We start from the raw sequence: 115,343 nt of genomic DNA on the forward strand, positions 1-115,343 counted from the left end.
GTCGTTGATATCGAGTTTGGTCGCGGTCAACTGCCGGAAATCTATAACGCCATTAGAATTGTAAAACAGAACGCGCAAGAAGGTGCGGGCGATCTCATTTTGGAAGCGTCCAACCATTTGGGCGACAACCTGGTTCGCTGTATCGCTATGTCCTCGACGGACGGACTGGTACGCGGTACCGAAGCCGAAGACTTGGGTGCGCCGATCTCCGTGCCTGTTGGCGAAGCTACATTGAGCCGCGTATTTAACGTACTCGGGGAAACGATCGACAACAAAGGCCAGGTTGCGACTGCTGTTCGCAATCCGATCCATCGCGAACCTCCGAAATTCGAGGATTTGTCGACACAAGCTGAAATCCTGGAAACCGGGATCAAAGTTATCGACTTGTTGGCTCCTTATGCAAAGGGCGGTAAAATCGGTTTGTTTGGCGGTGCGGGTGTAGGTAAAACCGTAACGATTCAGGAATTGATCCGCAACATCGCCCATGAACATGGCGGTATTTCGGTATTTGCCGGCGTAGGGGAACGTACCCGCGAAGGTAATGACCTTTATATGGAAATGACGGAATCCGGCGTTATCGAAAAAACGGCGATGGTGTTCGGACAAATGAACGAACCTCCAGGCGCTCGTTTGCGCGTGGCTTTGACCGGTTTGACGATGGCTGAGTATTTCCGCGACCAGGAAGGCCGGGACGTACTGTTGTTTATCGATAACATCTTCCGGTTCACCCAAGCGGGTTCCGAAGTATCGGCTTTGCTCGGTCGGATGCCTTCAGCAGTAGGTTACCAGCCTACGCTGGCTACCGAAATGGGTCAGCTTCAGGAACGGATTACTTCAACGAAAAAAGGTTCGGTTACCTCGATTCAGGCTATCTACGTGCCTGCGGATGACTATACTGACCCTGCTCCTGCTACTACGTTTGCTCACCTTGATGCAACGACAAACCTGGAGCGTAAAATTTCCGAGAAAGGGATTTTCCCTGCCGTGGATCCGCTGGCTTCCAGTTCCCGGATTTTGACTCCGGAAATCGTCGGCGAAGAACATTACAATGTAGCACAAGGCGTTAAGCAACTTTTGGCTCGTTATAAAGAGCTTCAAGATATTATTGCCATCCTTGGTATGGATGAATTGTCCGAGGACGATAAGGTGCTCGTAGCCCGTGCCCGGAAGGTCGAACGTTTCCTTTCTCAGCCGTTTAACGTAGCTGAACAGTTCACCGGACTTAAAGGGAAGTACGTACCGATCGCTGAGACCGTACGCAGCTTCAAAGAGATTTTGGACGGCAAACATGACGATCTTCCTGAAGCGGCCTTCCTCTTCGTCGGTCCGATTGAAGAAGCAGTAGAAAAAGCGAAAACTCTGTAAAACGCACCGTTAAGGCGGATGCTTCAGAAATGAACGTCCCACGAACAGGAGGGATGAAAGTGAGCACCTTTTTATTGGAAATCGTCACACCGGAGCACGTTGTATTCTCCCGTGAAGTGGAAAGCTTGACGGTCCGCGGATTGGAAGGGGAGCTCGGCATCCTGCCGGGGCATATTCCCTTTGTAACCCCATTGCAGGTAGCTCCGATCGTGATCAAATCCGGCGGAAAGACAGTAACGATCGCCGTTCACGGCGGTTTTATCGAAGTTCAAGGCGATAAGACCATCGTTTTGGCGGAGAGCGCTGAATTGCCGGAAGAAATTGATGTGGAGCGGGCAATCGCGGCCCGGGAACGCGCCGAGCGCAGATTGTCTGCAGGTGGCAGCGCGCAAGACCGGATCGATCACCGTCGTGCGGAATTGTCGCTCCAAAGAGCTATTACCCGGATCAACGTCTCCAGTCGCTCTAAAGAGTAGGGAGATAAGCAAAAACCGGACACCTCGGGTGCCCGGTTTTTTGTCGTAATTTGAAACGCTGCTGAAGGAGCAATTAATTCGCGTGGATAATGTCGATTATTGTCCTATGGCAGGAATTGCTGCCGATCGTAACGAACATATTATAGACAACCTTATTGGAAACGGTCTGCAATTTCGCGAACCCGGGCCAGTTTGTCAGGATCGATCGGCTGCATGATATTTCCGTTCCTGCGCACACCGGAACCCATATGAAACTCATGCACATTTGTTTCCTTCAGGAAGTCTTCCAACAGGTCCGGCGTGAGTCCGGCCCCCGGAAGCACTGTCGGCCCGTTTTTTTCGCCAAGTTGATGAAGCCGATGGATCATCCCGGCCGCCTCAAGCACGGAAGGCCTCCCGCCTGAAGTGAGTACGTGAGTGACCTGCGGATAGCGGCTTAGAACGGCAAATGCCTGTTCCAGATCGGGCGTTTCATCAAAGGCTCTGTGGAACGTTACGGGCAATCCGTCAGCGGCCTTCAACAATCGGCCGAGATGGTTTTCATTAACGGAACCCTGGGTCTTTAGCACTCCAAGGACGAATGCGGAAGCGCCGATAGCACGAAATGCCTCGATATCGCGTTCCATGGTCTGGATATCTTCTTCATCGTAACAAAAGCTCCGGCTATGCGGGCGGATCATCACGCGCAGATCGACATCCACTTGCTCCCGGATCATCTGAACAAGTCCGAGAGAAGGGGTTAAGCCGCCTTCTGCGGGGGATGTAATTATTTCCAGACGATTGGCCCCGAAAGAAGCCGCAATTTTGGCGTCAGCCAACGTGTAGACGATGATTTCGGCAATCATGATTGGACTCATTCCTTTCCTCGGGATACAAAAATTGAATAAAATGAATAATAGATGATATTGGAAGCCTTTGCAAGTGAAAGAAATGCTGGATTATTATCACGCTGGCAAGTATGATATATAGGGTCTATATTTTTACATTACTTTATCCGATATATTTAGGGGACTTATATTAACCGATTGGGTGTCTGCGGCATAAATATATCGTGTCGGGGAGGAAGTTCATGTGAATCCGGTCGACATCTCGGTCGGGGTAAACGGCCTTACGGCGATCCTCGTATCACTCGCATGTATCGCCCTGTCATGGTGGGCGCTGCAAAACCTCAAGCTGGATTTATTCATCCGCCATCCGAAGGGAGCGCAGGGCAAGTTGCTTCATTTGCTGCTGTCCGTCGTTCTGGGACGATTTGTCGCCGCCTTCGTGCTGGAGTATTGGGGTTATACGCAAATGCTGCGTTATATGTTTTAATTCCTAAGTCTTTGGTTATAAGTGTGTTAGACTATACGGACGAGGGAAAATGTCGAATAACATCAAACACAAGTGTCAACAATGGTGAATAAGGACTACGATACGTTAAGCAGACCCTGGCTTGGAGAGAGTGCCGTTTTTTCGGTATATCTCGACTTTTCGACAGGTTTAGAGCCTTGTGCGCCTCAAATGACCGGTGATATGATGAAATTTAGGGAAAATGGTGAAAATGAACGCGCGGAGGGAACCAAGATGAGCAAATTTATCGTCCGCGGTGGCAATGTTTTGGCCGGGAACGTTAAAGTTAGCGGAGCTAAAAATTCAGTGCTGCCAATTATTGCAGCATCCTTGTTGGGTGAGGAAGGCGTAAGCGTGATACGCGACGCACCTCCGTTGGATGATGTGATGACCATTAATAAAGTATTGGAATCGCTAGGAGCGACCGTTACATATGACCGTGAAGTCATTACGGTTAATGCACAAACCATCGCCTCCTGTGAAGCGCCGTACGAATGGGTGCGGAAAATGCGGGCGTCTTTTCTTGTCATGGGTCCTTTGCTGACCCGTACGGGTTATACACGAATTTCATTGCCTGGTGGCTGTGCTATTGGTACAAGACCGATCGATCAGCACCTCAAGGGCTTTGAAGCGATGGGTGCAGAAATCAATCTGGGACAGGGCTTTATTGAAGCCAGATCCCAAGGCCGTCTGCGCGGCGCCAAGGTTTATCTGGATGTAGCCAGCGTAGGGGCGACGGAAAACATTATGATGGCAGCCACATTGGCTGAAGGAACAACCGTCATCGAGAATGCGGCCAAGGAACCGGAAATCGTGGATTTGGCAAATTATTTGAACGGCATGGGTGCAATAGTTCGCGGAGCCGGCACCGGCGTTATCCGGATCGAAGGCGTCGAAAAACTTCACGGCGTGGAGCATACCGTGATACCTGACCGTATTGAAGCGGGCACCTTTATGATCGCGGCAGCCATGACCGGAGGAAACGTGTTCGTGGAAGGGGCGATCGCCGATCATCTCGGCCCGATTATTTCCAAAATGGAAGAGATGGGCGTCCGTGTGGATATCTACGAAAATGGAGTGCGCGTTATCGCCGATAAACCGTTGAAAGCCGTGGATGTCAAAACTTTGCCATACCCAGGATTCCCGACGGATATGCAGTCGCAAATGATGGCTCTGCTGCTCGTATCTGAGGGCACAAGCGTCGTTACGGAAACCGTGTTCGAGAACCGGTTCATGCATGTGGATCAGTTCCGTTTGATGAATGCGGAAATTAAGGTGGAAGGCCGCAGTTCGATCGTAACCGGAGGAGCTAAACTGAGCGGCGCGAAAGTATGCGCCACGGATTTGAGAGCAGGAGCTGCCCTGATCATTGCCGGCTTGGTTGCTGACGGAACGACCGAAGTAAGCGGTACGCATCATATTGATCGCGGTTATGTACACTTGGCGGAGAAATTGTCCGGACTTGGCGCCGATATTTGGCGCATTGCGGAAGGGAAAGAATCCGCACAGGAAGCGGGGAAAGTATCCGTCACCGTACAAGAGGACCTGCCGCTGCTTAAGATTCAGCCTAGCTGGGCTTAAATAATTTAGAAAACGCAGACCATGCCCGTTCGGGGTATGGTCTTTTTGTTGCAATAAATTAAGAAAGCGTTTTAACACCCCATATATATGAAATGAATTGAAACGGTATGTTCGTTTCTAATCCGGTTCCTATGAATAAACTGTGTCGGTTGGTTCACAATCCTGTAAACCTCTTGTTCGACCGGGTTCTAGCAGATGATCAAAACTCATATCTATAAGTATATCGAGCATTAGGTATAACCTTTCGAAACGCTAGGATATGAAGAAGCTTGTCAGCAGGTAATTCACACGCTGCAGCATGAATCCGGATGGGGGTAACTTTCAAATGAACGAGAAATGGGGATCGTTGAACAAGGGGGACACAAATCATAGAATCACCGTCAAAGTGGGCGGGAGGAAGGTGGGAGAGGCAACTCCGGGAATGGATAGAGATCCCGGGGCGGTTTCGGGGCGCGGCGCGCTGCGCCAGCCGCGGCAAGGAGCTCCCGCGCAGCGCAGCGTGGAGATTGGGGCGCCTGGGGCCGCCCCAACCGACGGCGAGACGCCGCTGCGCGTGCGCGTCTCACCCGGCGCGCGGGGCCGCCGCCCTTCCTCCTTCCGCCACCGCGGAAGAAGGAAGGGCATCGCGGCGCTCGCAGCCGGGCTGGCGGCCCTGGCCGCGCTCGCGGTGCTGCTGCCCGCGCTGCTTGCAGGGCGCGCAGGCCCGCCGCCGGCGCCTGCCGCTCCGGCGGCCGCGCAGGCACCGCCGCAGCCGCCCGGGGCCGCTGGCGGCGCGGGCGCGGAGCGGCTTCTCCCGGCGGACGCCGCAGCCGCCGCGGACAAAACGCCGGTGCGCGTGTACCTCACGGACACCGGCGCCGTGGAAACCCTGCCGCTCGAGCAATACGTGACCGGCGTGCTGGCCGCCGAGATGCCGGCGGACTTCGAGCTGGAAGCGCTCAAGGCGCAGGCGATCGCGGCCCGCACCTTTATCGTCCGCCGTCTTGCTGCCGGTGACGTAAGCGGCGTCCCCGGCGGCAAGGCGGACGTCGTGGATACCGTGGATCATCAAGCGTATCTGCCTCAAAAAACGCTGAAACAGTGGGCAAAGAACGGAAAAGGCGGAAAACTCGCCAAGCTGGAGCAAGCCGTTCAAGAAACGCGCGGTATCGTGATGACATATCAGGGTAAGCCGATTACGGCCTCTTTTTTTTCAGCCAGCGGGGGGTATACGGAAAATTCGGAGGAGTATTGGTCGGTCAGAGTCCCTTATCTCCGCAGTGTCCCCAGTCCTTGGGACAGTCTAGCCAATCCTAATAATGAAGAGACAGTGACTCTCTCTCTTAATGATGTTTTTCGAAAACTCGGACAGACCGTTCCGGCGGTGCCGGTATCGGCGGGCGGGAAGAAGAACGCTTCCTCCGTCAACCTCTTTCGGACAATCTCTTTCACCTCCGGACAGCGGGTAAAAGAAATTCAGGTAGGGGACGCGGTTTATACAGGCCGTGAAATTCGCGAGAAGCTGGGGCTGCGCTCCAGCCAGTTCAAAATCCGGCAGGACGGAAGCAACGTAGAAATTACTACTTATGGCTACGGTCACGGCGTGGGAATGAGCCAGTGGGGAGCTAACGGCATGGCCCAAAAAGGATACACTACCACTCAAATTCTCAAACACTATTATACCGGGATCACCTTTCAACAGGCGGAACGTCTTTTGAAATAGGCTTCCTGCAATTTAAGATATCTCTTTAAATTTTTGAAAAATAGTATAAGCGAAGTATAAAAGCTTCGACCCCGGTAACACTGTTACTGAGGTGATGAGCAATGAATGAACAAAACAACAAAAAGAAACCCCATGAGGAATCTCCTAAAATTGCAATGGGAGAGCCGGTAGTACCGGTATCCAAGTGGAAAAAAGTATTGTCCAAGAGATGGGTTTACCCGGCAGCGTACATGGCAGCAGCGGCAATTATACTAACCTTAGTGTGGGTCTACCAGGATGCCAGCCAAAAGCCGATGGATTCCACACCTGCCAGTGTAACGGATTCCATAGAGCAGCCGGGAGAAGATCTGCTGGGGCAAGACGCCGCGAAGGAGAACGGCAAAGACAACGCTGCCGAAACCGTCGCGACCGCCGAAGATCTGGCATGGCCGGTAGCCAATGCTGCAGAAGTGTCCGTCGTGAAGCCGTTTTATGACAATGAAGCCAGTGCGGAAGATCATGAAGCCGCGCTTGTCCAGTACAACGATACCTTTATCGCGAATACCGGGATCGACCTGGCGCGGAAGGATAATCAGGCATTCGAAGTTACGGCCGCTATGGGCGGTAAAGTAACCCGCGTGGAAGAAGTTCCTTTGCTCGGTTTTGTAGTTGAAATTACGCATGCCAACAACTTGAAAACCGTATACGAAAGCTTGACGGATGTAAAAGTGAAAAAGGACGCCGAGGTGAAACAAGGCGATCTTATTGCAACAGCCGGTCGTAACGAGATGGAAAAGGATCTTGGCAATCACGTCCACTTCGCCGTGTATGAAAATGGCGAATTGATCAATCCGGCTAACGTTCTGCCGAAACACGAATAAGCATAACGAAAAACAAGCGGAGGGTGCAGGCTCTCCGCTTGTTTTTTTTCGTTGTCGGGCCACCTGTAATTCCTTTTATAATCACGGATTTTTCTTCGTGGACAAGGAGCCCTTGTCAAAATAATTGGCCTCGCCCGGGCTTGTCAGGCTTGGAAACAAAGAATATATGGGCACGCCCCTCATATAATGTACCAAACTATCTCGAGTAGGGAGGCGGGAGCGTGCACGATTACATCAAGGAACGGACGATTAAAATAGGTCGCTGCATTGTGGAAACTCGGCATACGGTTCGGACCATAGCCAAAGAATTCGGCGTATCTAAAAGCACGGTGCATAAGGATTTAACCGAGCGTCTGCCGGAGATTAATCCGGATTTGGCGGACCAGGTCAAGCACATTCTCGAATACCATAAGTCGATCAGACACCTTCGCGGAGGGGAAGCAACAAAGATCAAGTATAAGAAAAAAGGCCAATCCAAACGGGAGGTGATTAGCTCGGCGCGTTAGCGGGTATATAATATGTTTGGCATCCCGGAGGAATGTGATTGAACACCTCCCCCAAAGTATGGTATTTTTAAATATGGTATAAGATTGTGGATATATATCTCATTTCCCGGATTTTGAGGGGTTTTTGCAGCCATTTGTCGAATGAACGGCTCCGCAATTCGGGTGAAGCTTTTACCATATATTTGTTAAAATACGTTCTGGGGGAGCATCGTGATGATGAGCAAGGATATTGGTATTGATTTGGGCACAGCCAATGTGCTGATTCATGTCAAAGGAAAGGGAGTAGTCCTCGACGAACCGTCAGTCGTAGCGATCGACAGCGACGCCAAACGCGTGCTTGCCGTAGGTGAAGATGCGAGACGGATGGTTGGCCGTACGCCGGGTAATATCATTGCGATTCGTCCCTTGCGCGACGGAGTTATTGCCGATTTTGAAATTACGGAAACGATGCTCAAATATTTTATTGACCGAGTGGGAGGTAGAAGCTGGTACAGTCACCCCCGTATTTTGATCTGCGCACCTACCAACATTACTTCGGTCGAACAGAAATCGATTCGCGAAGCGGCAGAGCATAGCGGCGCGAAAGAGGTCTTTATGGAAGAAGAGCCGAAGGCTGCGGCTATTGGCGCGGGAATGGACATTTTTGAACCAAGCGGTAACATGGTTGTGGATATCGGCGGCGGGACGACGGATGTGGCGGTGCTCTCGATGGGAGACATCGTCACGGCTTCGTCCATTAAAATTGCCGGGGACAAGTTTGATGCAGCCATTATCAAATATATTAAAACGAAGTACAAGCTGTTGATCGGGGAACGGACCGCGGAAGATATCAAGATCGGCATCGGAACGGTACACCCTTCGGGACGTATTGCGGAAATGGATATTCGGGGAAGAGATATGGTATCGGGGCTGCCGCTCACGATCACCGTTACTTCCGCCGAAATTCAGGAAGCTTTGACCGATCCCGTATCTTCAATCGTTACTGCGGCTAAATCAGTGCTGGAGCGCACTCCGCCCGAATTGTCCGCCGACATCATCGACCGGGGCGTTATTTTGACGGGTGGAGGCGCTCTGCTGAACGGTTTGGACGAGCTCCTGATTCAGGAACTCCGCGTGCCGGTATTGATCGCCGAGGACCCGATGCATTGCGTTGTTAAGGGGACAGGCATTATGCTGGACAATTTGGACCGGGTTATTAAGAAAAAATTCTAATACGCCGATATATAGGTTAGATATGTGTTGGGACGTATTTATCACGAATAGATCACCGTGTTTCTTGCGGTTGAAATAGATGAGTCGAGTATGGAGGTTTGCCCATGTTAAGAGGACTATATACCGCAGCATCCGGCATGATAACGCAGCAGCGCCGGCATGATACGGTAACGCAAAATATCGCCAATATCAATACACCGGGCTATAAGCAGGTCAATGCCGTCAGCCACTCTTTTCCGGATATGCTAATTTCGCTCGTAGGCGATAAGGAATCAGGAAACGCGAAACGCATCGGAAAGCTGTCGACCGGCGTATTTGCGGAAGAAAGCCTGGCCTCTTACGTACAGGGCGATTTGAGGGAAACGGGTAAAGCGTCCAATTTCGGGTTGCTGTCCAGTTTGAATCTGAACGACCCGGCTACCGGCCAACCGATCCCATTCGATGACTCCGGCAAATATGTTAACGAAGATGGAGAGGTTATTTACCGTCCTGAAGCTTTCTTCAGTGTGCTGGATAACAATGATCAGGTGCGTTATACTCGCGATGGCAATTTCACCGTGAATGCCGCGGGTGAACTGCGGACATCGCAGGGGCAGCGCGTGCTCGGCGACGATGGGAATCCGATTGTTCTGCCTGCTGGCTTGTCGATCAATCAGCTTCAAAGTGATGCGCTTGGAAATCTGGTATATAATGATAATGGCGTGCCGACGGTAGCGGCTAAGCTAGGAGTTGCCGTAGTGAACCGCCCGCAGGAACTGGTTCGTGAAGGCAATGGCGTTTACCGGGCTGAAGATCCGGAAGTCGCAGACATTCGCGTCGGACTTGCCGTGGAGGATGAAGCTGCGGTGCGTCAAGGCTATCTGGAGTCTTCGAACGTAGATACCGCGCAGGCGATGGTGGATTTACTCGCTGCACAGCGCGCTTATGAATCGAACCAGAAAATTATTCAATATTATGATAAGAGCTTGGATAAAGCGGTAAATGAAATCGGACGGGTATAGACCAAGTTTAAACTTAGGAGGTGCCGCATGAACAACTCCATGATTAGTGCCATGGTTTCAATGAACGGGATACAACAGCGTCTGGATGTGCTTTCCGAGAATATCGCCAATCTGGACAATGTCGGTTACAAACGGAAGGAAGCGTCCTTTGAAGATACATTGACCCGCGTTCAAGAGCAGACTTCCAAGATGAAGCTGGCCGGCCGGGCAACGCCTTCCGGTTTTGATCTTGGATTCGGTTCCAGAATGACGTCGATTACGAGCAATTTTAGTCAAGGCTCGATTAAAGAAAGCGACAATCCTACGGATCTTGCCATCGAAGGGAATGCGCTGTTTACGGTGTTGACCGAAAACGGGATTGCTTACACCCGGGCGGGTAACTTTCATCTCCAACAGGATCCGGGAAATGCGGAATCCACCTATTTGGTCGATAATTCGGGTCATTTCGTGTTAAATGCCGATGGAGAACCGATTGAAGTTCCAGCCGGTTCTAAGCTGCAAATTGACGGCCAGGGCAATATTCGTGCCGTGGACGGGGAAGAAGTAACCGATCTCGGTCGGATTCAACTGATGACTCCGATCCGGCCGGATGCTTTGGAGCCGGTCGACGGGAATATGTTCGTGCTTGCTGCAGGGGCGATTGAAGCGGACGTGCTGAGTGAAACGATTTCGTTACCGGCGAATCAGCAAGCCCAGATTCGGCAAGGGGCTCTCGAGAGCTCTAACGTCAATTTGACGGATGAAATGGCTGAAATCCTTCAGGTGCAAAGAGCTTATCAGCTTGCGGCCCGAGCGCTCTCGTCCAGTGAGACCATGATGGGCTTGGCTAATAACTTGCGCGGGTAGGTGGACAGTCATGACCGAAGAGAATAGCCCGGCTGTGAAAAAACGGTCCGGGTGGATCACTCTCCTGCGAATCGTACTGGTTCTTCTGTTTCTTGTTCTTGCACTTGTCGGCGGTACGGCTGTCGGCTTTGTGGTTTTGGGCAAGCAGGACATCAGCGGCGTGTTCGAATGGAGCACCTGGCGGCATGTATTCGATCTAGTGTTCGCTCCTTGAGGAGGACTTAGATCACGGAAATGATTATGTATATAATGGAAGAAACTGAATGATTTGATAGATGGCTCCCGGAATCGGGAGTTTTCTTTTTGCGGTCATAAAATGTATAATGATGGGGGACTGTGCACCAGGATGAAAATCAAAAGGGCTTTATCCGTATGCGGTAGGAACCGCCTGCGGATAAGCCCCTTATCTTAACCTTCGCTTCTGCAGACGCGAAGGATAATTACAGTGTGACCGTCTGCCTTACCTTTTATACGGATTTGAAAGTTTGTTAAGCCTAGAAAGCAATTCAACTTGCAGATTATAGAAAATTGGAAAGGGGTATTACATAATGCTCGATATCAAACAAATTCAGGAAATCATTCCGCACCGTCCGCCATTTTTGCTCGTGGACCGGATCTTGGAAATGGAGGACGGCAAGAGGGCTGTCGGGATCAAAAACGTAACGATCAATGAGCCGTTTTTTGTAGGCCATTTTCCCGATTATCCGGTAATGCCGGGAGTATTGATTGCCGAAGCTTTGGCCCAGGTGGGGGCGGCTGCGATTTTGAATGTGGAGAGCAACCGGGGAAAGATCGGTTTTCTCGCGGGCATGGACGGATTCCGTTTCCGCGGACAGGTGGTTCCGGGCGATCAGCTTCGTTTGGAAGTGGAGATTACCCGTATGAAGGGCTCAATCGGGAAAGGCCAAGCCGTCGCCAAAGTCGATGATAAAATTGTCGCAGAAGGCGAAATTATGTTTGCGTTATCCTGAGTTTTAGAGTTTTTATATAAGATGAACTATTGAAATGGGTATTAGGGCAAGTACGTAAAATGTTCCTGCGATCGCTGTTGTTTCCAGATTTCTTGATTATGTAAGATCAAATAGGGTGGAAATCCGGAAACAAAGGCGAACACTCCGTTTCTTCGGAATCATTTTACTCCCTTGCCAGCATCATATTCTCCTGTTCATCTTATATGTGATATTAATTTTGTGTTAGGAGGACTTTTGAAACCATGACTGAACAGAATTTGAGCATTAGAGAAAAAGTGGATAGCTGGCTGAACGATCCTTCCATCGATGAGCCGACAAAACAAGAACTGCGTGCTTTGGAAAGCAACCAGGCAGAACTCGAAGACCGGTTTTACCGGGATCTGGAGTTTGGTACAGGCGGGCTGCGCGGCGTGATCGGCGCAGGCAGCAACCGGATGAACCGTTATACGGTTGCCCGGGCTACGCAGGGCTTTGCAAAATATATACTGGAGGAGCATGCCGGCAAGGCAGGCCAGCCTTCGGTGGTTATTGCGCATGACTGCCGTCATTTCTCTCCTGAGTTTGCTTTAGAAGCGGCGCTTGTATTGGCCGGCAACGGCATTGTCGCCAAATTGTTCCCGTCGCTTCGTCCGACGCCGCAATTGTCCTTCTCGGTGCGCAGCTTAAATGCAACCGGAGGCATCGTGGTTACGGCTAGCCATAATCCGCCGGAATATAACGGCTACAAAGTGTACAATGCTTCCGGCGGACAATTGGTGCCTCATGAAGCTGAACGCGTAATCGGCAACATTCAGGCGCTGACCTCGCTTGCCGAAGTGAAGCGGTTGAGCCGTGAAGAGGCGGAAGCCAAAGGGCTGCTGGTTTGGCTCGGAGAAGCGGAAGATGAGGCGTTTGTGGAGACGGTGGCGGCTACGAGCGTAAACCGTGAGCTAATGGCTTCAGGCGCAGCCAAAGACATCGTTGTTGTATTTACTCCGCTGCATGGAACCGGCAATCTGCCAGTTCGTCAGGCGCTTCAGAAGATCGGGTTTACCCAGGTTCATATCGTTAAGGAGCAAGAGCAGCCGGATGGCAATTTCTCTACGGTCAAATCTCCGAATCCGGAGGAGCGCGAAGCGTTTAAAATGGCGATCGAGCTTGGCAAACAGGTCGGCGCGGATATTCTTATCGGTACGGATCCCGATGCGGACCGGATGGGTGCGGTGGTGAGAGACGCCAATGGCGAGTATGAAATTTTAACCGGTAACCAGTCGGGATCCATTCTCGTGCATTATGTTTTGAGTCAAATGAAAGAAACGGGTAAGCTTCCGACAAACGGCGCGGTCGTAAAAACGATCGTTACCAGCGAACTTGGTGCCGCTATTGCCCGCCATTACGGGGCGACGGTATTCAATACGCTGACCGGTTTCAAATATATCGGCGAAAAGATGAACGAATTCGAACAATCGGGCGACTATACTTATTTATTCGGTTATGAGGAAAGCTATGGATATCTGGCCGGGAACTATGCCCGCGACAAAGATGCGATCGTTGCTTCCACGTTGATTTGCGAAGCCGCCGCTTACTATAAGCGTCAAGGGAAAACGCTGATCGATGTGTTGGAGGAGCTGTATCAAGACTTCGGTTACTATCGTGAGACGTTGGCATCGCGGACGCTGAAAGGCAAGGACGGACTGGCGCAGATCGGTGCCCTTATGACAAGCTTCCGCAGCAATCCTCCGCAAAGCATCGGGGGAATTGCGGTTACGGAAGTGCTCGATTATTCGCAAGGGCTGGATGGATTGCCTAAAGAAAACGTGCTGAAATTCCTGTTGGAGGACGGCTCGTGGTTCTGCCTTCGTCCTTCGGGAACGGAACCGAAGATCAAATTCTATTTCGCCGTTCGCGGCACATCGAATGAGGACGCCAAAGCGCGCTTGGCCCGTCTCCAGGATGAAGTGCTGGCTCGCGTAGACAACTAGGGGATATTACAGCGCGGATGGCCGGGCTTTTCAACATGATAAGTCCGGCCTCTGTAGTTTATTGAATTTTTTTATTTTTGAGGAGGTACCTTTGTGATTCGAAGTTGGCAGCGGTGGAATGACGCTTCCCGCAAATGGTTGTGGATCTTGGTTATCGTTGGAATTGTGGCTTCTTTGCCTGTGATTGTTCAGCGGGTTCAGACGGAGTCGTCGGCTAATAAAGTGGAGTTTGTTTTCAACTATCGGGGTTTACTGGATGTGGCTTCGTATCAGGGCAATCCGCAGGCTTATATGGATGAGCAACTGGATCGCCTGAAAGAGGCCGGCGTGGGTACGATCGCGATGTTTGAAAGCACGCTGGACGAATTGTCGAAGGCCCGGCGGATTATGGTATTCAATGCGCTGGATTTGGCAAAGATGACGCAATCGGTAGTTTCTCCGGATAACAATTACACTTACATTGTTTTTACTAGCACGGAGAACGAACAGGAGCTGCGTCCCATGATTGAGAAGGCGTTCCGGGACCTGGAAGTATCGGTTTCGCCATTGGATTATCAGGGCCACGCCGGATTGGTCATTGGAATGGGAATGGATGAAGCGGTACTGAAACCGATGCAACTGGATCGTTTTGCGTTCGAGATGCTGCGGGAGAAAGGCTTCAATATTCTGCCCCGCCTGTCGGATAATATCCGTTATGACCAGGCTTTGATGGACGAAGAGCTGGCGTTCTTCGCGGAGAACGGGGTTAAGCGGATCCTTTTTGAAGGGGAGGCCGTCAAGGGCTTCAAAGACAATGAATCATCGAACAGTCTTCAAGGCTTCGCGGATTTGCTGAAAAAGCACGGCATTGGGCTGGCGGCGATCGAGAATCTGAAGGCTCCGCAAAAAGGACTGAATAAACTTGCCTATTTGACGGATTACAATATTGTACGTCTGCATTCATTGGCGGATACCGAGGCTGGACAGGATAAGAAAACGTTGTCCGACCGATTCGTTCTGGCCACGAAAGACCGGAATATCCGCATGATTTATTTGAACGCTTCCCCGTCCAAGGATGCGGCGAAAGCGGCAATTACTAATCCGATCAACAATTTGATCGATTCGCTGGAAGGACCGGAAGGGGCGATCCAGCGTATTCAAGATAATGGTTTCGAATTTGGACAGGCAGAGGCTTTCGAAATCCATGATGCTTCTTGGCAGAAATATTTGAAAGCTTTGGTCGTTCTTGGCGGCGTAGCATTCTGCGCCCTGTTGGTATCCCAATTTATTGCGCCATTGACCCTGTTGGTGTTTATCTTGGGGCTGATCGGCTCCGCCGGATTGTACGTGCTGAAGCCGACGTTGCTTGAGCAGGCGCTGGCTTTGGGGGTTGCCATCAGCGCACCTACGATCTCGATGATTCTTGCGATTCGTAAGGTAAAAGAAATCAAAAATTCCCATCCGGCAATATCAGCCGGGCGCCGGTTGACGCATACGATCGTCCTTTATGTGAAAACGGCGCTGCTTTCGCTAGCCGCGGTCCCATTCGTAATTGCGCTCCTGAATAACATCACGTACAGTCTGGTGCTGAATCAGTTCCGAGGCGTCAGCCTGCTGCACTTGGGGCCGATTATGCTGATCGCGATTTATGTATTCTTGTTCCAAGGCACTTCGGTATGGCAGGAACTGCGCAATTGGCTACGGATGCCGATTACGCTCGTTTGGGTCGTTGCCGCAGGTGTTCTCGGCGTTGTTGCGCTTTACTATTTGTCGAGAACCGGAAATGCCGGCACCCTGTTGCCAGGCGAAGCAACGTTCCGCGCTTTGCTGGAAAATACGTTCGGCGTACGACCCCGCAATAAGGAATTTTTGCTGGCGCATCCGCTCTTTATTGTTGGCATCTTCGCTGCATTCCGTTACCGTTGGGCGTTTTATGCCATGATCATCGCGGTGATGGGACAGCTGTCCATGGTGGATACTTTTGCGCACATTCATACGCCGGCCGCTCTCTCGCTGATCCGTGGAGGATTGGGTCTTGCGCTGGGGCTCATCGTCGGTCTGATCGCCGTACTCGTATGGCATATTATTGAAAGGTGCTGGGATAAATGGTCGCCGCAACTTCTAAAACCTTAGTTCTTTCCGGATATTATGGATACCGCAACAGCGGTGACGAAGCTGTGCTCCAGTCGATTCTCACCGCCCTGGAACAGGAGGGCCGGGCGGCGGGGATTACGATTATCCCGGTGGTATTATCCATTGATCCGGAATGGACCAGCCGGACTTATGGCGTGAAGGCTGTTCACCGGATGAAACTTGCAGAGGTAAGGAACGCTATTAAAAACAGTGACGGCCTGATCAGCGGCGGAGGAAGCTTGCTTCAGGATGCCACGGGGCTGGGGTCGATTCCTTATTACCTGGGAATCATCAAAATCGCCCAGTGGATGGGGAAGCCGACTTTCGTTTACGCCCAAGGGATCGGACCGGTTCGCCGCAAACCGTTCCGGCCATTCATCGCATCGGTGTTTCGCCGCTGCGAATATGTTTCCGTCCGGGATGCGGAGTCGGCCGGATTGCTTCACAGCATGGGCATTCGCAAGGACGCGGTTCAGGTTGTGCCGGATCCGGTAATGGGGATGGCCCTGCCGGAGGGAGACGGCGGTGCCGCTCCCGCTGTTGAGTCGACTACCGGCTCGGAGCTGCCGGTGGTCGGGGTGTCGGTCCGCTTCTGGAATGCGGAGCGGACCGAGCTGGCGAAGCTGGCCGAAGGCCTCGCTTCGCTCAGCCGCCGCGTTCCGGTGCACATCCGGTTTCTGCCCTTCCATTTCCCCGGCGATGACGAAGCTTCGCGCTTCGTCATGGACCGCCTGGGGAATGTGGCAGAACACGGGAGCACCGTCAGCATCGCGGCGGAGACGGAGCATCCGTTCGAGATGCTCCGCGAAGTGAGCCGCTGCCGCCTGCTTGTAGGGATGAGGCTGCACAGCCTCATCTACGCGGCTTCGCAGGAAGTGCCGCTGCTCGGCGTTTCGTACGATCCGAAGATCGATCATTTTCTCGGTCGCCTGGGCAGCGTGCCCGTCGGCACGACCGAGGAGCTCGATCCCCGGATCGTGGCCTCGCAAGCCGAGCGCCTGCTGCTTGAAAGCGGGGTCTGGCGCGCGGCTCATGCTCCGAAAATTTCGGAGCTGAAGCGCGAAGCCCGGATCCCTGCGCAGCGGATCGTTGAATTTTTAGGAAGCAAAGGGTGAACAAGGTGGAGATGAAACTGAATCAGGCCTTGCCAACAGTATCGATATTAGGAATACGGATCTGCAAGTGGGGAATGAAGGACACAGTATCTTATTTGACAGATGCCGTGAAGTCGAGAACCCCGCACCAAATCATTACGGCCAATCCGATCATGTTGATGGCCGCCATGGAGAATCCTGATTATAAGAAAATGATGCAAGCGGCCGAATTGATCGTGCCGGACGGGACCGGGGTCGTTTGGGCCGCTCAAAAAGGCGGAGAACCCGTAGCTGAACGGGTAGCCGGATTCGATCTGCTTCATGAGTTGATGAAGCAAGGGGAGCGGCACCGCTGGAAGGTGTATCTCCTTGGCTCGACTGGCGAAGTGATTCAGGAAGCGGCCCGGCGGTTAACATTGCAGTATCCGGGCACGGAAATTGTCGGATTCCGGGATGGATTTTTTGGCCCTGACCAGGATCAGGAGGTCATAGCGGGTATTAAGGCGGTTTCTCCTGACCTGCTGTTTGTAGCCAGGGGTGCGGATACCCAGGAGCCATGGATCGGAAAATACAAACAGGATCTCGGAGTGCCGATAATGATGGGAGTTGGAGGAAGCTTTGACATCATTTCCGGCAAAACGAAGCGGGCGCCAAAAACCTTCCAAAAGCTTCGGCTGGAATGGTTATACCGCTTGTTGTCCGAACCTTCCCGCTTCCCGAGGATGCTTGCACTGCCGAAATTCGTAATGCGCGTACTGCGTGAGGGAGAAAACCTGACGAAAATGGGCTAAATGATTGAATTATTGCGCGAAACAGCGTATTTTTGCTCAAATAAGGGGTTTGAGTTTCTCCTGAATCGGTGTATAATTCATTCCGGCAGAATAAATGGGGGTTGAAATACACATGTGGATGATTTATACCATCGGGTTTATCGTCTCGTTGGCGCTGGCACTAGGATTGACGCCGCTAGTCAAGAAATTTGCTTTTAAAGTTGGCGCGGTAGATGTGCCCAATGCCCGCAAGGTGCATACAAAAATAATGCCGAGACTCGGTGGATTAGCCATTTTTTTAGCATTTGTAATTACGTTCTTCCTGGTTCTACCGTTTCTTCCGGAAAGTTTTTCGGTACGCGAAGTGAACTTCATCAAGGCCTTCCTCGTCGGGGGAACCATGACTATATTGCTTGGTGCGTTCGATGACCGCTTCGATCTGCCGGCCAAGCTGAAATTTCTCGTACAAATCGCGACGGCTTGCGTTGTCGTATTCGGATTTGATATCCGTCTTGAATTTGCAAACATTCCTTTTCATACGTATGCATCGGTTGAAAGCTGGATTGCCATTCCATTCACGATTCTCTGGATCGTCGGCGTCACCAACGCCATCAATCTGATCGATGGTCTGGACGGTCTGGCTGCAGGGGTTTCCGCGATTGCGATCGGCACGATCACCGTCATGGCTTTCTTGATGGGCAACGTCGTGGTTGCACTAATCTGCCTGTTGCTGCTTGGCAGCATCATCGGCTTCTTGTACTTTAACTTTCATCCGGCCAAAATATTCATGGGCGACTCCGGAGCCCTGTTCCTCGGCTTCAGCCTGGCGCTGTTGTCCTTGCTCGGTTTCAAACAGGTCGCGATCGTGTCGTTCCTGACGCCGCTGATCCTGATCGGAGTTCCGCTCTCGGACACGCTGTTTGCCATTGTGCGCCGCTGGATGCAGAAGAAACCGATCTTCTCGCCGGATAAAGGCCACTTGCATCACTGCTTGCGCGAGTTGGGCTTCAGCCATCGCCAAACCGTGCTGATCATTTACGGCATCGCCGCCTTCTTTGGCGTATTGGCCGTCATCCAATCGTCTGCGGCCATGTACAACGCCAATTGGGTCACCTTTGTCGTCATCTGCGTCATGGTGTTCTTCCTGCAAATCGGCGCCGAGGTCATCGGCCTGATCGGCAAAACAAAGCGCCCGCTGCTCGACTTCTTCGCCCGCCTCCGCATGAAGGCCGGCACCGAGCGCGGCTCGAAGTAGCGGCAAGCCTGCATTTGAGCAATCATAAACGTATTCATTTATTTAATTGGACAACCCCCGTCAAAGCTCGTTCTGAGTAACGGGGGTTTTGTTATACCTTTAAGTGCCCATTTTCTTTACTTGCAAATAAATATCGATAAATCGGCCTCCTGGTAAAACCAGCGAGGCTTTTTTAAATATCGCCCAAATTTACTTGATCATAATTTATCTTTTTTCTAAAATATTGGCTCGCGTTGTCCGATAACAACTCTATACGACTTTTTGGACGGTTTCCGACAAACTACTAGCGGGAATCACGACATATTAAAAAAGGAGAGATAAGCATGCAACGCTTCAAAAAGCCTTTCTTATGGTTCGTGCTGACAGCATTAATCGTTACGTTGTTTCCGCCGGGCATAGTTCAAAAGGCAAGCGCAGCAACGGCTGCCAACTATTTTATTCCGGATGACGCGACGTTGAGAAATACGTCTCTTTTGACGCTTACAGAGGGTGATGACCAAGTTAAACGGGATGCCCGGATGTATTTGACAACAAAGGCCACAGTGGATTTTACAGGTACTTATTCACATGTAACTGAGGAAACGCTAAAGGTAAAAGTTGAACGGTTGACTATGAATTCCAAGACGAAGAATTGGGAGACGGATAGTTCGCAGTTTAAAAACGGAAGTATTTCCAGAGATACTAGTTCTACGGATTATTCGCAAAAGTTCAAGGTAACTAACCTGTCCTTGTTCCCTGGATTCAACAAAATTACGTTATCAGGGTCCCAAAACGGGATCACCCGCGAGGATACCTTCTATATTCTTTTTGACCAGGTGCCTTATGTGCAAGATTTGAAATTGCTGGGTTCCAGCTACGGTACAATTTATTTGAACGAAGGCGCCGAAGTGGTTTCGGATAAAGATAATGTATCGATTTCCGGTGAAGTAAAGAACGCCACGGAAGTAACCGTTAGCGTGAATGGCGGCACGGGTCTCGTAACTACACTTACGCAAACAGGTAAGTTCTTCTCCCCAGCGCTTAATTTGAGCCCGGGTTCGAATAAAATCGTAATTACAATTAAAAGTGGCGCCGATTCGGTAGCGATCGAACGGGCGGTTTATTACTTTGATAAAACGAAACCGTTCGATTCCATCATCTTGAATTATGATTCGAAAAATTATGATGTGAATAACAAAGTTGCCACAGTAACGGACAGTAAAACGCCACCGGTTACTTCCACGGGGACGATCAAGTTTTCGGTATTGCTGAACGATACAGGCAATTCGTTTGGCAGTAAAGGCGCCATAACCCTCACGGATATTAATGGCGGATCGGCTCCGGTGACTACCTTTACGGTAACCAAGGAATCCGAAGTGTTAGCTCCGGATGGTACAACGAGAGCTTATAGACTGGTTGACATCGAAGTTCCGATCACCTTCTCTAACGGCGATCAAAAGTTTAATTTGAGTCTTCAATATGACAATGTGTACTCGACATTCGCGAACATTAACTTTAAATATTTGCCTGGCGAAGCGACAATTACACAGTTGAAGTACATGAAAGATAATGCTACGCCTCCAACAGATATCAACACCTTGCCTAACCTGGACGGAACCGAGGCGGATAAAGATACATTTTATATTTTGGTCGCTGCGGATCAGAATTTTGCATCTGGCGACTTGAGCGCAGTTTACATGCCAAAAGGAAGCACAGGCCCGACATTGACCTATGTCAGTGGCTCTGGCAATCAGTATGTTTACGAGGTTAGCGGTTTCTCGAGCGGTAAACAGCAAGTAAAGTTCTCAATAAAAAATTCTGCAGCATCAAAAACAGCTACCATTTCTTACTCGACAAAAAACTATATTTATGTTGAAGGACTTTATGACGGTCAGGTTATTACTAAGGATTCCAGTGATTCGAATCAACTGAAAGTTAACATTTCAGGGGAATACCGTGATTTTGAAAACTTGTCCAGTCCTCAGTTTTTTGTGAATGGGATTTCTAATGATAAGCTGACGACTGCAATCACGTTCAATCCAAACCCTAAGTTTTCGTTTGAGCTTCCCATCGATATTGCTGGCCCGCTTTATTATGGTGAAAACCGGATAAAGTTCACTGGCGTATCGATGGACGGCAAAGGTAACTCCAGAACAGTTATTAAAGAGTTAAGATTGTATATTCAAGATACGAATGTTTCCAACATTACGGTATTCCGTCCGAAAATTTTTGACCCTTCCGTAACGTTTAGCGGTTTGAGTCTGGCGGATACTACCGGTGCAAATACCGATTTGACGAATATTTTGGCCGGTTCTCCCGAATTCAAGCTTACCGGAGATAAATATGAGACGAGCGCTCAGAATTATGACCTTATTATTCAAGGCTCCGGAGCTAAAATCATCAATTTAATGCGCGGAACGGAAAGCGTGTTTTCTTCCCAGCAAGATGCTCCAACGAACGAAAACTTGGAGACTCTTTTGACCGATACAGCGATGACCGATACAAAAATCGTCACCGGCTCCATTAACCGTAGCGGACAACCAACATTGCAATACGACCTGGCCGTATTTAATGGTAAGTTCGTACTTCGGGTGAAAAATATTTCTTTGGATACCCTTGGTAGCCAGGTGTACAATCTTGAGCTGATCAACTCGACAGGCGCACGTACTTCGCAAAGACTTGAGATTACGCGAGTACTGGCACCTTACCGGATTTTGTCTCCGGTGGCGACTGTAGGCGAACAAATTATCGTGAACAAGAACTTTGTACGCTTCGATATTGAAGCAGAAGGCGCAACTCAAGTTCTTATCGGCAAAGAGGAAGCCATCAAGCGTACGGATTTGCCTGAAAACGCACCTGCACGTTTCATTTATGATTACGTTGGATTGAAACCGGATAAGGCTAATCAAGTTAAGATTCAAATCGTTCGCGGCGAAGAGACGTTAAATGAGACGATAGAAGTCTACTACGCAAGCGCGATTGCTGTTGACTCCCAGTACATGACGGAGAAGACAGCAACCAAATATGCTGCTTTTAACAAGGCGTTGGAACTCTCCTTCCCTAAAGGGACGGTTTTGAAAACGGCTAATGTACCTGAAGGTTCGGTAACGAAATTCTATCCGAATAATAAGCTGTTGTTCGGGATCGCCGATCCAAAGAACGGTATATTAGAACGCCGGAATGACTATGGAAATATTTTTAATATCGATAAGGATGAAAGAACGCCAAACGGTCTTGCAACGCTTACTTTGCCTGAAGACCTCGTTGAATTTTTCAACTCGACGGCGAAGACCAGCAACTTCACTCGAGTATCCAATGTATACTGGATTCATGGCGGTATCGGCGAGAGTGGAAGCGGGGATACGTACAAACCGGCAACAAATGGCCTGCCTCCATATTCGATTCTTCCGCAGTATTCGGATTCGCAAAATTTCAGGGACGTGATGATTAGAGAGCCTGAGAGAAAGCTGGTTCCTTCGCAACGTGGCACCTTGAAGCTTCAATATGACAAGAATGTGGTGGATGACGCTGGTACAACGGTAACCGTATTCCGGTTTAACGAGAATTCGGAATGGGAAAACCTTGGCGGCTCGGTAGATACCAAGAACAACACGATTTCCGTTCCATTCGACGACTTCGGATATTATATGGTAATGAAACAAAGCCGAGGCTTCAGTGACATCACAAACCACCCTTGGGGCCGAAACATTATGAACGCCTTGTACTCGAAAGGCATCATGTCGAATGTACAACCTAATGCTTTCGGAGCGGATGATTTAACTACCCGGGGCGAGTTCGCAACTCTGCTCGTTAAAGGTTTGAATATTCCATTGAACTACGACAACAAGGTTCAAACCTATTTTGACGTCGTACCTGGCGCAAAAACGGATACCTGGGAATTCAAATACATCGAGACGGCTTCAAGAGCCGGTATTATTACCGGAATCTCTGAAGGATACTTCGGGGTTGAAGAGCCGGTATCGAGGGAACAAGCTGCTATGATGGTGGCTCGTGCACTCAAGCTCAAGCTTCCAACTAACGATGACAAGCTGAACTCGGCACTGGCTAAGCAGTTCCTGGATTCGGGCAAAATTGACCGTTACGCACGTCCGGCTGTTCAAGCGGTCTACAAAGCAAAAATTATGGATGGACAAAGCGTAACTACGGCGGGAAGCAAAAAGGCTTCCATCAACTTCAATCCTAAGAACAGCATGACACGGGCCGAGGCCGGTAAAATCGCTGTGGAACTTCTTAAGAAAAGCACAAGTATTTTCCCTAAAAATCTAAGCTAAACAATTGAACTGCGAACCTGTCTATGGGAGAGATGCATAGGCAGGTTTCTTTTTTCCAGTTAGATCATTTTGTAATTTGCTGGAGATTAAGATACAATAGCAGTTGTAGTAGACATTTTTGCAAAAGGGTGAAATTATACAGATGAAACCGATTATGGCCAAACCGCAGTTGGGTTACTCGAAAGCAAAGAGAAAGTTTGAGGATAGATCCAGAGTATTGGAGAAGAAAATTGAAGAGACTTCTAAGCTGCAGGAAGTCACTCAGGAAGTTATGGAGGGCCTGGTTATCGAGACGGGTTTCCACGATGCGTTCAATGATTTGCGTACTGCCGAGAATGAACTGATTGAGTGGTCTCATATGACGATGAAGCACGAAAAATCTTATAAGGATAATAAGCAAGCTATTGACGATATGTACGCTAAGCTGAACACGGACCCGCAGATGCGTAACCGGATTATCCAACTGGCGATGAGAGTCAGATAAAAAGGAAGCCCTTTCCTCATATCAATTTAAATAGACGTCCAATTTGGACGTCTTATTTTCGTTTGACTTACATAAATTATGGGTATTGATAATGGAAAAAGTTGCTTAGTGACTGTAAATTTTAAGGATGTTATACTAATTTCCGTCAGGCGGCATTAGAGTAAAAATGTTGTAGATGTGGCTAACCTTAGCAAAGGTAACAATCTTGCAATTTTTTTTATAAAGTCCGCAACTTTTTTGAATCTCGTGCGTTTAAGATGTAGAGCATTGACAATGATGACCAAATTAGACATTCCAACATGTTCCTTGTGGGGAAACTTGTCTATCTATTAGAAAAATTAGCTTTACGGCACTAGGGACTCATTGTATAATGTTTAGGTAGGATTAGGAAACTAGTCTATTTCTACATTCTATTTCGTGTGGTATTGTTTACAAGTTTCTGCGGCTCCCGTCGCAGACCTAATTTATAGGAAACCTGCTCAGGCTCTGGAAAGGGGGTGCAATGGCTAATGAGTAACACGAGCTATTCATTTAAAGAAAACTCTCATGCGATAGTTAATCAAGGAGGAGAAAAAAAGGTTATGAAGAAAATTTTATCCGTAGCTTTGTCTACAGCAATGGCATTCTCGATGTTTGCTTCCGTAGCATTCGGTGCAGATGCTAAGTTGACAGACGAGCAACAATTCAACGCATTGAAAGAAGCTGGCATCGTTAACGGCTTCCCAGACGGTCAATCCCACCTGGAGAAAGCTCTGACACGTGCTGAACTTGCAAAAATTATCGTTAAATCCCTTGATCTTGATCCAGTGGACGCTACTTCTTACAAAGATAAGAACTATGCTAACCACTGGGGACGCACTTTCATTGAAGCTGCTACACAAGCTGGCATCCTCAATGGTAAAGATGCTACCAAGAAATTGTTCGATCCTAACGGTAACGTAACTGTACAAGAACTTGCTAAAGTTCTGGTAGTTGCTTTGAAACTTGAAGTTCCAACTGACGCTAACAACACTGCTAGCGCATGGGCTAAAGGTTACGTAGCAGCAGCTGTAAAAGCTGGTTACATCCCTGAAGGCGTGAACTACCAAGCTAACGCTACTCGCTCCCAAGCAGTAGTTGCAGCATATGCAATCTATGAAGCAGCTCAAGTTCCTACAGTAGCTTCTTATGTAGTTGCTAAAGACGGTAAATCCGTTGAGTTCACTCTGTCGAACAAAGAAGTTGTGAAAGTGGACGTAACTTTGGAAGCTAACAAAGCAACTGACGTTAAATTCACTCACAACAACCACGAGTACACTCACAGTGTAACATGGGTAGTAACTGAAGCTACTAAAGTTCAAGGCGTAGCTGCAGACAACCTGAAAGAAGTAGTAGTTACTTTCGACGGTGAAGTTGATAAAGCAACTGCACAACTGAAAGACAACTACAAATTGAGCGGAAGCAGAACTGTTAAGAAAGCTGTTTTGAACGATGCGAAAAATGCAGTAGTTCTGACGCTTGAAGACGGTCAATACTTCCAAAACCAACACAAATACAGTCTGAGCGTTTCTGGCGTTAAAGCTGGCAGCAAAACAATCACTGTTAACAACTTCGAGTTCTCTCCAGTTGATAACAAATTGCCTGAGGTTGTTAGCGTAACTGGTTTGGGTACTAAAGCAGTTAAGGTTGTATTTAGCGAGCCAATCAAAGAATCTTACACTGGCAGCTTCCTGTTGGACGGCCAAGGATTCTATGGCGTAACTAAATTTGATGGCCGCGAATTGGTTATCAAAGCTAACTCCGATCTTACTGTAGGCGAACATACTCTGACTGTATCGGACGTTCAAGACTTCAATAACTTCAAGTCTTTGAAATCCGAGCACAAATTCACTGTAGTTGAAGATACTACGGCTCCAACAATTGCCGAAGCGACAGCTACTTTGGAAAAATTGACTTTAACATTCAGCGAAGACGTTGATTCGGAAACAGTTGATAAAGATAAAGTTTACCACAAACGTGGAGATTCCAAGATCAAAGCAGATCGTGTAGTTAAATTGGCTGGTAACAAATACGAGTTCTATTTCACTACAACAACTGCATTGCCTTCTTACGAGACTACAATCTTTGTTGAAGGTGTAAAAGACTACTCCGGTAACGAAATTAAGGAAACTTCCAAACTTGTTAAAGCTGAAATCGATACTGAACGTCCATCGGTAGTTGATGCTAAAGTTGACGCAACTAACAAGAGTCGTTTGGTAGTTACATTCAGCAAAGCTATCCTGAGCGGTCAAAAATGGAACGAATTGATCACTGTTAAGGACAAGGACGGAAAAGTTATTCAGTTCTCGGGCGCTTCTCTGAAAAGTGGAGACCCTAACATTCTGTATGTTGACTTCTTCAGCAACTTGCCAGAAGGAACTAACACCCTTGATATCAGAGGCGTGAAAGATGCTACTGTTCTTGGCAATGTAATGCTTGATTACTCGACAACATTCAATGTTGGAGACAAAACTGCTCCTAAATTCAACGGTGCATCTTTCAACATTAGTTCCGAAACTCGTCGTGTCGTTCTTTACTTCGACGAGAAAATGGATGCTGCTTCTTTGACAAATCCTGCGAACTATGTTCTGCACTTCGGTTCGAACTTTGCTACAGATCGCATTGGTTTGCCGTCTGACACTCGTCTGACTGTAATCAATACCGGTGATGCAGTGTTGATCGAACTTCCAGTTGAAATTGACGGAGTGGAAGTAACTAAAGCTAAAGTGCTTGGTGTTACGGTTCAAGGCGTTAAAGACGCTGCTGGTAACTACCTGAATCCGTTCTCTAAAGAAGTAAAAGCTGCTGATTACACTAATCTTAAAGTAGCTAACTACAATGACAACGGCGACCTCGCAGAACTTACTGGCAAGAATGAAATTAAAGTTAAACTGCAACAAAACGTTGTAAGCTTCAACAACTGGAAAACAGCTGTTGCTGTTGCTGGTAACACTGTTGACGACGTAACTGTTGACAAGAATGTTGTTACTATTAAAGTTCGCGATGCTATCTACACTCCAGCGACTGTAACATTTACTGGCGCAGAGTTCAAAGATGTATCCCAAGCTAACATCGACCTGGTTGATGCTGCTGGAGCTGCTACCGTAGTAATCAACGCTGCTGATGTTAACGATAAAGTTGCACCTGAAGTGAAATTGGCGACTAACCAAAATCGCCTGATTGCAACTGTTACAGGTGCAACTTATACAGTAGATCTTGTATTCCAAGAAGATTTGCTTGACACAGTTTCGCTTGATCTGATTGCTCAAGACTTGGTAGTAACTGACTTGTCCAAGAAGGGTGACGATGCAGTTCTTCCTTACAAAGCACGGACTACGCAAACTGATGACTTCTTTGAAGTTGTGAGCATCTCTGGAGATACTATCCAAATTCGCATCACAGACAAAGATGGATCTGCAGATCGTTATACTGTAGGTGTTCGTAGCGGCGCTAAATACATCCAAGATCTTAACTACAACGCAGCTAAAGAACAATCCGGAATTAGAACTGATGCATCTTCTATCATTCGCTAATTGAAATATTGATTAGCAAAAGCCTTGAGGGTAAAACCTCAGGGCTTTTTATTGTATAAAGGAAGAATTTCGAAACTTTTACCCCTTACCACTCGTTTATATAGATAAGGTTTCCAGTCAAGGAATGCGGAGGAGGAAAGGGTTTGAATAATACAAACAAAGTAGCGGTACTGCTTACCGGCGCCATGATATTAAGCCAGATGGGGTATCTCGGGTACGGTGAGGCAAATGCTGCTGCTTCGAAGACTACAACAACTAAGTCAACTACTAAAGCTGCTGCCAGTAAGACAACTTCTAACTTAAGCACACTGGACAAACTTAGTCCGGTTAAACTGAGCACCAACAGCAATGTTAAATTAACGGATGTTAATATCCTTACCCAAGATGATGGGAATATACTTACGTATACCCTTAACATCTACAATGGGGATAAGAAGGATATCCAACTGATTGATTATTGGTCTAAAGTAAAGACCAAGGGAGGAGCCTCCATCTCTACACAGTTGATTACAAAGGATAAGGCCAAGAAAAAAATATCCCCACAATCGCAACTAACCCTTACGTATTATGCAAAGATCGGTAATATTACATCTGTTAACGAACTGATGTTTGAGTTTATTAAGTGGGATTTTAGTAAGTCCGGTTATGAAAATGTATTAGGAACATTTAAAGTACCGGCTACTTTTACGGCTCTGACCAGTTTGGGTCAAACGAAAAAGCTGAGAATCAACGATATCCCCATTCAAACCAAGCTGGAAAGTCATCAGCAGTATAAAACAAAAGACAAAATATTTACGATGGTCACTTTGAGTATGCAAAATTTGGGGTTTAAAGCTTTAGTGGATCCTAAATATACTTATAATGTCGTTACTTCGGATGGAGCAAGTTATCCGTTAACGATCGATCAGACAAATACGAATTTAAAAATCCAGCCTCAGGAAAAGAAAAATATTCAATTGATCGCAGAGCTTCCTGCAGCTGCAAAGACAGACAAGCTAAAACTCCAAATTATTTCTGTAGATGAAGAATTAAAAGCTAATTTGCCTGTCGCTACATATTCCATTCCTTCCGGGCAATCAACCAGTCTTTTAATCGAAGGCTCTACGTTTAAAACTTTTGAAGTAAACAATATCGGGGTAGAAACTCAAATTAAAAACGCCAACGTGAGCGCGGATGAAGAAGAGGCTAACTGGTCTGTTATGCTATCCTTCAGAAACACAGGTAACAAGGCGGTTACGCTTCCGAAATATGAAGCCACCTTATCTTCGGCAGAGGGCTATATGTTCCCGATATCTACGAAATCATTTGATAATTTGACATTGAAGCCCTTGGAAGAAAAAACCATAAGCTTGAGCGCAACGATCCCGGCTTATCTGAAGCAGGATCAAACCGTACTGCAATTAAGTCAGACCACCGCGGCGGCTGAAGGTAGTTCTGAGCAAACTAAAGTGGCTTTCCCTGTGGCATTTTATTCTCTACCGTACAAACAACAAGCTGAAGCTACCGAGAATGTTAAATATTATGTGGAAAACCAATATGGGAAGTTTAATCTGAGCCTAGGATCCATTCAAATGTTGCCTTGGTCTGATGGGGATCTAGTATCGGCCAAATTCACTATTGAAAACACAAGAGGAACGACGGTGAAGCTTCCGGAAATGGGTGGGGCGCTAAAACTGGACCAGGCCACATTAAGCGGCGATACTCAAGTAGTTACTACTGCTAACTCCATGATTTTAGGGCCTTATGGTAAAGCGGATGTCTATCTCTTAGCCAAAGTACCGTACGGGCTTGATTTCCGCCAGGCAAGAATTACCTTGCAAGAAAAAGTTGGCGAAGACCTGACCGATTTCTTCACATTAAACACCAGCAAATCTCAAACATCGATTCCGACGGTTAATAAAGGTACTGAATATCATATTGAAACAGCAGGTAAAAATGCAGAAGTCAAAGAACGGCGGACCATGTTCTATACGGGGATTTCTTCGAACATTATGTATACAGAGCTTGAAGTGAAGAGCGAAGAAACTCGTCAAGCGGACCTTTCCAAGATAGAAGCATACTATAAAACAAAAGATGGACAGTTCTTCCAGGCCAAAACTAGCCAACCGGAAGGATCCACCAGTCCAAATGGCAAAAATTTAGTCACCTTATGGGCTAAGCTTCCTCGTAATTTGGATACTTCGGATATGGTTCTATATGTTGGCGAAGGAATTAAAGATGGAAAATTCACGGCTCCTAAAGACGCATCCACGGGTTATGTTAATGCTGTAGCGCTTGAAATCAATCAGCAGAAACAAGAACCTAAGCGGAGCAGTCTTAGCGGCATAGATTTGTTCCCGTATAATCTCTCGATCCCTAACGTGTCGGGCACTTTATCCGGTGGTTCCGTAAACGTGAAATTCGACTATTACTTGTCACGCAATGGCGAATATGAAATTGGAGCTTTTGATCATAAGCTGGTTGTAGAATTAAGAGATTCCGGAGGCAAGTATTTCGAACAAGAGCTTACTCTGGAACAGGATCTAAAAATAGGCGATAACCAGACTTACTCGATCAATTTTAGCAACTCGCTTTTCGAGGATATGAAGGGCGGTTCCTTCGAGATTAGTCTCTACGACAAATTCCAAGGAGAAAAAGTGAAGCTTGCAAGTCAGGCTTATTACTACACGGCTTCCGCACCGGCATTCGAATAATAAATTTTGCAAAAGTCCCTCCATCGGAGGGATTTTTGCTTGTTCCAATCTATTAAAACAACTATCATGATAGTAATAGAATTCATTGAGGAGGAACAAACAACTTGAAGACAGCATGGAAGGCTACGGCAGCAGCAGTACTAGTTGGTGGAGGAATTTGGGCCGGTTCGATTATGAATTTGACCGCAGAAGGGGCTGGAGTTACAAATCAGCCGGGTACCGCTGATGATCCTGTCGTGACAAAGAGCTATGTGGATCAAGCGATCCAACAGGCTATTAAAGGCGGTGGTACCACGACAACTCCTACAACACCAACGAACCCATCAACGCCATCTACGAGTGAAGGAAGCGGAAGCTCATCCGATGCAGTATCTATTGTTGATGTAAAACCAGGGCAGATTCTTATCGCTTCCGCAGGTGCTGAATTTGTTGTGCGTTCCGGAAAAGCAATTATCTACAGCCAAGATTCGAATGGTGTGGCCGATTTAACGGACGGGAAGGACATTACGAATGGCGGAGCAGTTGCCAACAATCATCTGCTTTCTTTTCCTAGAGACGGAAGAGGAATTCAAGTTCAAGAAGGCAACAAGTACAACTTGACCGTTATGGTAAGAGGCGGATATAAAATCCAGTAAAAGTCGATATTCAAAGGACATGATTTGCCAAAAGTAACAAACATTAAAAGGGCTAGCCCTGCATGTCATGCACATACTACTTTCGAGTTATAAAATTACTGGAGGTGTATGGACCATGGCAAGAAGCAATCGTAAAATCATTCCGGAAAGTCGTCAAGTACTCAATCAATGGAAATATGAAATTGCTGCCGAATTCGGACTGCCTGTTAGCGGAGCGGGAAGCCTGTCTGGGGCAGATACCGAATTTGCCGGTGAGCTCGGATCTTTTGGCGGTGGAGCCAGTACAGGTGGAAGCTGGGGGCATTTAACATCGCGTGAAAATGGCTCGGTTGGGGGAGAAATTACAAAACGTCTTGTTGCGCATGCAGAACGGGATTTTATTTTATAAAATTAAGAGGACTTGTACCTAAAATTTTTGACATGACTTGGCAAATGCGTTAATATGACTTTTGAGGATTGTCAATTCAACCTTTTCCGCTAAGGGAAAGGTTCATTTTTTGATTAAGGTCTATTTGGGATTAGATTAATTCTCATCGTTCCACGTCATTATATTTAGTATTGGATACTTAGGCATTTGCCATACTATCCTTAGGGGAGGTTGATTTCATGTCCATACAAGGACGCCACTTATTTACTTCCGAGTCCGTAACTGAAGGACACCCGGATAAAATTTGCGACCAAATCTCCGATGCGGTTCTTGACGCATTTTTGGCGAACGATCCATACGCTCGCGTAGCTTGTGAAGTATCCGTGGCTACCGGGCTTGTTCTCGTTATCGGTGAGATCAGTACAAAATCGGAGTATGTAGATATTCCTGCAATCGTTCGGAAAACGGTGAAGGAGATCGGTTATACTCGTGCGAAATATGGTTTTGATTCCAACACATGCGCTGTGTTGACTTCATTGAATGAACAATCCGCGGATATTGCCCAAGGCGTGAACGCTGCTTTGGAACATCGTGACCCGGCACAAATGGACAAAGAAACGGAAAATATCGGTGCAGGCGACCAAGGATTAATGTTCGGGTTTGCAACTAACGAAACTCCTGAGTTGATGCCGCTTCCGATTGCCCTTTCCCATCGTATTGCACGTCGCCTTTCTGAAGTGCGTAAGGACGGCACGCTGGAGTATCTTCGTCCGGATGGAAAAACGCAAGTAACGATTGAGTATGTGGACGGCAAGCCTAAACGCGTTGATACGATTGTGGTATCTACGCAGCATGCCGAAGAAGTAAGCTTGGTGCAAATCCAGAAGGATATTAAAGAACAAGTAATTCTTCCTGTCGTACCGGCAGAATTGTTGGATGAGGAGACAAAATATTTCATTAATCCTACAGGTCGTTTTGTAATCGGAGGACCGCAAGGAGATGCCGGCCTTACCGGACGTAAAATCATAGTCGATACTTACGGCGGTTATGCTCGTCATGGCGGTGGGGCGTTTTCCGGCAAGGATCCGACCAAAGTCGACCGTTCTGCAGCGTACGCAGCCCGTTATGTGGCGAAGAACCTTGTGGCCGCAGGATTGGCTGACAAAGCGGAAATTCAACTTGCCTATGCGATTGGCGTGGCAAACCCTGTATCCATAAATGTAGATACCTATGGTACAGGAAAAGTATCTGAGGAGAAGCTGGTGGAACTGGTCCGCGAAAACTTCGACCTTCGTCCGGCAGGTATAATCCGGATGCTGGATCTGCGCCGTCCAATTTACCGTCAGACGGCCGCATATGGTCATTTCGGACGCACGGACATCGATCTTCCTTGGGAGCGTGTAGACAAGGCTGAGGCTCTTAAAGCGCAAGCCGGTCTGTAATCATTCAAGATGAAGAACAGGGTACCTCGAGAGGAGGTATCCTTTTTTATTTATACCATAAACCATTTCTCCTAAACTTCGCTTAAGGTTTTGCCGTTAATAGATATAGGTGTGGGTTTAATGTCCAGTTGGGCTGAAATACATAAGGCTTCTGATCGAAAGGGGATTTTAGGATGAAACGAAACATATCGGCAATGATTCTAATTTTTATGGTGGTGAGCCTATTTAACATAGGAGGAGTGTCGGCTGCCGATGATTCCGTAATCGTGGTTCCTCCAACGAAAATGGTCAGTTCCAGTCCTGGTAATGGGGACACGAATGTGCCAATCAGTACGAAGATTAATCTAAAATTTAATCAAAAGGTTATCTCAAATGGATATGTGTTTATTACTGGAAATGCTAAATCTGTTAAAATTAATCCATCCGTTACTACAGCTACATATGATGTACAGCTTACCCCGTCAGCACAACTCGAATACAACACGCTATACACGATTGAAATTCCCAAAGGAGTCTTCATTGGTGAAGATGGAACGATTAATTCAGCCGAATACTGGTCATTCAGAACCGCACCGGCCAGTAATGTTCCAATTACTGCTACCTCATTTAGTCCTACAAGTGGGAGTACAAATGTTAGCGTTAATATTCAGCCTACCATCCGGTTCAATCGAAACGTTAAGCTGAATAGCCCTTTAGGCGGCTTTACATTACGAAAGTCAGGAAATGCTTCTTCAGTACCCGTCACCGTAAACGCAACCGGTAATAGTACCGTAACGATCATACCTAAAAACAGCCTTGATCCGGGAGCAACCTACTATATTGAGGCCGATCGATACGGGTTAGTGGATGCTGATAATAGTTCTAATTATTTTGAGGGTTTTTCGGGAAGCAGCCGTTGGAATTTTACAACTGCCCAGGCAAATGATAAAACAGCCCCGGTACTTCAGAGCGCGACGATGCACAGCAATACCGTTATACGTTTGCTGTATAATGAGAATCTTAATATTGCCGCATTCGTACCAGACTCCAGTTTTGCGGTGACCGTAAATGGGGAAAGCCGAAGGGTTAGTTATATTTCCATTTCGGGGCAAAACGTATATGTGAACTTGGAAGTCGGAGTAGCCGTAGGACAAGACGTCAAAATTAGTTACACGGGCCAATCGATCAAAGATGAATATGGAAACGCAGCCGCCACATTCTCGAACAAGGTGGTTACTAATGGCATAGATTCGGTAAGTCCAAAACCAAAAGACGGTTACGCCAGCAGCAATACGGTAACTTTGTATTTCAGCGAAACCATAAAAAGTCCATCCAGTTACGCTTATCAACAATTTACAGTAACCGCAGATGGCACTACGAAAACCATTAGCAGTCTTTCTCATAGTGGATCTACTATTACGTTGTATCTGTCCAGTTCGATATCCAATGGCGAAGTGGTGAAAGTCTCTTATATCCCTGGTTCCTATCCGTTACAGGATTACAGAGGCATGCAGATTGCCGGATTTAGCGATTACTTTGTACGGAATACTTACGATACGGTAGCTCCGTTGTTTAAAGGAGCAGAGGGCTCGGGGAGAACCGTTGTCTTGAATTATAATGAACTCCTGCGAACTAGTCTGCTTCCGCTAAAAAGCCAGTTCTCTGTGCTTGTTAATAACTCTCCGGTCTATGTAGAAGCAGTAGAAATCGCAGACAATCGAGTACTCCTTACTTTAGCTTCTTCGTTTACCCAAACACAGAGCGTGACCGTGTCGTATGTTCCCGGAACCAGCGGGATCGCCGATATGAACGGAAACTTCGCAGGCTATATTAATTTGCAACCGGTGACTTATGCTTCGGTGGCTGAAGGGGTTCGTTCCGCATCCATTACGGGTGACACCCTAACGGTGACGTATAACAGTTCCTTGAGAAGCATGACTTATCTTCCGGTGAACCAGTTCAGCGTTTTTTATGACAAGATAAGCATTGGCATTCAATCCGCTACGGTCAACGGGAATACGGTGACCTTAAAGCTGTCGACACCGGTGACGGCCGGTCAGGTCGTAACGCTTTCGTACCTGACCGGGGCTTCTCCGTTGTATGATACGCTTGGTAACCAATTGAAGAGCTTTAACAATATGGCGGTGCTAAATACGGCGGGCAACCAGGCCGGTCAGACGATAACACCTAACGGGACCCAACCGGACTACCTGACGACGATGTCAAACGTTGATTTCGGAGTAGGCGGTTACTTGCTTAACATCAATACCGCTCAAGCATCAGATAGCCGGTCCCGATTCGGGCAAGGAATCAAGAAATATACGATCGATAACGTTAAACTCCAAACCGCGTTCAAATATTTGACAACAAGCAACGCTGCGACGAAACGCATAGTTTTTGAGGTTCCTTCGACCGAGAAGGCTGCGGAAGTTGTCGTTCCGTTCAATGCATTAATGGATATGTACAGCAGCGGCAAAACGGGCACCTTCGCCGTGAAATATAAAACGGTCATGTATGAACTCCCGATCGAAAAAATTCCATTCACGGAGATCTCAAGATCATTGAATGTCAGTGCTTTAACTTCGGCCTATGTGACAGTCCAACTGGAGCCGGTTACCAAGGTGCAAATGCCGACGCTTAATTACAATAACGGGGTAACGACAACGCCGTTGCTGGATCCGATCCAGGTGTATGTGTCCGCCTATAATGGCACCGCGGCACAAGCAGCGGTTGAAGTCGCCACTCCAGGTCAAATTTATTTTAAAGCGGCCAATACAACATCAAGCACCCAGACATCTTTGTTGCAATATGATTTGACCACCAGAACCGCATCGTACCTTCCTTCAGCCGTAAAAGGAAGCGGGAATATTCTCCTGTTCAGCGGAAAAGTTAACGGAAATGCGGCAACAGGGCCTGCAGCAGGATACAGTTACTATACGGATACATTAAAGCACTGGGCCGCCAAAGATATTTCGGAGCTCGCGAGCAAATTGATTATCGACTCCCGCTCCGGAGCGAAATTTGAGCCTGACAAAAATATCACCCGTGCCGAGTTTGCCGTATTTATTGCGAAAGGGCTGGGGTTGTCCGGAGATGAATCGAATGCTCGCCGGTTCTCCGACGTTTCTTCCGGAAGTTCCGTTTCGGCGTATATCGGAGCCGCGGCCAAGGCAGGAATTATTAACGGCAATACCGACGGATCATTTAAGCCTGGCAACTCTATCACGCGGGAACAAATGGCCCTTATGATGGTTCGCGCGATGGAGTATTCGGGCCATGATATTTACCTTGGCAATTCTTCAGCACAGGTACTGGCCAAATTCAAAGACGGTGCCAAGATCCAATCCAAGGAAACGGTTGCCAAGGCGGTTAAAGAGGGCATTATTCAAGGCGTCTCCGCTAACCAGTTCCAGCCGGCGGGCAATGCGACTCGCGCCCAGGCCGCTGTCATGTTGAAACGCGTACTCGACAAGATTAACAATAGCTAATAGTTAACCGTATATGCCTTCCGGTGCCGTTTCGGCCATCGGAAGGTTTCTTTTTTTATATATCGATTCCGCCTGCAATCTCTGCTCCGTTTCGTCTAGCGTTGCGTCCCCCTTGATCAATTCATAGAATGGGATGTCCTCATCGGATCCGGAGCGGACAGGTCGGAGCCAACCTGTAGAGCATAAGGATTGCATCATTTGAACAGCAGCTTGGCAGTCGATGTTAAAGTGGAGCGCAACCTGTTGGGGATGAATGGGATGAGGTGAGTTAAGGGCGAGCCGGACAACTTCCATTTCCGCAAATAGCGGTCTTTCTGTAAGGTTTTGCCCTGCCTGGTAACGGCTGATCAGCATCTGGAGTAAATATCTGCATAATTCTGGCCGATGCTCAACGTCATCGAATGCAAACTTAATGACCCGGAAGCCCAACGCCTGCAGGAATAGTTCCCGATTCAACTCTTCGGCAAAACTTCTTCGACCCGTCTCCCGCATATACGAACCGTATTCTTTGATTTCGATTAACCATTTCACGCGTCCCGGCAAATAGGCAAAATCTCTGAAAAAGGACTTTCCGCGCCAATCGCGGACCTCATATTCCGGGTGTAAATCCTTCAAATTTCCGAACAGCGGCCACCATACATTTTTGAGAAACTGGATTTCACGATGTCCATGTTCTCTGACAAGCTGCCCTTTCCATTCCGGGGAACGACGTTCCATATGGGATTTGAAAAAAGCCTCATGCGCAGATTCAAAACTTGCAGCCATTTTCGATCAACTCCTTTATTTACAATTTTTTGCACAAAAAAAGTCCCGACCCTCTGAATTCTCAGATTGTCAGGACGTTCTTCGTCACTTAACAGGATAATTATAGCAATAATGTATATAGTAGTCCAACTATAATTTGTAAATTAACTATAAATATAGTTCATCTCTTTCCCATTTTCCATGAAATTTGCTTTTTTTCGTAACTTTTCCGGCTAAATGTAGTCTATTAATTATGTACTAGATTCTTTGGGGGAGCATAACCCGGGATAAAAGACTGGAATAAAGATGGGAGAGTAGCAGACAAAAATGGTTGTTAAACGAGAGGAAGCCGGAAGAAAGGCTAAGATTGTACGTCTGGCGGCTGATAAAGGAAAAAAACTGATTCTTGTCTCATTGGCGGGTTTAATCTGGATACAGCCTGTGGCTTTGATGGAGCCGTTCGGTATAACATCGTCCACTGCTTACGCTGCGGAAAATCAGGCTACACGATTAGGTGAAGAAAACATTACGTCCGGTGCTAAACTGGTAAAATATCAATATACAACAACGCGGTCAGGGAAACAGGTCAAAGTGCTGGCCGACGTGATCGAAGTGGATTTGAGCAATCCCTATGTCCAATTGGACGTGATGACAGGCAAAGGAGGGCAATTGACGACTAGGCAATCCGTAGAAGGCATGGCGCAGGAGAACGGCGCGGTAGCCGGAGTGAACGGCGACTTCTTCCAAACGGGCGGCCAGGGCGTGGCGATGGGTGCGGCCATATCCCAGGGGACGCTGGTCACAAGCCCTTCGAAGCTTCAGGGGATGTTTACGTTTGGCGTAAAAAGCGATAATACCCCGGTGATCGACCGTTATGATTTTACCGGATCGGTGGTGGCGGAAGACGGATCGACCTTCCCTCTTTCCGGCATCAATCAGGAGTCGTACAAGACGGAGCCGGACAATGCTTTTAGCCACGTGAATAATATGTTTATTTACACGAGCGCCTGGAAGTCCGAGGAGCGTCCGAAGGCAAGCGGCACGACTCCTACCGAGGTGCTGGTTCAAGGCGGCGTGATTCAGCAAATCTCGTACCAATCCGCGATTCCGGGACCGGTTCCTGCGGACGGGTATATTTTGCGCGGGCATGGACAGGCAGCTGACTATATCGCTACACATATGGTGGTAGGGCAAAGAGTGGATTCCGCTTATCGCCTCGTTTCCCAAACGAGCGGGCAGGAAGTGAATCCGTCGGATTTCAAGATGATGATCGGCGGACATACGCTGTTGGTGGACCAAGGGAAAGCATCTTCCTTTTCCCGTGCCACAAATTCGATTAGCGGGAGCAGTGCGGTAGCCCGTACCGCGGTCGGATATTCCCAGGACGGCAAGAAAGTCTATATCATCACGATTGAAAAAAACAGCTCCAGTTCGGGTCTGACCTTGGTTGAACTGCAGAAGTTCATGACCTCGATCGGCGTCTGGAAAGGCGTTAATCTCGACGGCGGCGGCTCGACTACGATGGTAACCCGTCCGCTGGCGGAAACGGCGGCGGAATTGACCTTTACGACCTCAAACGGTGCGGCCGGACAACGTGCCGTGGCCAATGGTCTCGGGGTTTATACGATAGCGCCTCAAGGAGCGCTGAAAGGATTGAAAGTTAGCGGGGCGTCTACTTTACTGATCGGCCAGACGGCTGCGTATACGTTAAAAGGGTACGACACCTACTACAATCCGGTGGATGCGGCTGGCATTCAGGCCACCTGGAAATCGGATAACGGCAATGTTGCCTGGACCGGCGAAGGGTTCAAGGGCGTAAAAGCCGGAACCTCGAAAATCACGGCGGTCAGCGGAGACGGCAAGGACAGCATGGAAGTGACCGTCCTTGGCGGGGCGGACCTGAGCAGTTTGACGCCGGTAACCACCTTTGCGTCACTTGAAGCCGGAGTATCGGTATCCGTGCCGGTTACCGCCAAGCTTAAGAACGGAAACACGGTGAACGTTCCGGACGAGTCCGTGAAGTGGGAATTCTCGGGGATGAAGGCAAGCGTCCAAAACGGAGTGCTAAGCGTTCAATCCGTAAACAATGGAGCGAAAGTAGCTTATGCTACGCCAAAATATGATGGATTCAGCGGCACGCCGATCGTATTGTCGGCATCTTCGGATCAGGTTTGGGAGAATTTCGAGAATGTTTCCTACCCGGTATCGTTTACCGGATTGCCGGCTGAAGCCACAGGAACAGCTTCTATCGTTCAAGGAACCGGGGAACGCGAGAAATCCAAGGTGCTGAAATTGGATTACGATCTTACCGGCGGCAGCGGCAACAAGTTCGCTTATGCCCAGATCAATGGCACGACAGGCAAAACCATTCCGGAAGGCGCCACTTCGATGGCAATCGACGTCTTGGGCGACGCCAGTCTGAACTGGCTGCGAGCCGAGTTTGCCGATGCGGACGGCAAGAGCATTTACGTGGATCTCGCGCGGCCGCTCGATTTCACCGGCTGGAAAACGCTCACCGTGGACCTGACCGCGAGCGCCATCAAACATCCGGCCAAGCTGAAACGGCTGTATATCGTTAATCTGGAAGACGGTCAGGATGAACGCGCATTGACCGGCAGCGTCTCTTTTGACAACATCCGGTTTACGGCGCCAGTTACGGGCGGGGATACAGGGCTGCCAAGCGCGACCGTGGTAATGGTAGCCGGGCAAAAGAGTATGACCGTTGACGGCAAAAAGCAAAATCTCGATGTTGCACCGCTGATCAAGGACGGAACTACTTATGTTCCGATCAAATATGTACTGGATGCCTACGGCGGACAAGCAGCTTGGAACAAAACGGCTAAGAAGATTACCGTAACGCGTGGTACTACGGTCCTGGAATTGACCGTGGGCAAGAAAGAATTCATGTTGAACGGAACTGCCAAACAATCTGCAGTATCTCCAATTATTTCAAACAATAGGACTTTAGTCCCGTTGCGACTAGTCTCCGAGCAGCTGGGGATTACCGTAAATTGGGAGAAGAAAACTAAAACGATCACCCTTCAATCGTGATATGATAAATTGGAATAAATGGATACTTGGAAATGGAGAAGGTTGAAGTGGCAGATTATCAAGCTGATGCAATTGACCGCGTTATAAAGAACGCCGTTGGCGTTATGGAGAGCAGCAAGCTGCAAATCCTTGAGATCCTGGACTCTGCGCGCAATGAATTGAAGACACTTAATAACGAATTGCAGCAAGTCGTCAAAGAAACGGCGGAGACCGTGGAAAAGGTCGATCAACTTGAAATTAATTACCGGCGTTCCCGCATCCGGCTGACAGAAGTCAGCCGGGATTTTGTGCGGTACAAGGAAGAAGACATCAAGCAGGCCTATGAAAAGGCCACTCAGCTTCAACTGGACCTTTTAATTTTTCGCGAAAAAGAAATGTATCTCAAAGCCCGCCGGGACGAATTGCAAAAACGGGCGCGCAATGTCGAGAAATCGGTGGAACGCGCGGAAACTGTCAGTTCGCAGATGGGCGTCGTTCTGGAATATTTGTCCGGCGAATTGGGCCAGGTCACCCGGATTCTGGAGTCGGCAAAAAACCGGCAAATGATCGGTCTCAAGATCATTTTGGCTCAGGAAGAGGAGCGAAAACGGATTTCGAGAGAGATTCATGATGGTCCGGCGCAATTGCTCGCAAATCTAGTTCTTAGGACGGAAATTGTAGAAAGAATGCTTGCGAAGCAGGAATTTAAGATGGTGCAGGACGAAATAATAGACTTGAAGAGTCAGGTCCGCTCCAGTCTGGAAGAGATGCGTAAAGTTATTTTTAATTTAAGACCGATGGCTTTGGATGACCTTGGATTGATTCCGACATTGCGAAAATATGTGCATGATTTTGAGGAAAAAACGAAAATCCGGACGACCTTCGAAACAAGAGGAAAGGAACACCGGATGTCTTCGCCTATGGAGGCCGCGGTATTCAGACTGGTCCAGGAAGCTCTCACCAATGCAGCAAAGCATGCCTGCCCTACTTATGTCGGTGTTGATATCACCTATCAGGCTCAAATGGTCAAGATCGTAGTCCAGGATAACGGACTTGGATTCAAGGTGGATCAATTGGAGCAAAAGACAAAAGAGCATACCCATTTCGGATTAATCGGTATGAGAGAACGGGTAGAATTGCTAGAAGGAAGAATGGAAATCGAGTCAACAGCGAATATGGGCACAAAAATTATTATCCACATTCCGACTAACGCAGAGAAGAGAAAGGAGTACCAGGATGGACAACCTCATTTCTAACAGTAGACAAGCAATTAAAGTACTCTTGGCTGACGACCACCAGTTGTTTCGCGAGGGCCTTAAGCGGATTTTGAATATGGAGGAAGACATCGAAGTCGTTGGAGAGTGCGGCGATGGCATTCAAGTATTGGAATGCTGTCAGCAATTCCATCCGGAGATCGTCCTCATGGACATTAACATGCCGCTCTTAAACGGGGTCGATGCTACGGCTGAGCTTCGCGAAGCGCTTCCGGACGTGAAGGTCATTATTTTGTCGATTCATGATGATGAAAGCTATGTTTTCGAAACCTTGCGCAAAGGGGCGACCGGTTATTTGTTGAAAGACATGGAAGCCGAATCGCTGATTAATGCCATTCGCACGGTAGCGGAGGGCAATGCTTTCATTCACCCGAAAGTAACCGGGAAGCTGATTCAGCAGCTCCGACGTATGGAGTATCTGAGCGAGACGGGCGCCATTGCCGAAGACAACGCGATCCGCGAAGCGGGCGTGAAATTTGTTGCTGGCGAAGATAACCCTCTTACCCGGCGCGAAGCCGAAGTGCTCCGTTTGATGGCGGAAGGACGCAGCAACAAAATGATCGGCGAACATCTTTTTATCAGCGAGAAGACAGTCAAAAATCATGTCAGCAGCATCTTGCAAAAAATGGACGTGGATGACCGTACGCAAGCGGTTATTAACGCGATTAAATTCGGGTGGGTTACTCTGTAACCCGGCAAACCTTTCTGAAGTGAAAGGACCGTAATTTTTTGCGGGCATGGATGCCATTTTTTGCTGGATCATGAAATATGAGGACTGCATCGATCCCCCTGAGATTCTGAAACACATAGTTTTGCAGGGCCGCGTACATATTTATTGTCATGTGCAGCCGGATGGAGTGTTTGAATGCCAACCCAGGAACCGACTCCCTTTTTGCGGCATATATTGTCGTTATAAGTACAGGGAGGGGTGTCCATGGTATCCTATATGGGTTGGATTCTGCTCGGCTATGGTTTGGCGGCGGTACTCGTGCATTTCCTGCACGGCGTACTTTTGCGGACGCAGCCGAAGGACGGCAAGAAATTGCATTATATTTTGGTGACTCATAATCATGAGAATCAGATGGAATGGTATTTAAGGGCATTATCGTGGTATGCGCGGCTGCGCGGCGAGTCCGTCAGAGTAACTGTGCTGGATGAAGCATCTCAGGACGATACGCTGGCAATTATTCAACGGTTGCGGGATGAAGCCGGAATTGAGCTAACCGCGGTCTGTCTGATGACGGTCGGTGCAGAGGAGATAGGGAAGCAAGCTGCAGGAACTGAAGAGGAGATCAAGGTGCACGTCGATCTTCGCGTGCCGCAGGAGGCGGCAAAAATTCCTTATGTCCATGTATGAAGCAAATTTGCAGCGATTACAATTTCATATCCGGAAACGATGGAAAGTGTGAAGCACACTCTTTGATGGCTAAGGCCGGGGAGTGTGCTTTTTTTGATTTTGTGGCGGTTCCGAATGAGACAATACTTTGAAAAATTGAACTTAAACATACACTCCGGATTTCATTGAATTAATAACATTAAATTTCAAAATTCCAGCTAACTCCAAAGTTGCAAATATTACTGCTAGGCGTTTCGGTATTTAGATATTGTTAAAAATGGGATTTATTATTTGATTAATAAATAACAGGATGAAAAAGGAGGGTTAGGATGAGGGTGTGTCTTTATGCAATCCGGCAGGAAGAAGGTTGGCGGGGAATGATAAGTTTGGATCTCAGGGTTGATTTTTGGTGGTGGGTCATGGGAAAGACGCAGTATGAGGCGAGAGAGAAAAATAAGGTTTTACCGAGAGATTATCTTTATGAAATGGAACCAGGGGCGGCGGCAAAAAAGATAGTTTTGCTATCGGACTCTATACCTCTAGGTTGGGCCGTTTCTTTTAAGGATGGGTTTCTGAGTTCGGGAGACATGGATTATTGGAACCCCGGGGACTGGATGAAGTATATAGTTGCAAGCTTGAAGCATGAGCTGGAGTGCGAGCAGAATCCGGGAAGCTGGATGTCAGGGCAGGACAAGCCTACTCTTTTGTGGGCAAACGGAGAACCGGGAAAAGCAGTAGTGTCATGGTTGACGGCGATGGACTGGGAGAAGCTGAGCCTGGTGGCGGAGGCGGTGGAAGACGCCCTGGAGGGGAGGTCGCTGCTGGAGGCGGAGCTACAGCAGCTTCTGGCGGAGCGCCTGCCGGAGTTGCGACCGGCTTGGCGCTCCGTGGTTCAGCTCGCGCACCTGCAAGGGCGCGTGCAGCTCACGTCGGGCGTCGCTCAGACTGACGCCCGGCCCGGTGCGGCCCGCCGTGCCGGCCGGCGGGCCCGCGAGCTCCGCTGCCGCCGCTGCGGCAGCGGGGTGCACCGCCGCACGCCCTGCGGGTCGTGCGGCTCCAGCGGCTGCGCCTACTGCGAGGCCTGCCTCGCCATGGGGCGCAGCCGCTCTTGCGCGCTGCTGCTGCGCGGCAGCGGCGCCGGGACCGTGCCGCCGGCCGTAGGTGGCACGGCGGGGGCCCCCACCGGGTCCTTGCTGGACCGGTGGGGGCTGAGCCCGGCGCAGCGCGAAGCGGCGGGCGCCGCGCTGCGGTTTTTGGCGCAGCCGCTGCCGCAGGCAGCGCCCCGTTCCCGGGCAGCTCTTGCATCGCTGCTGCCGAGCCGTCTGCTTCGCCCTTGGCCCGCCCGGATGACTCCGGTTCCCTCGACAGGCTCGGTAACCGGCATGGCCGGGGGCCCTTTTTACGCAGCCGTCCCGGCCGACCTGCTCCCTTCTTCAGATTCCCGACCTCAACGCTTCCTGCTGTGGGCGGTTACGGGAGCAGGCAAGACGGAGATGATCTTTCCGTTGCTGCGCTATGTGCTGGATCGCGGCGGAAAAGTGATGGTGGCGACTCCGCGCCGGGATGTCGTTCTGGAGTTGGCTCCGCGGCTTGCCAAGGTATTTCCGGAGGAAGAAATAACTGTTTTGTATGGAGGAAGTCCGCAGCGATGGGAAGGAAGCCGTTTGTTTCTTTCTACGACCCATCAACTCATGCGTTTTTACCATGCCTTCGACTTGGTCATTATCGACGAACTGGACGCTTTTCCTTACCATAACGATCCGATGCTCGCCTTTGCGGCCGGAGCTTCATGCAAACCGGAAGGGCGATTCATCTTTCTCTCCGCTACACCCCCGGGTAATCTGCAGCGGGAAGCCAGGCTAGGCCGGCTACCGCATGCCAGAGTGCCGGCGCGCTTTCACGGACACCCGCTGCCGGTTCCAAGCCGCATACGGATGAAACCCGTGGAATCCTGTCTTCGCCGACAGTCGTTTGCTCCGGCACTGATCTCCTCTATGGAAAAGTCGATTTCCAGAGGGGCGCAAATCTTTGTATTCGTTTCCCGGATTCGTCATATTGAACCGGTCTTGTCGTTACTTAGGCATCGGTTTCCTGGTCTGCCTATTGAAGGGACCTCTTCTCAGGATAAGGGGAGAAGCGATCATGTTTTGGATTTTCGATCAGCAAACACTAGGCTTTTAGTAACTACGACCATTTTGGAACGAGGAGTAACGGTACCGAAAAGCGATGTATACATCCTGGATGCGGACAGCGAATTGTTTGACGAAGCTTCTCTCGTGCAAATGGCCGGCCGTGCGGGTAGGTCCAAGGATGACCCGCAGGGAATCATCGTCTTCGTTTCCACGGAGTGGACCCGATCCCAACGGGGTGCCGTGCGGCAGATCCGCAGGATGAATGCCATAGCCAGAAAAAACGGATTTCTCAAGGAGAATAAGGAGGTAGTAAAGTGATGATGAATATGCCTTGTAACTGTAACGGAAAAGAGAGCGTGTCAAGAACAAGAAAACGGAACCGGAACCAGCAGGGTTGCGGAGAGTTTGGCGATCGGTTCCGGTTCCGCCCGGAATACAGACATCCGGACGGAACGGTCAATGAAACTAGCGCTCCTCCCTATTCCCTGATCGACTGGAGCACCGCCAAAGAAGCGGTACTGTCTCCGCTCCACAATCTGCTTGCTCCTCCTGGCCTGCCGTGTCTCACTTGCGGAAAAACGATTTCGGGTAAAGTTAAGGGCTACCCGGAAATCTGCTCCTCCTGCTATGTCTCGATTCCGTGGATTACTTCTCTCAGATGCGATAGTTGCGGCCGGCCTGTAGGGTGTCCGGATTGCAGCCGGGCGGATAAGGGCCCTAGACATTTCGTGTTGAACCGAAGCGCCGTTTCTTATAACGCCATGATGAAGGAGTGGCTAGCGCGGTATAAATTCAGGGGAAATGAATCGTTGGGGTCCGTTCTGTCCCGCATGACTGGGGTAGCCGCTAGCCGTCTACTGAAGGAGTTGAGGGAAAGAAGCGCCACAGGACGGTTTTATTTTGATGCCGTGACTTATGTGCCGGTTAGTGACGAGCGGATGCTGGAGCGCGGATTCAACCAGGCCAGGAATTTGGCGGAGGAGGCTGCAACTGTACTTGGTTCGCCTTTATTAGATCTGCTCGTTCGTTTCCAGCATACCGAAAAGCAAAGCTTCAAAAGCCGTTGGCAACGATTGCGGGATTTGCAAGGCATCTTCCGTGCCGCTCCGGGTGCGGAAAACCTGCTATACGCTGCCATTACTCGCCCTACCGGAAATAGGTCCCCTCTCTCCATTTTTGCAACTGAAAGCGATCACCTGCCGGGAGAAATGCATGGTTCAATTCCGATCAGGCTGCTGCTGATCGATGATGTGTATACCACGGGCAGTACGGTAAATACATGTGCCGCAGTGCTTCATGAAGTATGCGGATTGCTGGGCCGACCGGCCGAAATCTATATTTTGACCTGGGCGCGTTCCTGAGGCGGGACTTTACAAAACAATGGACGAAATTGCACAAATAAGGTAATCTAACAGCAGAATATGTATTTTTGAAAGGACGAGCATCTTTACTATGGAGATGAATCTTGGGAATTGCCCTCGCTGCGGGAAACTTTTTGCCAAAAACTTTAGAGACATTTGTCCAGCCTGCATGAAGGATATCGAACTGGAGTATGAGAAGTGCCTTAAATATTTGCGCGAAGAGAAGACCGCTACGATTCAGGAAGTCTCAGATGCTACGGAGGTTTCGATTCGGCAAATCACCAAATTTATCAGAGAAGGCCGGATCTCAATTGCCAACAATCCGAATATGATGTATCCGTGCGAAGTGTGCGGTGTTCTTATTCGCGACGGCAACATGTGCGATAACTGCCGGGGACGCCTTACCCGCGATTTGACGGCTGCTGCCAAAGAAGAGTCGGCGGGAAAAAATAACGACGGTGAAGAGGGACGCGGCGGAGGCGCTTATGGCGTTGTCGACAAATTCCGAGGCCCTGTGCGCTAAAATTACTTAAAACTTGGCATAATATTCTTTATAATCCAATGGTTCGCTATTAAATATGATTCAACACACGCCGATAAACTTAGTAAAGAATATCGGCTTTTTTATTTGGAGGGAAAGGTGGAGCCCATGAAAATTAATGACACCGGACGGATCGGAGCCATAAATAACTATCAACGACAAATCGAATCGCAACGCAAAGACTCGGACAATAAAACCCGCCGGAAGGACGAAGTGTCCATCTCGACGGAGGGAATGGAATTGCTGAAAGCCCAGGAGAGCACCCAGGATCCAGCCCGAGCCGGACGGATTGAGGAATTGAAATCCCAAGTTTCTTCAGGAACTTACCATGTGGATGCAGGCAAGCTGGCAGATAAGCTTCTTCCGTACTTCAAGTCTTTTACCGATAAATAGGGGGCGGCTATGGAAGTTCAAGTATTAATTGACGGTCTGCTGAAAATGGAAGGACTTCATGCCAATCTGTTGGAAATTATGGAGCAGAAGAAACAGACTATTCTTAACCGTAACTATGAAGAATTGATGAGTACCTTGTCTCTTGAATCGAAAATGGTAAAAGCCATTGAAGAATGCGAGAAGGAACTTTTAGGGTTGGCACAGGAATTTTTGCATTCCAAGGGCATCAAGTCCCAGCTTGAGCTGACAATATCGGAAATTCTACGACTTGTATTCGACCCTGAAGAAAAACGGATGCTGGATGAAACTAGGAAAAAACTGGGAAACCGCTTGATTGAGTTAAAGCAAGTTAATGAATTAAACCAGGAACTGATTACGCAGTCGCTTTCTTTTATCGATTTTTCTTTAAATTTGATGATTGGCGGGGAAGATGACGGGCCAATTTATTCCCCCCCTACGAGTCAAGATAGGAAGCCTGCGCATAGAAGTATTTTTGATACTAGAGCATAATCAAAAGATTCGTAAAAAGGGGAATTGAAGATGACCTCCACTTTTCATGGCATAGAGACAAGCAAACGCGCTTTGTTTGTAAATACCGTATCGATGCAAACGCTAGGGCACAATATCGCAAATGCCAATACAGAGGGGTATAGCCGTCAACGGGTAAATTTGAGAGAAGCTAATCCGATTTGGTCCATGGGAATGACGAAGAGCCAGCAACCGGGGCAATTGGGAACAGGTGTTGAGTATACCAGCATTACTCGGATCAGAGATAGTTTTTTGGATACTCAATTTCGGCGAGAGAATCAGTTACTTGGTTCATGGGAGATCATAAACTCCAGTATGACCGCAATTCAGAATATTTTAAACGAACCTTCGGGAAGCGGCCTTAGCGCTGTAATGGATGACTTCTGGAATTCTTGGGAAACCCTGAATCGGGACCCGTCCTTGCTCAGTGCCCGTGTAGCCGTTGCTGGAGCAGCTAGTAATTTGGTGGACACGCTGAAACATATTAGTGAATCCTTGAGCAACCTGTCAAGCGATGTGAATAACAACATTGATAAAAAAGTACTTGAAGCCAATAATATCGTAAATAATATAGCGAGATTAAATGTACTGATCCGGGACAACGAAAGTTTTGGAGATAGTGCGAACGACTATCGGGATCAAAGAGATTTGTTGCTGGATAAGCTTTCGACAATAGTCGATGTCCAGTATGCCGAGGATGAGAACGGCATGGTTAACATCACTGCTGCAGGCGTGAATGTGCTTGATGGCGAGAACGTTACAGCGCTAGCCGCAGCGAATGCCGCTACGGCTACGGCGGGGCAACTCCACGGTTACGTCCAGTCTCTTCAAGAGACCGATTTAATTCGCAATCAATTAAATGGTTTGGTAAGCACACTTGTCACCGGGGAAATTAAGGTTACATTAAATAATGGCTACGTTACTTCTAATAATATGGTGGCTTTAAACGATGTTACTGTGGATGGGATGGGAGTAATTCCTGCCGGCGGTTCCATTCCTGCCGGATCGAAGATTACCTCACCTATGGAAGTTATGGTAAATGGCTTTAATGGTCTTCATCAATTAGGGTACACGTTAACTGAACCAACTTCCTCCGGTATTCCCTTTTTTACGTCCACTACGGGAGATTTCACTATTGATAGCATTCAGGTAAATTCGGAGATTTTGGCGGATACCAATAAAATTGCAGCTTCATCGCAGTATGAGACTGTGAATGGCGTGAATAAAGTAATCCGCGGGAATAGCGATGTTGCCAATGCGTTGGCCAGTCTAAGAGACGCTATTTTTACCTTCCCTGATTCCCTGACCTCCATGTCTCAAGGCACGACGGATGACTATTTCCGCGGTTTAACGGCTGATCTGGGGATTCGTGCTAGTAATACGGAACGCAATTACCTGAATGAACAAACCATGACCGATAACTTGCAAATACAGCGTCAATCGGTGAGCGGGGTTTCCATGGATGAGGAACTGGCGGATATGATTCGCTTTCAGCAAGCGTATAATGCGGCTGCCCGCAACATGACCACAGTTGACGAAATGCTAGAACGGGTTATTAATCAAATGGGTCGGGTAGGATTATAGGACACAAATCTGACTTAAGCTCAGACTCATGAAGGAGGTTCATTCATGCGCGTAACAGGTATGATGCAAAACATTCAACTATTAAAAAATTTACGAAATATCAATACAGCAATGACCACTGGACAGCAACAGCTCGCTACAGGCCAAAAAATTAGTAGGCCGAGTGACGATCCGATCGGGACCGGATATCAGATGCGTTATGATACGGATCTTGCCCGCAGCGAGGAATTCTTGATGAATGCCCAGACGGGTTCTGAAATTTTAAAAACAATGGATTCACTGCTTCAACAAGCCAGCGACGTACTGAAACGTGCTCGTACTTTGACAATGCAGGCTGCCAATGGCACTTATGATCTGGAACAGAGAAAAACCATTTCTGCGGAAATTAAACAATTGAAAGAACAAATGGTGACAATTGGTAATAGCACATATAACGGGAGATATCTGTTTAACGGACAAAAGACCGATCAGCCGCCCTACACTGTTGGAGGTGCAGCCAACGAAAATACGGATCCAGGGTTGTTTTATCTGAATGTAAGTCCTTCCGTAAAAGTACCTGTGAGCATTACAGGGGAGGTTGTATTCGGAGAAGCTGGAACAGACAATGTTTTTAAAGTGTTGGATGATTTGGCTAATGCATTAGATAATGATAATCGTGCAGAAATTAGTGCGGCATTAGAAAAAATTGACGTTTCGGCGGATCGTTTATCGATAAGCTGGGCGGAAATTGGAGCCCGGATGAATCGATTTGAACTTATGGAAAACCGGATAACCGATGATCAGGTCAGTTTGAAGGAACAGCGTGCGCATGTAGCGGATGTCGATGTCCCTTCCGCGATTATTGATTTGAAGTCTAAGGAAACGGTATTGCAGGCAGCGCTCTCGACAGGAGCAAGAATCATGCAGACCTCGCTTGTCGATTTCCTGAGATAAAAGTCTGATGCTGAAGGTGGAGGAGGGGGAACATGACAGGCATTCAATCAATGCTGCCTCGCGATTGGGGGATCTATCGTCCCCCTGAAATAACAATTTCAATGAAATCAGCCCAAATGGATACGGACTGGACAAGCGTATATAACGATATGGAATTGAAACGACCAGAAACTTTAGGAAAAGAACTGGAACAGCAAGCCAAGGCTAAAGCAATTCAAAATGTAGCTATTAAAGCTCAAGAAGGTGACCGCATGATGAATATAGCTGCAGGCGAGAAAAATGTATTTGGACGCATCGCGCATGACCGATATATGAGTAATGGACAAAAAGAGATTACGGTTGAGGCAATTCCGCATCAAGGCGTCGTAATTGATTTTCGCATATATCCGCCTGAAATTTCAGTTGATCCGAGAGGGGTCCTTCCAAAATGATGACAATACATAGCGAGGCATATGGATTGCTAGAAGTGGAAAATAGCCAAATCTATCTGTTTGATTCGGGAATACTTGGTATTCCCGACATTCGACAGTATGCCTTGCTTCCCATGGAGGGTACTCCTTTTTTTGTTCTTCACGCACTTGAAGGAGAAGTCAGCTTTATTTTGTTGCCATCGCATCAGACTGTGGAAGAATACAGTTTTCATATTTCCGATGAAACTATCAGCTTTCTTGAACTGAAATCACCGGAGGATGTTGGTGTGATGCTGATCGTAAACATCAATCAGGATAAGCTTTACGTTAACTTGATGGCCCCGATTCTCCTCTCTCCACTTTCCCAGAAAGGATGCCAATATATTATCAAAGACCGGGAGTTTCCTGTACGGTATCCGTTGGTACAGAAGGGGGAAGCTTAATGCTGGTGCTGAGGCGGAAAATCGGTGAGACCGTGATGATCGGAAATGACATCCAAGTACAGGTTCTGGGTATTGAAGGAGACCAAATTAAGCTTGGTTTTTTAGCCCCGAAAGATGTGCAGATTTTAAGACAAGAATTATATGAAGGTATTGTTGCCGAGAATTTGGCAGCTAAGGAACAAACAAGCCAATTACAACAAGAACAAATCCTTACCCTGCTGAAAAATTTTAAAATGTAAATCATTTTAGATAGGTGGGTTAAAGGATGAATATTAACTTGAACAGACCGGATGTAAATTTTTCAGACCCTTTTAGATCGCAGGAATTGGGAATAAAGAAGTCAGTTCCGTCGTTAAGCGGAAACAGTTCGAATATTAACGAGCTAAAATCACAGAAGCTCCTCAAAGAACAACAAGAAGAACTCGAAAAACAAGCCGAAAAATTGAATGAATCGATTGCGTCGACCGGCAAAGAATTAAAGTTTAAGTACAACGAGGAAGCCAAAGAGCTTTATGTGGAAATTATTGATTCGAAGACGCAGGAAGTTCTATCCAGTCTTCCGCCAGAATTTTTAATAGATCTATCTATTAAGATGAAGGAAATGATAGGTATGTTTATTGACAAAAAAATGTAATGGAAGGATGGGTTAATTATGTCTATTAGCTTTGACGGACTGGCATCAGGTTTTAAGTCGGGTGACTATATTAAAGCGATTATGGCTCAGGAGAAAGTCCCGCTGAATCGCCTCGAAACTAAGAAGGAGATAACAACAGCGTATCAAAATGTTTTTAAATCAATTCAAAACAAACTTAATGCTTTAAAAGATGCTTCCATAGCTTTATCAGATTTGGGCAGTTTCCAACTGAGCAAAGCCACCACCTCGGATGCAACCAAGCTATCAGCTGTTGCCGAAAGTACGGCAGTTAGCGGCGAATATTCGGTGATTATTAATTCCATGGCTCAAAAACAAGTGGTGGCCAGTAAATCTTTCGATGCATCTGCAGCTTATGATTCTAGTGGACTTCCTACACAACTTACTGTTAATGGACAAAATATAGATCTTACAGAGCTGGATCTTTCCGGAAAAACGATAGGAGAAGCGCTCGGAATAATTGCAAATGAGATTAATGGGTTAGAAAATGGGGGAGTTCAAGCTTCGGTAATTCAAACTTCAAATGGGCAGAGAGCTTTAGTATTAACGGCTAAAGAGTACGGCGAGGCTAACAAGATTACATTTGATACTAATGCTTCCTGGGGATTTGCTGAGAAACAGGCGGCAAAGGATGCACACCTTGTGGTTAACGGATTAGACGTTTACAGCTCAACCAATAAGGTTAAGGATGCCATACCTGGGGTCACATTAACTTTAAGCAATACAGGTGCTACTACCGTTAAGGTCGAGCAGGACGTGGATGGCATTGCCGCTAAAGTGGAGACTTTTGTTAAAGCCTATAATGATATTATTAATACAATTAAAGAAAACACTCCGAAATCGACCGAAAATGAGGATGGAAGTCTTTCGTTGACTCTGCAAGGTGACCCTATGCTTCGCTCTTTGCGAACTCAACTCGGAGATATGGCAAATAAGATTGTAGGAGATACTACCGGATTTAAATTGTTTTCGGATATTGGTTTGGAGATTGACAAAGGTGTAACTTCTGCTTCCTTGATGACCGGGAATATTACTTTTGACAAAGCAAAATTCAAGGAGAAGATGATTGAAAACCCAGTCCTTGTCGAAAAAATGTTTAAAAGTGTTGCTACCATAAAAGATGACGGAACGACTGAAGGTATCAATGGGATAGCAACGATATTTAAAGAAAACTTGAAAGAGTGGACCGATAGTGTCAATGGGATCATTACTTCCAAAATTAAGGGGTATGATTCAGAAATCTCATTCTTGAATGAACAGATTCAGGGTATGAGTGATCGCTTGGATTTGAAAGAAGCTGCCTTGAAGAAAAAGTATGTTAATTTGGAAGTCGTTATGTCTAGCCTAAACAATCAAAAGAGTTGGATTACAAATCAGTTAGCCGCTCTTAACAAGTCATCCTCATCATCATAATAACTGGAGATGGTCCAATTGGCATCGCCTAATTTTTCAGCATATCAGACTTATCAAAAAAACAAATATGAAACTGCTTCACCCCATAGACTAACTTTAATGTTATACAATGGTGCTGTCCAGTTTTCCACGAAAGCTAAACAGGCAATTGAGCAAAATAATATCGCCGATACCAATAATTATGTACAAAGGGCGCAAAATATTGTTTATGAATTGATTTCTTCCTTAGACACAAAACAAGGTGGGGAACTGGCCAGGAATCTCAAAAGCTTATATTTCTATATAATCGATCGTTTGATGGAAGCAAATATTAAGAAACTTACATCTCCTTTAGATGAAGTGATTGGGATGCTTGAGGAGTTAAAGTCGGCCTGGGAGGAAATCGGAAAGAGAGGAACCCTTGGAAATTGATGAGCTGTCAATGCAGCGAAAGTCTCTCTACGAAAAACTGTTGGATAATTCCAAAAAGCTGTTAGCATATCTTAATGAGGTGGAGGAAGATACCGCACAAGATATTCCTCGCTTTCAAAAGTTGCTTAGGGTTTGGAATATATGCACTCGGGATATCAATAAGTTGGATCAAACTCTGACCGACAGAGATTTCGAACAGGAGGCCGGGGATGAAGCATGGCGAATAGATATTCTTCGGGAAATCGAGGATAATCTCGAGCAATTGAGAATTGGGTTAAACATAAACGCTGAGCAAACTGGCTCAAGTATGTTGAATGTCAATAATCAGCGTAAGGTCCTAAATGCCTATTTTGGTATACAGCGAAATGATCAAATCCCATTATATTTGGATGAAAAAAAATAATATTTTTCTCTAAAAAAATGTAAAGAGGCTAAAAAAACATTATCTTCTGTCCGATATAGTAATTAGGCCACAAGGATGTAGCCAATTTAAACCAAATCATGGAGGATGATTACGATGGGAATGTTTATTAACACTAACGTTGGCGCAATTAACGCTAACCGTAACCTGAGCTTCAACAATACTCAAATGAGCAAGACAATGGAAAAATTGTCTTCCGGCTACCGGATCAACCGCGCTGCTGACGATGCAGCGGGTCTGGCAATCTCCGAGAAAATGAGCTACCAAATCAACGGTTTGAACCAAGCTCAACGTAATGCTCAAGACGGGATCTCTCTCTTGCAAACGGCTGAAGGTGACTTGACTGAAGTTCACTCCATGCTGCAACGCATGAACACGCTGGCTAACCAAGCAGCGAACGGTACTTACCAAAATGAAGACCGTGGCAACCTGCAAAAAGAACTTAAACAGCTGCAAAATGAGATTAATAGAATTACACAAAACTCTAACTTCAACGGAGTTAACTTGCTGAAATCTTCCGGTAGCGTGAAATTCCAAATCGGTGTTACTGCTTCAGAAACTCTGACAGTAACATTGAGTTCCAATCAAGTAAGTGCTTTGGGGATTTCTGCAATCTCTGTATCTACGCAAACAAAAGCAGCTTCTGCACTTGCTAAGATTAAATCTGCAATTTCCAAGGTTTCCACAAACCGCGCTAACTTGGGTGCATACCAAAACCGTTTGGAACACACCATTAACAGCTTGGGAGTAACTTCCGAAAACCTTTCTGCTGCTAACTCCCGTATTAAGGATGCAGACATGGCTACTGAAATGACTGCATTCACTAAGAATCAAATTTTGGTTCAAGCTGGTACAGCTATGTTGGCTCAAGCTAACTCTGCACCTCAAGCAGTTCTTAAACTGCTCGGATAATTATTCCTCTTTACAAAGAAAAGGGTTTCCCTTCCGGGAAACCCTTTTTTATTTTGTCTCTGGACAATGTAATGAAATAGTTTAAATAAGCCGATATTGTAAATAAAGAAGATATTGAAGGTGTGATAAGCGAATGAAGGTATCTATTGATAAGGCAGAAGAAAGAACACTAGAGAGGGATATTAACGTTATAAACAATTGGTGGAATAAGGCTGCTTCGGAACTATACAATGCTGGACGCCTAATTTATTGTGTAGAAATCGATGGACAAAGTATTTTTGATAATTACGAGCAGGTTATAGTAAATAATTATCACAATATTATGGAAATCAATATAAAGTCACTTTCTAAAAAAGAAAGTATAGAAGAAACACGTATATCATTAAATGAATATCTAGATCGATTTATCCCTGCAACCTTAGATATTGCTGATCATTTTTATAGCGAGGTTACTGAGGAACAGTGGGCAGAATTTTCTAAGTTTATTGAAGGATTGAGCTGGATTGTACAATCTATTCAATTTTTAAACTTGTTAACAAGTGATCATGACAGGTATAATTTAAATTCTCTTGAACTTGAGGCGCCTATTGAAGAATTAGAGCAAGCACTTGAAGTAAAGGATTATGTTCTAGTTGCAGATATTATAAGATACGATTTGATTCCCCGACTGGAACAATTGTTGGAGAGAACGAATAAGGAGTCATAGAAATGAGCGTATATAATCTAAATATAGAATATATAACTAAAAATTATCCAGGCTTACTTGATGCGCTAGAAGGTGATGTTTCTGCTAAAGAGAGTCATGAACTAGTATACACAAAAAGCAATGAACCAAATTTAAAAATTACTCAAAAGGAAAAATCATATATTCTTCACAGTAGATATAATGCCAAAGATGAGGCAATAAAGTGGGTTGATCAAAATAAGGAATTACTTGAGACAAACAAACATATACTTTTATTCGGACTTGGGCTAGGTTACTATACCGATGAATTTCTTGCAACAACTACAGCGACTGATATTTATATTGTTGAGCCGAGTATTAGTATATTCCGAGAACTTTTAAATACAAAAGATATACGTTCATTTTTAGCGGATCCCAGAATTCGAATGTTTGCAGTAGGAGATAATGAAATACTAACCTTACAGATAGCAGGGAACGTCTCCACACAGGTTTCTGAATCTTTTTCATGTATCTATCCCCCAGTGTATAGAAGACTATACCCTTCAATACTTGAAGATTTAGAATCTAAAATTAGAGACTTATTGTTAAGCCAAGCTTCAAATATTCAGACTGCGCATGTATACCAATCTACTTGGCTTAAAAATACCTTTAATAATCTTCTTTATTTGTTGGAGAATCCATCTATCGGCGAGTTAGGTAATATATTTGAAGGTAAAGATGTTAGAGCCATTATTGTAGGTTCAGGTCCATCATTAAAAAAAGATATTCATTATTTGCATCATTTAAAGGACAAATGCTTGATTATTGCGGCAGGATCTAGTATTCAAGCTTTAAAACATTATGGGCTAACGCCTCATTTTGTTGTTGGTATAGATGGAAGTTTGGCTAACTATGAGGTTTTTAAAAATATATCTGGCTTGAAAGTCCCTTTACTATTCGGTACGCAGATTAACAATAAAATCCTGCAGGAATATTGTGGGGATTTATATAGTCTGAAATTTACAAACGATACGGTGATCGAATATTTAATAGACACGGAAAGTAAAATTCCGGCATTTTATTCAACCTCAACCGTAACAGGAACTGCAATACAGATAGCTGCCTATTTAGGAATCACAGAGATTATATTGATGGGGCAGGACTTGTCATATTCTGATGATGAATATTATGCTCCTGGTGTTAACCATGTCTCTGAGGAGAAAAAGTCGTTAACTATTACCAAGGCTAATGAATGGGTGGATAACGTAGAGGGTGGAAAAAACAGAACCATCGGAAGCATGCAAGTACTGCTTAAGGATATACAGGTCTTGGTCGCGTTAATGTCTCTGGAAGGAGTTAAATTTACAAATACTTCAAAAAAGGGAGCGGTAATCAAAGGAACTAATTGGGCCGCTATGGATGATTTAGCCCCTAAATTGTTGCAGTTACCCTCCTATGATTTTAATATATTGAATCGGATTACTCCTATTTCAGCCAATGAAAAACTTGATAAAACTAATGAATTGGTCGGGAAGCTACAGAAGTTAACAAATAAGATCGATAAAATGGACTTGAAAATCAAAAAACTTATTGATGTTTTTGAAAAACTCGACAAGGCGATTTCAAGAAAAAACATAACTCAAACAGACAAAGCTTTGACTGAAATAAACAAAATATGGGGCTGGATAACTAAGCAAGAGGTATTCACTATATTTTATAGCTATGCATTGGAACAGCATCTTAATGTATACAAACGGTTTATTCCTCAAATTGTAGAAGCCACAAATTCATTTGAAAAGGGTAACTTAATAATTAAACATTTAGGTAATTTGATTTTTCAATTTAAAAAGTTTAACCCTGAATTAATTGAATTAACACGAACTACTGCTGAAAACTTTTCAAATACTTTAGAGACTTTAGAAAAAATATCAAACCTTTAATCTATGGAGGCAAACATGGCTCAAAAGTTTAAAAAAATACTTGTAACTGGTGCGGATGGCTTCATAGGGTCTCATTTAACGGAAGCTTTGGTTGCGGCAGGGTACGATGTCCGAGCTTTTGTATGTTATAACTCGTTTAACTCTTGGGGGTGGCTTGACAGCTGTTCTGAAGATGTTAAACGTCAAATCGAGGTTTTTTCTGGAGATATTCGGGACCCCTATGGAGTAAGAACTGCGGCAAAAGGTTGTGACGCGATTTTGCATTTAGCTGCTTTAATTGCTATTCCTTATTCTTATCATTCTCCAGATACTTATGTAGATACAAACATTAAAGGTACATTAAATGTATTACAGGCAGCTAAAGATTTGGAGATTTCTAAAGTTGTTCATACTTCTACAAGCGAAGTATATGGTACTGCTATGTATATCCCAATTAATGAGGAACACCCTTTACAGGGACAGTCCCCGTACTCTGCGTCAAAAATCGGAGCGGATCAAATGGCTTTGTCCTTTTATCGTTCTTTTGAAACTCCAGTTAGTGTTATCCGGCCATTCAATACTTATGGACCTAGGCAATCGGCGAGAGCGGTTATTCCTACAATTATTACTCAAATAGCATCCGGTATGGATCAAATCAAGCTTGGTGCCACTTCTCCTACAAGAGATTTTAACTTTGTGCAAGACACTGTTTCTGGCTTTTTATCTGTACTAGAAGCTGATTCAAGTATAGGGGAAGTTATTAACATTGGAAGTAACTTTGAGATATCGATAGGTGAGACTGTAAAGGTCATTTCAGAAGTGATGGGAAAAAGTGTTGAAATAATTAGTGAAGATACAAGAATTAGACCCGAAAAAAGTGAAGTAGAACGCTTATGGGCGGATAATAATAAAGCAATGAGATTAGTCGGATGGAAGCCTAATTTTGCAGGTGAGGATGGATTTAAAAGAGGAATCGCTAAGACTGTAGATTGGTTCACAAATCCATCGAATTTAGCACAGTATAAGGTGAATCAATATAATATCTGAACGGAGAATACATTATGGATAAAACTCAAACGTCAGATGAGATTGTTTCTATCTTGGACGATATTTTTAAAGATAGGAAGGGAAATATTGCTCTTCATGAGCCGAATTTATCTGGTAATGAATGGAAATATGTTAAGGAATGTTTAGATTCAGGATGGGTATCTTCTGTTGGAAGTTACGTAGATCGGTTTGAAAGGGATCTGGCAAGTTTTACGGAGTCACCTTATGCAGTTGCAGTCGTGAATGGTACGGCTGCGCTGCATATATCTCTTTTAATAGCAGGGGTTCAGCCTAATGATGAGGTGCTGATCCCTTCTTTAACCTTTGTAGCTACTGCGAATGCAGTCACTTATTGTGGAGCGATCCCACATTTGGTAGATATATCACGCGATACCTTGGGCCTGGATCCTCAAAAGCTCTCAGATTATCTGCGTGAGATTTCATTAATAAAGCAGGATGGATTCTTGTACAACAGATTGACTGGGCGTAGAATCATTGCTGTTGTACCCATGCATACTTTTGGGCATCCAGTCGATTTAGAAAGCCTACTGGACGTTTGTGAGTTTTATAGGTTAAATTTAGTGGAAGACGCTGCTGAATCCTTAGGTTCTTATTATAAAGGTAAGCATACAGGGACTTTTGGACAAATTGCGGCATTAAGTTTTAACGGTAATAAAATAGTTACAACGGGCGGAGGAGGGGCTATTCTAACTAATAACCCGAAATGGGCAAAAAGAGCCAAGCATTTAACAACTACCGCTAAAGTCCCGCATCGTTGGCTTTTTAATCATGATGAAGCAGGTTATAATTATCGGTTGCCGAATCTAAATGCTGCTTTAGGATGTGCTCAGTTGGAGCAATTGCCGGAATTTCTTTATATGAAAAGAAAATTGGCTGGCCTGTATAATGAAAGATTGAGCCAAGTGAAAGGAATTTCATTTGTAAGTGAACCACAATTTACAAATAGTAACTACTGGTTAAATGCCATCCGACTTAGCGAATCGAATCTGGAACTCAGGGATTCTATTTTGGAAAAAACAAACGATATAGGAATTATGACTCGTCCTACATGGACAGCGATGCATAATTTAGAGATATATAAAAATTGTCCAAAAATGAGTTTAGAAGTTACTGAAGAAATCGAAGGAAGTTTGATTAACATACCTAGTAGCCCTTCTCTTTTGAATTTTTTTAAGATGGGGAGTGAGTAATAATGCCAAAAACAATTTGCATTGTTACCGGTTCTAGGGCTGAATATGGTCTTTTATACCCACTCATAAAAGAAATTGCTAATGATCTGGATTTATCTCTTCAAATAATTGTTACGGGGATGCATTTATCTCCAGAATTCGGTTTGACTTATAAGGAGATCGAAAAAGACGGATTTACTATTGACGAGAAAGTGGAAATGCTCCTGTCTTCCGATACTGCAACAGCAATAGTTAAATCTATGGGGCTTGGCTTGATAGGATTTGCTGATGCGCTATCCCGTCTTCATCCGGATATTTTAGTCCTGTTAGGAGACCGTTATGAAATCATGGTAGCAGCACAAGCGGCAATGGTACACTCTATTCCAATAGCTCATATTCATGGCGGCGAAGTTACTGAGGGAGCCATTGATGAGTCAATAAGACATTCTATTACTAAAATGGCTCATCTACATTTTGTCTCTACCTCTGTATATCGAAACAGGGTTATTCAATTAGGAGAAAGCCCTGAACGCGTATATGATGTTGGTGCGATCGGAATTGATAATATTGTAAATTTGAAATTGCTTGACCGAAAATCTTTCCAGGAATCGATAGAATTTAAACTCGGCAAGCAAAATTTTTTGATAACCTATCATCCTGTAACATTGTCCGCCTCAAATTCCGATAATTTAATTACAGAGCTTTTGGGGGCTTTAGATCAATTTCCTGAAGCTTCTATCATCTTTACAAAACCAAATTCTGACACTGATGGGAGAATTATCTCACGGAGAATAGATGAGTATGTTCAGCGTAATAAACATAGAGCAGTTTCATTTCTTTCTTTGGGACAATTAAGATATTTAAGTGCGATTAAGCATGTTGATGTAGTGATTGGCAACTCATCTAGCGGCATTATAGAGGTGCCTGTATTTAATAAACCGACTGTAAATATTGGATCTAGACAAACTGGTCGAATAAAGGGACCTACAATTATAGACTGTGGAGAACAATGCGAAGAAATCGTTCAGGCTGTTCAATATTCTTTGTCAGATCAATTTAAAATGTGCTTGAATCCCCAAAATAGTGTTTATGGAGTTGGTAATACTTCTCCTCAAATTAAAAATATTTTAAAACAATCAAATTTTAAAGATTTATTACGCAAGCAATTTTATGATATTAATTCAGATTAGAACTAAGGATATCGAAAGGAGGGGGAATCATGAGCGAAAGGCAAGTCTACATTATTGCTGAAGCGGGGGTTAATCATAATGGGTCATTAGATTTAGCAAAACAGTTGATTACCGAGGCTGCAAAAGCAGGTGCAAATGCAATTAAATTTCAAACTTTCAATTCTTCTGAGTTAGTTAGTAGAAATGCAGAGAAAGCTGAATACCAGAAAAAAACTACGCATTCAGAGGAATCTCAACTGCAGATGCTTAAAAAACTTGAGTTGAGTTATAATGACCACATCGAACTCTTTAATTATGCAAAAAAAGAGGGAATTGAGTTTTTGTCAACACCTTTTGATATAGAAAGCTTGAAATTTTTGACTGGTCAATTGGGATTAAGAACACTGAAGATTTCTTCAGGAGATATAACTAATTTACCTTTACTTTATGAGGCAGCTCTTACGGATGCCAATATTATTCTCTCGAGCGGCATTTCAACTTTGGGTACTTTAGAAGAGGCGTTAGAAGCCATTGCTTTTGGTTATACAGTTAAAAATAAAATTCCCTCAATTAAGGAAATGCAGCAGGCATACTTCTCTAAAGAAGGACAAGCAGCTATAAAGGCAAAAGTAACTTTATTGCATTGTACAACAGAGTATCCTACTCAGTTTAATGATGTGCATTTGAACAAAATGTTGACAATACAGCAGGCTTTTGGACTCGAAGTAGGTTATTCCGATCATACAATTGGATCTGAAATCTCAGTTGCTGCTGTTGCAATGGGTGCAAAAATCATCGAGAAACACTTCACATTGAATAAAAATATGGAAGGTCCAGATCACAAAGCTTCTATCGAGCCGGATGAACTGGCAGAAATGATACGTAAAATACGCAATGTAGAGCAAGCGCTTGGATTGTCCATCAAAATTCCAGCGTTTAGCGAATTGAAGAATATGGAAGCGGCACGAAAAAGTGTAGTTGCTGCAAAGGCCATTGTTAAGGGTGAGGTATTCAGTGAAGATAATTTAACAGTAAAAAGGCCAGGAAATGGATTGCCTCCGTCTGTTTACTGGTCACTGCTTGGACGTTGTTCAGATCAATCCTATGAACCGGATGACTTAATAAAATGAGCGAATTACCTTTAATTTTGTTGGGTGGAGGCGGCCATGCAAAGGTATGTTTGGAATTGTTACTTCGACAAGGACGCTCTTGTATAGGGTACACCGCAGTAGAGGCGTCAGAAAGTTTTGCTAGCAATTTGAGATATATGGGATCCGATAATGATATATTTAGTTATTCTCCCGATGAGGTAATGCTAGTAAACGGGATTGGAAAAGTTGCCTTTAATTCTTTAAGAAGAGATTTGTATCAGAAATTTAAAGAACATGGATATTCATTTGCAACATTAATTCATGAATCTAGTGTAGTTGCATCGAGCGCACTCATTGGTGAAGGTGTTCAAATTATGGCTGCAAGTGTTGTTCAGGCAAATGCATCATTAAATGATAATGTAATAATTAACACTCGAGCTGTCGTAGAACATGACTGTACGGTTGATGTGCATTCGCATATTTCTCCAGGTGCCATAGTTTGTGGGACATGTAAAATAGGAGAACATGTGCATATTGGCGCGGGTGCAACTTTAATTGAAGGCATTCAAGTTGGGGGAAATTCAGTTATTGGAGCAGGATCGTTAGTTTTGAGAGACGTCAGAGAGAGTACAATGGTCTATGGATTTCCAGCAAAAGAGGTGACCATATGAGAAATATTCAACATTTATTCATAGCACCGGAAGCGAAGATTATTGAGGCGATGGAAGTTATCGATCGTGGTGCTGTTCAGATCGCATTAATAGTAGATTTAGATTACCGCTTGTTGGGAACGGTTACTGATGGAGATATAAGAAGAGGCTTGCTTAGTGGTATAAATCTTCAACAGGAAGTCAACTTAGTTATGAATTCAAGACCGCTTACTGCTACTTTAAATGAGGATAGAGAATCTGTTTTAACAAAAATGCAAATTAGCAATCTTCGGCAGATTCCAATAGTAGATCATTACGGAAGAACCGTTGGGTTAGAACTTCTCAATGAACTTATTATGAGTAGAAAGAGAGATAACTGGGTTGTTCTTATGGCTGGCGGGCTCGGCTCTCGTTTGGGGGACTTGACTAAGAATTGTCCGAAACCCCTACTAAGGGTCGGTAGTAAGCCTATACTTGAATTAATTTTAGAAAACTTTATATCTAATGGTTTTTACAAATTTTATATTAGCGTTAACTACAAAGCTGAAATGATCATGGACTATTTTGGTGATGGCTCTAGATGGGGAGTGGAGGTACGATATATACGAGAAAATAAAAGATTAGGTACGGCTGGGGCTTTGAGTTTAATACCTGAAATTCCAGATTCCCCTTTCTTTGTAATGAATGGGGACCTATTAACCAAAATAAATTTTCAACATGCTTTGCAGTTTCATGAAGAGAACAATTCACTCGCAACCATGTGTGTACGCGAGTATGAATATCAAGTGCCCTATGGGGTGGTTAAGGTGGAGCAAAATAAGCTTCGTTCGATAGAGGAAAAGCCTATTTTTAGATATTTTGTAAGTGGCGGTATTTACATTTTGAACCCTGAGGTCATATCCTACATTCCTAGCAATACATTCTATGATATGCCAACTCTGTTTGATTCGATTATGGGTGACAATCATCCAACTACTGCCTTTCCTATACACGAATATTGGTTAGATATTGGGAAAGTGGATGATTTCAATAGAGCAAACGGTGAATACGCGGAGGTTTTTAAGTGAGAGCCTTAGTTATTGGATATGGTTCAATTGGAGAAAGGCATGCAAGGCTGTTGCAAGATCTAAATATTGATACTGGGGTGGTAAGCCAGAGAGCCGTTCGATTTCCGACGGCTTATTCTGACATTTTCAAGGCTTTAGAATTATTTGAGCCCCAGTATATTATTATAGCCAATAAAACTAGTAAACACTTTGACATGTTGAATGAACTAACAAATCAACAGTGGAAAGGCAAATTACTAATAGAAAAGCCGTTATTTCATAAGAGCTATAACTCTACTTTTCGTGAAATCGGAAATGATATTTATGTAGGATATAATCTTAGATTTCATCCTATTCTCCAAAAGCTAAAACATGATCTTGAGGATCAAAAAATTATTTCTGTAATAGCCTACACAGGGCAGTATTTGCCCTCTTGGAGACCAGCTAGAAATTATAAGTTGAGCTATTCCTCAAATATTGAAGAAGGAGGGGGGGTACTAAGGGATCTTAGCCATGAGTTAGATTACTTAACATGGATGTTTGGACCGTGGAAGAGGCTTTGCTCAATAGGTGGCCATTATAGTAGCCTGGATATTAACGGTGACGATACTTTTGGAATTACCATGGAGACAAGCCAGTGCCCTTTAATACAAGTTCAGATTAACTATCTAGATCGATACGGAAGAAGAGAGCTAATCGTTGTTACGGATGAGCACACCTACAAGGCAGATTTAGTAGGCGGGAGATATCAATGTGATGACCAGATATTTGAAATAACAGTAGAAAGAGATTTCACATATATTGAACAACATAAAGCTATCTTAAGTGACGATCGCACCTACCTTTGCTCTTTCGAGGAGGGGGTTGAGGTTATGAGATTAATAGAGGCTGTTGAAGTTTCTGCTCAAAGTAAAGGATGGGTTGAAAATGAATAGAATTTGCACAATTTGCGCAAGAGGAGGATCAAAGGGGGTTCCAAATAAAAATATAAGAGTATTATTAGGGAAGCCTTTAATTGCATACAGCATTCAACAAGCGAAAGAGACAGGTTTATTTGACTATATTGCTGTTAGCAGCGATTCTCAAGTGATATTGGATATAGCTAAACAGTACGGAGCGGACTTTCTGGTTTTAAGACCGGAGGAAATGGCCACAGATAGTTCAGCAAAATTGCCTGCAATTCGACATTGTGTTCAGGAAATAGAACGATTAACAAATTGTGTATATCATGAAGTAGTAGACTTAGACGCAACCTCCCCGTTAAGAATGCCCGATGATATCATAAAGGCTATCGAGTTGAATAGACCTGATGATGTATCTAATGTTATTACGGGAATGCTTTCTAGGCGATCGCCTTATTTTAATATGGTTGAACAAAATTCAAGAGGGTATGTTAATCTTTCAAAGAATTTAGCAAACGCTATTGTTAGAAGACAAGATGCTCCCAAATGCTATGATATGAACGCATCCATATATGTTTGGAAAAGGGATGTATTAATGAATAATTCAATTAATTCCGTTTTTCACGATACGACACTTCTTTATGAGATGCCTGAGGAACGATCGATTGATATAGATAGTGAGTTGGACTGGAAAATTGTTGAGATAATTATGGCGGAGCGACTTAAGGAGAAAGTATTATGACTTCATATAAAGAAATGTTCCGACTTACCGGTAAAGTTGCTATAGTCACGGGTTCGTTGGGGATATTGGGACGAAATTTTTGTTCAGGCTTAGCGGAGTCCGGTGCAAGCGTTGCTGTTGTTGATTTAAATGAGCGCGAAGTTGCTAAGTTTGCAACAGAACTAGAACAAAAATACCATAGTCAAGCATTAGGCGTTGGTTGCGATGTTTCTCAGCCTGATGAGGTTGCCAAGATGGTTCAGCAGGTTGTTTCCCACTTTGGAAAAGTTGACATTCTGCACAATAATGCCGCTAGTAAATCCTCAGACTTGGAACAATTTCTCGCACCATTTGAGGAATATTCTTTAGAAACATGGCGAGAAGTAATGTCGGTTAACTTGGATGGTTTTTTCCTGGTCGCTAAAGAAGTTGGTAAACAGATGATAGAGCAAGGAAATGGTGGCAGTATTATTCAAACAGCCTCTATATATGGGGCAATGGCTCCTGATCATCGTATATACGAAGGTTCTTTCTATATGGGTAAGCCGATCTCCTCACCCGCTGTATACTCTGCATCCAAAGGTGGGGTTATTGCATTAACTAAGTATCTTGCTACTTATTGGGCTAAGTATGGTATTCGAGTAAATACGCTCACTCCAGGAGGAGTGGAAAGCGGACAAAATGATGAGTTTTATAATAAATACTCTGCGCGTATCCCATTAGGTAGAATGGCCTCCCAACATGATATGGTTGGTGCATTACTATATTTAGCTTCAGATGCATCCAGCTATGTTACCGGTCAAAACATTATGGTAGATGGTGGACTGAGTGCCTGGTAATGAAAGAATGTTTATTAGCCTTAGTTGCTTTAGAGCAACGCGTAGGATTCTCAGACCAATATAGTATAAATGAATTATGAGTTGCCTGTTCCAGGGTTAAATCATAAATTGAGGAGAGAGATGTTTGTCTATTCAACACAACATAACTGTTCCGGCTCATCCAAATATATACAGTGGAACTGACAGGGACTTGAAGATATATTTTTCAGAGCCGTCTGAAGGAGTGAATAATCAAACGGGTCTAATTATTTTTATTAGTGGTTATGGTGGTCATGCAAATAGTAAAGTGTATACGAAAATGCGAAGTCAAATTGCCGACAAGTATAATTTGATTTGTATACAATGTGATTATTTCGGATATGAATTTATGCAACTTGAAGATAAGCAAGAATCTTTAGAAAACTTCAATGATATGTCATTAATGCAAATGATTGATAACATAACAGCAGTTCTTATGATTATTGAAATTCTTAAAGAAAATAATATCTCTTTTAATAAGAGAAAAGTGATATGCCAAGGCCACTCTCACGGAGGGTATTTGGCTTGGTTATGCAACCGTTTTGCTCCAAATTTGTTCTCGATGGTGATAGATAATTCTGCATATTTGAGACCACTATATCTGGAAAACTATAGAAGTGTGCCAGCCATTAACTTAATGAAACGTTACTATGCAGTTGATTTAAATTTAGATAAAGAGATAATAAATTTAATTGATTTGTATAATGATTTTAGTAATGATTCTAAAATTGTTAGCTTTCATGGAGTGCATGACGAACTAATTGGCATATTTGAAAAAATAAATTTCTGCAATTCCGTCGCTAATTGTAAATTAAATGTTGTTAATGATGTTACTCTTTACAATGGGGCATTTAAAAATTCTTTACATGGGATGGATGCGGACTTTTTTAAGTTTATGGATCTAGTCATGGAGAAATATGAATCAGAAGCACAGAAAGATTATTATTTGCCTAATATGGAAGTACGGACAAAGAGAGGCCAGTACACTTTAGATTATTCAAGTGGCCTTGTAAAATTAACGGTAGAATAATTTAGTTTCATAAAATATGTAAAAATTTAATCGTATAAAAAATTGTTTCAAATCCAGGGGTAAAGGGTAATAATGTTTACAGCTGTTACCTGCCACTGCTTACTAACTCCCCATCAGTTTCATTCGACAAGGATTTACATTATTTTTACAGGAAAACCTAATCCTTGGTAATTGACACTGGAGAACTTAGGGTGGTATAGTCAGAAATGTGGGCTTGGTCACAGGGTCACACTCTTATTTGATAATGAAGGGAATGTTAGTGCATGCAAGGTAAAGTTAAATGGTTCAACGCAGAGAAGGGTTATGGCTTCATCGAAACTGAAGAGGGCGGCGACGTTTTCGTACACTTCTCCGCAATCCAATCGGAAGGCTTCAAAACTTTGGAAGAAGGACAATCCGTCGAGTTCGAAATCGTTGAAGGCGCTCGTGGACCGCAAGCCGCTAACGTAATCAAATTATAATCATCCCGGCACAGCCGCGACCTACATATAACGGTACGATGGTTAACAATTGAAGATTCGCTAGCAACAGACCCTGGAATTCCAGGGTCTTTTTTTGATGCCATCACCATCCAGATATTGTAAAGTGAAAGGAAATATATTACTATTATTATATGATTTGGATTTTGATAGTTTTGTAACAAAGGCTTGACGTTGTAGTAATTTACCAATGAGAGGGGAAGATGATGATGAAGAGGGCAAATCGCAAGTTGGCTTTTGTTTTAATGTTGATCATGGTGATCGGGTTGTTTGGATCTGCGGCATCTGCGAATGAGGCGTACACAGGAGCGGTTATTCCGGAGAACGCGCTAAAGGAATTTGGCTCATTAAGTTTACAGGCGCTTAAATCTCCGTCTTTAGAAAGTCTGCAGCAGGACATTACGACCATCGAACAAGTTGACGTTGAACAAAAGAAAGGGATTGCCGTAGAGCGACCTTTTGTTACCCAAGCGGTTTATGAAACGCCCGACTCCATTCTGAATGTTACAGACTCCCTTCAAGTGGGCGATCCCGAGGAAATGATTTTCTTTAGCGTGAATACGGACCGAAGCATGGTTTTGAAGCTGCTTTCAAGCAATGTTGATTATTTGGCCCAGCTCTATATAGTCGACTGGAACACCGGACAAGCCTATCCTACAAGCGTTGGGGCCTACGCCCAAACACAAATCGCTCTTAAAAATTTGCCTGCAGGTGACTACTTGCTTCGGATCTACTCTGGGGGAAGCGTCGGTGAGACGTACAATCTTAGTATGAATGCAGCTAATCCGTCAAATTATAATAATCTCGTTTATTACTCAGATACTTTAAATGTGGTTCTAGCCTCTTATTCAAATGGCGACCTTTATTCCAACGGTACATTTATCTATAACTCGCAAAGCGGAAGTGCTTATTCCAACCTGGACTGGACGAGGGAATATTATTTCTCGTGGGGAAGTGGCTATAGATCCCGTACTCATAAAGTATATAATCCGATAATTACAGGGGTTTCCGTTCCGGTAAGTTATTCTTCTTCTTACGCTAGTTCAAGCAGAGCTATTTTACTTTATGTTGGGGAAAATACGGGTTTCATGCATCATGAAGCCTATTATCAATCCGGGCCGGATCACATTTACGAAAGCAGTTTTTATGATACGCTCGGCAAAAGAACGCCGAGATCCCTGGATGCGGAAGACATGAATTGGGACCATATCCTGGTGTATGACCTAAACACGAACAAAACGATTGATTTTTATAGCGTATTGAATTATTACTATGCTGCAGGAATTGAACCGGCTCCAACGGTATCTCCACTTTAATTGAAATTGATTTAATTCAAGAATATAAAAAAGACCCCGCGATTCCGGGGTCTTTTTTTGTTTTCAAATCCGCCCTTTACCTCCCCTTTACAATTTTTACTTTAGGCTAATATCTGTGGTATAATGAAGGTGCAAAGCAAAGGAGGAGTGCCCAATGAATTATAGTATTCGTGGACAGCAAATTGAAGTGACTGAGGCCTTGAGAGAATACGTAGACAAGAAGCTCAGCCGGCTTGATAAGTACTTTGATGCACCCCTTACCTCAGATGGTTACGTCACCTTGAGTGTCGTACGAGGCTTGCACGTGGTAGAGGTTACGATTCCTCTTACCGGCGTTGTGCTTCGAGCTGAGGATCGCAGCGATGATATGTACGCATCGATGGATGCGGTCGTGGACAAGCTGGAACGTCAGATCCGCAAGCACAAGACCAAGATCAATCGCAAGTTCCGCCAGGAGGGCAGTCTGAAGACGCTGTTCGTGGAGAATACGGCCGGTAACGGCAATGTGGCTACGATGGAAGACACCGACGAGGATTTGGAACTGGTCCGCACCAAGCGCTTCAATTTGAAGCCGATGGATGTGGAAGAAGCGATCTTGCAAATGAACATGGTTGGTCATAATTTCTTCGTTTTCTCCAACATCGACACACAGGAAATTAACGTAGTTTACAAACGGAATGACGGGAAATACGGGCTGATCGAGAAAGAATAATGAATATTGTTTGAATGAGAGTGGTAATTCTTGCAATTGAAGTTAAAGGAACGAGCCTTTATCCGCGCGCGGATAGGGCTCTTTATTCGTATAGATGGGGTTTTGACAGGGCCCCGGCCGTGACGCCGTGTGTTGCGGCATGCCTTACAAACTGTTACAATTTAGGCAAATCATCTGTTTATGCGTGAAAGGGGTAAACCATGCTGGGATTAATGAAGAAGATTTTTGGCGACACGAACGAACGTGATGTCAAACGTCTTATGAAGACGGTAGATTATATTAATACATTGGAACCACAATTTGAAGCTCTTTCGGATGAGCAATTGCAAGCGAAAACCGCCGAGTTCCGGGAACGGATCGAGAAGGGCGAAACGCTGGACGAGCTCCTTCCGGATGCTTTTGCGACTGTAAGAGAAGCCTCCAAGAGAACGCTGGGCATGCGTCACTTTGACGTACAGCTCGTCGGAGGGATGGCCTTGCACGAAGGCCGGATCGCCGAAATGAAAACCGGTGAAGGTAAAACCCTGGTCGGGACCCTGCCGGTTTATTTGAATGCGCTTCTGGGCAAGGGCGTTCACGTCGTGACCGTCAATGATTACTTGGCACAGCGCGACAGCCAGCAAATGGGACAAATTTATAACTTCCTCGGAATGACCGTCGGTGTCAACCTGAACGGCATGGAACATGATGAGAAGCAGGCCGCTTATGCTTGCGATATTACTTATGGAACGAACAATGAATTCGGTTTTGACTACCTCCGCGATAATATGGTGCTGTATAAGGAACAAATGGTACAACGCCCGCTCTACTTCTGTATTATTGACGAAGTGGATTCCATCCTCATCGACGAAGCTCGTACCCCGCTGATCATTTCCGGACAAGCCCAGAAATCGACCGAATTGTATTATGCAGCAGACCGGTTTGTGAAGCGTCTGGTTCCTGAAGAAGACTATACGGTTGATATTAAGGTTAAAGCAGTTTCCCTTACCGAAAAAGGGGTGGCTAAAGCCGAGAAAGCATTCGGCATCGAGAACCTCTACGATCAAAGCCACATTACTCTGAACCACCATGTGGTGCAAGCGCTCAAAGCGAACGTAATTATGCGCCGCGACGTGGATTACGTGGTGACTGAAGAGGAAGTATTGATCGTCGATGAATTTACGGGACGGATTATGCAAGGCCGTCGTTACAGCGATGGTTTGCACCAAGCGATCGAAGCGAAGGAAGGCATCGAGGTTCAAAACGAATCCATGACCCTTGCTACGATTACGTTCCAGAACTACTTCCGGATGTATCGCAAACTCGGCGGGATGACCGGTACGGCCAAGACCGAGGAAGAAGAATTCAAGAAAATTTACGGCCTCGAAGTGCTGCAGGTGCCGACCAACCGGCCGAACCAGCGCCAAGATTTGCCGGATGTCGTATATAAGAGCGAAGAAGGCAAATTCAAAGCCGTGGTGGACGAAATCGTCAACCGTCATAAGCTGAACCAACCGGTACTCGTCGGTACGATATCGATCGAGAACTCCGAACTGGTATCGGAAATGCTGAAGCGCAAAGGCGTCCAGCATAAGGTCCTTAACGCGAAGTACCATGCTGAAGAGGCCGAGATCATTTCCCGTGCGGGTGAGCCGGGTTCCGTAACGATCGCTACCAACATGGCGGGCCGCGGTACGGATATTTTGCTGGGGGACGGCGTATCCTCAATTGGCGGTTTGCACATTATCGGGACGGAGCGGCATGAATCCCGCCGGATCGATAACCAGTTGCGCGGCCGTGCCGGACGTCAGGGCGACCCAGGGTCGACCCAGTTCTATCTGTCCTTGGGCGATGAACTGATGAAGCGTTTCGGTGCCGACAACGTCCTGAACATGATGGACCGTTTGGGCTTTGAAGAAGATCAGCCGATCGAAAGCAAAATGATCTCGCGTGCCATCGAATCCGCGCAAAAACGGGTGGAAGGCAACAACTTCGATGTACGTAAAGTCGTCCTTCAATATGACGATGTCATGAACCAACAACGGGAAATTATTTATAAACAGCGCCGCGAACTGCTGGAATCGGAAAATATCAAGCAAATCATCGTGGATATGATCAAGCCGGTCATTGAACGGGTGGTCCAAGCGCATACCAGCGACGACATTCCTGAGAACTGGGAGCTGCAAGAAGTCGCAGACTATGTTAACAGCAAGCTTTTGGACGAAGGCGCAATAACGAAAGACGACTTGTGGGGTAAAGAGCCGAACGAGATGATCGATCATATTTTTGACCGCGTCATGGTAAAATATGATGCACGCGAAGCGGCGCTCGGCGAGGAAATGGTTCGTGAGTTTGAAAAAGTAATCGCCCTCCGCTCGGTTGACAGCAAGTGGATGGATCATATCGATGCGATGGACCAATTGCGCCAAGGGATTCATCTTCGGGCTTATGGCGGTACGGATCCGTTGCGCGAATACCAGTTCGAAGGCTACGAGATGTTCAATCAGATGATTGCCAGCATCCAGGAAGAAGTGGCCATGTACATCATGAAAGCCCAAGTGGAAAGCAATCAGGAACGTCAGGCTGTCGTGGACGAGGACAAAATCTCCACCAGCGGCGAACCGGCTGAGAAACGTCCCGTGAAACGCGGGGAGGAAATCGGGCGCAATGATCTTTGCCCTTGCGGCAGCGGCAAGAAATACAAACACTGCCATGGACAGAACGCATAAGGGAGCTCGTTTCGTTCAGCTCTGATAAAAAGCGGGGAGCCGTCCGGGTCGGATGGCATCCCCGTTTCTATGTGCATACTATTTATTTTAGAAAGGTGGTATTACAGCATGATCGATCCGAGCGTTAAACAGGACATGCGCGAAATAGCCAAAAAATTATCCAACCTTAGGGGGTCTCTTTGACTTAGACCTTAAGCAGGAAATGATTGCAAACTACGAGGAAAAGATGGCGGCACCCGATTTTTGGGATGACAACGACAAGGCGCAAAGCTTAATCGCAGAGCTTAATGCCGTTAAATCTTCGGTGGATCAGTATAACGTCTTGCAGCAGGAATATGACGATGCCGAAATGATGGCAGAGCTGGCCGAAGAAGAGGGCGACGAATCGTTGGCGGCGGAAATCGGGACGTCGGTAACTTCGCTGGTGAAAAAGCTTGAGGATTTCGAGCTGCAATTGCTGCTGAACCAGCCGTACGACAAGATGAACGCCATCCTGGAGCTGCATCCGGGCGCTGGCGGTACCGAGTCGCAGGACTGGGGCCAAATGCTGTTGCGGATGTACACCCGCTGGGCAGAGAAGCGCGGTTTCAAAGTCGAGACGCTCGACTATTTGCCGGGCGACGAAGCGGGCATCAAGAGCGTGACTCTGCTAATCAAAGGGTACAACGCTTACGGTTATCTCAAGGCGGAAAAAGGCGTTCATCGCCTCGTCCGCATCTCGCCGTTCGACTCATCCGGCCGCCGGCATACTTCCTTCGTCTCCTGCGACGTCGTGCCGGAAATCACGGATGACGTGGAGGTCGAGATCCGCACGGAGGATCTCAAGATCGACACGTACCGGGCCAGCGGGGCGGGCGGGCAGCACATCAATACGACGGACTCGGCCGTGCGGATTACGCACTTGCCGACGGGCGTCGTGGTGACGTGCCAGAATGAACGCTCGCAGATCAAGAACCGCGAACGCGCGATGACGATGCTCCGTTCCAAGCTGTACGAGCGAAAGCTCGAAGAGCAACGGAAGGAGCTCGATGAAATTCGCGGCGAGCAATCCGATATCGCCTGGGGCAGCCAGATCCGTTCCTACGTCTTCCATCCGTACAGCATGGTCAAGGACCATCGTACTTCGGTGGAGACGGGCAACGTCGGCGCCGTTATGGACGGCGATCTCGATGCATTCATCGACGGATACTTGCGCAGCCAGATCCGGAGCGAAGTGCAATAACGCAGTAATGTCGGCATGCGGTGATTTGCATGCTGGCTTCAACAGGATAGAACCGATTCCTACACCGCGGAAGTCCGGATAGGAAGGGGCGCTCGCTTCCCTAGGGGGCGGTTCGCCCCTTCCCGTGCCGGGCTCGCCCGACAGGGTGTAGGAATTTTTTTGAATCAGTGAGGAGGGGCAGCGGTGCCGCCGAAAACCCGCAAACGCAGATTAAACGAATATATTCCAATAACCGGTCCAGCCCGGCATACAATGGACACGCTGATGATTATCGTGGGGTCCTTCATTACAGCGCTGGCTTTTAACTTGTTTTTAGTGCCAAACCATATCGCCTCCGGCGGCGTGTCCGGCCTTTCCGTCATCGCGCAGTCCCTGTTCGGAATAGAGCCGGCTTACACCCAGTGGGCTTTGAACATCCCGCTGTTTGTAGCAGGATTTTTGCTGCTCGGGCGGGATTATGCAATCCGTTCCCTGCTCGGAACGGTCGTTCTTCCGTTATTTGTTTTTCTTAGCAAAGATTTTCCCGTACCGACCACGGATCCGCTGCTTGCTTCCTTGTACGGCGGGATCGGCGTCGGCCTGGGGCTGGGTATCGTTTTCCGGGGCAGGGGTTCTACGGGCGGCCTTTCCACCTTGGCCCAGATCATCCAGAAGTATAGCGGCCTCAGCCTTTCCGTTTGCGTTGTTCTTATGGACGGCATGGTCATTGCCCTCGCCGGCTTCATCCTTTCTCCTGAAAAAGCGTTGTACGCGTTGATCGGTCTCTATATAACCGGCAAAATCATCGATTCGATTGAGCTCGGCTTTAACTATACGAAGGTTGCGTACATCATCGCGGACAATACCGAGGCGATTTCCAAGGGAGTGCTGTCCGAGCTCGACCGGGGGCTGACCAAGCTGAATGCACAGGGCGGCTATACGGGAGACAATCGCACCGTCCTGATGGTCGTCGTAGGACAAAGCGAAGTAACCCGGCTCAAAACGCTCGTGCAGACGCTGGAACCGTCGGCGTTTGTCATTATAACGAACGCTCATGAAGTATTGGGCGAAGGATTTAAACGGACCTGATTGAGGTGTTTTTGACACAATCTAATAACTACAAGCTTATCCGACGGGTAGAATTGTTCACGGTTCGGTGGCATCAACTCATTAACTACATTAACAGCACCAACAGCACCAACAGCACCAACAGCACCAACAGCACCAACAGCACCAACAGCACCAACAGCACCAACAGCACCAACAGCACCAACAGCACCAACAGCACCAACAGCACCAACAGCACCAACAGCATAAAGTAATTTGTAGAAGGCTGTTCGCGCTAGTCATTTTGGAGTGACTGTGGGAACGGTCTTTTTGTGCTTTCCAAAAAGACAATACCCCACAAAATGTCCACCTAAAAGTGGACATAAAGAAGTTGTTGCTCATAAAACGGAAATATCAATATATAGATCGAAGTGTCAAAAAGTGAGCTGTATATATGGGATGCGTGGTCGGAGAGAGTACTTCTCTTTTTCGGAAAAGTGTCCACTATTTGAAAGACAAACCTTCAATTCCTCCACCGTACGAGGACAAACCGTGGAAGCCGGATGATGCATCCGCCTTCCGATTTCTATAAACTATCCGGTGAAGGTGTACGCGGCAAAGTTTAAGGCTTCCGACGGAGCCTAACCATTTGATCGAATGGAAAAGTAGGCACATATCATTTTAAGGAGCATACAATCAAAAAGACTGACATCGTATGAAAATTATTCGTTGTATATATATTAATATGAATGTATAATAATACGTACTTACTATTGGAATGTATGGAATGCAATTATAGAGCCTTGGGAGGAGAAAGAGAGGGAAGTCGGTGAGTGGAGAAAAAATAAAAGTCGCTATTATCGGTTCCACCGGATATGGAGGGGTGGAGCTGATTCGTTTTTTATTGGGGCATCCGGAGGTGGAAATTGTTTCCGTCATATCGTCGTCCAGTGCGGGCGTGCCGATTACGGAAGGATTTCCTCATCTGAGCGAGCTCGTTCTGCAAAACTTGGAAGGTGTCGATCCGAAGGCGATTGCGGAAAAAGCGGACGTCGTATTTACGGCTACGCCATCCGGCATCAGCGGCAAGCTGGTTCCTGAACTACTGGCGGTTGGACTTAAGGTCATCGACCTCTCTGGAGATTTCCGGCTCAAGGACGGATCGGTTTACGAAGCTTGGTATAAGCATGAGGCTCCGGATGCGGGCCTTTTGGAAAAAGCGGTTTACGGGTTAGCTGAAATTAACGGAGATGCCGTAAAGGGTGCGGACTTCATTTCGAATCCCGGCTGTTATCCGACCGCAACGCTTCTGGGTCTGATTCCGGCGCTGAGCGCAGGATGGATCGATCCAAGAACGATTATTATCGACGCCAAATCGGGCGTTTCCGGGGCAGGGCGGGGCACAAGCCTGATGACCCATTACGGGGAAATAAATGAAAACTTGAAAGTATATAAAGTCAACAAGCATCAGCATATCCCTGAAGTCGAACAGTCCCTTACGCAAATTGCCGGGGAGCCAGTGACCGTCACATTTACGACGCATCTCACGCCGATGACGCGGGGAATCATGAGCACAATGTATGCCGGATTAAACGGAATCCATACGGAAGAGGACTTGGTGGAATTATATCGGCAATACTATGAGGGAAGGCCGTTCGTTCGCATCCGCGAAGCCGGAAAATGGCCGGCTACGAAAGAAGTATTCGGATCGAACTATTGCGATATCGGTTTTGCCGTTGACAGCCGGACAGGGAGACTGACGATTATTTCCGTCATCGACAATGTTGTCAAAGGAGCCGCCGGGCAGGCGATCCAAAATTTGAATCTGATGATGGGCTGGGACGAAATGACCGGGCTTAGACTAAGTCCTGTCTATCCATAAATCGCTGCGGAGAATTCATGAGTTTTTGAGATTAAGAGACTTGCTTGTCGAAATGAAAGGAGAAGGTCATGGGAGTAGTTAGTTTGTTTAGCGTGGCGCCGGAGGGCTCCATTACTTCACCGAAGGGATTTCAAGCAGGGGGACTGCATTGCGGTTTGAAAAAAACGAATCGCAACGATCTCGGCGCGATCGTGTGCGAGGTGCCTGCCGTGGCGGCGGCCGTTTATACGACGAACGTGTTTCAGGCAGCTCCGCTTAAAGTGACGCGAGAAAGCATCGCGTCGAGCGGACGGAAGCTGCGGGCCGTCGTCGTGAACAGCGGCAACGCCAACGCCTGCACCGGGCAGCAGGGCGAAGCCGATGCTTACGCCATGCGGGCCGCGGCGGCGGAAGCCTTCGGGCTCGGTGAGCACGAAGTTGCCGTCGCCTCCACCGGCGTCATCGGCGAACTGTTGCCGATGGACCGCGTTGCCGGCGGGATTGCCGGACTGCCGGCGGTGCTGTCGGAAGGCGGTGACGGGGCGGAGCAGTTCTGCCAGGCGATACTGACGACCGACCTCGTAAAGAAAGAGATCTGCGTCCGGCTCGCGGTGGACGGCCGCGAAGTATTGATCGCCGGTGCCGCCAAGGGTTCCGGCATGATTCATCCGAACATGGCGACGATGCTCGCTTTTATGACGACGGATGCAGCCGTCGAGCCGCAGGCTCTGCAGCAATTGCTCGGCGCCACGACCGACGTGACCTTTAACATGATCACGGTCGACGGCGATACGAGCACGAACGACATGCTGGTCGCGATGGCCAGCGGCCTCGCGGAGAACCGGCCGCTGGCGCCGGGCCATCCCGACTGGGAGGCCTTCGCGGCCGCGTTCCGGCACGTGTGCGAGACGCTCGCGCAAGCGATCGCCCGCGACGGCGAAGGCGCCACGCGCCTGGTTGAGGTGACGGTGGTAGGCGCCGTCACCGATGAATCGGCCCGCGCGATCGCCAAGACGGTGATCGGCTCCAGCCTGGTGAAGTCGGCCGTATTCGGGGCCGACGCCAACTGGGGCCGCATCATCGCGGCGGTCGGACGCGCCGGAGAGCAGGTGAACCCGGAAACCGTCGATATCCGCCTTGGCGATATCGTAGTCCTGTCCGGGTCCCGGCCGATTCCTTTCGACGAGGAAGAAGCCCTCGTCTACCTGCAGGGCGACACGGTAGCCATCCATGTCGACCTGCATAACGGCAAGGGAAGCGCGACGGCCTGGGGCTGTGATTTAACCTACGATTACGTAAGAATTAACGCGGCGTACCGCACTTGATATATTTTTAGGCAATAATTATTCATGGCGTTAAGTACACCATTCGATAGGAGAGAGGAGCGTTACAATGAGAATCGTATTGGAAGGCGGTCAATTATCCGCCGCGGGTTTGGGCTTCGGTGCCAAGCGGACGTTTGTGATGAAATGCGGAGGAAGCACATTGGAACAATTGCCGGATTCTTTTTATAAGGATTTGGCTGACTTGCAGGAGAACGGAACTCAACCCGTGATCGTACATGGCGGCGGCCCGGCCATATCCGATAATCTGGGCAAATTGGGGATCGAAACTCATTTTGTTAACGGTCTGCGCTATACATCGGAAGAGGTGCTGGACGTGGTTGAAATGGTGCTCGCAGGCAGCATCAACAAGAAGATCGTACGCCGGATCGGGCAGTCGGGCGGCAAAGCGGTCGGGTTGTCGGGAGTAGACGGCAATCTGATTCAGGCCAAACCGGTGGTAAATTCCGCAGAAGTAGGGCTTGTGGGCGAGGTAACCGGCGTTAATGCGTCTCTGATCGAGGGCGTGGTGAAGCTCGGCTTCATGCCGGTCATCGCACCGGTCGGGATCGGTGCGGGCGGACAACGTTACAATATCAACGCAGACACGGCGGCCGGAGCAGTGGCTTCGGTGCTGGGCGTACAGCAGATGATCGTGGTTACGGATGTGCCTGGCATTTTAAAGTCGGTGAACGGGGAGAAAAAAGTGCTCCGCACCGTGACCGTGCAGCAAATCGAAGATATGATCCTGACCGGCGAAATCTACGGCGGGATGATCCCGAAGGTGCGTGCGGCGGTTGCGTGCATTAACGGCAAAGTCAACGAGGTAGTCATTGTGGACGGCAGCGAGCCGGGCGTATTGGGCAAGGTGCTGGCCGGAGAAGAAATCGGAACAAAAATCGTACGCATGCAGTAGCCCGTACTTCCTTTAATGCGTTATAGTAAAAGAAGATTGCTGCACGTAGGTATGGTTTGAATCTTGATGGCTTGCTCGCATTTTGACGGAACGGGATACCTCCTTGATTGGAAGATTTCCAACCAGAAGTCAAGATTAGTTTGGTTTACTCCCCCTTCATTGGATTATATCCAGCGAAATTAATACATTTGGCCTTTTTCCCCTGAATGAAGAAACAATAGGCTGGAATATCTCCAATGAGAGCTCTTCGACAGGTCTACGCGTGTCGGCTTTATTGGAAAAAGTCCAACGGGTCGGTTCAGTAACTTACCAGGGGATTGAACAAGGTGCGAATTGCATAGTCGACAGCGTACAAGAAACGTCTCATCGTGATGGACTGGATATTTCCATCCTGAAAGCCGGAAAATGGAGTTTATTTTGGTCACATTGGATATTTCCAGTAATCGATAGGAGTGATAGAGATGGCACAAAGCGATATCCAGGATAAAAAAGCGACTGCCGGGGCAGTCAATGAGGGAACGGATACCCGCAACGGAGCATCGGCTGGGGCAGGGACTGCTGGAGCTACGGCTTCGGCGACAGGGAACACAGCCGGGCAAAGCGCTCTGTTCTCAACATACTCCCGCTATCCGCTTAGCCTGGTCAAAGGCCATGGAAGCTGGGTTTGGGACGATCAGGGTAACCGGTATCTCGACTTTATGAGCGGTCTTGCCGTAACCAGCCTGGGGCACGCTCCCGAAAAAGTGAAAGAGAAGGTCAAAGCCCAATTGGATGAGCTTTGGCATGTTTCGAACCTGTTTCAAATTCCCCAGCAGGAAAAGGCTGCCCGTTTGCTGACCGAGATCAGCTGCGCGGACGCCGTGTTTTTCTGCAACAGCGGGGCGGAAGCGAACGAGGCGGCCATCAAGCTGGCTCGCCGTTATCATCAGAAGGTGAAGGGAACGGACCGGTACGAAGTGATCACCTTCGAACAGTCTTTTCACGGACGCACACTGGCTACGTTAACTGCGACCGGTCAGCAGAAGGTCAAGGACGGCTTTCTTCCGCTGCCTGCCGGATTCGTAACCGTACCGCTACATGATATGGAAGCCTTGAAGGCGGCCATCGGGCCGAATACGGCGGCGGTGATGCTGGAGATGGTTCAGGCCGAAGGCGGCGTGCATCCGGTGGATCGGGGATTTGTGCAAGAACTTTCCGCACTTTGCAAAAAGGAAGGGCTGCTGCTGATCATAGATGAAGTGCAAACCGGCATGGCCCGTACCGGCTCCTGGTTCGCTCATCAGCAGTACGGCATTGAGCCTGATATTTTCACTGCGGCCAAAGGGATTGCCAGCGGTCTGCCTGCGGGAGCGATGCTTGCGAAGGATTACCTGCGCGAGGCGTTTACGCCGGGTACGCACGCTTCGACGTTCGGCGGCAATCCGGTTTCGGCTTCCGCGGTCATTGCGACGATCGAGACGATGAAAGAAGAACAAATTCCGGAGCTGGCCGCGGAGACGGGCAGTTACTTGAAGGAGCAACTGCGGAAGAAACTTGCGGATTATTCCTTCGTTCAGGAAATTCGCGGCCTTGGCCTGCTGATCGGCATCGAATGCGAGGGGCCGGTCGGGGAACTGGTGACGGCCGGGCAAAAGAATAAATTGCTGTTCGTGACCGCCGGGCCGAACGTGATTCGGCTCCTGCCGAATCTCAAGGTTTCCCGCGAAGAAATCGATCAGGCGGTCGACACGCTCGCCGCTTTGATTGCAGCGCACACCGTGAAGGAGGATAATAATCTATGAGCCTGACCGAGCAAAACAAACATACAAGCTTCAACCTCAGCGGACGTGACTTTCTGGAGATGGACGACTACACTTCGGAAGAGATTGAATATTTGATCGATTTGGCGATCGAAATCAAAGCGAAGCAAAAAAACGGAGAAGTATACCAGCCGCTCAAAGGAAAAACGGTCGGACTGATTTTTGAAAAATCGTCCACCCGGACTCGCGTGTCCTTTGAAGTCGGCACGTACCAGCTTGGAGGGCATGCGCTTTTCCTGAGCAAGAACGACATCCAGTTGGGCCGCGGCGAGACGATTGCCGATACGGCGGGCGTCATGTCGCGCTATCTCGACGGAATCATGATCCGTACGTTCGGGCATGACAAGGTCGTTGATCTGGCCCGGTACTCCACCGTTCCGGTTATCAACGGGCTGAGCGATCTGGCTCACCCTTGCCAGGTGTTGGCGGATTTTCAAACGATCTACGAGCATAAAGGTGTTTTGAAAGGATTGAAGCTGGCTTATATCGGTGACGGTAACAATATGGCGCACTCCCTCATGATCGGCGGGGCGAAGCTCGGCGTTCATGTGTCGGTGGCGAGTCCGGAGGGATATGAGCCCGATCCGCAAGTGGTCGCGAGTGCTCAGGAAATCGCAAAGGCTACGGGCGCAACGATCGAAGTTGTCCGCGATCCGCAAGACGCGGCGAAGGATGCCGACGTCATCTACACGGACGTATGGGCGAGCATGGGCTTTGAAGAGGAACAAAAGGCGCGCGAAGTCGCATTTGCTTCCTATCAAGTCGATGAGGAGCTGGCGCAGCTCGCCAACCCGGATTACTTGTTCATGCATTGCCTGCCGGCCCATCGCGGGGAGGAAGTCAGCGAAGGCGTCATCGATGGCAAGCATTCGATTATTTTTGATCAGGCGGAAAACCGGCTGCATGCGCAGAAAGCGCTAATGGCGGCTTTGATAGGAAATTAACGGGAGCCGGGTGCGGCTCAAACCCCATTTTTAGGAGGATTCACAATCATGGCAAAGGAAAAAATCGTACTGGCGTATTCGGGCGGTCTGGATACGTCGGTCATTCTGAAGTGGCTTAAAGAGACTTATGACGCCGAAATTATCGCCTTTACGGCGGATATCGGCCAGAAGGAGGAATTGGACGGGCTGGAGGAAAAGGCGCTTGCGACCGGCGCTTCCAAGGTGTATATCGACGATCTGCGCGAGGAATTCGCCAAGGATTTCATTTACCCGATGTTTCAGTCGGGCGCTCTGTACGAAGGGCAGTATTTGCTCGGCACCAGTATCGCCCGTCCATTGATCGCGAAGCGCATGGTTGACATCGCCCGTGCCGAAGGCGCGACGGCGATTGCCCATGGCGCCACAGGCAAAGGCAACGACCAAGTGCGCTTCGAGTTGGCGGCGGCTGCGCTCGCGCCGGAAATCTCCGTGATCGCGCCTTGGCGTCTGAGCGAGTTCCGCGACCGCTTCCCGGGTCGCGCCGAAATGATCGCTTACGCGGAAGCAAACGGCATTCCGGTTACCGCCTCGGCGGCGAAACCGTACTCCATGGACCGCAACCTGCTCCATATCAGCTATGAGAGCGGCGTGCTGGAAGACCCTTGGTTCGACGCTTCCGCACCGGAAAACAAAGGCATGTTCCTCCTTAGCGCTTCGCCGGAGGATGCTCCGGATCAGCCGGAATATTTGGAGCTGACCTTTGAACAAGGAAATTGCGTGGCGCTGAACGGCGAGCAGTTGGACCCGCTGCGCGTGATGGAGAAGTTGAACGAACTGGGCGGCAAGCATGGGATCGGCCGCGTCGACATGGTCGAGAACCGCTTCGTCGGCATGAAGAGCCGGGGCGTCTATGAGACGCCGGGCGGAAGCATTCTGTTTACGGCTCACCGGAAGATGGAATCGCTGACGATGGACCGCGAAGTGATGAACCTTCGCGACAGCCTGATTACCCGTTACAGTACGCTGGTGTATAACGGGTTCTGGTTCGCGCCGGAACGTCTCGCCTTGCAGGCGCTCGTGACCGAGAGTCAGAATAACGTAACGGGTACAGTTCGCGTGAAACTGTATAAGGGCAATATCATCGCAGCGGGCGTGAAGAGCCCGGTTAGCTTGTACAACCCGGATATCGCGACGATGGAAGCCGATCCGACGCAAGCTTACGATCAGGGAGACGCTACGGGCTTTATCCGCCTGAATGCGCTACGCCTGAAAGTGGGCTCGGGTGTACAACAAAGCAATAACTAAGCTGCTAATGAGCGGTATAACGATAAATGGATAGACATAAGGATAACGGACCGTCGGCCGTTTCCCGTCCGTAGGGGTAATGCCCTGCCGCCGGGAAACGGCCTGCGGTTTGATTCAGATAAGGAGTGGATCAGGTGAGCAAGCTGTGGGGCGGACGTTTTACGAAACAGACAAACCGGTTGGTGGAGCAGTATACCGCATCGATCGGGTTTGACAAGGCACTGGCGGAGGAGGATGTGCAGGGTAGCCTTGCGCATGTGACGATGCTGGGCAAATGCGGCATCCTCCCGGAAGAGGATGTCGAGAAAATCAAGGACGGGCTGCATACCGTGCTGAACAAAATCAAGCGGGGCGAGCTTGAGTATTCTGTTTCGGACGAGGATATTCACATGAATATCGAGAAGCAGCTGATCGATGAAGTCGGTCCCGTAGGCGGGAAGCTTCATACCGGACGCAGCCGGAACGACCAGGTGGCGACGGATATGCACCTGTATTTGCGCAAGCGGGTCGTGGAGTTCGTGGGCCTGCTTCAGGATCTCCAGGAAGCGCTGATCGGACAGGCCAAAGACAACCAGGAGACGATCGTTCCCGGCTATACGCATCTGCAGCGGGCGCAGCCGATCTTGTTTGCCCATCACTTGATGGCTTACGTCTCGATGTTCCAGCGCGATATCGAACGCCTTCAGGATAGTTACAAACGCATCAATGTGCTTCCGCTCGGTGCGGGGGCGCTGGCGGGAACCACGTTTCCGATCGACCGCCATTTCGTGGCGGAGCAGCTTCATTTTGACGGAGTTTACGAAAACAGTCTGGACGCGGTGAGCGATCGCGATTTCATCATCGAGTTTCTGGCCGACGCCTCGATTCTGATGATGCATCTGTCGCGTCTCAGCGAAGAGCTGGTCCTGTGGAGCAGCACCGAGTTCCGGTTTGTCGAACTCGACGATGCTTTTTGCACGGGCAGCAGCATTATGCCGCAGAAGAAAAACCCGGACGTGCCGGAACTGGTCCGCGGCAAAACCGGCCGCGTGTACGGCAACTTGATGGGACTCCTTACCGTGCTGAAGTCGCTTCCGCTGGCCTATAACAAAGATATGCAGGAAGACAAGGAAGGCATGTTCGACACGGTGGAGACGCTTCAGGGAGCGCTGCAGCTGTTTGCGCCGATGATCGCCACGATGAAGGTGAACAGCGGGCGCATGCGCGAAGCGGTGAACAAAGACTTCTCCAATGCGACCGACATCGCCGACTTCCTGGCGAACAAAGGACTGCCTTTCCGCCAGGCGCATGAAGTGATCGGCAAAACGGTGCTGTACTGCATCCAAAACGACAAGTTCCTTCTGGATCTCACGCTGGATGAATTCAAGCAATTCTCTCCGCTGTTCGATGAGAGCATCTATAACGTGCTTCAGCCGGAAACGGTGGTCAACGCCCGTAATGTTTACGGGGGGACGGCTTCCGGCCAAGTGGCCGCCGCGATCTCCAGAGCGGAAGCCAAACTCGTAACCTTAGCGGAATGGGTACAGGAATATACGGAAAAAAGTAAATAACTCGCCGGACCGCCTGCCAGTCCTTGGAAAAGCCTTTCGTTTAGTGACGAAAGGCTTTTTTGTCCGAAAAGTTTCTTGGATTGGAAAAATATTCTGAAAATTTATAACTATTTCATATAACTTTCAGAAAATTATAAAAATATCGTCGCATTATGTCGAAATAAAAGATAGATCATTCCTTGAAATGATTAAAATTTTGATGTTCGTTCCACCTTAGATCAGACACAAAACATACATAGCACATTTGCAAAGGGGAGATAGATTCATGAAAACTTTTTTTGCCCGACTAAGAGGGGTGTTGGAAATCAGGACGCTTCGCAACCGCTTGATGCTTCTGTTTGCCGTCATGCTGATCATTCCGAATGTCGTCATCGCGTTTTCCAGCCTGACCAGCGCCAGCGGTCAGCTTCGCGCCAAAATGAATGACAGTACGCGTTCGAGCGTTAATCTGCTGAACGACTCGCTGAATCATATCGTAGAAGCGGAAGTCCGAAATGTCGAACAACTCGTTATGGAAATTGAAACGAAGCAAATCGATGCCAAATCCCCGGAACTCAGGAAGCTGCTTGAACTGTTTGTCGAGAAGCATCCCGAACTGGAAATTATAACGGTTGGGAATCAAAACGGCGCCTGGATGAAGGCGCCCGATCCCGGCAATCAGGATTACGATCCAAGAGAAAGGGACTGGTACAAGGCAGCGTTAGCCAAGCCCGACCAGACGGTCATTCTGGATCCGTTCAAATCGGCTACGACGGGCAACTACAATTTGTTCATCAGCCGGGCGCTGCCCGACGGCCAAGGGGCGATCACGGTATCCCTGGATTTGGCCAATCTAAACGAAATGGTTAAAAAGATCAGCCTCGGTGCCAAAGGTTACATTTACTTGCTGGACCGGACCAACCATTTCACTTCCCACCCGGTGCAGGCGGTCGGAGCGGAGGCGGTTGGAGACCATCTGGTCAAGATCCAGGGTGAGGAATCGGGATTTTTGAATTACGATAACCCGGACACCGGCCAGCCGCAGAGCGGATATTTTACGACGAACGATTTGACCGGATTCAAAATCGTCGGCGTGCTGCAAACGAATGAGTTCACCAAAGCCTCGATGCCTATTTTTTGGACGGCTTTAATCGTATTATGCGTTTCCCTGATTGTCGCGGGTATTGTATTGTTCCTGGTTATCCGCAGCGTGACGCGTCCGATCGAAGGGCTGAACAAATCCGCTAAGCGGGTGGGCGAGGGATATTTAAACGAAGAGGTAATCACTACCCGCCGGGATGAAATCGGTCAGTTGGCCCAAAATTACAATGAGATGGTGGGTTCTATTCGGACTATGGTTCAAGACATCTCCGAAATTTCCAGTCAGCTTGCCGCTTCGAGCGAAGAACTGACGGCCGGAACCGAGCAGAACGCCCGAACGGTCGAGCATGTGGTCGGCTTGGTGCAGGAGACCTCGGCAGGCGCCGAAATTCAGGCGTCCGTATCCGCGGAAAGCGCCAAGACGATGGAAGAGATGTCGACGGGCATCCGCAAAATCGCTGAGGCGTCCGGAACGATTGTGGAATCTTCGCAACAGACGGAACAGGATGTGCGCTTCGGTAGCGAGAAGGTTGTGCTCGTCGGCCGGCAAATGGAGGAGATTCGCCGCTCCACGCAGGAATCCGCGGAACTGATGCATCAAATGAATGATCTCAGCGCCCAGGTCTCGGGCATGAGCAGCGCGATCTCGGACATTGCGGTACAGACCAATCTTTTGGCGCTGAACGCGGCGATCGAAGCGGCCCGGGCAGGCGAGGAAGGCCGAGGGTTCTCGGTCGTCGCCGGGGAAGTCCGTAAACTGGCCGAGCAATCCCGAACTACGGCGGAGGGCATTCAGCAGAGCATTGCCCGGATGGTCGAGATGACGGGAAAAGTGTATGAGGTCATGAACCGGGATGTCACCGCGAGCGTGGAACGCGGTATCTCCGTTACGGAAGAGGCACAGAGTGCTTTCCGCGAAATCGAAAGCTCCACGAAAAAGATTGCGGAACAGATACACGAGGTATCGGCCATCACCGAGCAGATGTCGGCGAGTGCGGATGAAATCGCCGATTCGGTGGCGCAAATCGCCAAAACCTCTTCGCATAGTCTGGATTCCTTCCAGAGCGTAACCGCGGCGACGCAGGAGCAGCTTGCTTCCATGGAGGAAATCTCCTCCGCATCGGATGGACTGGCCCGCATGGCCGCAGAAATGCATGGAAAGATCGATCACTTTAAGTTGTAAGGCGTTGCATACTATAGGATGAAGCTATGGCCGTGCCGGTCGCGTATCTTTCAGAGGTACGCGGCCGGCCCTTTTTTTTTCGCAAAAAGCAGGTTTGGATTCAGTGAATATTTACTGTGTAACAATGTTATGTTACATTGGGAATGCAAGAAAGGAGCAGATCAAAATGAACGAGGATTTGATCTCAAAAAAAGAATTGCTGGATATGACGGGGATTTCTTACGGACAGTTATACCGTTGGAAGCGGAAAAACCTCATCCCCGAGCAATGGTTTATCCGTAAATCATCCTTCACGGGGCAAGAAACCTTCTTTCCTCGCGAGAAAATATTGCAACGAATCGACCGTATTTTGAACATGAAAGATGATTTGTCGCTGGATGCGCTGGCGGATGTGTTTTCTCCGAGCCTGGGGGAAATGAGCTTAAGCGTGGGAGAAATTTTGGAACGAAACATTGTTACAACAACCTCGTTAAATTTGTACATTGAGTCCGCCGGGGCTACGGATCAACCTGAATTCAGTTTTGAAAAAATACTGATCATCTACGTCCTAGACAAGATGCTGCGAAGCGGCGATATTTCGCTGGAAGAAGGCCGTTTGCTCGTTCGGACGCTGGAGGCCTATTTTCCGGAGCAAACGGGGAGGGAATGCGGCATAAGGCTGACCAGAAAGATGGGTGTCGCCGCTTTTGTGCTCGTACCGGGAAACGGGGAGGTTTATATGGATAGCGAGGTCCGGACGGTGACCCGATTGTCTATGGCGCAGTGTACGGAAGAATTGAAACTAATCATGGGCGGGAGTGAAGGCTAAGTGAAGGAGCAAGAGGCTAAGGACTTAAGAATCAACGGATTGGGAAAGGCTGCCGGCGGTACCTATGGGAAGATCAGCACGGACGGGATCGCCACGCTGAACGGGGACATTGTATGCAATTCACTGACCTCGAACGGGACTTTGAAATTGAAAGGATCGATCCAAGCAGGGAAAATCCGGATGAATGGAAATGGATCGGCGGAGGGAAGCATCAGCGGAGAACTGATTCGGGTGGACGGCATGTTGAAAACCGGTGGAGATCTGCGGGTGGAGGAAGTGGATTTCAATGGCATGGTGACGCTGGGCGGGAATGTCTCCGGTGAGGGCTTGAAGGTGGATGGCGGCCTGAAAGTGGGAGGCAACGCGGAATTCGAGACGTTTAAAGTCCATGGCGGTTTCCAAATCGGCGGCATGCTGAATGCGGGAACTTTGGATATCTACATGTCCGCAGCTTGTAAAGCCAAAGAAATCGGCGGGGAAGTCATCCAGGTTCGCAGAAAACCGAGCACAAGAAATCTGTTGGCTCTGTTCTCCTCTTCTTTGGCGGTCGGCTTGACTGCGGAAGTAATCGAAGGAGATCACATTGTGCTGGAGGAGACGAAAGCGGAAATCGTGCGGGGCAGTTCCGTCCGGATCGGGCCGGGGTGCGAAATTGGACGCGTGGAATACAAGGACCGTTTCGAAGTCGATCCCAAAGCGACGGTCGGCAGTGCCGAGCAAGTATAGTGGAGGAATATACGGGAGGCGAAAAGTTTATGAATCATCGGGAGGAACAACGGAATGATTTACGGCTGGTGGGAGACAGCATGTCGAATGGCGGCTTCTACGGTAAAGTTAGTCTGACTGGCGATGCCGAATTTAACGGGAACGTCGATTGCCTGTCTTTAAAATCCACCGGGAACATCAAGGTAGACGGCAGCCTCCGCAGCGGTACCTTGAAGACTACCGGGGATTTGAAGATCGAAGGGGGCCTGACTGTCACCGAGATGTCTGCAACGGGAGAGGTTTGGGTGAAGGAGAGTATTTCCGGCGAAAACATGAAAATATTCGGGACCTGTACGGTGATGAGCGGAATCCAGACTGAACGGTTTAAGCTAAAGGGAGTCGTGCAAAGCGAGGGTATGCTGAATTCGGAAACGGTAGAAATGGTGCTGTTCGGGAAAAGCTATGCCGCTGAAATCGTCGGAACCCGAATTGAGGTTCAACCATTCGGAGCCCAAAAATGGGTTCCGTGGCTCCGGATGAGGGGGACGCCGGAGCTTGAAGCCCAAGTTATCGAAGGCGACGTGGTTTCGTTGGAAAATACGAAGGCGGATACGGTTCGCGGCGGCGAGGTGCGCATAGGACCCGGTTGCCGGATCCGGCTTGTGGAATACAGCAAGTCCTTTCATCAGGATAGACAGTCGGAAGTGGCTGAAAGCGTGAGAGTAACGGAGCATTAGGATAAGAAAAAAAGATAATAACAAATGAAGCCCGGTCCCGGTAAACGATGGCCTCCTCCCGCATGCGGGAACGAGCAAGGCATCGCTTATAGGGGAGCCGGGCTTTGTACTGTTTATTAGTTTAATCAAACTTCCGGACCGATGCGGCCCTTTCGTCCGGCTGCATAACCGAAAACGATGGTGATCAGCGACATGGCGGTGATCGTAGCCAGCGGCACGGACCAGCCTCCGGATTGATCGTGAAGGAAACCGAACAGGGTCGGCCCGACCGCGGACAAGAGATAGCCGATGGATTGTGACATCCCGGACAGTTGAGCCGACTGCTCGGCCGTGCGGGAACGCAAGGCGAAAAACATGATGACCAGGCTGAACGTCGTGCCGCTGCCGAGCCCGATTAATAGGATGAAAAGCAGAGCCAAGGATGGAGGACCGAGCCAGATGCCCCCGAATCCGACCAGGAACAGGGCTGCGGAAGCTGCGGACAGTTCCTTTTGACTCTGCATCCGCGACGCGAGCAGCGGCATGAGGAAGGCTCCCGACATGCTGGCAAGCTGCATCAAGGATAGCATCCAGCCGGCCTGATCCATGCTCATTCCTTGCTCGTGAAGGATTTCCGGCAGCCAGGAGACGCCGACATAAAACATGATGGACTGGAAGCCCATAAAGAGCGTCACCTGCCAGGCGATAGGCGAGCGCCAAACGGAGCCGGCGCGCTTGGCGGATATGTTGTTGTCCGCCTTAGCCGTGCCCGGTTTCGCGGCCCGGTGCTGGCCATCAGCTCCCGCGCTGCTATTTTTACTCTTGGCGCTATGCCGTCGGGCAAGGGGTAGCCAGACTAAGGCGGTGGCCGCCGACAAAATAATCCAGCAGGCCAGCGCTCCGCGCCATCCCAATGATGTGCGGGAGAGCGGCATGCTGATTCCGGAAGCGATGGCGGACCACATATTCATCAAAGAAGTGTATAGCGACGTCATCAATCCAAGCCGCAGCGGGAAATCGCGCTTGATGATGCTGGGAACCAGCACGTTCGCGATGGCGATGGCGCTGCCGATCAGGGCCGTGCCGCCGAAAAGGGTAGGAATCGCGGGAAGCGAGCGAAGCAGGATCCCGGCCGACATCAAGATCATGCAATAAAATAGCGTGCGCTCCGCGCCAAAGCGGGTAGACAGCTTTGGCGCAGCGAGAGCGAACACGGCAAAGGCGAGCAGCGGAAGGGTAGTCAGCATTCCGCTCATCGTATGCGACAGGCCGGTGGAGCTTTGAATCTCGCCGATCAGCGAGCCGACTCCGGTGATCGGCGACCGTAGCGTCGATGCGGTCAGCAGCACGGCGACGATCAGCAAGGTTGCCGCCGCACCGCGCGGGAGAGCCATCTCTGCCCTCTCCCCAGGGAGAGTGGCAGCTGCTCCCGGGAGAGCAGGATCTATCCCCGGGAGAGCTGCATCTCCTCTCTTACTCGGAAGCGTATTTTGAGGGCGCTCGTCCCCGGCTGGGCGGGCAGTAGGTATATGTTCAGAACCTGTTCCTGTTTCGGAATCGGATCGATATGGGACATCGTTTGGTTTTTCATGCTCCGGAACAATCGTATTTTGCTTCATATTAAGTAAGGATCCTTTCAGCGTATTTCGCTTTACCTTATCATATGAAAACTTTTACAAGCAATAGTCTGTGAAAATAGTTTATTTGGTTTACAATGTGAGGTAAAATCTGGGTAAACATATTTATTGTGATTTTGTCGTGAAGTACACGCCTGCTTAACGGGGATCTATTCTATGGGTCCAACGGAAGGAGGCGTTTTTATCTTGCAAAGGGGGATGGGTATGGAATTTTCCGAGGCTCACAACATTTTTTTGGAGCGGCATAGGACTGTCAGACAGGGAGAATGTTTAAGAAGATTGAAAGAGGGACATGGACATGCGGAAAGGCTGTTTTTGGAGGCGGTGTGGTGGCCCGCATTTGGACAATTTCAGTATCTGCATCCGGAATACGAAGTGAACGATTTTAAGGATGGCTTTAGGTATCTGGATTTTGCCTACATACGGGTAAGTTTGCAGTTGGCGATCGAAATAGACGGGTTCGGCCCGCATTGGAGGAATATAAGCCGTACTCAATTTTCCGATCACTGCCGAAGACAGAATGACCTGATTACCGACGGATGGAAGGTGCTGCGGTTTACTTATGACGATGTAAGGGAAAGCCCACGCTACTGTCAGCAAAAACTGCAGCAATTTATGGGGCGGTGGCTGGGCGAAGAGCGGCAGGTGCTTGAGGCGGATTGGGTCGAGAAAGAGGTGATTCGTCTGTTCATGCGAGCCGGGGGCCCGCTTACCCCTGCGGATCTATGCAGTTACATGGGGGTTCAGAGCAGGAAAGCCCGCCGGTTACTCAAAAGCCTAATGGAAAAAGGATGGATTCAGGCCGCCAGTGGAACCGAACGCGTACGTTCTTACCGCCTTAACCTGGAAGGCAAAGATTTTAAATTGTGACTTGTACCGTGAAAAATAGGGGACTTTTAGGTCGCTATTTTTGGTTTATGCGTATGCGGCACAAATTAGGGGACTTTTGAGTTCTTATTTTTCTACCTAGGACAGAAAAGGCAACTTTTTGATGGAATTTGGTAGAATAACGGCCTTAAAATCCACTATTTCTAAAATTGGGCCTTAAATAGGCGAAATAGCGGCCTAAAAGTCCGTTATTTTGTTTGATGGGGAGGCTGGCGCGGTTGAGGAGTTCTGCGGCAATGGGGGAACAGACAAAGGGGAGCGGGTTAACTTGGCTGGCAAGCGCTATCGGCAGGGATAACGGGTAAAGTTAGCAGGCAGGAGTTAATTGGCAACGGATAACGAGTGAAGTTAGTAGATAGGAGTTACGGGCAAGGGATAGAGAGTGAAGTTTAGTTGGAGGTGCCGGCAGGGAAACGGGTAAAGTTAGCGGGTAGGTGTTAACTGGCAAGTATAGCGAGTGGTTTAGCTGGCAAGAGTTATCGGCAGGGTCAATGGGCGAAGTTAGCAGCTGGGACTGATACCAGCGACGAAAAGGGATTATTTGTTTGCGTGACCCGCATTTTGTCTCTCCCTAGCCGCCTCAAGAACCCTCCGGGAATGACCGGAGGGTTCCCCTGCGTTCTCCCTCCCGGTGCGCTAGGGGAACTTCGGGCCGTTGACGCCGTCCTCAAGCACGGGCGGCCGTGATTCGGCGGCCGGCTTTTTCGGGGGCGGCGCCGGTGCCGAAGAGTTGCCCGGCCCGGCGCCGCCGGTATCGTCGCCTTCCGGCGGTACTTCCCCTTCATCGGGCGCCACGGCGATAACATTCGGCTGCGCCGGATAGGTGTCGCGCGACAGCCGGATTTTGGCGGCGGCCTTGCCGTCGACATATTTGATCCGGTACGTTTCGACGACGTAACCGGGTTTGCCTTGCAGAATCACCTCCCGGCTCCCGGCCGAAAGAGAGGAGTTCTTGACGTATTTGTCCGGAGCGGCGAGGATGTCCATCGTGCGGGACTCGATACCGTAGGACACATTGTCCGGGATGTCGCCGAACAGTTTCACGGTCAAACGCCCGTCCTCGACCCGGGCCGCGATGAGTAAATGATGTTCGCTTGTATTTTGGAAGCGGAAGTTAATGTAGCCTTGTGCGAAGGTGGCATCCTGTCCAAGCGGCACGTAACTGACCGGCAGCGAGTGGTTACGCCGCTCCACCATGTCCAGGCCGGCGAGGAGCGCCGCATTGTACAGCGTGCTCGACACCTGGCAAATGCCGCCGCCGACGCCGGGGACGAGCTTGCCGCCGAAAATGACCGGCGCCTCGCGGAAGCCGTAGCGCTGCTCCGCCGTTTCGACGACCTTCGCGTAGTCGAATATTCCCCCCGGGGGCAGCACCATGCCGTCGATGCTGCGCGCCGCGGCATCGACATTATGCAGCCGCCCGGATCCGCTGATTTGCAGCCCGGTCGAGAACTCGGCGATTTTGCGGCGGATGCCTTCCCGTTGCAGGCTCTCGACCGTCACGGCAGGCTGCACCAGCGTCAGCGGAAGGACAATTTCAACGGGCGCATCCTCTGCAGATGCGCCACTGCCCGCAGCCTTCCCCGGAACAGCCGCTTCTACCAGAATGGCAAGCGTCTCCCAATGAATCCGCTGTACCGCCTGCCCGGGCAGATAGGTGATCACGTCGTCTTCCCCGATACTCCGGACGGCATTCACGGGACTCCCGAATCGTTCCTTTTCCCATGCGGGACTAAAGGTCTTTTTTAAAACCCCCGGATTAAAGGACGACTGGAGCGTCCATGATTTTGCAAAATTTTTACGTACTTTGGCGCGTTCCCACAAATTGCCCGCAGAAAGCGACATCAACTCCGCACGTAAGTTCGGGGCATCCCAAGAAACTCCGGTTTTTTCCCAGGTCAAAGTTTCTCCTTCCTCAGCATAGCCCGCTTCATCCGAAATGAACTTTATTTGCTGACTCGTTAATTTCGATATGTAAGTGTCCAATCTCTCCAACGCTTCCTCCGCCGGAAGCCCGCCGAGCTCAAGCCCGCCCACCACCGTGCCGGAAGGGACGGCATCGCGGGAGGCATAAAGCCACAGCCCACCGTAAAACAGGGAAGCAGCAAGGATCATTACGGCGGCTCCGATGACGATCAGACGAGTTTTTCGCATACCATCCTCCTTGAATGAAAATGGAAAAAACCTGTGTACAACCATATATATGATGAAATTCTGGAAACTTTCGGGTACTCAAGAGGTAACATATTTGTTACAATAAGTATCGGACTGATGAAATAACTCGTGTTTTAAAGGATTTGCCGGGAAGATGTCGAATGTAAAAACAGACAACCAAGTCTTTGGAATCAAGGTTTAGGACGTGATCGAGTGATAGAAATGCAGGATATTTGGAAGACGTACCCGAACGGAACGCATGCACTGAAGGGCATCTCGGTCAAAATCGACCGCAATGAATTCGTCTATCTGGTCGGCCCGTCGGGAGCGGGAAAATCGACCTTCATGAAGCTTATCTACCGCGAGGAAGTGCCTACCAAGGGACAAATTTCCGTCAACGGTTTTAATATCGGCAAACTTAAGCCGCGCAAAATTCCTTACGTACGTCGGAATATCGGCGTTATTTTTCAGGATTTCCGGTTGCTGCCCAAGCTGACCGCCTATGAAAATGTCGCTTTCGCGCTGGAGGTTATCGAAGCGCCTAAGAAAGTGATCAAGAAACGGACGATGGAAGTGCTGGAACTGGTAGGGCTTAAAAACAAAGCCAACCGGGATCCTTCCCAGCTATCGGGCGGGGAACAGCAGCGCGTAGCGATTGCCAGAGCGATCGTCAACAATCCGTCGGTCATTATTGCGGACGAGCCTACAGGAAACCTGGACCCGGAGACGTCCTGGGGGATTATGCAGCTATTAGACGAAATCAATTTCCGGGGGACTACCATCGTGATGGCTACGCACAACAGGGATATCGTAAATACGATGCGAAAACGCGTTATCGCCATAGAGCACGGCAACATCGTGAGAGACCAGCTGAGAGGGGAATACGGTTATGAGTTTTAACACCCTCCTCCGGCATTTTAGGGAAGGCGCCAAAAATGTGTTCCGCAACGGCTGGATGTCGGTCGCGTCCATTACGTCGATCATTGTTTCTTTATTTATATTGGGCGTGTTTATTTTGCTGGTACTCAACGTCAATTCTTTTGCGAATGACGCCGACAGTCAGGTGCAGATCAGCACCTATCTTGCATCCAACGTGGATGAAGCTATGCGGGAAAAGCTGCAGAACGATATAGGCGCCATGGAAGAAGTGAGCCGGGTGACCCTGATTCCTAAAGCCGAGGGCTTGAAGGATTTCAGAGAGAAGCTGGGCGAAGAAGGCAAGGATTTGCTGGAAGGTTACGATGAAACCACGAATCCGATTCCCGATACGCTCAAGGTGGAGGTCATCGAACCGACCACCGTTCCATATGTGGCAAGCAAGATTAATGCCCTTAATGAAAAATACGAAGAAAAACCGATATATAAAGTGAATTACGGTCAAGGCACCACTGAGAAATTGTTCAAAATTACGCGGGCGGTCCGCAACATCGGTTTTGCGTTTGTCGCGGGGCTTGGCCTGATGGCGATGTTCCTGATTTCGAACACGATCCGCGTGACGATTCTGGCCCGGCGCCGCGAAATCGGCATTATGAAGCTGGTAGGCGCGACGAATATGTTTATCAGGTGGCCGTTCTTTGTGGAAGGCGCTTTGATCGGATTTCTTGGCTCGGCAGTAACGATCGGAATCCTGTTTTTCGGGTATAGCGAACTGGTCGATTCCGTTAAAGCGGACATTACGCTTGCCTTTCATCTGATTCCGGTAGGCGAGATCGGCCTTCAAATGGGGGGTCTGCTGATGGGCCTTGGCCTTCTGATCGGGATATGGGGCAGTACCATGTCGATCCGGAAGTTCCTGAAAGTCTAGTGATACTAATTTATTGATGACATGAAAGCTCAAGAGTTGCCTTGTGATCAAGAGGTTGGTTTTTTGACTACCTATAAGAGAAGGATGGGGAAGCGAAGTTGAAAAGATGGTTGTCCATTGTTGCCGTTGTCGCTTTAGCCGCTGCGATCTTTCAGCCTACGGAAGGTTTTGCCAAGTCGAAAACGATCAGCCAGATCGATAAGGAGCTGAAGCAGCTCCAGGAACAGGCCAAGCAGGCCAAGAAACAGCAGGAAAAGGCCGCCGATCAGAAGCAAACGGCCCAGCATTATGTGAACAAGAACACCAATTACTTGAAAGAGGTAATGGCGCAAATCGATTCCGTCAGCAATGAGTTGGCTCAAATTTCAGTAGATATCGAAAATACGGAGCAAAGCCTTCGCGATACGGCGGTCAAGCTGGATGAAACGAAGGCGCGGATCGCCGAGCGTTCGGATCTGCTTGATTCCAGAGTCCGGCTGATGTATACAGACGGAGCCGTTTCATACTTGGACGTGCTGTTGTCATCGACCAGCTTTACGGATTTTCTGGAACGCGCCGATTCTTTGCAGGCGATCGCCAACCAGGATCATGTCCTTTTGGATGAGCATAAGCAGGATAAAGAATTGCTGGATCAGCAGCAGAAGCAACTGGAGAATGATTACGCCAAAGTGAAGACGTTGTATGCCGACGCGGAATCGCGCAAGGGCATTTTGGAAGAGAAAGAGAACGAGAAGCAGCAGCTCATTTCCAAATACTATGCGGAGATCGAGGAATCCGACGATATCAGCGAAGAACAGGAACAGCTGCTCGTAGAGCTTGCGACCAAGCGGGCGGCATTGGAAAAAGAAAAGAACAAGCTGAAGGCAGCGCAAGTATATACGTATAAACGCAAATCCTCCTCGTCAGGAGGCTTTAAAGGAAGCGGCGGTTCGATGGGCCTTCCGGTCACGGGTGCCCGGTTATCCTCGGGCTACGGTTCCCGGATTCATCCGATTACCGGCAAGAAGAAGACGCATACCGGGATCGATCTCGCGGCTCCGCAGGGGACGGATATCCACGCAGCCGAAGGCGGAGTAGTTATCGTCGCCGAGTGGTGGAGCGGATACGGCAACACGGTGATTATCGATCATGGCGATAATGTTTGGACCCTGTACGGTCATATTCGCAATGGCGGAATCAAAGTGGAAAAGGGACAAAAGGTGAAGAAGGGCGAGAAGATCGCCGAAGTGGGCAGCACCGGCAATTCGACGGGACCGCACTGCCACTTCGAAGTGCGGATCGACGGCAACCCGGTAGACCCGATGCCATATTTATAATAAAATAAGGATGCCGATGGAAACGGATAGCCGTCCGCGAGACGGGTTATCCGTTTTTCGTTCATGCAGATTGTTTAATATTCCGTAGTTTACGGACATATACTATGAGACAAACATAGGCGGTGAATTCTTATCATGTATAAAAAACGCACAGTAGCTTTATTCGTGGTTGTGGCTATGGTGGCCAGTTGTCTTCTGACTCTGACCTTTACGGGGCAATGGAGCTTTGCGGGCTCAGGCCCGCTTCGGAGCGGAATTTTTGCCGATAACGTGGGTACGGGTTCCAAGGACAGCATTAAGAAAATCGAGACCGCCATGCAATTGGTCAAAAATAATTACGTGGAAGGCGTCGATCAGCAGAAGTTGGTTGACGGTGCCATCGACGGGATGATGAGCGCATTGGGCGACCCTTTTTCCTCGTATATGGGCCCTGAGACCGCACAGCAATTTTCCGAGCAGATTGAAGGCTCGTTTACCGGAATCGGCGCGGAAGTATCGATGGAGAACGGCAATGTGGTCGTCGTCTCGCCGATTAAGGGATCGCCGGCCGAGAGAGCCGGAATTAAGCCGAAAGATATTTTGCTGTCGGTGAACGGCGAATCTTTCGAGGGACTCAGCCTGAATGAGGCGGTGGCCAAAATCCGCGGCCCGAAAGGAACCGAGGCTAAAATCAAGGTGAAACGGGCAGGTTCCACGAACAATTTGGAATATACGATTGTCCGGGATGACATTGCGCTCGAAACGGTATACGCGCGAATGGAAGATGGAAAAGTCGGCGTAATTGAAATCACCGAGTTCTCCATGAATACCGCAGAACGCTTCAAGCAGGAATTGGACAATTTGGAAAAGCAGGGCATGAAAGGCCTTGTCATCGACGTGCGGAACAATCCGGGCGGCGTGCTCCAAATCGTGATCGAGATGGCGGAGCATTTCGTGCCTAAGGGCAAATCGATCGTACAGGTGGAAGATAAGAACAAGCAAAGAGAGAAAACCGTGTCCAAAGGAGTCGGCAAAACGTATCCGATCGCGGTCATTACGAATAAAGGAAGTGCCAGTGCTTCCGAAATTTTAGCGGGTGCGCTGCAGGAATCGGCGGACGCTAAACTGATCGGCGAAGCGACGTACGGCAAAGGCACGGTACAGACTAGTTTCAGTCAGGAACTCGGGGACGGCAGCCTGCTGAAAGTCACGATCGCCAAATGGCTCACCCCGGACGGCGAGTGGATCCACAAGAAGGGGATTCAGCCGGATATCGCGGTATCCCAGCCGGGTTATTTTTCGGTAGCGCCGATCAACAAAGAAAAAGCATATAAATACGATATGCTGGGCGAAGATATCAAGAGCGCGCAGACTATGCTGCAAGGGTTGGGTTATGACCCAGGACGTACCGACGGATATTTCAGCAAAGCCACGGAGGATGCGGTGAAGAAATTCCAGAGTAAGGCGAAGCTTCAAGCGACGGGCGTTCTCGACGAAAAGACGGCGGAAGCGCTCGAAGCCGGCCTCATCGAGCAAATCCGCGATCCGAAGAACGATAACCAGATGAACCGGGCAATCGAAGTGATCCGGAAGGAAATCTCATCCCCGGTGTCGAATAAATAAGAAGGCTGATTTTCGGCCTTCTTTTTTTCCGTGCCAACGAGTATCAAGGATAGGAGCGTGAGCCGGGTTGGATCTCTTGCTTGAAGGATTGTGGAGCGTGACGGAAGCGGTAGCGCAGTTGTTTCTGCAGCCGTTTTACTATATTTCGATTATTTTGATCATGCTGTTGTACCGTAGACAGGTGCTGCTGGAGCGAAAGTTGTTTCATGTCAGACTGCACAGCTGGCTGGCCCAGACTTGGCGAACCGTGTTGGGCGGACTGTTGGCCGGAATCGGGATTTCGCTGGTGTCCGCGTTTGTGGGGATGACGCTAACGATCGAAGGAATTTTATGTATCTGGATTGTAACGGTGCTGCTGTTATTGATTCGGGTTCGTTACTTGTGTCTGGCCTATTCGGTCGGGCTCTTGGGCGTAATTCAGTTTGGGTTGAACCTGTTCCCTGCTTTTACGGGCAGCGGGTGGGTTGCCGAGTCCGTTAGAATCGTAAGGGAACTGAACATTCCTGCACTGCTTTGCCTCGTCGGCCTCCTTCATTTGGCGGAGGGGCTGCTTGTCCGGTGGCAGGGCGCCGCTTTTGCCGGACCGTTATTTTATGAGGGCAAACGCGGGAAGCTTGTAGGCGGCTACCAGATGCAGAGCCTTTGGCCCATTCCGTTGCTGCTGCTGATCCCGGCCCAGACGACGGGCGGGGTGCTGCCTTGGACGCCGTTATTTGGCGGCGACGCCTGGCAGGGCGGCTTCGCGCTGGTTGCGCTGCCGATCGTAATCGGTTTTTCGGAAATGACGACCGGCATGCTGCCCAAGGCGAAGGCCAAGATTACGTCCGGCCGGTTGCTAGGATACGGCATCGTCATCATTGCTTTGGCGCTGCTTGCCAATTGGTGGTCGCCGCTTATACTGCTGGCCGGGCTGGCTGCCTTCCTGCTGCATGAAGGCTTGGTCTGGTACAGCCGCTTCGAGGAGCAGCAGCTCAGCCCGCTATTCGTGCATCCGCAGGGCGGACTGAAGGTGCTGGCCGTGCTGCCGGGCAGTCCGGCGGAGGAGCTGGGCATCCAGGCCGGCGAGTCGATCGTGCGCGTGAACGGCATGCCGGTTCCCACGAAGGAGGAGCTGCACGCCGCGCTGCGCATCCAGTCGGCCTTCTGCAAGCTGGAGGTGCGCAATCTCGCAGGCGAGAGCAAGTTCCTCCAGCGCGCGATCTACGCCGGCGAGCACCACCAGCTCGGCGCGATCCTGGCGCCGGACGAGCTGGCGCCGGTAGCCGTAAGGCTGCAGCCGCTTTCGCTGCTGCAGCTGCTCAAGCCGCGTCGCGGCGCGCACAACGTGCGTCGCGGCGCGGATGCGGGAGCGCCCGCCGCCTCCGGCGAGGCGGGCGTAGGCGACGCTGCCGCCCGTTAGGCGTCATGTCATAGTGAATTTGAATCCAAGGTTTATTCCGCTCATTTGGGCGGGATAAACCTTTTTTTGCAAAAAAATTGAACTAGTGGTGTGGGCCAAGCTGTTGCAGTACCATCCAAGTTACATCCTGGGTCGGGCGGGTATACATACTGTCGAAAAAGAAGCGGGAATTTGGACTAGTGATAGCCGATATGCTGAATTATTGGAATAGTTCCAAATAAGTAGAGGGTGACATTTTTGACTATAAAGGAAGCTATGAATCAATATTTATATTGGTGAAGTAGACGAGGATGAGTATAAACAATTAATAACTGATTAGGGGGGAGTAGGTGGTTTATTTGAATGACCAATTAAAATTTGAGGCCTTTAAGTATTTTCTTGAATGTTATTTTAATGTCAGTGCTAATTATGAAGAATTAGATAAAGTAGTAAATGAATTTATCTTGTCAGAAAATAATAGTTACCGCACAAGACTTCAAGCCGAATTAGAGCGGATAATGAAACATGGGGATTGGGAAAACGTCCAAGGAATCGTTAAAGAATTTGGTATGAGAAAAATAAATGAAGATAAACTCAAATGGTTAATTCAAAGTATTTTAAATCATTTTATTACTTGATCTTTAACCAATAAAAAGCTTCTTCCATATTACCTGGAAGAAGCTTTTCTGCTTAACCAAAAACTAACAACCTATTCACTGCTGCAACTGCCGGAGTACCGTGATCTCCACGCGGCGGTTCTTTTGCCGGCCCTCCGCGGTGGAGTTGTCGGCGGCCGGGCGGGTGTCGGCATAGCCGGCGTATTGGAACCCTTCCGGATCAAGCTTTTCCTTATCGAGGAAAAAGCGAAGGACAGACATGGCGCGTGCGCCGGACAGATCCCAGTTGTCTTTGAATTCGGAGGCCCGGACAATCGGAAGACTGTCCGTATGTCCCTCGATGCTGATGACGGTGTCGAGTTGGCTGAACAGGCTGGCCAGCTTGGTCAGCGTTTTTGCCGAACCGGATTTCAGATCGGCCTTGCCGGTATCGAACAGGAATCGGTCGCTTAAGGTGATGGAAATTCCCTTGGGCAAATCGGCCACGCGGATCTGATCTTCCAACTGATTGTCTTTGATATAGGATTCAATACGGCTCATAAGGGTTTGTAATTCTTCTTCCTGTTTGCGGAAGGCCAGCTCACGTTCGGTCATCGGCTTTTGCACCGAGTCGCCGCCGTTTTGTACCTGCTGCCCCGTACTTCCGCTCTGGCTGTCCTGCCCGCCGTTGTTGCCGCCGCCATCATTCGGGGTCGACGGGGGATTTTGCTGGATGTAATGGTCCTCGCTGCCGAGAATGCCGTTGCCTTTCTCCAACAGGGAGTCGCCGCTTTTGAAAGTAAGTTGAAGCGATTGGGTCACGATTTCGTATTTTTCAACATCCAGGCGGCTCATGGCATACATAACGACGAAAAAGATCAGCAGCAGCGTGATCAGATCGGCATAAGTGATCATCCACCGGTCTTTCGTGTCTTTGGTGTCCTGGTGATGACGGGAGCGGCCCTGGCCTTCGGGTTTGTTTCGGCGGCTCATAAGCTCTCGTTCTCCCCATACGTTGGCAGATCACGTCGGGTATCGGCCGTAAAAGATTCCAGCTTGCGCCGGACGAGCAGCGGGTGGTCGCCGTTCTGAAGGGAGAGCATGCCCTCCAGCATCATTTCCATCCGGTCGATTTCATCTTCGCCCCGCGCCTTGATTTTGGAGGCGATCGGAAGGAAGATGAGGTTGGCGCTGGCAACGCCGTAAAGGGTAGCGGTAAAGGCCAGCGCAATGGACGGGCCGAGCGCGGTAGGCTCGGTAAGGCTGCCGAGGACATGGATGAGCCCCATTACCGTACCGATGATTCCCATCGTTGGCGCATAGCCGCCGGCCGATTCGAAGATTTTGGCATAACCTTCATATTTATTTTGAATCGCGTCAATTTCAAGATCCATGATTTGCTTGACCATGCCTTGTTCCGTGCCGTCCACGATAAGCTGGATACCCTCCCGTAAAAAAGGGTCCTCGTGCTCCGCGGCTTTTTTCTCCAGCGCTAAGACCCCCTCGCGGCGGGCGACCATGGACATGCTTACAATCTCTTCAATCAGTTCTTCCGTGTTATGACGTCCGGAGGTAAAGGCCAGCGCCAACGCCTTTGGTACGGTCTTTAATTTGGCCAACGGATAGCTGATCATGACGGCGGCGAACGTCCCGCCAAATACGATGACGGCTGCCGCGATCTGCATCAGCCCGGCCAGTTCTCCTCCCTCCCATAAAAAACCGCCGATCAAAGCAGCCAGTCCGATAATGATGCCTACAATTGTTGCGATATCCATCTGTGATTTGACAACTCCTATTCCACGACATATCGTTTGCATCCCAAACCCAAAAAAGGTATAATCAATGGGAACATCCATTCTTATTTTGGGATGAGACATGAACGTTTCTCGTATTACTTTCATTTAAAGTAGAAGAACTAAGGTTAATATAGAAATACAACGAAAGTACAGTTTCCATTTTAGACGATAAGGGTGATGTTGGACAATGAGTGATATTGTCTTTAGTAACAATAAATTCGACCTCATATCCGAATTTTCGCCGCAGGGTGACCAGCCGGCGGCGGTGGAGCAATTGGTCGAGGGTGTAAAAATGGGTAAAAAGCACCAGACACTTTTGGGTGCAACCGGGACGGGGAAGACATTCACGATTGCGCATACCATCGCCAGGCTTGGAAGACCTACCCTTGTTATCGCCCACAACAAGACGCTTGCTGCGCAGCTCGCCAGTGAATTCAAAGAATTTTTTCCGAATAACTCCGTAGACTACTTCGTCAGCTACTATGACTACTACCAGCCGGAAGCCTACATCCCATCCTCTGACACTTATATCGAGAAAGATTCCAGCATTAATGAAGAGATCGATAAATTGAGACACTCCGCGACCAGCTCGCTGTTTGAACGGCGGGACGTCATTATCGTAGCGAGCGTATCGTGTATTTACGGCCTCGGTTCGCCGCAGGAATACGGGAGCATGGTTTTGTCGCTGCGTGTCGGTATGGAGAAGCCGCGAAATCAGATTTTGGCCCGTTTGGTAGATATTCAATATCAACGGAACGATCTTAACTTCGTTCGCGGCACGTTTCGCGTTCGGGGAGACGTGCTGGAGATTTTTCCGGCATCGAAAGGGGAACAGGCGGTCCGGGTGGAATTTTTCGGCGACGAGATCGAAAAGATTACCGAAATCGACGTGTTGACCGGCGAATTGGTCGGAGAGCGCGAGCATATCGCCATATTCCCGGCCTCTCACTTTGTCACCCAAGAGGAGACGATGAAGGTGGCCCTGACGAACATCGAAAGGGAGCTGGAAGAACGGCTCGAGCTTTTCCGGTCCCAAGGCAAGCTGCTGGAGGCGCAGCGTTTGGAACAACGTACCCGCTACGATATCGAAATGATGAAGGAAGTCGGTTTCTGCTCGGGGATCGAGAATTACTCGGGACCGCTGACGTTCCGGGAGCGTGGAGCCACGCCATATACGCTGATGGATTATTTCCCCGATGACATGCTCATCGTGATTGACGAGTCCCATGTGACGCTGCCGCAAATTCGCGCGATGTACAACGGAGACCAGGCGCGCAAAAATGTGCTTGTCGACCACGGATTCCGTTTACCTTCAGCTCTGGACAACCGGCCACTGAGATTCGAAGAGTTTGAGGAAAAGGCCGACCAGTTGATCTATGTATCCGCTACTCCGGGGCCTTACGAGCTTGAACATTGCGAAGAGATGGTGCAACAGATTATTCGGCCGACCGGCCTGCTTGATCCGATTATCGAAGTCCGTCCGACCAAAGGACAGATCGATGATCTGATCGGAGAAATCAATGACCGGATTGCGAAAGATGAGCGGGTGCTCGTGACGACGCTGACGAAGAAGATGTCGGAGGATCTGACCGACTACCTGAAAGAAATCGGCATAAAGGTACGCTATCTGCATTCGGATATCAAAACGCTGGAGCGGATGAGCATCCTGCGTGACCTGCGGCTGGGTACCTTCCACGTGTTGATCGGGATTAACCTGCTGCGGGAAGGTCTGGACTTACCGGAGGTTTCTTTGGTGGCGATTCTGGACGCAGACAAAGAAGGCTTCCTGCGTTCCGAGCGTTCCCTGATCCAGACGATCGGCCGGGCGGCCCGGAACTCGGAAGGGCGCGTACTGATGTACGGCGACAATATTACCGAGTCGATGGATAAAGCGATCAAGGAAACCGAGCGTCGCCGTAGCATCCAGATTGCCTACAACGAGAAGCACGGGATTACGCCGCAAACCATCCGTAAAAAAGTGCGGGATGTCATCGAGGCGACCCGCGTAGCCGAAAGCAAGGCCGACTATTTGGGCGATGCGGCAAAGGGCAAGATGTCCAAACGCGACCGCGAAGCAATGATCGGCCGCCTGGAAGTAGAGATGAAAGAAGCCGCCAAAAATCTGCAGTTTGAGAGAGCGGCAGAGCTGCGCGATGCCATCATGGAACTGCGGGCGGAATAAGAGTTGGGAGATGAAATCGATTGGCTAGTGAGAATATCGTCATTAAAGGCGCCAGAGCGCACAATTTGAAAAATGTGAACATAACTATTCCGCGCGACCGCTTTGTCGTCTTGACCGGGCTTAGCGGTTCCGGGAAATCCTCGCTTGCGTTTGATACCATTTATGCCGAGGGTCAGCGCCGATACGTGGAGTCTCTTTCCGCCTATGCCCGGCAGTTCCTGGGGCAAATGGAGAAGCCGGATGTGGATTCCATCGAGGGTTTGTCGCCCGCGATCTCGATCGACCAAAAAACGACCAGCCGTAACCCTCGTTCCACCGTGGGTACGGTTACGGAAATTTACGACTATTTGCGTCTGCTGTTCTCACGAATCGGGCATCCTCATTGTCCGGAGCACGGAGTGGAAATCACGTCCCAGACCATAGAGCAAATGGTAGACCGTATCATGCAGTATCCCGAGAAAACGAGACTGCAGATTCTTGCACCCGTGATTTCGGGGAAAAAGGGAGAACACAAGAGCTTATTTAGCGAAATCGCCAAGCAAGGCTTTGTCCGTGTTCGCGTTAACGGAGAACAGCGGGACCTTTCCGAAAATATCGAGCTGGAAAAAAACAAAAAACATTCCATCGAAGTAGTAGTTGACCGGATTGTCGTGAAGGAAGACGTACGCAGCCGTTTGGCCGATTCCATTGAAACTGCTTTGAAAATGTCCGGTGGGCAACTGCTTGTCGACATTATTGGGCAAGAGGAGCTGCGGTTCAGTTCCAACTATGCCTGCCCGATCTGCGGCTTCAGTATCGAGGAATTGTCGCCGCGGATGTTCTCGTTCAACAGCCCGTTCGGGGCTTGCCCGGAATGCGACGGTCTCGGCGTGAAGATGATCATCGATCCTGATCTTCTTGTTCCTAATCCTTCCAAAAGCATTGAACAAGGTGCGTTTGAGGCATGGGCCGGCAGTACTTCCAACTATTATCCGCAATTCTTGCGTTCCGTGTGCGAGCATTTCGAAATCCCGCAGGATGTTCCCGTATCGGAATTAAGCAAGGATCAAATGGACAAGCTGCTTTACGGCACAGGCACTACCAAGGTCCGTTTCCGGTATCAAAACGATTTCGGCATGAGCAAGGATGCTTACGTAACCTTTGAGGGAATCGTGCCCAATTTGGAGCGACGGTACCGGGAGACCACTTCGGAAGGAATTCGCGAATTCATTGAAGAATTCATGGGTTCGAAGCCATGCGGAACCTGTAAGGGACACCGTCTGAAGAAAGAAGTTCTCGCCGTGACGGTAAACGGCGAGAATATGGCGTTCGTCACGTCGCTGTCCATCGGCGAAGCCATGGCGTTTTTTGATGGGCTGGTATTGAGCGAGAAAGAACAGACGATCGCTCACATGATTCTGAAAGAAATCAACAGCCGATTGGGCTTCCTGGTTAATGTCGGGTTGGACTACCTGACTCTGAGCCGTGCGGCAGGTACGTTATCCGGCGGGGAGGCGCAGCGTATTCGGCTGGCGACCCAGATCGGATCAAGCCTCATGGGCGTGTTGTATATTCTTGACGAGCCGAGCATCGGGCTGCATCAGCGGGATAATGACAGATTGATTTCCACCCTTGCGCATATGCGGGACCTGGGCAATACGTTGATCGTGGTCGAGCATGACGAGGACACGATGCTGGCTGCCGATCATATTATCGATATCGGACCAGGAGCCGGTATTCATGGAGGTCAGGTCATCTCGCAAGGAACTCCGCAGGAGGTCATGGATGATCCGAACTCGCTGACCGGCCAATATTTGAGCGGCCGGAAATTCATCGAGGTTCCGGCGGAGCGGCGGAAACCGGATGGCCGATGGCTGGAAGTCAAAGGCGCGAAAGAGAACAACCTGAAGAATATTAACGTGAAATTCCCGATCGGCGTTTTTGCGGCGGTAACCGGCGTGTCCGGATCGGGGAAATCTACCCTGGTAAATGAGATTCTGTACAAGACGCTTGCCAGGGATTTGAACAGGGCGAGGGTACGCCCGGGGCAGTACCGGGAGATGAAGGGCTTAGAGCATGTCGAGAAGGTTGTCGACATCGACCAGTCGCCGATCGGCCGGACACCGCGCTCCAACCCGGCAACCTATACCGGCGTTTTTGATGACATTCGCGATTTGTATTCGCAAACGAACGAAGCCAAAATTCGCGGGTACAAGAAAGGGCGGTTCAGCTTTAACATTAAAGGGGGCCGCTGCGAAGCCTGCAAGGGCGACGGAATCATCAAAATCGAAATGCACTTCCTCCCGGACGTGTACGTGCCTTGCGAAGTATGCAAAGGCAAACGGTACAACCGGGAAACTTTGGAGGTCAAATACAAAAACAAGAGCATCGCGGACGTGCTGGAGATGACGGTGGAGGATGCAACGAATTTCTTCGAGAACATTCCGAAGATCCATCGCAAGCTTCAAACCTTGCTTGACGTAGGTTTGGGATACGTCAATCTCGGCCAGCCGGCGACAACGCTGTCTGGTGGCGAAGCGCAGCGCGTGAAGCTGGCTTCCGAATTGTACCGGCGCAGCACGGGCAAGACGATCTACATTCTGGATGAGCCGACGACCGGCCTCCATGTGGACGATATCGACCGCCTGCTCTCGGTGCTGCATCGCCTGGTCGATTCCGGCGAAACGGTCCTCGTGATCGAACACAACCTGGACGTGATCAAGACGGCCGACTATTTGATCGATCTCGGTCCCGAAGGCGGCAGCGGCGGCGGCACGATCATCGCTACCGGTACGCCGGAAGAGATCGTGAAAGTCGAACAATCCTACACCGGCCGCTACCTTGCTCCGGTCCTGGAACGCGACACGAAACGCACGCAGGAACGGAAGGTCCATTCCTGATGTGCGGAAGGGCAACGCAATTCCGCATCGATCGACCGATGGATTGAAATCCGTTGTTGCAATGCAATGCAAAGCTCAAGCAGAGATGCTTGAGCTTTTTTTGTGGGCGGAGATTGTGAGTGGTGATTGTGATTAGTGATTGTGATTAGTGATTAGTGATGGCGTTGGTGGAGGAGGGGTTATCGAATGAATTACCGGGAATCCGGCAAAAATATAAATAATATCGTCTTCTTACAACTTTTGTCCTTGAGTCGTGGATTTTTACGGTAAATGTCTTTCAAAAGGTGGACATGATTTCGAGAAAGGGATATGTCGGTTGTATCGCAACTAACACAACATATAGGAAATTGAGTTAAACCCGGATCAAAATATAGATTGATTTCTTTGGATAAACTAAATAGGTTCGTGTCCACTTTTAGGTGGACATTTTGGGCATTTGTCCGTCTAGGGAGAACGTTTTTTTGGAGATTTAGTTTCGGGATTTAAACTGATATTAATTAATATGAGTTTTTTAACTTTTTAAGCGATAAATGCAACATTTTTTTGACTTTTCTCTTGCATCCGATTTAATGAGAAGATAACATATAAGAAGATGGAAATTCCGCGAACATTACTGAGGAGGGCTTGCCATGTTACTCGCCGCTGCAGGAGAAGTAACGACGACCTTTAACGGTTTCGATATTTTTATGATTTTGTTTACGATTGTCATTCTCATCGGGGTAATAAGATTGATGAAAGAACGTCCGAAGAGAAATCTGTTTGCGATTGGCTTCGGTATCCTCAGTCTGCTGATCTTTTTGGCGTCCGATGCCATTATGATCAAATCGTGGTTTAGTTAACCACCGCCTTTGCCTTATTGTCAAAACTAAAAGCGAGATACAAAAGAGGCACTTTGTTCCGAATGTGGATGGGGTGTCTTTTTGCGCGCAGGGTAAATTTAACGACCGGTTAGTTTGTACTTACTTCCTTTCTTGTCTCTGTTTCTGTTTCTGGTTTGAGGGCCCTATCGGGCTAGTCTGCATCAATTTACATTAAGGGACTCGGTAAAGGTTAAATGGATGAATCGGTCGTGCTTTTTTACTGCCAGTATGCAGTTTTTCTAGTAAATATTTTATGCGGTTAACGAGTTCAGTCGTTGGGCTGGGAGATTTTTTTGTCTGTGCCAGCGGTTTCCGTTGCTTGGTGGGTAGAGTCTTAGCGCGATGTCTGTTAAAATAGTAAGGTTATTGGAGTTTTAAATTTTAAGGTTTGCTTGATGAACAAATTTATTCGATGGGTCGCAGCGTTGCGGCGCATCCGGGAGGATATAAATGAGCCAGACGGCAATAACAAGACAAGATGTGGAGCTGCTTGCTCCCGCAGGGGATTGGGACTGCATGCGGTCCGCGGTGGCGAATGGCGCCGATGCGGTGTTTTTTGGCGTGGAAAAGTTCAATGCACGTGCACGGGCAAACAATTTCAGAATGGACGAGCTGCCTGAAATCATGGCATTTTTGCATAGCTATGGCGTGAAGGGGTTTTTGACCTTTAATATTCTGGTGTTCCAAAATGAATTGGAAGATGCCCGGGAATTGATCGATGCATGCATCGAGGCGGGCGTGGACGCGGTCATTGTACAGGATCTGGGTCTGGTGAAAATGATCCGGGAGATGTCGCCGGATTTCCCGATTCACGGATCGACGCAGATGACGATTACCTCGCCTGAAGCGGTGGAGTTTACGAAGCCTTGGAATATGGAACGTGTCGTTCTTGGACGTGAAAACAATCTGAAACAGATTAAGGTGATCGGGGATCAGGCTAAACTGCCGATGGAAGTTTTTGTGCATGGTGCCTTATGCGTTTCCTATTCCGGTCAGTGTCTGACTTCGGAAATGTGGGGCGGACGCTCGGCTAACCGCGGGGAATGCGCCCAAGCATGCCGTTTGCCTTATGATTTGATGGTGGACGGAGAGCAAAAACCGATGGGCGATGTGGCCTATCTGCTATCTCCCAAGGATTTGGCGGCGATTGATATCATGCCGGAATTGATTGAAGCGGGCGTGACTTCGTTTAAGATCGAAGGGCGTATGAAGAGCCCCGAGTATGTAGCCAATGTGGTGAGTAAATACCGGAAAGCGATTGACCGTTATTTTGAAGGGGATAACACGCGTGCTTCCAAAGAGGAGATCCGCGAGTTGCAGCAGAGTTTTTCGCGCGGATTTACGCACGGGTTTCTGGAAGGGACGAACAACAAGCAATTGTTGGACGGTACGTTCCCTAAGAGCCGCGGGGTCTATCTCGGCCGTGTGGAGCAGATACTCCGCGACGGCGTTGTGTGTAAGCTGGAAGCGCCGCTGAAACGCGGCGACGGCATCGTGTTTGATGCGGGCGATCCGACGAAAAAGGAAGAAGGCGGCCGTGTGTACGATTTGCGCCGTAAAGGCGTAAAGCTGGAAGGCGAGGCCGGCGAAACCTGGATCGTCGATATCGTTCCGGGGCGCAATGACGTGGATTTGCGCCGGGTGCATGTGGGTGACAAGATCTGGAAGACAAGCGACCCGGCCTTGGACAAACGGCTGCGCCAGACGTTCGAGACCGACAAGCCGTACCGGGTATTCCCGGTACATGTGCGGGCGGTCGGCCACGCAGGCGGACTGCTGACAACCTTCTGGACCGATGTCCAGAAGGGAACGACCGTGCGCGTCGACTCGGAGCTGGAGCTCGAGGTCGCGCAAAAACGGCCGATGGACGGCGCCCTGCTCGAAGAGCAGTTCGGCCGACTCGGCGGCACGGTGTTCCAGCTCGAGCGGCTGGACACGGAGCTGCATGGCGACGTGATCCTGCCCATGCGAGAGCTGAACGGCATCCGCCGGCGCGCAGTGGAGCTGCTAGCCGGCGAGCGGCCGAAGCCGCCCGTGTTCACGCGGGCGGCGGCAGCGACGGCAGTGCCCGGCGCCGTAGGCACGGGCGCAGCCGGACCGGTGGGCGCCCCTGCCAAGGGCGGGGCGCCTGCGCCGGTGGCTCGCGGTGAAGCGAAGCTCACCGCGTTGTGCCGCAGCCTGCCGCAGGTGCAGGCTGCGCTGGAAGCCGGCGTCGACATGATCTACGCCGACTTCGAATTTATCAAGCAGTTCCCGGCAGCGGTGGACGCCGTTCGGGCCGCCGGCAAGCAAATTGCGCTGGCTACGCCGCGCATCCACATGCCGGGCGAGAACGGCTACCATAACAACATCCTGCGCCTCCAGCCCGACGCGGTGCTGGTACGCAACACCGGTGCGCTCTACTTCTACCTGCGCCACCGGATGGAAAACCCGTACGCCTCGCATCCGCGGCTGATTGGCGATTTCTCGCTGAATATCGCCAATCACAAAGCGGTGGAGCTGTTCCTCGAGGCGGGTTGCGACCTTGTCACGCCGTCCTACGACCTGAACGTGCAGCAGATGGTGGATCTGCTGCGTCAAAGCCGGACGTCAAGCATGGAAATCGTCATCCACCAACATCTGCCGATGTTCCATACGGAGCACTGCGTTTATTGTACCTTCCTCAGTGAAGGTACGGATTACACCAACTGCGGCCGCCCTTGCGAGGAGCATCGCGCTTCGCTGCAGGACCGGATCGGCATGAGCCACCCGGTCCGGGTCGACGAGGGCTGCAGGAATACGGTATACAACGCTATTGAGCAGTCCGGTGCGGAGTACCTGAGCAACTTTATGGAGCTTGGGGTGGCCACCTACCGGGTGGAGTTCCTTGAGGAAACCCCAGAGCAGGTTCACCAGGTCATCGATCTGTACAACCGGGCGCTTCGCGGCGAGATCAGCGGCACGCAAGTTTGGAAATCGCTTAAAGCGACCAACCAGCTTGGGGTAACGCGCGGACAACTCGTTAAATAGGCGATATGTATTTTAGTATAAATAATAGCTTTCTGCGTTTCTTGCGTAGAAGGCTATTTTTATGGATGAAAGAGTCCGGAAACGGAAGAATACTTCTGTGGCGGACAACTGTTTTTTCTTCGGGGACACACCATAAACCCGCGCTAGTAAAGGGATTTTTAATTGTGAACAATCTGCAAAATAATAAGAAAAATAGGTGATAAACGAAATTTATAACTAAGCAAAAAAACGGTAATGTGATATAATGAAAGCGTAAACAATACAAGTGGACGCTACAATGAAGTCCATTTTTGTAGGAGGGTGAAAGTGATGTTTGAAGGATTCCTCGAAATGCAATCGGTGGTAACGAAAGTTCATGGACGGTTGGAAATCGGCGGTGACCAAGAGTATCGGAAAATCGAATACGGAATGGAGCGCCACCTCCACACCCCAGAACCAGGGAGCCGGAACCGCTGCGAGGAAGCGCCTCAGTCTATCGCGTCGCGCCTTAAATTCTGGGTACAATAAATATTGAAATTACAAAGTAACCTTTTTTAAGCTCCTTACGGATAACGTTCTGTAAGGAGCTTTTTATTAGAAACATTTTGAAGGGTTGGGCTCAAGTACTGGGTTGGACCAGTTAAATACCACTTGATTTGAGACAAACGGATCCAGAGAATATTCTCTGAATCCGCCTGTCTTTTTTTAATGTGAACTATGTTATAATGTCACCATCTTAGAGTATCGGGAAAGGAAGAGAGCCGTTCATGAAAATTCGTAAAGCGATCATTCCCGCTGCGGGGCTGGGTACTCGCTTCCTGCCGGCCACGAAGGCGATGCCGAAGGAAATGCTCCCGATCGTGGATAAGCCGACAATCCAGTATATCGTTGAGGAAGCTGTTGCCTCCGGCATTGAGGATATCATCATTGTTACCGGTAAAGGCAAGCGGGCGATCGAGGATCATTTTGATAACTCCTTTGAACTGGAACATACTTTGTCCGAAAAGGGCAAATGGGAGCTGCTGAACGAAGTCCGCAAGTCCTCGGAAATGGCCGATATTCATTATATCCGGCAGAAGGAGCCGAAAGGTCTGGGGCACGCAATCTGGTGCGCCAGAAAGTTTATCGGTGACGAGCCGTTCGCCGTCCTGCTGGGCGATGACATCGTGGAATCGGAGGTCCCTTGCCTTAAGCAAATGATCGACGTGTACAACTTCCAGAAAGCTTCTGTCGTCGGCGTACAGCCGGTTCCGTGGGAGGAAGTGTCCCGGTATGGGATCGTGGACGGCACCGAAATTGGAGACCGCGTGTATCAAGCCAAACAATTGGTCGAAAAGCCACCGGCGGATCAAGCTCCGTCGAATCTAGCGATCATGGGCAGATATATTCTAACCCCGGCGATCTTCGATATCCTGGATGAGCAGCATGAAGGCGTAGGCGGAGAAATTCAATTAACCGACGCTATTTCGCGGCTGAAGGATTCGGAACGTATCGTAGCTTATCATTTTGACGGCACCCGACATGATGTTGGAGAGAAGCTCGGATTTATTCAGACCACGATTCATTATGCACTTCAAAATAAAGAACTGCGCGATGGATTGCTATCATACATGAGAGAAAAAATTGGGGATTAAAAAAATCGGCACTCTCTTTTAAGAGAGGCCGATTTTTTAGTGCTCAGGGACTTGGGAATTAGAAGGTTAAGTCTGCAATTTGCGTTATCGAATCTTTTTCACTAGGATCCAATTGAATGAGTTGATCATAGACCGCCTGGTCTGTGCCCCCTGACTTCTGTAAAGCAGCCAGATACCAGCGGGCGATTTCCCGATTAGTCGGATCATTCAAATCCGGGCCTAAGCCTTGCTTGAAGATAGCAGCCGCCTCGGCAGGCTTGTTCATCATAAATTGCATCTTGCCGGCATTTAGCGCCATGGCGGGAGTTACGGCAAACGGATTGCCCTGGAACTGTCCTTTAGGCAGGTTCTTCAGATGTTCAACGCCACGGACAACGTGATCAAAGGCTTGTAGGCCAGCGGTGAAGTACTGCTCTTTTTTGGCTGCATCCTGACTCCCCAACGCCTGGTAGCCCATTTCGAACGACTGAACGATAAGTCTTTCATACCAATCTTGATCATAAGTGTAACGGTCAGCATTGTCTTTCAGGACATTATAAGCCTTGTCTGTCTCTCCTTTGAGTTGATAGAGAAGGATAAGCTGGTTGTAGATATTTTTGTTGAAGGCATCCTTTTTCAGCGCATCCGTCAGTAGCCTCAGATCCTCATTATAGAAGGCCTCTTCTTTACTCTGCTCATAAGCAGCCTTCAGGAGAACATTATAATTTAATACGGCATCCGGGTGATTGCTCCGCTTTTTGAGCGCATCCGCAAACGGTGCCCTGATTTCCTGGAAGTCCGAGCTGGTAGCCATTAAAGTTATACCTTTTTGGGTTGCTTTACTAGCCTGAATATATCGAATGGACGTGAAAATCAAGACCAAGGCCCCGATAATCAGAACTGCACTATAAAGGGTTCGGAATCCGGAGGACTTCCAAGCGAATCGCTTCACCGGGCGATTGTCCATCGCAGCGGCCATCCCGCCCAATCCCAAGAAGACTAGCATGCCGATAAAGACATAGCTCATGTTGAAGTCCATTAAACTGTGGATAAGAATCGACAAGACCACGATAAAGTAGATAAAGTAATCATTTCGCTTCGTTTCATCGGAATGAATATAGCCGCGAATATATTTGTAAAAAATAAAGGCAAGGAATGCGAGTAGCACAATGAAACCTAATATCCCGACCTCGACCAGATACTGCATAACGAAGCTGTGCGCCTGGCGGCTGGCGTACGGGTTGTTTTGATATTTTTCGAAGAAAGATGCCCAAGCGCCGCCACCTGCTCCAATCACAGGATAATCTTTGATAACCTTCACGGCATCTTTATAGAACGTCAAGCGTTCAAGTAAACTGTGCTGTTGTAAATTGATGTTTTCCAAACGTTGTCCGATATTCCCCGGAAGAACGTTTTTGAGGCTGGTTCCAAGAAGTAAGACGACAAGGACCACTACAGCCGCGACCGAAACGATTGGCAGCCACAAGTTTGCGAGTTTTTTCGCCGACCAGCGTTCCGTACGCTGCTCCAGCCATGGAGCCAAGTAGCGCTGAATCACCCAAGCCAACGCAGCCACTACTGCTGATGCAACCAGTACGTATCCCCAACCTTTGGCGGGATCGCCGATTTGGCCAAGATGAAATTGCTGCCCCAGTTCGGTGACTGGCTTCGCAATCGCTAGGGTCGCTATTGCAGCAATTATACAATACAGGATCCAAAGAATTTGTTTGGACGGTTTTAAGAACAGTAACAGGATTATAAAGACAACAGGCAGGAACACCAGTCCGCCGCGAGACAGCGTCAGCAGAAGGGACAGAACTATTGGAACAAGCATAAACGCGTGAATTACCTGGCTATACCATTTTTGAGCACGAGTAATCGCGAATACAGCTACGAAGAAGAACGCCATTAGAAAGGCGGCGTATGTATTCGGATATTGGAACACCGAGGCGAGGCGCGGGCCAATAACGTCTACCCAAACGGCCTGATTGTATTGTCCGTTAATAACCGTTGCGGTAAACCATCCAATCATTGCGGAAATTGTCTTCCCTTGGCCCAGCCAATTCAGAAGACCGAATAACACGATGATATATGCGACAGTGACCATAGATGTTTCTATGATAGAATTAGTTAGTTTATTTTGGAGTAAGTAGACACCAAGAATAAATAGAATCGCATAAAGACATTGAATAAGTACAGCATTCATTGCGAAATAATGGCTTACAGCAGGAATCAGAGCAAGAATATACGTAAGTGGAATCAAAAGTATCCCAATCGTAGTCCAATCCCGTTGATCTTCAAGCTTAATCTTCTTGAAGAACGCAGCCACCCAAGCAATGATTAGCAGACTTCCAATGAGCACTGCCCAAAAAATCGGTTTCTCAAAATTGAGTACAAGTCCATTAAACAACCCGGCCTGGAAAGGCGCCCATACCAGGAATAAAATCAGCCCAATCATCAACACCCATAACGCCGCAGGCAAATTTTCCCCATTTCTCGACGTTGCGGCTTTTTTCCCGTATACTGGATTCGACACGTAATTATCTCCTTTGCTAATAGATACGTATGTATTTTAGCATAAGGAATAGAATGGAGCTAGATTCCGGCCAGTTTAACGTCCAAAATTTGGTGGTGTGCAAAATTAAAAACTTTATTTATAAGGTTACATATAAGCTAGCGGTAAAAGTAAAGCCTCTTATCACTTCTATAATTCCGCCGAGTACCAGACAAAAAGTGAAAAAAATGTTATTAAAGAAAGCTTTTCCTATTGAAAAGAGTACTTCACCTCGCACCATTGCTAACGGTATGGAGGGTGTGAATTTGCTGGGCTATTCCAGGGCGGAAATGGGAATCGGCGAATCCTGCAGAATCGCTGCCAATAACTTGGATGCGGTAAACATACCGTTCGGAATCCTCAATTTTACGGGTACGAATAGTGCCAGAATGGAAGACTTGTCATGGGTCCATAAAGAAGTTGCCAAACCTGCGTATAACGTAAATTTGGTGCATGTGAATGCTGAGCAGATGACCGAAATCTATGCGCATTACGGAAATTCGCTTTTTCAAAATAAATATACGATAGGTTATTGGCATTGGGAGCTTCCCGATTTTCCGGACGAGTGGCTCGAAGGTTTCAATTTGGTAGATGAAGTATGGGTTCCGTCTACTTTTGTAGCTGATTCCGTCTCCGTAAAAAGCCCTGTCCCGGTAGTGAAGATTCCTCATTCTATAGAAGTTAAAATTACGGAACCTCGAGATAGA

95 protein-coding genes (2 of these 95 only partly in view) are annotated in these 115,343 nt (G+C 48.3%); 87 read left to right on the forward strand and 8 right to left on the reverse strand.

The features are described 5' to 3' along the window. Together atpD and ACLB09_RS14945 are read left to right on the forward strand one after the other, a co-directional pair. Positions 1–1,365, forward strand: partial view of a F0F1 ATP synthase subunit beta gene (atpD, locus tag ACLB09_RS14940; RefSeq protein WP_410770624.1) — the 3' portion only. The gene continues 36 nt to the left of window position 1, outside the view; the window shows 1,365 of its 1,401 coding nt (coding positions 37–1,401); the start codon falls outside the window, past its left edge; the stop codon is at positions 1,363–1,365. Positions 1,366–1,424: 59 nt separating this feature from the next. Then, positions 1,425–1,841, forward strand: coding sequence for a F0F1 ATP synthase subunit epsilon (locus tag ACLB09_RS14945; RefSeq protein WP_410770625.1), 417 nt, complete (start codon positions 1,425–1,427; stop codon positions 1,839–1,841). Between the two features lie 152 nt (positions 1,842–1,993). On the opposite strand, the gene ACLB09_RS14950 is transcribed toward ACLB09_RS14945, so the two are convergent. Then, on the reverse strand, positions 1,994–2,698 hold the full coding sequence (locus ACLB09_RS14950; protein WP_410770626.1) for a copper homeostasis protein CutC: 705 nt from the start codon (positions 2,696–2,698) through the stop codon (positions 1,994–1,996). 214 nt (positions 2,699–2,912) lie between these two features. Between ACLB09_RS14950 and ACLB09_RS14955 the strand changes: the two genes are divergently transcribed. The 23 genes from ACLB09_RS14955 (at position 2,913) to ACLB09_RS15065 (ending at position 35,954) form a co-directional block, all read left to right on the forward strand. Then, entirely contained in the window at positions 2,913–3,155 is a 243-nt protein-coding gene (locus ACLB09_RS14955) for a DUF1146 family protein (RefSeq protein WP_410770627.1), read from the forward strand. A 252-nt stretch (positions 3,156–3,407) separates the two neighbouring features. Continuing rightward, positions 3,408–4,754: a UDP-N-acetylglucosamine 1-carboxyvinyltransferase gene (gene murA / locus ACLB09_RS14960; protein WP_410770628.1), complete on the forward strand. Its 1,347-nt coding sequence runs from the start codon at positions 3,408–3,410 to the stop codon at positions 4,752–4,754. A 325-nt stretch (positions 4,755–5,079) separates the two neighbouring features. Further along, entirely contained in the window at positions 5,080–6,456 is a 1,377-nt protein-coding gene (gene spoIID / locus ACLB09_RS14965; RefSeq protein WP_410770629.1) for a stage II sporulation protein D, read from the forward strand. 101 nt (positions 6,457–6,557) lie between these two features. Next, positions 6,558–7,316, forward strand: a complete 759-nt coding sequence (locus tag ACLB09_RS14970; protein ID WP_410770630.1) for a peptidoglycan DD-metalloendopeptidase family protein — start codon at positions 6,558–6,560, stop codon at positions 7,314–7,316. A 221-nt stretch (positions 7,317–7,537) separates the two neighbouring features. Then, positions 7,538–7,822: a sporulation transcriptional regulator SpoIIID gene (gene spoIIID, locus ACLB09_RS14975; protein WP_114497259.1), complete on the forward strand. Its 285-nt coding sequence runs from the start codon at positions 7,538–7,540 to the stop codon at positions 7,820–7,822. A 213-nt stretch (positions 7,823–8,035) separates the two neighbouring features. Continuing rightward, entirely contained in the window at positions 8,036–9,034 is a 999-nt protein-coding gene (gene mreB, locus ACLB09_RS14980; protein WP_410770631.1) for a rod shape-determining protein, read from the forward strand. 104 nt (positions 9,035–9,138) lie between these two features. Further along, a complete protein-coding gene (locus ACLB09_RS14985; RefSeq protein WP_410770632.1) occupies positions 9,139–10,035 on the forward strand; it encodes a flagellar hook-basal body protein in 897 nt (298 codons plus the stop codon). Positions 10,036–10,062: 27 nt separating this feature from the next. After that, entirely contained in the window at positions 10,063–10,881 is an 819-nt protein-coding gene (locus ACLB09_RS14990) for a flagellar hook-basal body protein (RefSeq protein ID WP_410770633.1), read from the forward strand. 10 nt (positions 10,882–10,891) lie between these two features. Then, the gene (locus ACLB09_RS14995) at positions 10,892–11,095 is read left to right on the forward strand and encodes a DNA-directed RNA polymerase subunit beta (RefSeq protein WP_410770634.1); all 204 of its coding nucleotides are present in this window, start codon (positions 10,892–10,894) and stop codon (positions 11,093–11,095) included. Between the two features lie 334 nt (positions 11,096–11,429). Then, positions 11,430–11,852, forward strand: coding sequence for a 3-hydroxyacyl-ACP dehydratase FabZ (gene fabZ, locus ACLB09_RS15000; protein ID WP_410770635.1), 423 nt, complete (start codon positions 11,430–11,432; stop codon positions 11,850–11,852). A 242-nt stretch (positions 11,853–12,094) separates the two neighbouring features. Then, positions 12,095–13,813, forward strand: a complete 1,719-nt coding sequence (locus ACLB09_RS15005; RefSeq protein ID WP_410770636.1) for a phospho-sugar mutase — start codon at positions 12,095–12,097, stop codon at positions 13,811–13,813. Between the two features lie 93 nt (positions 13,814–13,906). After that, the gene (locus ACLB09_RS15010; protein WP_410770637.1) at positions 13,907–15,925 is read left to right on the forward strand and encodes a DUF5693 family protein; all 2,019 of its coding nucleotides are present in this window, start codon (positions 13,907–13,909) and stop codon (positions 15,923–15,925) included. Next, the gene (csaB, locus tag ACLB09_RS15015; RefSeq protein ID WP_410770638.1) at positions 15,898–17,040 is read left to right on the forward strand and encodes a polysaccharide pyruvyl transferase CsaB; all 1,143 of its coding nucleotides are present in this window, start codon (positions 15,898–15,900) and stop codon (positions 17,038–17,040) included. Before ACLB09_RS15010 ends, csaB begins: the two co-directional genes overlap by 28 nt. A gap of 11 nt (positions 17,041–17,051) precedes the next feature. Then, positions 17,052–17,810 carry a WecB/TagA/CpsF family glycosyltransferase gene (locus ACLB09_RS15020; RefSeq protein ID WP_410770785.1) on the forward strand — a complete coding sequence of 253 codons (759 nt, stop codon included), beginning with the start codon at positions 17,052–17,054 and terminating at the stop codon, positions 17,808–17,810. Positions 17,811–17,922: 112 nt separating this feature from the next. Then, positions 17,923–19,044 carry a glycosyltransferase family 4 protein gene (locus tag ACLB09_RS15025; RefSeq protein WP_410770639.1) on the forward strand — a complete coding sequence of 374 codons (1,122 nt, stop codon included), beginning with the start codon at positions 17,923–17,925 and terminating at the stop codon, positions 19,042–19,044. A 323-nt stretch (positions 19,045–19,367) separates the two neighbouring features. Then, entirely contained in the window at positions 19,368–23,315 is a 3,948-nt protein-coding gene (locus ACLB09_RS15030; protein WP_410770640.1) for an S-layer homology domain-containing protein, read from the forward strand. A gap of 142 nt (positions 23,316–23,457) precedes the next feature. Continuing rightward, a complete protein-coding gene (locus ACLB09_RS15035; protein ID WP_410770641.1) occupies positions 23,458–23,799 on the forward strand; it encodes a hypothetical protein in 342 nt (113 codons plus the stop codon). A 509-nt stretch (positions 23,800–24,308) separates the two neighbouring features. Then, the gene (locus ACLB09_RS15040; RefSeq protein ID WP_410770642.1) at positions 24,309–27,350 is read left to right on the forward strand and encodes an Ig-like domain-containing domain; all 3,042 of its coding nucleotides are present in this window, start codon (positions 24,309–24,311) and stop codon (positions 27,348–27,350) included. Positions 27,351–27,493: 143 nt separating this feature from the next. Next, positions 27,494–30,043 carry a hypothetical protein gene (locus tag ACLB09_RS15045; RefSeq protein ID WP_410770643.1) on the forward strand — a complete coding sequence of 850 codons (2,550 nt, stop codon included), beginning with the start codon at positions 27,494–27,496 and terminating at the stop codon, positions 30,041–30,043. Positions 30,044–30,147: 104 nt separating this feature from the next. Further along, positions 30,148–30,678: a hypothetical protein gene (locus tag ACLB09_RS15050; RefSeq protein WP_410770644.1), complete on the forward strand. Its 531-nt coding sequence runs from the start codon at positions 30,148–30,150 to the stop codon at positions 30,676–30,678. A gap of 115 nt (positions 30,679–30,793) precedes the next feature. Continuing rightward, on the forward strand, positions 30,794–31,066 hold the full coding sequence (locus ACLB09_RS15055) for a small, acid-soluble spore protein, alpha/beta type (protein WP_410770645.1): 273 nt from the start codon (positions 30,794–30,796) through the stop codon (positions 31,064–31,066). 218 nt (positions 31,067–31,284) lie between these two features. Continuing rightward, positions 31,285–32,487, forward strand: coding sequence for a methionine adenosyltransferase (gene metK, locus ACLB09_RS15060; RefSeq protein ID WP_410770646.1), 1,203 nt, complete (start codon positions 31,285–31,287; stop codon positions 32,485–32,487). A 284-nt stretch (positions 32,488–32,771) separates the two neighbouring features. Next, positions 32,772–35,954 carry a SwmB domain-containing protein gene (locus ACLB09_RS15065; RefSeq protein WP_410770786.1) on the forward strand — a complete coding sequence of 1,061 codons (3,183 nt, stop codon included), beginning with the start codon at positions 32,772–32,774 and terminating at the stop codon, positions 35,952–35,954. A 3-nt stretch (positions 35,955–35,957) separates the two neighbouring features. On the opposite strand, the gene ACLB09_RS15070 is transcribed toward ACLB09_RS15065, so the two are convergent. Continuing rightward, positions 35,958–36,719, reverse strand: a complete 762-nt coding sequence (locus ACLB09_RS15070; RefSeq protein WP_410770647.1) for a hypothetical protein — start codon at positions 36,717–36,719, stop codon at positions 35,958–35,960. A gap of 306 nt (positions 36,720–37,025) precedes the next feature. On the opposite strand from ACLB09_RS15070, the gene ACLB09_RS15075 reads away from it, so the two are divergent. The 37 genes from ACLB09_RS15075 (at position 37,026) to ACLB09_RS15255 (ending at position 74,263) form a co-directional block, all read left to right on the forward strand. After that, complete coding sequence (locus tag ACLB09_RS15075) at positions 37,026–39,749, forward strand: stalk domain-containing protein (RefSeq protein WP_410770648.1); 2,724 nt, start codon at positions 37,026–37,028, stop codon at positions 39,747–39,749. 47 nt (positions 39,750–39,796) lie between these two features. Next, entirely contained in the window at positions 39,797–40,984 is a 1,188-nt protein-coding gene (locus tag ACLB09_RS15080; RefSeq protein ID WP_410770649.1) for a sensor histidine kinase, read from the forward strand. Beyond that, positions 40,965–41,693, forward strand: coding sequence for a response regulator (locus ACLB09_RS15085; protein WP_410770650.1), 729 nt, complete (start codon positions 40,965–40,967; stop codon positions 41,691–41,693). The genes ACLB09_RS15080 and ACLB09_RS15085 overlap by 20 nt, the downstream gene beginning before the upstream one ends. 243 nt (positions 41,694–41,936) lie before the next feature. Further along, entirely contained in the window at positions 41,937–42,359 is a 423-nt protein-coding gene (locus tag ACLB09_RS15090; RefSeq protein WP_410770651.1) for a hypothetical protein, read from the forward strand. A 308-nt stretch (positions 42,360–42,667) separates the two neighbouring features. Then, positions 42,668–44,788: a DEAD/DEAH box helicase gene (locus ACLB09_RS15095; RefSeq protein ID WP_410770652.1), complete on the forward strand. Its 2,121-nt coding sequence runs from the start codon at positions 42,668–42,670 to the stop codon at positions 44,786–44,788. Further along, positions 44,785–45,831, forward strand: a complete 1,047-nt coding sequence (locus tag ACLB09_RS15100; RefSeq protein WP_410770653.1) for a ComF family protein — start codon at positions 44,785–44,787, stop codon at positions 45,829–45,831. Before ACLB09_RS15095 ends, ACLB09_RS15100 begins: the two co-directional genes overlap by 4 nt. A gap of 97 nt (positions 45,832–45,928) precedes the next feature. Then, positions 45,929–46,354: a TIGR03826 family flagellar region protein gene (locus tag ACLB09_RS15105; RefSeq protein ID WP_410770787.1), complete on the forward strand. Its 426-nt coding sequence runs from the start codon at positions 45,929–45,931 to the stop codon at positions 46,352–46,354. Between the two features lie 126 nt (positions 46,355–46,480). Beyond that, the gene (gene flgM / locus ACLB09_RS15110; protein ID WP_410770654.1) at positions 46,481–46,765 is read left to right on the forward strand and encodes a flagellar biosynthesis anti-sigma factor FlgM; all 285 of its coding nucleotides are present in this window, start codon (positions 46,481–46,483) and stop codon (positions 46,763–46,765) included. Positions 46,766–46,774: 9 nt separating this feature from the next. Further along, entirely contained in the window at positions 46,775–47,275 is a 501-nt protein-coding gene (locus ACLB09_RS15115; protein ID WP_410770655.1) for a flagellar protein FlgN, read from the forward strand. Between the two features lie 30 nt (positions 47,276–47,305). Then, positions 47,306–48,877, forward strand: a complete 1,572-nt coding sequence (gene flgK / locus ACLB09_RS15120; protein ID WP_410770656.1) for a flagellar hook-associated protein FlgK — start codon at positions 47,306–47,308, stop codon at positions 48,875–48,877. A 45-nt stretch (positions 48,878–48,922) separates the two neighbouring features. After that, entirely contained in the window at positions 48,923–49,810 is an 888-nt protein-coding gene (gene flgL / locus ACLB09_RS15125; RefSeq protein WP_410770657.1) for a flagellar hook-associated protein FlgL, read from the forward strand. A gap of 32 nt (positions 49,811–49,842) precedes the next feature. Further along, positions 49,843–50,241, forward strand: coding sequence for a DUF6470 family protein (locus ACLB09_RS15130; protein ID WP_410770658.1), 399 nt, complete (start codon positions 49,843–49,845; stop codon positions 50,239–50,241). Further along, positions 50,238–50,663 (forward strand): flagellar assembly protein FliW, encoded by a 426-nt coding sequence (fliW, locus tag ACLB09_RS15135; RefSeq protein ID WP_410770659.1) that lies wholly within the window; start codon positions 50,238–50,240, stop codon positions 50,661–50,663. The genes ACLB09_RS15130 and fliW overlap by 4 nt, the downstream gene beginning before the upstream one ends. Next, positions 50,663–50,902, forward strand: a complete 240-nt coding sequence (gene csrA, locus ACLB09_RS15140; protein WP_410770660.1) for a carbon storage regulator CsrA — start codon at positions 50,663–50,665, stop codon at positions 50,900–50,902. Before fliW ends, csrA begins: the two co-directional genes overlap by 1 nt. Before the next feature lie 26 nt (positions 50,903–50,928). Further along, positions 50,929–51,297, forward strand: a complete 369-nt coding sequence (locus ACLB09_RS15145) for a flagellar protein FlaG (RefSeq protein WP_410770661.1) — start codon at positions 50,929–50,931, stop codon at positions 51,295–51,297. An 18-nt stretch (positions 51,298–51,315) separates the two neighbouring features. Continuing rightward, positions 51,316–52,728 (forward strand): flagellar filament capping protein FliD, encoded by a 1,413-nt coding sequence (fliD, locus tag ACLB09_RS15150; RefSeq protein ID WP_410770662.1) that lies wholly within the window; start codon positions 51,316–51,318, stop codon positions 52,726–52,728. Positions 52,729–52,746: 18 nt separating this feature from the next. Continuing rightward, positions 52,747–53,139 (forward strand): flagellar export chaperone FliS, encoded by a 393-nt coding sequence (gene fliS, locus ACLB09_RS15155; RefSeq protein WP_410770663.1) that lies wholly within the window; start codon positions 52,747–52,749, stop codon positions 53,137–53,139. Next, complete coding sequence (locus ACLB09_RS15160) at positions 53,129–53,542, forward strand: hypothetical protein (RefSeq protein WP_410770664.1); 414 nt, start codon at positions 53,129–53,131, stop codon at positions 53,540–53,542. The genes fliS and ACLB09_RS15160 overlap by 11 nt, the downstream gene beginning before the upstream one ends. Positions 53,543–53,656: 114 nt before the next feature. Further along, positions 53,657–54,472 (forward strand): flagellin N-terminal helical domain-containing protein, encoded by an 816-nt coding sequence (locus tag ACLB09_RS15165; RefSeq protein ID WP_410770665.1) that lies wholly within the window; start codon positions 53,657–53,659, stop codon positions 54,470–54,472. Between the two features lie 133 nt (positions 54,473–54,605). Further along, complete coding sequence (locus ACLB09_RS15170) at positions 54,606–55,178, forward strand: hypothetical protein (RefSeq protein WP_410770666.1); 573 nt, start codon at positions 54,606–54,608, stop codon at positions 55,176–55,178. 2 nt (positions 55,179–55,180) lie between these two features. Then, entirely contained in the window at positions 55,181–57,076 is a 1,896-nt protein-coding gene (locus ACLB09_RS15175) for a motility associated factor glycosyltransferase family protein (protein WP_410770667.1), read from the forward strand. A gap of 15 nt (positions 57,077–57,091) precedes the next feature. Continuing rightward, positions 57,092–58,102, forward strand: a complete 1,011-nt coding sequence (locus ACLB09_RS15180; RefSeq protein WP_410770668.1) for an NAD-dependent 4,6-dehydratase LegB — start codon at positions 57,092–57,094, stop codon at positions 58,100–58,102. A gap of 14 nt (positions 58,103–58,116) precedes the next feature. Then, on the forward strand, positions 58,117–59,313 hold the full coding sequence (locus ACLB09_RS15185) for a LegC family aminotransferase (RefSeq protein ID WP_410770669.1): 1,197 nt from the start codon (positions 58,117–58,119) through the stop codon (positions 59,311–59,313). A 2-nt stretch (positions 59,314–59,315) separates the two neighbouring features. Continuing rightward, on the forward strand, positions 59,316–60,482 hold the full coding sequence (gene neuC, locus ACLB09_RS15190) for a UDP-N-acetylglucosamine 2-epimerase (RefSeq protein ID WP_410770670.1): 1,167 nt from the start codon (positions 59,316–59,318) through the stop codon (positions 60,480–60,482). A gap of 29 nt (positions 60,483–60,511) precedes the next feature. Further along, positions 60,512–61,591, forward strand: a complete 1,080-nt coding sequence (gene neuB / locus ACLB09_RS15195; protein ID WP_410770671.1) for an N-acetylneuraminate synthase — start codon at positions 60,512–60,514, stop codon at positions 61,589–61,591. Then, the gene (locus tag ACLB09_RS15200) at positions 61,588–62,223 is read left to right on the forward strand and encodes an acetyltransferase (RefSeq protein WP_410770672.1); all 636 of its coding nucleotides are present in this window, start codon (positions 61,588–61,590) and stop codon (positions 62,221–62,223) included. Before neuB ends, ACLB09_RS15200 begins: the two co-directional genes overlap by 4 nt. Beyond that, a complete protein-coding gene (locus ACLB09_RS15205; RefSeq protein ID WP_410770673.1) occupies positions 62,220–63,269 on the forward strand; it encodes a nucleotidyltransferase family protein in 1,050 nt (349 codons plus the stop codon). The genes ACLB09_RS15200 and ACLB09_RS15205 overlap by 4 nt, the downstream gene beginning before the upstream one ends. After that, positions 63,266–64,183 (forward strand): Gfo/Idh/MocA family protein, encoded by a 918-nt coding sequence (locus ACLB09_RS15210; RefSeq protein WP_410770674.1) that lies wholly within the window; start codon positions 63,266–63,268, stop codon positions 64,181–64,183. The genes ACLB09_RS15205 and ACLB09_RS15210 overlap by 4 nt, the downstream gene beginning before the upstream one ends. Further along, entirely contained in the window at positions 64,176–64,892 is a 717-nt protein-coding gene (locus tag ACLB09_RS15215; protein ID WP_410770675.1) for an acylneuraminate cytidylyltransferase family protein, read from the forward strand. The genes ACLB09_RS15210 and ACLB09_RS15215 overlap by 8 nt, the downstream gene beginning before the upstream one ends. Beyond that, positions 64,889–65,710, forward strand: a complete 822-nt coding sequence (locus tag ACLB09_RS15220; protein WP_410770676.1) for an SDR family oxidoreductase — start codon at positions 64,889–64,891, stop codon at positions 65,708–65,710. The genes ACLB09_RS15215 and ACLB09_RS15220 overlap by 4 nt, the downstream gene beginning before the upstream one ends. A gap of 124 nt (positions 65,711–65,834) precedes the next feature. Further along, entirely contained in the window at positions 65,835–66,758 is a 924-nt protein-coding gene (locus tag ACLB09_RS15225) for a DUF2920 family protein (RefSeq protein WP_410770677.1), read from the forward strand. Positions 66,759–67,021: 263 nt separating this feature from the next. Further along, positions 67,022–67,219, forward strand: coding sequence for a cold-shock protein (locus ACLB09_RS15230; RefSeq protein ID WP_007132290.1), 198 nt, complete (start codon positions 67,022–67,024; stop codon positions 67,217–67,219). A 227-nt stretch (positions 67,220–67,446) separates the two neighbouring features. After that, positions 67,447–68,553 (forward strand): hypothetical protein, encoded by a 1,107-nt coding sequence (locus tag ACLB09_RS15235; protein WP_410770678.1) that lies wholly within the window; start codon positions 67,447–67,449, stop codon positions 68,551–68,553. Positions 68,554–68,707: 154 nt separating this feature from the next. Continuing rightward, entirely contained in the window at positions 68,708–69,265 is a 558-nt protein-coding gene (gene hpf / locus ACLB09_RS15240) for a ribosome hibernation-promoting factor, HPF/YfiA family (RefSeq protein ID WP_410770679.1), read from the forward strand. Between the two features lie 200 nt (positions 69,266–69,465). Further along, positions 69,466–71,973 carry a preprotein translocase subunit SecA gene (gene secA, locus ACLB09_RS15245; RefSeq protein ID WP_410770680.1) on the forward strand — a complete coding sequence of 836 codons (2,508 nt, stop codon included), beginning with the start codon at positions 69,466–69,468 and terminating at the stop codon, positions 71,971–71,973. 108 nt (positions 71,974–72,081) lie between these two features. After that, positions 72,082–73,195 (forward strand): peptide chain release factor 2 gene (gene prfB, locus ACLB09_RS15250; RefSeq protein ID WP_410770681.1). Its coding sequence is split into 2 segments (ribosomal slippage): positions 72,082–72,153 and positions 72,155–73,195, totalling 1,113 coding nucleotides; the frame shifts between segments, so codons are not numbered across the junction. Positions 73,196–73,378: 183 nt separating this feature from the next. Beyond that, on the forward strand, positions 73,379–74,263 hold the full coding sequence (locus ACLB09_RS15255) for a YitT family protein (protein WP_410770682.1): 885 nt from the start codon (positions 73,379–73,381) through the stop codon (positions 74,261–74,263). An 85-nt stretch (positions 74,264–74,348) separates the two neighbouring features. Here ACLB09_RS15255 and ACLB09_RS15260 read toward each other — a convergent pair whose 3' ends face one another. Continuing rightward, a complete protein-coding gene (locus ACLB09_RS15260) occupies positions 74,349–74,489 on the reverse strand; it encodes a hypothetical protein (RefSeq protein ID WP_410770683.1) in 141 nt (46 codons plus the stop codon). Between the two features lie 561 nt (positions 74,490–75,050). Between ACLB09_RS15260 and argC the strand changes: the two genes are divergently transcribed. The 11 genes from argC to ACLB09_RS15315 all read left to right on the forward strand — a co-directional run bounded on the left by argC (position 75,051) and on the right by ACLB09_RS15315 (position 88,410). Further along, positions 75,051–76,103, forward strand: coding sequence for an N-acetyl-gamma-glutamyl-phosphate reductase (gene argC / locus ACLB09_RS15265; RefSeq protein WP_410770684.1), 1,053 nt, complete (start codon positions 75,051–75,053; stop codon positions 76,101–76,103). Between the two features lie 68 nt (positions 76,104–76,171). After that, on the forward strand, positions 76,172–77,407 hold the full coding sequence (gene argJ / locus ACLB09_RS15270) for a bifunctional glutamate N-acetyltransferase/amino-acid acetyltransferase ArgJ (protein ID WP_410770685.1): 1,236 nt from the start codon (positions 76,172–76,174) through the stop codon (positions 77,405–77,407). A gap of 67 nt (positions 77,408–77,474) precedes the next feature. Beyond that, complete coding sequence (argB, locus tag ACLB09_RS15275; protein ID WP_410770686.1) at positions 77,475–78,320, forward strand: acetylglutamate kinase; 846 nt, start codon at positions 77,475–77,477, stop codon at positions 78,318–78,320. A gap of 461 nt (positions 78,321–78,781) precedes the next feature. Beyond that, positions 78,782–80,101: an acetylornithine transaminase gene (locus ACLB09_RS15280; protein WP_410770687.1), complete on the forward strand. Its 1,320-nt coding sequence runs from the start codon at positions 78,782–78,784 to the stop codon at positions 80,099–80,101. Beyond that, entirely contained in the window at positions 80,098–81,063 is a 966-nt protein-coding gene (gene argF, locus ACLB09_RS15285) for an ornithine carbamoyltransferase (RefSeq protein ID WP_410770688.1), read from the forward strand. Before ACLB09_RS15280 ends, argF begins: the two co-directional genes overlap by 4 nt. Before the next feature lie 48 nt (positions 81,064–81,111). Further along, positions 81,112–82,347, forward strand: coding sequence for an argininosuccinate synthase (locus tag ACLB09_RS15290; protein ID WP_410770689.1), 1,236 nt, complete (start codon positions 81,112–81,114; stop codon positions 82,345–82,347). 134 nt (positions 82,348–82,481) lie between these two features. Continuing rightward, the gene (argH, locus tag ACLB09_RS15295) at positions 82,482–83,897 is read left to right on the forward strand and encodes an argininosuccinate lyase (protein WP_410770690.1); all 1,416 of its coding nucleotides are present in this window, start codon (positions 82,482–82,484) and stop codon (positions 83,895–83,897) included. Between the two features lie 265 nt (positions 83,898–84,162). Continuing rightward, positions 84,163–86,160, forward strand: a complete 1,998-nt coding sequence (locus tag ACLB09_RS15300; protein WP_410770691.1) for a methyl-accepting chemotaxis protein — start codon at positions 84,163–84,165, stop codon at positions 86,158–86,160. Between the two features lie 166 nt (positions 86,161–86,326). After that, complete coding sequence (locus ACLB09_RS15305) at positions 86,327–86,968, forward strand: YhbD family protein (RefSeq protein WP_410770692.1); 642 nt, start codon at positions 86,327–86,329, stop codon at positions 86,966–86,968. After that, positions 86,969–87,694 carry a hypothetical protein gene (locus tag ACLB09_RS15310; protein ID WP_410770693.1) on the forward strand — a complete coding sequence of 242 codons (726 nt, stop codon included), beginning with the start codon at positions 86,969–86,971 and terminating at the stop codon, positions 87,692–87,694. 29 nt (positions 87,695–87,723) lie between these two features. Continuing rightward, a complete protein-coding gene (locus ACLB09_RS15315) occupies positions 87,724–88,410 on the forward strand; it encodes a hypothetical protein (protein ID WP_410770694.1) in 687 nt (228 codons plus the stop codon). Between the two features lie 125 nt (positions 88,411–88,535). On the opposite strand, the gene ACLB09_RS15320 is transcribed toward ACLB09_RS15315, so the two are convergent. After that, on the reverse strand, positions 88,536–89,783 hold the full coding sequence (locus ACLB09_RS15320) for a CynX/NimT family MFS transporter (protein WP_410770695.1): 1,248 nt from the start codon (positions 89,781–89,783) through the stop codon (positions 88,536–88,538). A 447-nt stretch (positions 89,784–90,230) separates the two neighbouring features. Here ACLB09_RS15320 and ACLB09_RS15325 point away from each other — a divergent pair, with 447 nt between their 5' ends. After that, positions 90,231–90,896 (forward strand): helix-turn-helix domain-containing protein, encoded by a 666-nt coding sequence (locus tag ACLB09_RS15325; protein WP_410770696.1) that lies wholly within the window; start codon positions 90,231–90,233, stop codon positions 90,894–90,896. Positions 90,897–91,550: 654 nt separating this feature from the next. Here ACLB09_RS15325 and ACLB09_RS15330 read toward each other — a convergent pair. Continuing rightward, positions 91,551–93,068: a VanW family protein gene (locus ACLB09_RS15330; RefSeq protein ID WP_410770697.1), complete on the reverse strand. Its 1,518-nt coding sequence runs from the start codon at positions 93,066–93,068 to the stop codon at positions 91,551–91,553. A gap of 213 nt (positions 93,069–93,281) precedes the next feature. Here ACLB09_RS15330 and ftsE point away from each other — a divergent pair, with 213 nt between their 5' ends. The 6 genes from ftsE (at position 93,282) to ACLB09_RS15360 (ending at position 99,806) form a co-directional block, all read left to right on the forward strand. Beyond that, complete coding sequence (gene ftsE / locus ACLB09_RS15335; RefSeq protein WP_410770698.1) at positions 93,282–93,968, forward strand: cell division ATP-binding protein FtsE; 687 nt, start codon at positions 93,282–93,284, stop codon at positions 93,966–93,968. After that, positions 93,958–94,872, forward strand: a complete 915-nt coding sequence (gene ftsX, locus ACLB09_RS15340) for a permease-like cell division protein FtsX (protein WP_410770699.1) — start codon at positions 93,958–93,960, stop codon at positions 94,870–94,872. The genes ftsE and ftsX overlap by 11 nt, the downstream gene beginning before the upstream one ends. Before the next feature lie 98 nt (positions 94,873–94,970). Further along, positions 94,971–96,188, forward strand: coding sequence for a murein hydrolase activator EnvC family protein (locus tag ACLB09_RS15345; RefSeq protein WP_410770700.1), 1,218 nt, complete (start codon positions 94,971–94,973; stop codon positions 96,186–96,188). A gap of 135 nt (positions 96,189–96,323) precedes the next feature. Next, positions 96,324–97,790 (forward strand): S41 family peptidase, encoded by a 1,467-nt coding sequence (locus ACLB09_RS15350; RefSeq protein WP_410770701.1) that lies wholly within the window; start codon positions 96,324–96,326, stop codon positions 97,788–97,790. Between the two features lie 67 nt (positions 97,791–97,857). Then, the gene (locus tag ACLB09_RS15355) at positions 97,858–99,189 is read left to right on the forward strand and encodes a PDZ domain-containing protein (protein ID WP_410770702.1); all 1,332 of its coding nucleotides are present in this window, start codon (positions 97,858–97,860) and stop codon (positions 99,187–99,189) included. Between the two features lie 329 nt (positions 99,190–99,518). Beyond that, positions 99,519–99,806 (forward strand): contact-dependent growth inhibition system immunity protein, encoded by a 288-nt coding sequence (locus ACLB09_RS15360; protein WP_410770703.1) that lies wholly within the window; start codon positions 99,519–99,521, stop codon positions 99,804–99,806. A gap of 75 nt (positions 99,807–99,881) precedes the next feature. Here the strand turns inward: ACLB09_RS15360 and ACLB09_RS15365 are convergent, their stop codons facing one another. Both ACLB09_RS15365 and ACLB09_RS15370 read right to left on the reverse strand, forming a co-directional pair. Further along, on the reverse strand, positions 99,882–100,757 hold the full coding sequence (locus tag ACLB09_RS15365) for a flagellar motor protein MotB (RefSeq protein WP_410770704.1): 876 nt from the start codon (positions 100,755–100,757) through the stop codon (positions 99,882–99,884). Then, on the reverse strand, positions 100,754–101,539 hold the full coding sequence (locus ACLB09_RS15370) for a flagellar motor protein (RefSeq protein ID WP_410770705.1): 786 nt from the start codon (positions 101,537–101,539) through the stop codon (positions 100,754–100,756). Before ACLB09_RS15370 ends, ACLB09_RS15365 begins: the two co-directional genes overlap by 4 nt. A 208-nt stretch (positions 101,540–101,747) precedes the next feature. Here ACLB09_RS15370 and uvrB point away from each other — a divergent pair, with 208 nt between their 5' ends. From uvrB to galU, 6 genes are all read left to right on the forward strand, one after another. Further along, the gene (gene uvrB, locus ACLB09_RS15375; protein ID WP_410770706.1) at positions 101,748–103,742 is read left to right on the forward strand and encodes an excinuclease ABC subunit UvrB; all 1,995 of its coding nucleotides are present in this window, start codon (positions 101,748–101,750) and stop codon (positions 103,740–103,742) included. A 20-nt stretch (positions 103,743–103,762) separates the two neighbouring features. Continuing rightward, positions 103,763–106,621, forward strand: coding sequence for an excinuclease ABC subunit UvrA (uvrA, locus tag ACLB09_RS15380; RefSeq protein ID WP_410770707.1), 2,859 nt, complete (start codon positions 103,763–103,765; stop codon positions 106,619–106,621). Between the two features lie 629 nt (positions 106,622–107,250). Further along, positions 107,251–107,460, forward strand: a complete 210-nt coding sequence (locus ACLB09_RS15385; protein ID WP_410770708.1) for a hypothetical protein — start codon at positions 107,251–107,253, stop codon at positions 107,458–107,460. A 471-nt stretch (positions 107,461–107,931) separates the two neighbouring features. Beyond that, the gene (locus ACLB09_RS15390; RefSeq protein ID WP_410770709.1) at positions 107,932–110,490 is read left to right on the forward strand and encodes a U32 family peptidase; all 2,559 of its coding nucleotides are present in this window, start codon (positions 107,932–107,934) and stop codon (positions 110,488–110,490) included. 309 nt (positions 110,491–110,799) lie between these two features. Beyond that, positions 110,800–110,997, forward strand: coding sequence for a hypothetical protein (locus tag ACLB09_RS15395; protein WP_410770710.1), 198 nt, complete (start codon positions 110,800–110,802; stop codon positions 110,995–110,997). Between the two features lie 239 nt (positions 110,998–111,236). After that, a complete protein-coding gene (galU, locus tag ACLB09_RS15400) occupies positions 111,237–112,103 on the forward strand; it encodes a UTP--glucose-1-phosphate uridylyltransferase GalU (RefSeq protein ID WP_410770711.1) in 867 nt (288 codons plus the stop codon). A gap of 58 nt (positions 112,104–112,161) precedes the next feature. On the opposite strand, the gene ACLB09_RS15405 is transcribed toward galU, so the two are convergent. Next, positions 112,162–114,618, reverse strand: coding sequence for an O-antigen ligase family protein (locus tag ACLB09_RS15405; protein ID WP_410770712.1), 2,457 nt, complete (start codon positions 114,616–114,618; stop codon positions 112,162–112,164). Between the two features lie 53 nt (positions 114,619–114,671). Here ACLB09_RS15405 and ACLB09_RS15410 point away from each other — a divergent pair, with 53 nt between their 5' ends. Further along, positions 114,672–115,343, forward strand: partial view of a glycosyltransferase family 4 protein gene (locus ACLB09_RS15410; protein WP_410770713.1) — the 5' portion only. 666 nt of this gene lie beyond the right edge of the window; the window shows 672 of its 1,338 coding nt (coding positions 1–672); it begins with the start codon at positions 114,672–114,674; its stop codon lies beyond the right edge, outside the window.

This window comes from Fontibacillus forbon, assembly GCF_046559655.1.
Lineage (GTDB): Bacteria > Bacillota > Bacilli > Paenibacillales > Paenibacillaceae > Fontibacillus.

Coding starts and splice junctions, on each gene's coding strand:
- ACLB09_RS15065 (WP_410770786.1), top strand. CDS start 32,772: ATGGTCAGTTCCAGTCCTGGTAATGGGGACACGAATGTGCCAATCAGT.
- ACLB09_RS15305 (WP_410770692.1), top strand. CDS start 86,327: ATGAACGAGGATTTGATCTCAAAAAAAGAATTGCTGGATATGACGGGG.
- ACLB09_RS15075 (WP_410770648.1), top strand. CDS start 37,026: ATGGTTGTTAAACGAGAGGAAGCCGGAAGAAAGGCTAAGATTGTACGT.
- ACLB09_RS15220 (WP_410770676.1), top strand. CDS start 64,889: ATGACTTCATATAAAGAAATGTTCCGACTTACCGGTAAAGTTGCTATA.
- ACLB09_RS15095 (WP_410770652.1), top strand. CDS start 42,668: ATGAGGGTGTGTCTTTATGCAATCCGGCAGGAAGAAGGTTGGCGGGGA.
- ACLB09_RS15330 (WP_410770697.1), bottom strand. CDS start 93,068: ATGCGAAAAACTCGTCTGATCGTCATCGGAGCCGCCGTAATGATCCTT.
- ACLB09_RS15320 (WP_410770695.1), bottom strand. CDS start 89,783: ATGGCTCTCCCGCGCGGTGCGGCGGCAACCTTGCTGATCGTCGCCGTG.
- fabZ (WP_410770635.1), top strand. CDS start 11,430: ATGCTCGATATCAAACAAATTCAGGAAATCATTCCGCACCGTCCGCCA.
- ACLB09_RS15180 (WP_410770668.1), top strand. CDS start 57,092: ATGGCTCAAAAGTTTAAAAAAATACTTGTAACTGGTGCGGATGGCTTC.
- ACLB09_RS15395 (WP_410770710.1), top strand. CDS start 110,800: ATGTTTGAAGGATTCCTCGAAATGCAATCGGTGGTAACGAAAGTTCAT.
- ACLB09_RS15230 (WP_007132290.1), top strand. CDS start 67,022: ATGCAAGGTAAAGTTAAATGGTTCAACGCAGAGAAGGGTTATGGCTTC.
- ACLB09_RS15350 (WP_410770701.1), top strand. CDS start 96,324: ATGTATAAAAAACGCACAGTAGCTTTATTCGTGGTTGTGGCTATGGTG.
- ACLB09_RS15365 (WP_410770704.1), bottom strand. CDS start 100,757: ATGAGCCGCCGAAACAAACCCGAAGGCCAGGGCCGCTCCCGTCATCAC.
- ACLB09_RS15070 (WP_410770647.1), bottom strand. CDS start 36,719: ATGGCTGCAAGTTTTGAATCTGCGCATGAGGCTTTTTTCAAATCCCAT.
- secA (WP_410770680.1), top strand. CDS start 69,466: ATGCTGGGATTAATGAAGAAGATTTTTGGCGACACGAACGAACGTGAT.
- ACLB09_RS15385 (WP_410770708.1), top strand. CDS start 107,251: ATGTTACTCGCCGCTGCAGGAGAAGTAACGACGACCTTTAACGGTTTC.
- ACLB09_RS15025 (WP_410770639.1), top strand. CDS start 17,923: ATGTGGATGATTTATACCATCGGGTTTATCGTCTCGTTGGCGCTGGCA.
- ACLB09_RS15260 (WP_410770683.1), bottom strand. CDS start 74,489: ATGCTGTTGGTGCTGTTGGTGCTGTTGGTGCTGTTGGTGCTGTTGGTG.
- ACLB09_RS14990 (WP_410770633.1), top strand. CDS start 10,063: ATGAACAACTCCATGATTAGTGCCATGGTTTCAATGAACGGGATACAA.
- neuB (WP_410770671.1), top strand. CDS start 60,512: ATGAGCGAAAGGCAAGTCTACATTATTGCTGAAGCGGGGGTTAATCAT.
- ACLB09_RS15300 (WP_410770691.1), top strand. CDS start 84,163: ATGAAAACTTTTTTTGCCCGACTAAGAGGGGTGTTGGAAATCAGGACG.
- ACLB09_RS14970 (WP_410770630.1), top strand. CDS start 6,558: ATGAATGAACAAAACAACAAAAAGAAACCCCATGAGGAATCTCCTAAA.
- spoIID (WP_410770629.1), top strand. CDS start 5,080: ATGAACGAGAAATGGGGATCGTTGAACAAGGGGGACACAAATCATAGA.
- ACLB09_RS15200 (WP_410770672.1), top strand. CDS start 61,588: ATGAGCGAATTACCTTTAATTTTGTTGGGTGGAGGCGGCCATGCAAAG.
- ACLB09_RS14985 (WP_410770632.1), top strand. CDS start 9,139: ATGTTAAGAGGACTATATACCGCAGCATCCGGCATGATAACGCAGCAG.
- ACLB09_RS15280 (WP_410770687.1), top strand. CDS start 78,782: ATGGCACAAAGCGATATCCAGGATAAAAAAGCGACTGCCGGGGCAGTC.
- csaB (WP_410770638.1), top strand. CDS start 15,898: ATGGTCGCCGCAACTTCTAAAACCTTAGTTCTTTCCGGATATTATGGA.
- ACLB09_RS15175 (WP_410770667.1), top strand. CDS start 55,181: ATGAGCGTATATAATCTAAATATAGAATATATAACTAAAAATTATCCA.
- argB (WP_410770686.1), top strand. CDS start 77,475: ATGAGAATCGTATTGGAAGGCGGTCAATTATCCGCCGCGGGTTTGGGC.
- uvrB (WP_410770706.1), top strand. CDS start 101,748: ATGAGTGATATTGTCTTTAGTAACAATAAATTCGACCTCATATCCGAA.
- ftsX (WP_410770699.1), top strand. CDS start 93,958: ATGAGTTTTAACACCCTCCTCCGGCATTTTAGGGAAGGCGCCAAAAAT.
- ACLB09_RS15185 (WP_410770669.1), top strand. CDS start 58,117: ATGGATAAAACTCAAACGTCAGATGAGATTGTTTCTATCTTGGACGAT.
- ACLB09_RS14950 (WP_410770626.1), bottom strand. CDS start 2,698: ATGAGTCCAATCATGATTGCCGAAATCATCGTCTACACGTTGGCTGAC.
- ACLB09_RS15030 (WP_410770640.1), top strand. CDS start 19,368: ATGCAACGCTTCAAAAAGCCTTTCTTATGGTTCGTGCTGACAGCATTA.
- ACLB09_RS15290 (WP_410770689.1), top strand. CDS start 81,112: ATGGCAAAGGAAAAAATCGTACTGGCGTATTCGGGCGGTCTGGATACG.
- ACLB09_RS15005 (WP_410770636.1), top strand. CDS start 12,095: ATGACTGAACAGAATTTGAGCATTAGAGAAAAAGTGGATAGCTGGCTG.
- ACLB09_RS15325 (WP_410770696.1), top strand. CDS start 90,231: ATGGAATTTTCCGAGGCTCACAACATTTTTTTGGAGCGGCATAGGACT.
- argJ (WP_410770685.1), top strand. CDS start 76,172: ATGGGAGTAGTTAGTTTGTTTAGCGTGGCGCCGGAGGGCTCCATTACT.
- murA (WP_410770628.1), top strand. CDS start 3,408: ATGAGCAAATTTATCGTCCGCGGTGGCAATGTTTTGGCCGGGAACGTT.
- ACLB09_RS15020 (WP_410770785.1), top strand. CDS start 17,052: ATGAAACTGAATCAGGCCTTGCCAACAGTATCGATATTAGGAATACGG.
- neuC (WP_410770670.1), top strand. CDS start 59,316: ATGCCAAAAACAATTTGCATTGTTACCGGTTCTAGGGCTGAATATGGT.
- ACLB09_RS15115 (WP_410770655.1), top strand. CDS start 46,775: ATGGAAGTTCAAGTATTAATTGACGGTCTGCTGAAAATGGAAGGACTT.
- ACLB09_RS15165 (WP_410770665.1), top strand. CDS start 53,657: ATGGGAATGTTTATTAACACTAACGTTGGCGCAATTAACGCTAACCGT.
- ACLB09_RS15390 (WP_410770709.1), top strand. CDS start 107,932: ATGAGCCAGACGGCAATAACAAGACAAGATGTGGAGCTGCTTGCTCCC.
- mreB (WP_410770631.1), top strand. CDS start 8,036: ATGATGAGCAAGGATATTGGTATTGATTTGGGCACAGCCAATGTGCTG.
- ACLB09_RS15145 (WP_410770661.1), top strand. CDS start 50,929: ATGAATATTAACTTGAACAGACCGGATGTAAATTTTTCAGACCCTTTT.
- galU (WP_410770711.1), top strand. CDS start 111,237: ATGAAAATTCGTAAAGCGATCATTCCCGCTGCGGGGCTGGGTACTCGC.
- ACLB09_RS15040 (WP_410770642.1), top strand. CDS start 24,309: ATGAGTAACACGAGCTATTCATTTAAAGAAAACTCTCATGCGATAGTT.
- flgK (WP_410770656.1), top strand. CDS start 47,306: ATGACCTCCACTTTTCATGGCATAGAGACAAGCAAACGCGCTTTGTTT.
- flgL (WP_410770657.1), top strand. CDS start 48,923: ATGCGCGTAACAGGTATGATGCAAAACATTCAACTATTAAAAAATTTA.
- ACLB09_RS15170 (WP_410770666.1), top strand. CDS start 54,606: ATGAAGGTATCTATTGATAAGGCAGAAGAAAGAACACTAGAGAGGGAT.
- fliW (WP_410770659.1), top strand. CDS start 50,238: ATGATGACAATACATAGCGAGGCATATGGATTGCTAGAAGTGGAAAAT.
- ACLB09_RS15235 (WP_410770678.1), top strand. CDS start 67,447: ATGAAGAGGGCAAATCGCAAGTTGGCTTTTGTTTTAATGTTGATCATG.
- hpf (WP_410770679.1), top strand. CDS start 68,708: ATGAATTATAGTATTCGTGGACAGCAAATTGAAGTGACTGAGGCCTTG.
- fliD (WP_410770662.1), top strand. CDS start 51,316: ATGTCTATTAGCTTTGACGGACTGGCATCAGGTTTTAAGTCGGGTGAC.
- ACLB09_RS15370 (WP_410770705.1), bottom strand. CDS start 101,539: ATGGATATCGCAACAATTGTAGGCATCATTATCGGACTGGCTGCTTTG.
- ACLB09_RS15315 (WP_410770694.1), top strand. CDS start 87,724: ATGAATCATCGGGAGGAACAACGGAATGATTTACGGCTGGTGGGAGAC.
- ACLB09_RS15090 (WP_410770651.1), top strand. CDS start 41,937: ATGGTATCCTATATGGGTTGGATTCTGCTCGGCTATGGTTTGGCGGCG.
- ACLB09_RS14995 (WP_410770634.1), top strand. CDS start 10,892: ATGACCGAAGAGAATAGCCCGGCTGTGAAAAAACGGTCCGGGTGGATC.
- metK (WP_410770646.1), top strand. CDS start 31,285: ATGTCCATACAAGGACGCCACTTATTTACTTCCGAGTCCGTAACTGAA.
- ACLB09_RS15085 (WP_410770650.1), top strand. CDS start 40,965: ATGGACAACCTCATTTCTAACAGTAGACAAGCAATTAAAGTACTCTTG.
- ACLB09_RS15035 (WP_410770641.1), top strand. CDS start 23,458: ATGAAACCGATTATGGCCAAACCGCAGTTGGGTTACTCGAAAGCAAAG.
- argF (WP_410770688.1), top strand. CDS start 80,098: ATGAGCCTGACCGAGCAAAACAAACATACAAGCTTCAACCTCAGCGGA.
- ACLB09_RS15205 (WP_410770673.1), top strand. CDS start 62,220: ATGAGAAATATTCAACATTTATTCATAGCACCGGAAGCGAAGATTATT.
- ACLB09_RS15215 (WP_410770675.1), top strand. CDS start 64,176: ATGAATAGAATTTGCACAATTTGCGCAAGAGGAGGATCAAAGGGGGTT.
- ACLB09_RS15130 (WP_410770658.1), top strand. CDS start 49,843: ATGACAGGCATTCAATCAATGCTGCCTCGCGATTGGGGGATCTATCGT.
- csrA (WP_410770660.1), top strand. CDS start 50,663: ATGCTGGTGCTGAGGCGGAAAATCGGTGAGACCGTGATGATCGGAAAT.
- ACLB09_RS15055 (WP_410770645.1), top strand. CDS start 30,794: ATGGCAAGAAGCAATCGTAAAATCATTCCGGAAAGTCGTCAAGTACTC.
- ACLB09_RS15105 (WP_410770787.1), top strand. CDS start 45,929: ATGAATCTTGGGAATTGCCCTCGCTGCGGGAAACTTTTTGCCAAAAAC.
- flgM (WP_410770654.1), top strand. CDS start 46,481: ATGAAAATTAATGACACCGGACGGATCGGAGCCATAAATAACTATCAA.